The sequence below is a fragment of the Ureibacillus massiliensis 4400831 = CIP 108448 = CCUG 49529 genome (assembly GCF_000772965.1).
Lineage (GTDB): Bacteria > Bacillota > Bacilli > Bacillales_A > Planococcaceae > Ureibacillus > Ureibacillus massiliensis.
The window spans coordinates 1-104,512 of the sequence record NZ_JPVQ01000010.1 but is presented as its reverse complement, the minus strand read 5'-3'; the positions used below and the strand labels follow the sequence as shown (position 1 = coordinate 104,512).

Here is a 104,512-nt window from a genome sequence, read left to right as displayed (position 1 = left end):
TTTGGTTCATTTCACCCAGAAAAATTGTTATTTATTCCGAGACTCTATTTATTTATAGTATTTACATATTTCTTTTAAATCGGCAATCACTTGGTCTACCTCTTCCCAAGAATAGGCCGTAGCTCCAGAAGCAAGTGGATGTCCGCCACCGTTATATTTTTTAGCAAGTTCATTAATTACAGGTCCTTTAGAGCGTAAACGTACACGAATTTGGTCTTCTTCTTCAATAAATATTACCCACGCACAAATGCCCTTTATATCTCCGAAAGAACCCACAAGTAAAGAAGTATCAGATGGTGTCGCACCAAACTGATTTAATATTTCTTTTGTTAGTTTTATATAAACAGCACCATTTTCGTCGATTGTAAAGTTTTGGTACATAAAACCTTGAAGCTTTAATAGTTTATGCTCCTTTTCATACATACCATCAAATAATTTAGTTCTATCAAAATTATATTTTATCAACTGACCAGCAATCTCAAAAGTTTTCTCTGTGGCACTAGGGAAAAGAAATCTACCCGTATCACCTACGATACCAGCAAATAAAAGCCTTGCAGATTCATCTGATAAAGTCCAGTTTTTATACGTTTTACCTTCAGCAAATAATTCATAAATCATTTCACTAACAGAGCTTGCATTTGTATCAACCCACAAAATATCTCCATATGGATCATCATTCGGATGATGATCTATTTTTATAATATAATCACCTTTTGTATATCGTTGATCATCTATTCGTTCTGTATTTGCTGTATCCGTAATAATAATTAACGCTCCTGCAAATAGGTCATCATCGATTTGATCTGGTTTCGCTAAAAATGATAACGACTCATCGTGATCGCCGACTGTATAAACAGTTTTATCAGGATAATTAGTTTGAATCAATTTTTTTAGCCCAATTTGTGATCCATAAGCATCCGGATCTGGACGTACATGACGGTGAATGATAATTTTGTCATACTTTTCAATTGTGTCGATGATTTGTCGTTTCAAAATAATTTCCTCCCGTTGACCTGAATGTGTCATTAAATGATAATAGCAATTTCCCGAAAAAATCGTTACAATAATGACAAGGATTTTTGGGAGGTCGCTATGTTAAATTATATTTTCATCACATTAATAGTAATCGCTTTTGTTGTTTACTTTTATTTTAAAACAAAACAATTTCGTACAAACTTACCAATTCGAAAGAAATGGTATAAAGCAAAAGCTGGTGTTGCTTTAGGTATTTTTATTATCGCATTTGGAATAAATGCTATCATTATTCATCAATCTTTAGTGAGTTACATAATCTGTGCTGTATTTGCAATCATCGGGTTTATGGAATCTTATAGTAATTATAAACGAGCTCGCCATGAAGGCAAATTTGTAATGGAAGAATATGAACTAAATAAGTAGTTTTTTAAAAAGTGACTAAACGCTTCGAAAAGAATCGTCCATGAGTCACTTTTTTATTTATTGTCTATTTTATAATCGTTTAAGATAAAAGCTTTCATATTCTAAAATCCGTTTCCGAATCGGGCCGGGAGATAGAGAGAAAAGTACAATCGATTTTTTATGTAAATTGTACTTTTGGATATAATTCACTCTTTCCCAGCCTCATTCTCTGTATGCTTAAACATCTTTAGAATATTAAACTAAAAGCCAACTTTAACGTTCTAATAATTGGAACATCATCATTGCTTTCCCTACTAAAACCTGTTCGTTAAATACATCAAAGTCCATTTTCACAAATTTACGACTCATATCTAAAATATGTGGAACTACAGTTAAAACAGATTCCATTTGAATCGGTTTAATGAAGTATATCGTTAAGTTTTCAGCTACTGCATCCCCACGTTTTCTTCTTTTCAACGCTAAAGATCCAGCTTCAGAAAGAAGGGTTGTAAAGGCCCCATAAGAAATTGCACCAAATTGATTAGTCATTTGAGGTGTAACAGTGAACTCCACCATTAAATCATCTTCACCTAGTAATTTTATTTCCTTTTTAACAATATCGTCGATTGTCTCACCGTGCTGTGGTTGGCGTTGTGCATGTTGTAATGCTTTTAAGACATCTTGACGGCTAATAACACCTTGAAGAACACCTTCATCATCTACTATCGGTAGTAAGTCAATTCCTTCCCAAATCATCCGATGTCCTGCTGATGCTACACTTGTTTTCATTGAAGTTGAAATTGGATGCTTTGTCATTACTTTATCAATTTGTTCTTTAGGATCTTTTCCGATTACATCTTTTACTGTAATCATACCAATCAATTTATTGTTAGAAGCGGTCACTACAGGAAATGCACCATGACTTGTTAGCGTATTTAACTTATGGAAGTCCTCGATAAGCTGATTATTTTTTAGCATGGCCGTTTCCTCAATGGGAACGTATATATCTTCAATTAATAAAATATCTTTTTTAATTAACTGGTCGTAAATCGCACGGTTAATCATCGTTGCAACAGTAAAGCTATCATAACTTGACGAAATGATTGGTAATTCAAGCTCATCTGCAAGTCGTTTATTTTCCTCAGTCGTATCGAAGCCACCTGTAATTAATACGGCCGCGCCTGCTTTTAATGCGTATTCATGTGCTTTAAAGCGATTCCCGACGATTAATAAGTTTCCCGCTTCTGTATATCGCATCATATCTTCAAGCTGCATCGCACCAATAACAAATTTGGTTAATGTTTTATGTAGTCCGCTCATTCCACCTAGTACTTGTCCATCAACGATATTAACAATTTCCGCAAAAGTTAAACGTTCAATATTTTCTTTTTTCTTTTTTTCAATGCGGATTGTTCCAACTCGTTCAATGGAGCTGACTAAACTGCGATTTTCAGCCTCTTTAATAGCACGATAAGCAGTCCCTTCACTCACTTGCATATCCTTAGCTATTTGTCTAACTGATATTTTATCGCCAACAGGTAATGATTCAATGTATTGTAATATTTTTTCATGTTTTGTCGACACTATATCACCTATTTTCCATCATCTATATTCAATACCAATAGTGTAACATATTTCAAGTATTTTTAGTTAAAGACAAAGTAATATACTTCCCAATAACTTAATGAGATAAAAATAAGAAAGTAGCCATTTTATAAATCTTACATAGCTACTTTCTCTTCCGAATTATAATTTTACAAATTCACCTGCAGATAACACCTGTACTTGACAATCCTTCACTAATTTAGCAAACTCATTAGGATCTTGCTGAATAGGTGGGAAGGTATTGTAATGGATAGGAATGACCGTTTTTGGTTTCAACAATGAAACAGCATATGCTGCATCTTCTGGTCCCATCGTAAAGTTATCACCTATTGGCAAAAAGGCAACGTCAATATTATTTCTTTCACCTATTAATTTCATATCACCAAATAAGGCTGTATCTCCAGCATGATAAATCGTAACATCTTCAGCAGTAAAAAGAATTCCACTTGGCATTCCAGTATAAATAATCTCATTGTTTTCTGTTATATAAGATGATCCATGGAAGGCAAGAGTAAACTTTACTTTTCCAAAGTCAAACTGACGAGCGCCTCCAATATGCATCGGGTGTGTATTGACCCCTTGCCAAGAAAGATAAACAGCCAATTCATTTGGCGCAACTACTAGAGAATTATTAGCTTTTGCCAATTCAACAGTATCTCCAACATGATCACCATGTCCATGTGTTAGAAGAATAACATCTGGCTTTTCTTCCTCAACCTTTAAATCCGTCAGTCCATTACCACGAATAAATGGATCAATTAAAATTTCTTTACCATTTGTTTTAATTTTTACAACAGAATGCCCATGATAAGAGATTTCCATAAAACTATTCCTCCTTCACAATTTTAAAGCCCATCATCTAAGAAAATATTCTCTCTCAAGACAACATTTCCTTCTTTTTGATATAATATATTAGGTTTGTTAAACAATAAATTATTAATTTTAGGGAGAACTTTATATGAATAAAATAAAACAGGTTCAAAAATATTTAACTGATGAGAACATTGATTTTGCCTTTATTACTACCCCAGACAATGTTTTTTACTTTTCGAATTTCAAAAGTGACCCTCACGAAAGACTACTTGGTCTAATCATTTTCCCAAATTCAGAACCAATTTTAGTCTGTCCAAAAATGGAAGTACCAGATGCGAAAAATTCAGGATGGAATCAGGATATTATCGGCCATCTTGATACTGACAACCCATGGGAATTAATATTCCACGAAATAGAATCTAGACAGATTTCCGTAAAAAATATTGCAATTGAAAAGTCCCATTTTACTGTGGAAAGATTTGAGTCATTACAACAACTTTATCCACATGCCAATTTTTACCGAATTGATGATAAAATAAACCAGTTACGTGTTATAAAAGAACAACTAGAATTGGATAAAATGCGAAAAGCTGCCCAACTTGCTGATTACGCAATAGAAGTAGGCTGCAAAGCAATAAGAGAAGGAATAACAGAAGTAGAAATTCGAACAGCCATTGAAAATGCTATTACGGAAAAAGGGTATTCTATGTCCTTCGAAACAATAGTACTATCTGGCCCTAATACTTCTTCTCCTCATGGAGTCCCTGGATCAAGGAAAGTGCAACATGGCGACTTAATACTCTTTGACTTAGGTGTTATATATGAAGGGTATTGCTCAGATATTACCCGTACAGTAGCCTTTGGGGACATTAGTGATGAAAAAAAGGAAATTTACGATACTGTTCGTAAAGCAAATGAATCAGCTATAAGCTCTGTTAAGCCAGGTGTTCGAGCAATGGATATCGACATTGTAGCTCGTGACATCATTTCAAATGCTGGCTACGGTGACTACTTCCCCCACCGTTTAGGACATGGATTAGGTGTATCGATTCATGAGTATCCTTCCATCATGAATACAAACGATTTAGTATTAGCACCTGGTATGGTATTTACAATTGAACCAGGAATTTATCATGAAATCGCTGGAGTTCGTATCGAGGATGATATTGTAGTAACTGAGAATGGTGTGGAAGTACTTACGAAATATACAAAAGACTTGGTTATACTTTAATAAAGAAATGGGTGACGAGAAAAACAACTATCTCTTCACCCATTTTAAATATATTCAAATTACGCTTCAACAGACGTAGATTTTCTTCCAAGGTATGCTTCTACGACACGAGGATCCTCTAATAGACTTTTAGCCTCGCCCTCAATAATAACTTTTCCAGTTTCCATTACATAACCATAATCTGCAATTTTAAGTGCTTGCTTCGCATTTTGCTCAACGAGAAGTACCGTTGTACCTGCTTCATTAATTTCTTTAATAATTTGAAAAATATCGGCTACAATTAATGGAGCTAATCCCATCGATGGCTCATCTAGTAATAGTAATCTAGGCTTTGAAAGTAGAGCACGTGCTATTGCTAGCATTTGTTGTTGACCACCAGATAAAGTACCTGCCATCTGTGTTTGTCTTTCCTCTAAGATAGGAAAGCGTTTCATCACTTCATCAATTTCTTCTTTTATCGTTTTATCTTTTCTATGATATGCGCCCATTTCTAGATTTTCTAAGACTGTCATAGATGATAAAATCGCTCTTCCTTCTGGAACAAGCGCAATACCTTTTCTTAATAACTGATCCGCACGTAAGCCCGTAATATTTTCTCCTAAAAACTCTACTTGCCCTTTTTTAGGCTTTAATAATCCTGCAAGAGTTTTCATCGTTGTCGTTTTACCAGCACCATTGGCTCCTAGAAGTGTAATAATTTTACCCTCTTGAACCTCTAAATTGATACCTTTTAACGCTTGGATTTGACCATAGAAGGTTTCAACATTTGATACTTTAAGCATTTACTTCATCCTCCTCTTTTCCGAGGTAGGCTTCAATGACTGCTTCGTTATTTTGTATTTCTTCAGGTGTACCTTCAGCTAACTTTTCTCCAAAGTTTAAAACTGCAATACGATCACAAAGTTTCATAACGAGTGGCATGTCATGTTCAATAATGAGAACAGTAATACCTCTTGATTGGACCATTTTTATTAAATCATATAAACTGTCAGTCTCTTTTTCATTCATACCTGCAGCTGGCTCATCTAATAATAAAAGCTTTGGATTACTTGCTAATGCTCTAGCAATCTCTAAACGTCTTTGCTGACCATAGGCTAAATTTTCAGCAATAGTATCCTTGTGCTCTAAAAGTCCAACTAAATCAAGTAATTCTTCTGCTTTTTCTTGTAACATTTTTTCTTCATTTCGTTGCGTTTTTGTGCGAAACACACTACTAAAAACCCCTGAGCGTGTTTGACTATGTCCGCCTACCATAACATTGTTTAGTGCAGACATTTGTGAAAAGAGTCGAATATTTTGGTATGTTCGACAAATTCCTTTTTCGGTAATTTTAAACGGCTTTAATCCAGTAATATTTTCACCTTTAAAAATAATTTCACCCGATGTTGGCTCAAAGATATTCGTAATCATATTGAACATAGTAGTTTTACCAGCACCATTTGGCCCGATTAAACCGAAAATATCACCTTCATTAATGGAAAATGAAACATCAGTCAATGCGGAGATTCCGCCAAAGTTTTTCGTCATATTTTTTACTTCAAGAACCATTAACGTACTCCTCCTTTTGACCGATTTCGCTTAAATTTACTAAGTACAGTTGCATCTAGAATTCCCTGTGGACGAACTGCCATTAAAATAATTAAAAGAATTCCATAAATGATATAACGATATTCACTAATAAAACGTAGTACTTCAGGCATTAATGTTAAGAAGAATGCTCCAAAGACAGATCCGATAATTACTTCACTTCCACCGAAGACTGTAAATATTAATACCTCTACAGCACGATGATACGCAAAATCAGCTGGAGAGATAAAGCCTACAACATGGGCAAATAAAGCTCCTGCTAAACCTGCAAAAAATGCTCCTTGTGTGAAGGATACCACTTTGAAATAAGTAATGTTAATCCCCATTGATTCTGCTGCTTTATCGTCCATTTGAATAGAGGACAATGCCCTACCTACACGTGAATTTTGCTGTCTAAATACAAACCAAAGAATTAAAATTACTAAAACTAGTAATACAATAAAAATTGATAAGCTGACGAACTGGTTATTTTTCAAGCCAATTGATGCAGGATCAAAGCCAAATCCACGAACAAAGTCTAAAATTTCTCTCCCCATTTGTGGAATTCCTGTTAAACCAATAGAACCCTTTGTTAAAGACTCCCAGTTAATGAAAATAACTCGTATTACTTCCCCTAAACCTAATGTAGCAATGGCAAGATATACACCAGATAATCTTAATGAAGGAATACCTACGATTACACCTAACAGACCTGCTAGGATTGCACCTACAATAACTCCCACATAAATTGGAGCACCTAAATGAATTGTTAATAAAGCTGAAGTATATGCTCCAACTCCCATGAATCCCGCACTACCTAACGATAATTGTCCAGATGATAATGGAACATATACACTAATTGCTAACATAATGTTGATTAATATAAAAGACGCTACTTGTAAATAATACGTATTTAAAAGTTCTGCTAACATGTAATCACCTTCTTTCTTGGGATACCTTTGAACCAAAGATACCTTGAGGTCTTAATAATAAAATGACAATGATCATAATAAATGCAATAGCATCACGATATCCTGAGTTACCATAGGCAACCACTAATGTTTCAGATAAACCAAGAATTAATCCACCAACCATAGCACCCTTCACATTACCCATACCACCTAAAATAATGATTGCTAGCCCCTTTAATCCCATTGATAATCCCATTTGTGGACTTACAGAGTTAAATGCCATACCAACTAATATTCCAGCAATACCGCCAATTGCAGAAGCAATAATGACTGTTAATGTAATAATTCTCTTTGTATCTACACCTAGAATACTTGCTGTTTCTAGATTTTCAGCAGTCGCACGTAACGCTTTCCCTGCTTTTGTTTTTGATAACCACATCGTTAAACCAATCATTAAAATGATGGAGATAACAAAAATAACGATTTGTACGAGATAAATCGTAATAGAGCCTAATTTAATGCTCACTTCAGCAAATGGTGTACTGAATGGTTTATTACCAGCACCAAATACATGGTGCGAAAGGTTTTCAAGTAAAATTGAAGCACCAATAGTACTAATTAATGGAGCTAAATGTGAAACTCCCTTTTTACCACGTAATGGTCTTAATGAAAATCTCTCTAATAAATATCCTAAAATACTTGTTACAACGATAGCAGCAACAAAAGCTAACCATAATGGCCATCCAAGAACACTTGTTGTCATTACCCCTACAAAGGCGCCAACCATGAATATTTCACCGTGCGCCATATTGATGATGCCTAAAACACCAAAAACAAGGGTAAAACCAAGCGCGACTATGGCATAAATGCTACCTAACGTAATCCCGTTAATTAATTGTTCTAATAGCAAATTTAATCATCCTTTAAATATTTTTGATTACCCTAAGTTCTGTATTGTTCAGACTAAATACAATCATGTGTTACACCTTAAACGGCGTCTTTCCAACGGATTTGAATAGAGAATCATTTTTTCGTTATTTAGTAGATTGGTTCTCGTAATAAATTACGAGAACCATTGCTTGTTTTTATTCAAATTCAACAAATTTACCGTCTTTAATTTCTAAAACTGTAACGTCCATTACAACGTCACCAATTTCATTAAATGAGAAGTTACCTAAAATACCTTGGAAGTCTTTCGTAGCTGCTAAAGCTTCTCTGAAGTCTTCACGATCTGTAGATCCTGCTCTTTTTAATGCATCAGCATAAATGTAAAGCGCATCATATGCTTGGGCAGCGAATTGGTCAGGTTTTTTGCCATATTCTGCTTCGAATTTTTCATTAAATTCGATAATTTTAGGATCTGTTGAATCACCGAAGTATGGTGTTGCAACGATTAAACCGTTTGCAGCATCTCCTGCAATTTCAATCGCTTGTGGTGAGTTAAATCCATTACCTCCAACAAACGGAACATCGATACCCATTTTACGCGCTTGGTCCATAATTACAGCACCTTCGTTATATAAAGCAGATGCTAATACTAAATCTGGATTTGTATTTTTAATATTTGTTAATTGCGCATTATAGTCACTTTGACCTTTTTGGTAAGTTTGAATTGTTGTAATTTCTAGACCCATTTCTTCAGCAGTTTTTTGCATTACTTCGAAACCGCCTTTTGTTAATGCATCATCATTACCGTAAATCATTGCAACTTTTGTTGCTCCTGTTCTTTCAACTGCTTTTTCAATAGCTGCAGGAATTGCTGCTGATTCTGGAATCGCATTACGGAATACATAGTCACCAATTTCTGGAATACCATCAACAGTTGTTGAAGTTCCAAGAATTGGAATACCATTCAAATCTGCTTCTGGTGCTACAGCAAAGAATTCAGTACTTAAAGTTGGTCCAATAATCGCCGTAATTGAATCATCACTCATAATTTTTTGTGCAGCAGTAAGCGCTTGATCCGCTTCCCCCGCTGAGTCTTCAATAACTAATTCAATATTTATTTCACCTTGCTCATTAATTTCCTTTTGAGCAAGTTTAAGACCCGATGTAATCGCTTCGCCATATGCAGCACCTGCACCAGTTAAATACGAAACAACACCAAATTTTACATTTAATGTACCTGTTGAGTCAGTACCTTCACTTCCATTATTTTCTTCACTTGATTGGTTACTAGTGCTACCGCCCCCACAAGCAGCTAGCAATAATAACATTACAATTGACATTATAGAGAATAATTTCTTGCTAGTTCCCTTCATGTTAAATGTCCCCCTAAACAATATTTTGTTTTCATTTTTTTATGAAACAATTCTATTTAATTACATTTACGGCAAAAAGTAAATGATATTTTTATAATTTTTCATATTTTCTGATAATATCAACCCTATATTATTTTAAAAAACAAAATAAAAAGCTAGTTAAAAGGATTTTTCAACTCCCCCTAACTAGCTACTCGAGAAACTTAATATTTTTATTTTTATTGCAATAATGTATCTACAGGAACATAATCTCGTCCTTGATCTATTGCAACTGCATGGTAAACGACATGCCCTTCTAAAGTGTTAATTCCTTTTTTCAATGCTTCATTTTCAATACATGCATTTTTAAATCCTTTATTTGCTATTTGTAAAGCATATGGCACTGTATTGTTTGTTAAAGCAATCGTTGATGTTCTTGGGACTGCCCCTGGCATATTCGCTACTGCATAATGAACAACATCATGTTTAATATAAGTTGGGTCATCATGTGTTGTAACTTTATCTGTTGTTTCAAAGCTACCCCCTTGGTCAATTGCAATGTCTACTATAACCGAACCAGGCTTCATGGATTTGACCATTTCTTCAGTAACAAGTTTTGGCGCTCTTGCCCCAGGAATCAGAACAGAACCAATTACTAAATCAGAATCTTTCACAGATTCAGCAATATTAAATGGATTTGACATTAGAGTTTGAATGGAATGACCGAAGATGTCTTCTAATTGACGTAAACGATCAGGATTTACATCTAAAATTGTAACATCAGCACCTAAACCGACTGCAACACGTGCCGCATTTGTTCCTGCAACACCGCCACCAACAACTGTTACTTTTCCTTTTTGGACACCTGCTACTCCACCTAATAAAATTCCTTTACCACCATTAATTTTTTCTAGATATTGTGCTCCAATTTGTACCGACATTTTGCCAGCAACTTCACTCATTGGTGTAAGAAGTGGTAATGATCGATTTGGTAATTGAACTGTTTCATAAGCAATACCAACTACTTTTTTGTCTAATAACGCCTGTGTTAGTTCATATTCAGGGGCTAAATGTAAATATGTGAATAAAATTAGTCCCTCATAAAAATACTGATATTCACTAGCAATTGGCTCTTTAACCTTCATAACCATTTCTTGAGCCCAGGCTTCTACTGCAGAATCGACAATTACTGCACCAGCTGCACGATAGTCTTCATCAGTAAATGAAGATCCTAATCCAGCACCAGTTTCAATAAATACTTCATGACCAGCATTGGTTAAAGTTACAACTCCTGCAGGTGTCATAGCTACACGATTTTCATTGTTTTTAATCTCTTTTGGGATTCCAATTTTCATAGCTGATTCCTCTTTCTCTGTAATGTTTCGTATAATTTAAACCTATCATAACAAATTATTCCTAAAATGGTAACTTGAAATAGGGATGTAATCTTACTTCTTACATTGAAAAATAGAAAAATTGTAAATAAACAGATTATTTTATTTATAATGTAGTTTTTTTCATCCAAAAAATCATTTTCATACAACTTCATAGTTAACAATAGCTAACAATATTATAAACGCAAGATACAAAAATTTGTATTATTTTAGAATAAATTGTGAACAATTTACATATTTTTGTTAATTCTAATTATTTTTTCATATTGCTTTGATATAATAGTGATAACTAATAAAGGAGGAATTTTTATGACTCACTATAAAAGTATTGTTGTAGCAGTTGATGGATCAAAAGAAGCTGAATATGCATTCAAAAAAGCAATCGATGTAGCAAAACGTAATGTGGATTCAAAATTAAATTTAATAAATGTAATTGATACACGTTCATTTGCTGCGATTGAAGCATATGACCGTACAATCGCTGAACGTGCACAAACCTTCTCAGAAGAATTGCTAGATGGCTATAAAAAGCAAGCTGAAGAAGCTGGTTTAAAAGATGTTAATGTCATTATTGAATATGGTTCTCCTAAAACAATCATTACAAAGGAACTTTCAAATGTAGTTGAAGCTGATTTAATCGTCTGCGGCGCGACTGGTTTAAATGCTGTAGAGCGCTTCCTAATCGGCTCTGTATCTGAAGCGATCGTTCGCTCAGCAAAATGTGATGTGTTAGTTGTACGTACTCCAGAATAATCATTTGAATTGAATAATTTTATTTCACCCCTTACGGAAAATATTTTCCGATAAGGGGTTTTTTAGTCATCATATTCATATTTTTCACGCAGAGCTTATATAATCGTCTATACATAATAATATGATTTTTTAAATACCATTTTGATATGAATAGCTTTGAAGGGGATCGAGTTCACCTTTAACTTAAATTTTATAAAGAAAGCTTTTATAGTCGTTTTACAAAAAGTACTATTTGAAGAACATTGTCTTTGATTTTTTGTTTGGTCATTTTTTTGTTATATTAGTAGAATAATATTTTCATATATGATAAAACAATTATGTAAATCATTATGGGGCAGTTTTAGAAAGAGACTATTTGATTGGCCTCTTATTTTTTTACAGCTCCTAAAATATATTTTATAAGGAAAGTGAAATGTTGAATCGAATTGCATACTTTGATAACGCAAAAGCAATATTAATTTTTTTAGTAGTTGCTGGACATATGCTGTCTAAGTTTTTACACAATGATCATGTCATCGACAGTATATATCTATTTATTTACTTGTTTCATATGCCAGCTTTTATACTAATCTCAGGGTATTTTTCAAAAAAAGTCTACCAGCCTGGATATATATCAAAGCTCGTGAAAAAACTAATCATTCCCTATGCGCTTTTACAAGTATTGTATAGCTTATACTATTATTTCATTTTCAATGATTCTATAAGTTTTAGCTTTTTTATACCGCGCTGGGCCTTATGGTTTTTACTTAGTTTAATTTTTTGGAATCTCCTTTTATATGGTTTTGGGAAAATTAAATACGGGATTCCTATAGCAATCGGTATTTCTTTAATCATTGGATACGATAGTTATGTTGGAGGATTTTTAAGCCTTTCAAGAACATTTTTCTTTTTCCCATTTTTCTTAGTGGGCTATTATTTACAAAAACATCATTTTGAGACGCTGAAATCCCGTTTGAATGTCATCATAGGTGCTATTGTTGGGATCATACTTGTGGTAGTCATCTATTTTTATGTACCAATTGAATTCAGTCAATGGCTACATGGAAAGAAATCCTACGAAGATATGTCATCTTCCTTTCTGCAATTTGGTTGGGCAATACGTCTCGTTGCGTATTTAGGAATGGCTGCTGCCACGTATATGTTTTTAACACTCGTTCCTAGAAAGCAATTATTTTTCACATCTATCGGACAAAACACTATGGCCATTTATTTACTGCATATGGCTTTAATTCGAATTTTTGAAGCTTCCCCATTAAAAGTGTTCATTGAGGAAGAGAATCAATATTGGATTATTTTCATTATAGATGTGGTCATTGTTTATATCCTATCGAGACCACCTGTTGTGAATTTTGTCTTTAAGATTTTTAAGGTGAAGTAAAAAAGTAGTCAAACTCGAATAAAAATCTGAGTTTGACTACTTTTTTTATATTGTAATTGAATGATTGTTTGATTCGGTGCTTTGAAACTTGAAAGTGACTATACTCTTGTATAAATACTTGCATTTCGGAAACATTGAAAAAATGCAAATTGCACCCTCATATTTCTAGGTAGTCCCTATTTATTTTCCTTCCACATTTGTACCTTTTCGAAGAACATCGATAACGCATCTTTATTTGACATGTTTGGCACTTTAGCTAACAATACTTCACGTGGTGCGCGTAATGTTTTACTTTGTTTTTGTAAAATAAGTATGCTCTTTTCATGTGCCTTCGAAGCAAATAAGTTTTCTGGTAGCTGGATAATAGCTTGAATCCATGCATGTTTTTTCAAAAACTTATGTAAGTCATTTGCTTGCTCACTTTCAAATAAATTGGCAGGTATTAGGAAAAATAAATAGCCGCCTTCTTTTGTATGATTCAACGATTGCTCAATAAATAAGTGATGCGCAAAGCTCATTCCTTCACGAGCACATAACTCATAATTTAGCGCTACTTCTTCATTAGGATAGTATCCAACCGGTAAATCACAGACAACAGCATCTACAGGATCTACCAGCATTTTTTGTAGTGCATCTTGGTGATATAGCATCACTGGCTGTTCTGTTAACTCAGCAGAATCAGCAGCTAGTCGGATTAATAATTCATCAACCTCAATCCCTGTCGCTGATACTTTTCCTTCAAGTAAATTCATGACCGTAAGTAATAAGTTTCCTGTTCCTAAAGCTGGATCTAGTACAGATATAGATTTATTTTTTAATTGTTCTTCAAAAAACTGCTCTACAAAATACCCAACAAGTAAACCTAATGTATCAGGTGTCATTTGGTGATTTGGCTGTGAACTTTTACGCATGCCTTTTAATATTGCAATTTGAATCGCTTTGCGAATTTCTTCTTTTTTAGCATCATTGCCTACCCAAGAATCCTTTTCATCAAGTATTTCCTCTAATGCTTGTAAGACGCCATCTAAAAAAGTTATATTTTCATTTTGCTCATATTTTTCTGCTTTTTCATTAATAATCGAAAATATTTGTTCAAATTTTTCCATAGTAAACTCCTTTTCAAATGAACAACCCACTCAAAGCTTGAGTGGGTTATAATTCACTTACGATATATAGGCAAACCATACGATAGCCTAAACTATTCATATTTTATACTACAAGAAAACTTGTACTTAAACAAATTATTTCGCTAATTCTGCCTTAACAGCCTCAATTGCCGCCTCATAATTAGGATGACTTGTACCCTCTGGAACATATTCCACATATGTTACAGTACCTTCACGGTCAATGACAAATACTGCACGTGCAAGTAGTCGTAATTCTTTCATATAAACACCATAAGCTTCTCCAAATGAAAGATCACGGTGATCTGAAACAGTATGAACACCTTCAATTCCAGCTGCAGCACACCAACGTTTCTGAGCAAATGGTAAGTCTACAGATACAGTATAAAATGCTACGTCTCCACCAATTGCTGCTACCTCTTCATTAAAACGTCTTGCTTCAGCATCACATACACCTGTATCTAATGACGGAACTGCTGCAATTAATCGAACTTTACCTTCAGAATCTTTTAAAGTTACTTCTGATAAATCATTTGCTAGTACTTTAAAGTCAGGAGCTTTGTCACCAACTTTTACTTCATTTCCAATTAATGTTACTGGATTGTTTTTAAATGTTACTTGAACCATTATTTGAACGCCTCCCTTTCAGATTGAATTTTACTAAAAGTTTTTTCATCTTTGCAAATAAGACAGCTTAACTTTAAGAAAATTTTATAATAAGAGCTAAACTTTTACATATTTGGCGTTTGTGAAAATTGTGGATTAACAATTGGTTGTTGGATAGATGGAATCTTTTTCTTCTTCACAAAGGCATTTTCGTAAACAACTAATGTATCAGAAAAATAATCAGCTAAACTTAAATTTTTTGGCATGAAAATTACAAAGAAATATAAAATTGGTACTTTATTATTAATGTATCTTCCAATTATTTCTCTAAATAAGACGGTACTCCAATTTAATTTTTCTCCATGCTTCGATTGAACTTTTAGACCGAAAATCATCTTACCCAGCGTTTGTTGGAAAAATTTCGTCATCAACACAAAATATCCAAAGTAAACAATAGCTGAAATAATGGTTATTGGTGCAAATAAGGCAGAGTCAGATAAATCCCAATTCATTAATGTAAAAATTGGATAAATAGCAATACCCATTACTGCTGTAAAAATTAGCTGGTCGAATATAAAAGCCCAAAAGCGCATCCAAAAGCCAGCTGTTTTTGCTTCAAATTCATCCATTTGTTCTTTTATAGAATCGTTTTGAAAAGTAGAGTTGACTATTTCACGATCTTCTTGGGTTGAGTCATTGTATTCGTTATTTTCCTCATAAGCCATTTATATCCCTCCTAAAACTCGCCATATAAATACATCAGTCTTGGAGAATTCGATGAACTCATTAACTTCGTGATCATTTGTGTTTCCGCAGAAGGCCCAAAAATTGAGCTAATATTCATGCCTAGCAATGAACCAAAGCCGCCTAAATCTGATTTATATTCAAATAATTGTGCATCTTCTAACCCATAATCAGTACGCAAGCTTGCAATAGCATCCTCTAGACCACCTAGTTCATCTACTAATCCTGCTTCAATCGCTTGTGAACCTCCGACAATTCGTCCGTCTGCTACAGCTTTTACTTCCGCTTCTGACATGCCTCTTCCTTGTTCAACAACGTCTACGAATACTTCATATGAATCATTAATCATTTCCTGTAACATTGCTTTTTCTTCTTCAGTCGTTGCACGAGTACCGCCAAACATATCTTTATGCTCACCAGATTTGATCGTTTCAAACTCAATACCTAAATTTTCAGCTAGTTGTGAAAAATTATAGCTAGACATGATGACACCAATTGAACCAGTGATTGTTTCACGGTGTGCAAAAATTTTATCTGCTGGTGCAGAAATATAATATCCTCCTGACGCAGCCATTGAGCCCATGGAAACATAAATAGGAATATTTCGTTCCTCTTTTAATTCAACTATTTTCTCGTGAATCTCTGCTGATTCAATTGCTCCGCCACCCGGCGAATTGACTGATAATACAACGGCACCAACAGTAGGATCATTTTTTATGCTTTCAAGCTGCGATAAAAACATTTGATGATCATATTCTAATGTTGCCCAAGGAGTGCTTGGCCCAACATCTTGAATGACACCATCAACTGTAAGCAATGCAATACGCTTAGTGAAATTTCCACCTTCTATAATGTTCTCTTGTAAATTTACGTCCGTTCCTTTTGTTACGTTTGACACGATATCTGATTTTAAAAAACCTATAACAGCATTTATTCCGATAGAAAAAATAAATAGCGCCACAGCTATCGATAAAGCAATCCATCTTTTTGTATTCATATTCCTATTCCTCCTCTACTCAAATACGATTATAACAGGAAAATGTTTCATAATTTTTCAACCGATATTATGATAAAAATTTTAATAAATCCACTTTTAATTTTTCAGTTAAAAGAAAAGGAAGGTGAAAAATCACCTTCCGAATAATTATTCCCACCAAAATATTAATTTGAAACAGTTTTATTTAGTTCTTTTTGGCGTAATTCAATTCTACGAATTTTTCCTGAAGAAGTTTTTGGTAACTCATCGATAAATTCAATTGCTCTTGGATATTTATATGGGGCAGTAATGGATTTCACATGATCTTGAAGCTCTTTTACAATCGTTGGGCTTGTCTTCAATTCAGGATCACGTAATACCACAAATGCCTTTACGATGTTGCCTCTGATCTCATCAGGACTAGCTACAACCGCGCATTCTTTTACAGCTGAGTGTTTCACTAGTGCATCTTCTACCTCAAATGGCCCGATTGTATAACCAGATGACACGATAATATCATCCCCACGGCCTTCAAACCAGAAATAGCCATCTTCATCTTTATAGGCACGGTCACCTGTTAAGAACCATTCTCCACGGTATTGTTTTTGTGTTCTTTCTGGATCTTTTAAATATCCTTTAAATAATGCAGGAGTAGAAGAATGGACAGCGATATCACCAACTTCACCTGGTTCTGTTGGTTCACCATTATCATTAATCACTTCTACAATGTTACCTGGAGTAGGTTTCCCCATTGAACCTGCTTTCGGTTGCATTCCTAGTAACGTTCCTACTAATAGTGTATTTTCAGTTTGTCCATAACCATCACGAACTTGAAGATTAAATACATTTACAAACTTATTTATAACCTCACTATTTAATGGCTCTCCAGCTGAAACAGCACTTCGAAGATTGGATAAATCATATTTTTCTAATCCATCAACCTTCGCCATCAAACGATATTCAGTTGGTGTACAGCATAAAACATTAATTTTGTTATCTTGTAGCATTTTTAAATAATCTTCCGGATCAAAGCGTCCAATATGGACAAATGCAGTGGCTCCACTACCTAGTACCGCTAAGAAAGGACTCCAAATCCATTTTTGCCAGCCTGGTGCTGCAGTAGCCCAAACGATATCATCTTCCTGTACACCTAACCATTGTGCTGCAGTAGTACGTAAATGTGCATAGCCCCATCCATGTGAATGAACAACACCTTTTGGATTACCTGTAGTTCCACTTGTATAAGATAAGAAAGCGATATCAGAATCCTTTGTAATGTTTTCATTAAATTCTTCTGAAGCTACTGCGATTTCATCTTGAATAGAAACCCAATTACTTTGAGATTTACCGAAAACAAATTGCTTAAGCCCATCTAACTGCTTAACATCATCAAATTGAGCCAATTCATTTTCAAAGGCAACGATTGCTTTTGCTTTAGAATGTTCAATTCGATAATCAATATCCTTTGCTCTTAGCATTTCTGAGCTTGGAATGATCGTAAGCCCAGCTTTTAATGCCCCGATGTATGTAATATATGCTTCTGCTGAACGAGGTACCATTACAAGGATAACATCACCTTTTGTAAGACCGTACTTTTTAAATGTATTCGCTACTTTATTAGCTTTTTTAATTAAATGGGAATACGTAATCTTTTTCGTTTCTCCATTTTCATGGTGAACTAATAATGCAACCTTTTCTTCATTTGCTGCGAATCGTTCAATCTCATCAACTATATTGTAATTCTCAGGAGCTAATAAATCTTCTCTTTTCATTTACATTTCCCCCTTAGTTTTTACCATTTCTTTTTACTATTATTTATTTATGCAAATGGTCATATGAATATTTTGGATATATTAATTTATATAACCTCATTATATATCAAGGTTTTAGTAGTAGGTACTATTTTTTATAAAAAGTTACATTTGTCATACCTTCTAAAGGGGTTGAAATGAAAACATCGTAAATTCTCCATTGGTTTAATATCCAACTTTCACCACGATACATTTTTAGATAATGAGAATGATAAGGAATTTAATTTTGCAAAATAAAAGAGCTAGCGGCATAAGCCACTAGCCCTTCATGTTTTTAAGTTTTTAAATTATTGACCTTGAGTACCACGTAATTGTGATTCAGCCATTTGCACTAAACGTTTAGTGATTTCTCCTCCAACTGATCCGTTAGCACGAGAAGACGCATCTGGTCCGAGTTGAACACCAAACTCTTGTGCGATTTCATACTTCATTTGATCTAATGCTTGGTTTGCACCAGGCACTACAAGTTTGTTTCTGCTACCGCTGTTGTTTGAAGCCATGTCTCTCACCTCCTTGTGCATTTAGAATGTGCCGGATTCAAAATTTGATACACAAAAAATGAGAGGAAAAATGTTCATCTATTTCTAAATCAAAGGTATGCTTAAAGTAAACCTTCAAACTTGTCTGCTTTTTGTTTCTTCATAGGGAATATATATAGTTCTCTATTTCGAACAGCTCTTTCGATTAAATCGTCAAACTCAGTGAAGCTTTCGTAATAATTTACTTTTTCAACTTTTGGTTTCGTTTTAGGATTTGCTGGTGTAAAGATAGTACAGCAATCCTCATATGGTTGAATAGACGTTTCATACGTACCGATTCTTTCTGCAATATCGATAATATCAAGCTTGTCATATCCAATTAGAGGACGAATAATAGGGGTTGTAGTAACATCATTAATAGCAGTTAAACTTTCTAATGTTTGACTCGCCACCTGACCTAAGCTTTCGCCTGTTACAATTCCTAAAGCACCAACTTCTTCACGAACTTTATCCGCAATACGCATCATCATTCTTCTTGTAGTTGTCATCGTCGTATTTGCAGGAACTCGTTCTTTAATTAATACTTGAATTTCTGTAAATGGTATAACATGCAATCGAATTTTATAGCCAAACTTTGATAATTCATAAGCAAGATCTTTTACTTTTTCTAATGAGTTTTGGCTTGTATATGGTGGACTGAAAAAATGAATCGCTTCTAATCGTACTCCTCTTTTCATCATCATATAACCAGCAACAGGACTATCAATTCCTCCAGAAAGCATTAATAATGACTTACCATTTGAACCGATAGGCATTCCACCTGCACCTGGTATAACTTGGGCCATCATATAAATAGCATCATTCCGCACTTCAATTCTTAGTTCTACTTCTGGTTTCTTTACTTGTACAGTTAAATTCTTGTAATGGCTTAAAACCGTTCCACCAATTTCACGTTGGATTTCATGTGATTCTAAAGGGAATGATTTATCGGAACGACGTACTTCCACTTTAAAGGTTACTTGTTGTTCCTTAAAATCATCCATTATTTCAATCGCCAGTTTTTTCATAGCATCTAATGTTTTCTCACATACTGCTACTGGGCTAAAGGATTGAATACCAAATACTTTTGGTAATCTTTCCATTAATACTTTCATTTGTTCATCATTTTCAATTTCAATGTGCATACGATCTCGTTCAGTTCGCATTTTTAGTGGAGATATTTCAGTAAACGTATAGCGAATGTTATCACGAAGACGATTGATAAATTCTTTTTTATTTCTGCCTTTTGTAGATAGTTCGCCATATCTAATTAATATTTCTTTCCATTCCATTATAAGTTAACTCCTTTTAATTCCTTCATTACTTTCATAAATTCAATTTTAAATTGATTTATTTCAACTTCTGTATTGAAAGCTCCAAAGCTTAATCGAATAACGCCATCTTTATAATGTTTTTCAACATTCATGGCTGTTACAACATGACTTGTTTTCTTTTGTTTTGAAGAACAGGCACTGGATGTTGAAACGATAATTCCACGTTGCTGTAAAGCGTTTATTAATATTTCACCCTTTAAATCCTTTACACTAAAAGATAAAATATGACCCGCACCAAATTCGGTTGATAAAATTTTGACTTCTTCACCGAATTTAGATAAAAATTGAATTAAATCCTGATGCCATTTTTTATATTTTGCTTGAGTTTCTTCTATTTTTTCTGCTGCAATACGAGCTGCTTTGGATAACGCAACTGCTTGAGGTACAGCAACGGTACCACTTCGTAGACCAAATTCCTGTCCGCCACCAAGTAAGTATGGTAGGATATTTATTTTTTGACGAAAAGCAATAATCCCAGATCCTTTTAAACCATGAATTTTATGTCCAGAAATGGAAATAATATCCGGCCCAGCTTCACCATTAAAAAAGATTGGTAATTTCCCAAAGCTTTGTACTGCATCTACATGAAATGTTGCACGGCTATTTTCATGTATAATTTTTCCTGCCTCTTGAATCGGTTGAATACTACCGATTTCATTATTTACATGCATGATACTAACAAAAACCGTGTCTTTCCTAATTTTCTTCTTTAGTTCCTCCAGTGAAATGACACCATTTTCATCCACTTGTAAATAATCTACTTCAAATCCTTCTTTTTCTAGTGACTTAACTGACTCTAATATGGATGCATGTTCTATTTCCGTTGTAATAATATGCTTTCCTTTATGAGTATTCGCTTTCGTAACACCAAATATCGCAAAATTATTCGATTCAGTTCCACCGCCAGTAAACAGAACACTATAATCGTCGGTTTTAAGAATTTGTGCTACTTGGCTTCTTGCACGATCTAATAATTCATTTGCTTCGACCCCTGCTTCGTGAATGGATGCAGGATTTGCATAGAAATGTTCATTTACTTGAATAAATGTATCTAAAACCTCTTTATATGGTTTTGTTGTCGCACTGTTGTCAAAATATATCATGAAAATCTACCTCTTTTTTATCTTAAATAAATATGACGACTCAAAAACACTTTGAGTCGTCATTTTTAAAATGACTAGCTTTTAAAAAGGAATTGCCTTAATTCCACATTTTTCAATCTGCCAGTAATTGAGTTAAATATAAAGAAATGAATTAAACTATATTATGATTTTGAATACAATTCATCTTGAACAAGTTCTTCAATTCGTTTAATCGCTCCAGGTTCTGCTAGTTCGACAGCGTTTACGGCGTCTTCCAACGCTTTTATGTAACGGAATTGATGGAATGCTTCTTCTGCTTCAAGTAGTTGTTGATTTACTGTAGGATTTGAAGCACGATAACGATTACCATATTGAATAATACGTTCAATTAATAATACATTTTCAATCATTTCTTTTGCACGTTCATGAACTTCTTGAATACTTTTTTGCGCATTTTGTAAGTTTACGTGTACTAAGTTCATGTTGAGAGGAACTTCTTGAAGACATTGTATTACGATGAAAATTTGTTCCTCAGCTTCTTCAATCCTTGCTTCCATTTCAGCAGGAACACCAGGAATATTTGCCTTTTGTAAAAGTCGATCTGTATTTTGCAAAAGTTTTTTCAACGAATTCAATTGCTCTCGTGCTTTTATTTCATTGATTCTTAAGTTCTTAAGTCGATCTGAAAACTCTTCTTGCTGTGCTTTTATTTTATCAATTTCTTCACTAATCTCAATTAACTCTTGCTGTAAACTCGAATAAGCAGATTGTTCCTCTTTTACCCTTGTTGCTAGTAATTCATATCGTTTTTGAATCATTTCAAGCTGTTTTAAACCAATTTTTGGAATTTCAGCTTCTTCTTCTGAAATTTGATATGAATTTTGAACATAGGCTGCTTCATCACTTACTTCTTTTGTTACACGGAGTACTTCATTAATCGTTGTATACATATTTTCACAATTTTTATCAACAAAGTTCTTCGCTATTACTTCAAGTTCAAGCATATCGTAATATTGATCAATTTCATCATTAATTTCCTGAACTCGATTCGTCACATTCGAAATATTTAAGTTGATAACTTCTGCATTTAATTGTTCTAATTCTTTTTCAAGGTTTTCAAGTGCTTCTGTTAATTCAAGATGGCGTAAATAGTATGATTGATCTTCCATCTCTTTTTGACCATTTTTTAAATCTTGGATAGCATTTGGAATTTTTGTATGTATTTCCGTAATAAGACTAGGTATTTCATTAATATAATAGTCAAGTTGTTGCGCTTGTGTATTTAAAGAAAGAACAATCTCTCTCGCTTGAAGGTAATTTCCTTCTTTTGTTAAATTATCATAGCGTTCAAAGCTTTCTGGTACTTCTTCAAGTATTTTTTCAAGCATTGGTAATGCCTGTCCAAATGAATGTTGGTGAGCTAACAATGTTTTGCGTGCAGAGCGATAATATTCTTTTAGCTGTTCCATTTCTATTCTACTTTTTTCTTCACTACCGATTAAATCTTCTAACTCAGTAATGATTTGACTTTTAATTTTGTCGCATTTAACATTATATTCTTCAATATCTTTCTCAATCTGTGAAGCTTTTTTAAAATTGAAGCGATCGATATAATCTTCTGCATCAAATAACATCGAATCAATTTTCAACACATGAACATCAATAACTTCTGTCCATTGATCTCGCCAAGCTTCAAACAATTTTTCAGTCTCACCATTCATGTTTAACGTCTTTATCTTTGTGAGCTCTTCAAAGATTGGATAATGTTGAATTTGTAGTTTTTCTTGTTCTAATCGCTGTATAATCACATTATGTTTACGTCTCATAAGAATTCCTGCAACCAATAATGCTATTAGTACGATGACAATAGTGATGATATACTTCATCGTAAGCCCCCTATTCGAAAAATCGCGCAACTCGTCAAGTTTGTAACTATAATATATCATGTTTTTTAGTATTTGTTTAATAAAATAAAGTGAAACTTATTCCCAATCTATGTACCTTAATTTTTATGTCAAAATAGATTGGAGACAAATTACATATTACGAGGCATTACGTTTTATTTTTGTTTAGGTTTCAAATTGAAATGGAGGAGTTTTTTTATGAAAAGAGATGGACATATTCATTCACCATTTTGCCCGCATGGTACAGAGGATACTTTCGAGCAGTATATTGAAAAAGCGATTGAATCAGGATTTACACAAATCACATTTACAGAGCACGCCCCACTCCCAACAAATTTTAAAGACCCAACACCTGATAAAGACAGTGGAATGAATCCTAAGCATTTAAAACCATATATTGAAAAACTAACAGAATTGAAAGAAGTCTATTCGAAGGATATTAGCATTCATATTGGATTAGAAATTGATTATATTGTTGGTTACGAAACTGAAACAAGAGCCTTTTTAGATATCGTCGGTCCATTATTAGACGATGCTATACTTTCTGTACATTTCTTAAAATGGAATGATGAATATTGCTGTATCGATTTCTCTAAAGATGTTTTCTTAGAGTTTGCATCGAAGGTTGGTAGTGTAGAAGAGGTTTATAATCTTTATTACGAAACAATAAAAAAATCAATCGATGCTAACCTAGGACGATATAAACCGAGAAGAATCGGACACCCAACACTTGTTCATAAATTCCAACTCGCTCACGGGGAAAAAATACAGGATGAACAACAAATTAAGGACATTTTAACTTATATGAAAGAAAAAGGTTATGAATTAGATGTAAATAGCGCTGGTATAAGTAAAGAATTCTGTAAGGAACCATATCCGTCTTTTGAAATGATACAGTTTGCTCAAAGTATCGATTTAAGCATGGTATTTGGTTCAGATGCTCATTCAGTAAAAGATCTACATCAGCATTATGATAAAATATATTCTAAATAGTTGGAGGTAAAACATGTTTACAAAAATGGAATATCAAGGTACTACAAATGAACAATATGATTTACTCATTAAACAATTAAACGCATTATTAGATGGTGAAAAAGATTTAATTGCTAACTTAAGTAATGCTTCAAGCTTACTAAATCAATTTTTAGTAAATATCAACTGGGTAGGGTTTTATTTATTCAAAGAAGGTGGATTGGTACTAGGGCCATTTCAAGGACTTCCAGCCTGCATAAGAATTCCAATGGGAAAAGGAGTTTGTGGTACAAGTGCATTAAATAGAAAAACGATCGTAGTAGAAGATGTACATCTTTTCCCAGGTCACATTGCCTGTGATGCAGCATCTAATTCTGAAATTGTCATACCGCTTATTAAAAATGATGAATTAATAGGCGTATTAGACATTGATAGCCCAATCAAAAATCGATTTACCAATGAAGATAAAGAAGGCTTAGAAAAATTTGTGCAAGCACTTCAATATCATATCTAGATGTAAAAAAAAGAGGACTAGAAAATAGTCCTCTTTTTTCGTATTAAGTAAATTGTTTTATTGTAACGGTTGCATCGTTTCTTCATAAACCATATACTGATTTTTACCACCATTTTTCGCATTATAAAGGGCGGTATCAGCTCGTAAGAATATTGATTGAAACTCCGGTCTTTCTGATTTATGCCAGTTAACTAATCCAGCAGAGATTGTAACAGTTGGGTTTGTTATTTTGGGAATATATTCGACAATTTCCTCCGCTAATCTAACCGCTTCATCCTCTAATATATTAGGGACATAGATTGCCATTTCTTCTCCGCCCCACCGTGCACAAATTCCTCTTGTTCCAACTACTTTATGTAGTAATTGACCAATTTGAACTAATACTTCATCACCAATATGATGTCCGTACGTATCATTTATTTTCTTGAAGTTATCAATATCAATTAATAAAAACATTCCAGAGTCATCATTCATAATTGATTTTTCAACAAAATTATCTAAATAGCTTCTAGCATACAATTTTGTTAAATGATCATGGTCAACCATTTCTTGTAATTGTGAACGGAGTATAGAATTTGAAATCGCCAAGGATGAATGATGAATTAAAGATTGCATTAATTTAAAACTATCAAATGAGAAAAAATAAGAATCTCGATGTAATACAATACTAAAGCCAGTAATGTGTTGCTCGACGATCATAGGTATTGCCATTATTGATTTATATCGTACCTCTTCTGCAATCAGTCGACTAAAATCGGCTATAAATAAAGGATCGAGTGATTTTTCAAAATGCCTCGAAACATGTTCGATATATATTTGGCTTTCCTCTGTTTTAAACAAATTAGTACAAGCATCAGTAATTTTACATTCTTGATTTTCAATAAATACAAAGCATAGTTCCATCGGTTGGAAAGATTTCATCAGTTGCTTTTGTAAAAAGGTAAGCATTTCACTAATATCCAAATTCATATTTAATCGATGGGATGTTTCATTTATCAATTGTAAATCACTAATTAAACGATGGGATTGGTGATATAGCTTAGCATTTTCAAGGGCATTACCAGATGCATGGGCAAGCATACGAATAAAGTCCTTTTGTGCTTGTGAAAAAACAAATGAAATCGGCGCACTCACCTGTAAAATACCATAAATTGCTTGTCGTCCTTTAATTGGCGCATTTAATAATGTGCAATTTAAATCAGTTGCTTGCTCTGTCGTAATGTTTCCAGATACAAACGCTTCAATAGCAGATGGTCTTTCTGATAAATAATCGAACTGCTTTATATTAATGGTTGTATGACGATCTTGGTCATTAGACAAAATCAACTCAACATTAAAATTTGGAAAGTTACTTTGAATTGTATTTAATACATTTTCCAATATTAAATCGATATCCATAGTGGAATGAAATAAATCGGTCATGTTGTACAATTTTCGATATTGATTTTCGTTAAAATGAACTTCAACCGTTTTGCTTAGTAAATATGCCGTTTTGGAAAGATAAGAAATGACCTGATCGAAATATTCAGATTTCGCTAACTCTTCCCATGCCTCACTTGTTTTAAGGAATAATACACCGTACGGATTTGAATCTTTAGCATTTAACAAAACCATATGAGTCATTTCTTTAAATTCTTCTTTTTCTTTCACAAAATATGGAATGGATATATTATTTTGTTGAAAGAAATAGGTTTCAAACAATAAAAATGGAAATCCACTATATTTCATCTCTAATGTCGTATCTATATTAAACGGAATCAATTTATTATCAACATTTAATAAAAAGCAACTTTTTTCAATATGAAAGTGTTGTTTCAAACAATCTTGAAGTAGTCCGAAATACCTATCTTCTGATGAAAGTTCATCGACAGATTGCACACATATATTTAGCAAGTCTGATTTGAAATCTATGATTGTTTGCTGATGCACTTTCATAAAATCACCTTTTCTAAATCTAAATAACCATAACTTTTCGTTTATTTCATATATATCAATATTATTCAAGTATACACTTTTTATGCCTAAATGACTATAAAATTATGGTTTGTTAGATATATATTTATAAAGAAAGGTTACTTATATATATACTCCATAACTATAAAATTATAGGACGATATTTCTTGACGTTAAACCTTAAAAATTATACAATGTTCTTTGTGTAAAATGAATGCAGCAGTTGTATAAACTTTTAAGTATTTTATTCCTCTTAATTATAAGAAGGTGTATTGCGTAACCCTTTCGGCTGCAGGGGCGAAGATACATGAAAATAAAATCCTTATGAGTATCGGATACAACTGGTTTTCTTTGTACACCAAAAAACCAAATTTAAAGGAGGAGACTCTATATGTCTCGTTATACAGGTCCATCTTGGAAAGTGTCACGTCGCCTTGGTATTTCTTTAAGCGGCACAGGTAAAGAATTAGAAAAACGCCCTTATGCACCAGGTCAACACGGTCCAAACCAACGTAAAAAATTATCTGAATACGGTTTACAATTACAAGAAAAACAAAAACTTCGTCATATGTTCGGTATGACTGAACGTCAATTCAAAAACGTATTCAATAAAGCAAGTAAATTAAAAGGTTTACACGGTGAAAACTTCATGATCCTTCTTGAAACTCGCCTTGACAACCTAGTTTACCGTTTAGGTTTAGCTCGCACTCGTCGTGGAGCACGTCAATTAGTTAACCATGGTCACATTTTAGTAGATGGTAAACGCGTTGACATTCCATCTTACAGTGTAAAACCAGGTCAAACGATTTCTCTTCGTGAAAAATCACAAAACCTTGCTGTTGTAGCTGAAGCTATCGAAGTAAACAACTTCGTTCCTGATTATTTATCATTCGACGCTGACAAAAAAGAAGGTACTTTCGTACGTCTTCCAGAGCGTTCTGAATTATCAGCTGATATCCAAGAACAATTAATCGTTGAGTTCTACTCTCGTTAATCGTTTTAATAAAACCATCAAATCCTTTCTTTGGATTTGATGGTTTTTCAGTTTTTCACGACTTAAATTTAGAGTAAATTCCTTTTTATCTTCACATAATTAATCTGTCGATTCTCTTTTTCATGAATAGAAAAAGTATATCCACTATAATTGATTGTCTGATTTTCTTTTAACTCCACATCCTGTGTAAAATACCACCCACCAATCGTATCGACATCCGAAACATCAAACTCAATATTTAGCAATTCTTCCACGTCTTCTAATAAAACACTCGCATCAATAATGTATGCACCCTCTCCAACTTTCCTTACTTCTGCCACTTCATCATCATCAAATTCATCCCGAATCTCACCAACGATTTCCTCTAAAATATCTTCAACGGTTACAAGACCTGATGTGCCACCATACTCGTCTAGTAAAATGGCGATATGGCTACGCTCCTTCTGCATTTTTAGCAGTAAATCATTGATTGGTGTAGTTTCTAAAATGTTGATAATTGGATTAATAAAATCTTCTATATTAAATGTTTCTGGTTTAATTCGATTATTCATACCTAACGTTAAGAAATCTTTAATATTGATAAATCCCAAAATATTATCTCGGTCTCCTTCGTAAACAGGGTAACGAGTATAACGCTCCACCGAAACAATATTTAAAATCTCTTCAAAAGTAGCAGCTTTTTCAAATGCGACTATTCTAGTTCTTGGGACCATTATTTCTCGGGCAATTCTTTCATCAAATTCAAAAACATTATTCACATACTTTAATTCATTTTGATTGATTTCCCCACTTTTAAAGCTTTCTGTAAGTAATAAACGAAGTTCCTCTTCTGTATGAGAAAGCTCGTGTTCACTTGCTGGCTTCATCCCAAAAATTCCGATTAACACACGAGCTGAACCATTTAAGAACCAAATGAAAGGAAATAGAATTTTATAAAAAATCATAATAGGTTTTGCAAATAGTAATGTGATTTGTTCAGATTTTTGTATAGCCACCGATTTTGGCGCCAATTCCCCAACTACAACGTGAAAGAAAGTCGCCAACGCAAAAGCCCCTGCGATTGTAAAATAATGAACGTACTCAGGCCCTATTCCAATGGCCGCAAACATGGGATGTAAAATAAATTCAAATGTTGATTCACCTACCATACCAATTCCTAGTGCAGTTACGGTAATGCCCAATTGACAGGCAGATAAATATTCATCAAGGTGACTTACTACATGCTTTGCTGCTTTTGCACCCTTATGCCCTTCCTCTAACAGCTGTTCTATACGCGAGGATCGAATCTTTACAATGGCAAACTCAGTTGCAACAAAAAGGCAGTTAAAATAATTAATAAAACAAAAATACTTAAATTGATCGCCGTCAACTCGTCGTCTTACTAAATAGTAAGACTCCACCTCCTCACAGTTTAAAACATAGCGTTTTTCAGTCATCTATAACTCCAATTAAAATAAGCGAATTTTTTTATTTGTTAATTGGATTATCATCAAATTTAAAAAGAACTACATCTAAATGATGTACTGTTGCATTACTTGTGTTTTAATTTAAATCACATTAGTACTATTAGGTTTGACGCTATAGTGTAAAATTAACCGACTTTTGTAATAAAAAAACCCAGCGAACTCTTTTCCGAATTGCCGGGAACATCTTTTACATCAATATGTATTTAAGTTGCGAACTCAGTTGTTTAAAATATCACTATTTTTTCCAGATTAACAAATAATCAACTCATCATAAGTCATACAATGCCTTCAACAACTTGTTTACCATTTAAAGGATGTGGAGTGATATGAATTGCATATATAAAATATTCATCTCAAGTCATACAATATAAATTATTGAAATTATGCAAAATTAAATTAAAAAACTCCTTAATCTAAAAATATTAGAATTAAGGAGTTTCTATTAATCAATTATAAAGTATAGTACCTCATTAAAGTATTTAATTCTTTATTCATTTCCGTTAGTTTTTCTGCAGCGATTGTAACGTTAGCAATCGCATTAATTTGCTCATCAATAGAAGATGAGATTTCTTGTACGGAAGCAGCTGTTTGTTCTGAAACGCTGGATGCATTTTCGACGCCTTCACTCATCAGCTTATTATAAGACTTCATAGTATCCATTTCTTGATTAACTGATTGTAACGATTGTGCTATTTTTTTAATTGATTCAGACATTTGATTAAATTTGCTTCGTGTTAGGGTTACATCATCATTTAACTTTTTAGCAGTTTTCATTGTACCTTCAACAGTTTCCACTGTTTTAGTCGTTTCAGAAACAATAGTAGACACTACTTCTTGTACTTGATGAGTAGCATTTTTTGATTGTTCTGCTAATTTCCTAATCTCATCAGCAACAACAGAGAAGCCTTTACCATACTCTCCAGCTCTTGCTGCTTCAATACTTGCATTTAAAGCTAGTAAATTTGTCGCTTCAGCAATGCTTTCAATCGTTTCCATTACTTCAGTAATTTGTGCTGTTTTACTATTTAATTTTCTAATTTCATCACTAACTTCTTGAGATGCTGTTAAAGAATCATTGTTTGATTGCTGTAATTGATGGACGATCTCAATTCCTTCTGTTGCTATTTCTTCAGCAGACTTAGTTATGTTTTGCATTTCATTGCTTTGATTTTCCATTGTTTCTACTGATGTAGATAATAGCTCTACTCTTCTGTTGATTTCTTCTAAATCGCTAGCTTGTGCTTGTGTACCCGTTGCAATTTCTGTAATGGCTTTACCAACTTCTTCACTACTAGCCGATGTTTCTTCCGAAATTGCAGATAAGCTAGTTGCTGAATCTAGCAATTGTTCACTAGTGTTTTTCGTTTTTTCGATTAATGTACGTAATTGCCCTGACATTTTATTGAAGGCTACTGCAAGTTGTCCTATTTCGTCACTTGATTCAGATAGGTTTGTAATTTTTATGTGCCCATCCGCAATTTGTGTAGACGCTACAGCTATTTCTTTTAGTGTATTGACTTTCTTTCGGATTGCAAAGTAAAAAACAATAGAACTTAAAAGTATCAATACAACTGTTGAACCGAAAATCATATATTGTAAAATATTTAATCCCGCATAAAATTCTTCTGTAAACACAGTAATGCCGACAGTCCAGCCCCAAGGTTCAAAATATTGCTCATAGGCAATTTTTTCTTTATAGGAACCATCATCCTCTTGGTTTAAAAATGTCACAAATCGATCTGCTTTATTTTGTGCTTTACCAGTATTGAAAATGAGTTCACGATTACTTCTATTTTGTTCATCTGATGGAGCACCACCAGTTTCAGATGGATGGATTTGCAATATTAAATCTTCATCATAGCCGTGGATAAACCCTTTTTCTTTGTATGTAAAATTAGATTGTTTAAAATTATAGACCCCATTGTCATCTTTTGGTCCATTTAAAATTACTCTCGCTCTCTCTTGCCCTTCCTCTAAAGTTAGTTCACCATTTTCTACGTTTTCATTTATTAACTCTAATACTGCATGAGCCCCTTCGGCAATGTTTTGTAACTCTCTTTTACCTGATTCTAAAAGCTGATCTTTAGCAATAATGTAACTCGTTGTACCAATAATCCCCACTGTCACAATAATGATAATTGAGATGAGTAACATTAACTTACTTGAAATACTTTTCAATTTTAGATTTTTCTTCATTTTTTTCCTCCTATCTAGTAATATTTTCGACATTTTTATAGATATTTCCATATGAAATAGATAAATTTTTTCATTTTTCGACAAATAATTTGTTTTTATGATGTTTTTAAGATGCTATTTATTTTTTTGAAGTAATCGTTTCATCATCATTATTATTAACACTAAAATATTCACATAATTTTTAAATTTACTTAACAGTTATCATAAAAAAGAAATTTGTCGTTTTTATATGACTTATAATTTATTTTTCTTATATTTATATTCATTCAATAAGTAAAATTACCTATTAAAGTGCTTATTTCCATATAAAAAAACAATATTTAGGTTCAATTATCACAATATAATTGAAAACCAACTCATTCACATAAGCGAAAATTCCCAATACAAAATAGTCCCTTTACGCTATGATTAACTATTATTATGTGAAAATACTATTATGGAGGAAAATTACATCGTGGAAAAAAGAAAGAAAAAGATTAAATTTAAGGTAACTTTGAAAACGAAATTATGGACAGCATTTTTATTAATCTTAATTGCTCCGGCCGTAATTGTAGGTGCATTTGCATTTAAGTTTTCAAAAGACGTAGTACGAGATGACATTTGGCAGGCAGCTACTTTTTCAGTTGACACGCTAAATGAAACGATTAATAAAATTATTGAGCCTAAAATGAAAGATATTGAATTACTTTCAGAATCAATAGACTCTTCGAATATTACTACACAAGCAAATTCTAATATTGGTGTTAGTGCTGATGTTTCCAATCAGTTGAATACATACAAAGATATACATGAAGAATTAGAATTAGCCTTTATCGGTACAGAAAATGGAGTTTATATTAATTCTCCTGCTTCTACAGCTAATCCCCCAGACTATGACCCAAGAACAAGAGACTGGTATAAAAAGGCAATGGAAAATAAAGGTCAAGCTGTTGTTTCAAGTCCTTATGTCTCAGCTGCTACAGGAAATTTGGTAGTGACTGTATCTAAAACTACAAAAGACGGACAAGGCGTAGTTGGTGTTAACGTTAGTTTAGAAGAAGTAAAAAAAATAACAGAAGATATTAAAATTGGTGATGAAGGTTACATTTACATACTAGATGCTGATCGTAAATTCGTTTACCATCCTGAAAAAGAACTTGGATCACTAGCACCAGATAATATACAAAATAACAACTTATACAATAGCGATTCTGGAACATTTAGTTATATACATGAGGGTAAAGACTCTAAAGATATGTTCTTTGCTACTAACGAGCTAACTGGATGGAAGTTAGCGGGTACAATGTATACAAATGAAATAGATAAGGCAGCGATGCCAGTATTAATAAATACTATAATTGTTATTGTCGCAAGTATTTTAGTCGGCAGTATTTTAATTACATTTGTTATTAGATCAATTACAAAACCTATCAATTCATTAATTCGTTCTTCGAATAAAATAGCTGATGGTGACTTTACTGAGAAAATTATCGTTAAAAGTGATGATGAAATTGGTCAATTAGGTAATAGTTTTAACGGTATGGTAAATACATTAAGTGGTATTATTAAAACTTTAAAACAAACTATTGATCACTTAGCATCATCTTCTGAGGAATTAACAGCAAGCTCTTCTCAAACTTCACATGCAACTGAACAAGTTTCAACAGCTATTCAAGATATTGCTAGTGGAGTAGAAAAGTCTACAGAGCATCTTGAAGAAAATGAGAAATCTTTAGAAAAAGTACTTGGTGGTATTTCCGGTATTTCAGTAAAATCAAAAGAAGTAACAGATCTAGCCCGAGAATCATCGAAAGAAGCAGAAGTTGGACGAGAGTCAGTTGAAGACAATCTTAACCAAATGAAATATATCCATGAGTCAGTTGGCAAATCAAATGAAGTAATCCAATCTTTATCAACACGTTCAAAAGAAATTGGCGAAATTCTAAATGTGATTAGTGGCATTGCTGACCAAACAAATTTACTTGCGTTAAATGCTGCTATTGAAGCTGCAAGAGCTGGCGAACATGGTAAAGGATTTGCAGTTGTAGCTGACGAAGTTAGAAAATTAGCTGAACAGTCACAATCATCTACTCAACTTATTGGAGAAATTATCGCTAGTATTCAAAAGGATACTGAAGTCTCTGTTAAAATGATGGGTGAAGTACTTGAAAATGCTAATACTGGTGTAACAGTAACTGAGGCGACATCTGAGAGATTTATTAAAATTATTGAAAACTCACGTAATATTACACCTCAAATTGAAGAAATGACAAATACATTGGAAACGATCTATGAGTATGTTGAGGAAGTTGTTTCAAAAGCGAAAAACATTACAGAAATATCGCAAGAAAACGCGGCAACTTCAGAGGAAGTAGCAGCATCTACGGAAGAACAGTTAGCGTCAATGGAAGAAATTAATTCTTCTGCAAAATCACTAGCTAATTTAGCCGAAGATCTTAAAAATCATGTTAATCAATTTAAAATATAATTTATAAATTCTACTCGAAACTGTCTTAACTAAAGATAGTTTCTGGGATAGATGACAAAAGGCATTCAGAACTCTAAATTCTGAATGCCTTTTTATTAATGTTTATTGGAATTTTACCATATGGTATTTTTTCTTACCGCGGCGGATGATGGCGAACTCGTCTTCAAGTCTATCTTTTCCATCTACTACGTAATCTAAATCCGTAACTTTTTCTCCATTAATAGAGATTGCTCCGTTTGTAACATCCTCACGTGCTTGACGTTTTGAAGATGAAATATTCGCTTCCACTAGGACATCCACAATATTTTTATCTTCCTTAGGTAATTCTGTGGATGGAACGTCTTTAAAGGCATTTTTCATCTCATTTGCAGATAATGCTTTTAAATCACCAGAGAAAAGTGCATCAGTAATACGCTTTGCCGTTTCAAGTGCATCTTCACCATGAATCAAACGTGTCATTTCCTCTGCTAGCGTCTTTTGTGCTTTACGTAAATGTGGTTCTTCCTGTACAGACACTTCTAACGCTTCAATCTCCTCTCGGCTTAAAAACGTAAAGATTTTTAAGTATTTAATTACATCAGCATCTGCTGAATTAATCCAAAATTGATAAAATTCATATGGAGTCGTTTTTTCAGCATCTAACCAAACTGCCCCACCAGCAGTTTTACCGAATTTCGTACCATCCGCTTTTGTAACAAGTGGAATGGTAATTCCGAAAGCTTTTGTTTCTTCTTCATGGGTTTTACGGATAACTTCTAAGCCAGTCGTAATATTCCCCCATTGGTCAGATCCACCTACTTGGATTCGTACATTATAGTGATCATATAGGTGATTAAAATCAATTCCTTGAATAATTGTATAAGTAAACTCAGTAAAGGAAATACCTGTATCTAGGCGAGAAGAAATGGTATCTTTTGCCAACATGTAATTTACATTTATTAATTTCCCGTAATCACGAAGAAATTCTATCGTACTCATTTTTCCAATCCAATCGTAATTGTTTACGAGTAACGCACTATTGTCTCCTGCATTGAATTCAAAGATTCTTTCTAATTGCGCTTTAATCCCTTGAACATTTTTATCAATTTGCTCAACTGTTTGAAGCTGTCTTTCTTCTGATCGGCCGGATGGATCTCCAATCATCCCTGTAGCACCACCAACTAAAAGGATTGGTCGGTGGCCTGCTTGTTGAAAACGACGCAATGTTAATAGCGGAACAATATGTCCAATATGCATCGAATCAGCCGTTGGATCGACACCTACATATAATGATACTTTCTCATCATTTAATAGTTTTTCCATTCCTTCAGCATCTGTTTGTTGATATAACAAACCTCGCCACTTTAGATCTTCGATTAATTGGTTCGTCATTATAAATTCCTCCTACTACCTTATGTTTTATTAATAAAAGATTAATTATACAAAAGTACCCAAAGTAAACCTGTGAATTTGTAAAAAACACTATTTCTCATTATTACAAGGAAGGTCTTCTCTATAATTGGTAAGTATCTTGTAGCCTGAAGATTGTGCATTGCCTAAGACAAAATAAAAAGCCCCTGCATACAAAATTCTCTTTTGCATGCAGGGACGTTAATATCAGTATAACGCGGTACCACCCGGCTTGAAGAAGATATCCTTCTTCCACTCATTCTTTGTCATATCGCGACAATGACGTTCAAGCTCCAAGAACGTAATTCGTGCATTTCACTTTGACTAGCTTGCACCAACCGCTAGCTCTCTTAACAGGGAATGAAAACACTACTTCAAACTTATCAATGCTTGAAAACTATACTGATAATTCTACTGAATTTCATTACAATGTCAATAAATATATAACGAAATTTTCGAAATATGCTATAATAGACAAGATTTTAGGGGGCGATTAAGTGGATCAATTTAAAAAACGTATCAAACAATTAAATGACAAAATAGAACTATTGACTACTTCTGAACGCACACGTCCTTATCGTATCACGTTAAGCGTTGTTTGGAATCTATCTTTAGTTTTCTTATTTATAATAATAACAGGTTTTGTGTTTATTTCTGCATTAGGCGCAGGATATTTTGCTTCCCTTGTAAAAGACGAACATCTTCAATCAAAGGATGAAATGTTAAGCCAAATCTATAATTATGAAGAGACTAGTGAAATCTATTTTGCGAATAATATTTACATAGGTAAACTTCGAACTGACTTGGAGCGAAGAGAAACAAAATTAGAAGATGTTTCACCACTTGTCTTAAACGCTGTTCTTGCAACAGAAGATGAGTATTTCCGCGAGCATAACGGAATTGTACCAAAAGCCGTTATTCGTGGACTTTTACAAGACTTCTTAAATTCAAGTACACAAACTGGTGGTTCTACATTAACACAACAGCTCATTAAAAATCAGATTTTAACAAATGAAGTTTCTTACGAACGAAAAGCAAGAGAAATACTACTTGCATTAAGACTTGAGAAATTTATGAATAAGGATGAAATCTTAGAAGCCTATCTTAATATTATTCCTTATGGTAGAAATGCGTCAGGGCGTAATATAGCAGGTATTGAAACCGCAGCCCAAGGGATATTTGGGATTCGAGCTTCGGAACTAAATCTTCCACAAGCTGCCTATATTGCTGGTATCCCTCAGGCACCATTTGCTTATACTCCATTTACGCAATATGGTCAATTAAAGGACGCACAAGGTCTTGAACCTGGTATTGAACGTATGAAGATTGTGTTATCTCGAATGTTAGAAGTTGGTTATATCAATGAAGCTGAGTACAATGAGGCGATCCATTATGACATTACAAAGGATTTCCGTGAACCAGAGGACCAGGCTCAAGATAACTATCCTTGGTTAACTTATGAGTTAGAAAATCGTGCGAAAAGAATTATTGCAGGTGTTCTTGCTGAGAAGGATGGCATTGACCCAGCTCGTTTAGATGAAGAAGAGAATTTACTTGAGAAATATTTAATACTTGCTGATCGAGATATTCGCTCAAGCGGCTATCGCATCTATTCAACAATAGATAAAGAGATGTACGATACTATGCAAGAAGTTGCGAAAAACTTCGAGTATTACGGACATACCTTTACAACAACAACATTAGATCCTGAAACAAACGAAGAGATTGAAGTGCAAATGCCCGTTCAAGTCGGAAGTATGTTAATTGAAAATAAAACAGGAAGAATTCTAAGCTTTGTTGGTGGTAGAGATTACGAAATTGAAGCTTTAAACCATGCAACACAGGCTTATCGTTCAAATGGATCGACGATGAAACCTCTATTGTCATATGGACCTGCAATCGAATACGGTGTAATAGGTGCTGGAAGCCCGGTTGTCGATGTGAAATTCGTACGTAGTTATGACGGCTATGCGCCATCAAACTATAGTGCAAACGAAGAACGAGGACTAATGCCTGCACGTGAAGCATTAGCACATTCACAAAACTTAACGGCTTTACGTTTATATGATTCGATTATCGATCGACGTCCAGCAACATATTTAGAGAAACTTGGATTTTCTAAATTAACTGATGGAGACTATGTAAACTTAGCTACTGCTATTGGAGCATTGGAAATTGGAGCTACTGTTGAAGAAAATACAAATGCATATACTGCATTTGCTAACGGCGGTAAATTTATCGATGCATATATGATTGAAAAAATTGTGGATTTAGATGGAAATGTTGTATTCGAGCATGAATCCGAAGCAGTTGATGTATATATGCCTGAAACAGCTTATATGATCACTGATATGTTACGAGATGTTTTAGATTATGGAACAGGCGCTAGAGCTAATAGTATGCTTAAATTCTCATCGGATTTCGCAGCAAAAACAGGTACTTCCCAAGAGTATCGTGATGTATGGTTCGTAGGTTATAACCCAAATGTTTCCCTTGGTTTATGGATGGGTTACGACGAGCAACGTTCACTATATCAATTTAATAATACGTACTATCAACCAAGTACACGAGTTAATATGTTATGGGCAAATATGATGAATGCCATGTATGATGTGAATCCAGAGCTTGTTGGTACAAGTGAACAATTTTCACCACCAGACGGCGTCGTTAATGCTTCCTTCTGTGGTATATCCGGTCTCGCCCCTTCAGAAGCTTGTTCAGATGCTGGGCTTGTCAGATCAGATTTATTTAATCGAAATGTATTTTTACCAACAAAATCAGATGACAGTTTCACTCAATCTGCAACGGTGATGATTGAAGGAAAAGCTTATGTTGCACTTGACTCTACACCTAGTGAATTCGTTATTGAAAGTGGCATTGGTTTAAATCCTGAATTCGTTGAAAGAATGCTTGGACGTTTAGGTGGCGATCCAGCCAAACTATTACCGAATAATTCTTCATTAAGCGAAAGTGTGATTTCAACATCAAAATTAGAACCTGACAGTGGAAATCCACCACCAGTAACGGTGACGTTAAATGGAAATAATATTGTTTGGACAAAATCAAAAGCAAATGATGTCATTGGCTATCGAATATATGATGTAACAGGTGGCGATCGTCATCTAGTGGCAACATTAAAAGATGGTGATGGAAGACAGTTTGTTATTGAATCAGGTAAGACTTATATCGTTGTAGCAGTTGATATTACTGGATTAGAATCTAATAATTCAGGACCTGTTACAACTGGTTCATCAAATCCCCAAAATCCAAATGACGGGAATGTTGATGAAGGAAATCATAACGGAAATGGCAATGGTCAAAATAACAATCCCGGAAATGGTAATGGGAAACCACCAGGAAACAATAACGGAAATAAACCAGACGTTATTGATGATATAATTGCTCCTGACAATGATTACGATTGGGATTAATTAAAATAAATAAAGCTGAACAGTTAAGTAATATTACTTAACGTTCAGCTTTTTTATTTTGACTATTTTTTATTGCCATTTTTAGAAAATTACCTTCTTAAGAATTGAAATCGCTTGATCAATTTCGTCAAATGTTACTGTTAAAGGAGGGAGTAAGCGTATTACATTCGGTCCTGCTCCACAAACTAGAAGTCCCTCCTCTTCTAATTTTGTAATATAAGGTGCAACTTCATTAGAACTAAATTCAATTCCTATTAATAAACCCATCCCACGAATTGTGAATTCCTCTTCCGGAAGTAAGTCATTTAATTTATTCGTTATATAAGCTGCTTTTTCTTTTACCTCATCTAAAAAATCATCTTGGAAAACAATATCAATCACTGTTTGTGAAACAGCAACAGCTAATGGATTTCCACCATATGTTGTTCCGTGTGAACCAGGACTAAAGGTGTCATATATTTCTGATGTTCCTAATACTCCGGCAATTGGGAATCCTCCACCTAATCCTTTTGCCATTGTTACTAAATTTGGTTTTAATGGTGTTTGTTCAAAGGCAAAACGTGTACCTGTTCTTCCGATACCTGTTTGCACTTCATCAATAATTAATAAAACATCTGAATTTGAGCAAATATCTTGAATCGTATTAGCGAACTCTTCTGTTATTGGATTTACACCACCCTCACCTTGAACAACTTCGAGCATAATGGCTGCTACAGAATCGTCAACAGCATCTTTCAATGCTCTTGCATCGTTGAAAGGAAGATACGTAAATTTTTCTACTAATGGTCCAAACCCTTTATGAATTTTCTCCTGTGCAGTAGCACTCATCGCGCCGAATGTACGACCATGAAATGAATTTTCAAATGTAATGATATTCGATTTACCAGTATGTTTGCGTGCCATTTTAATAGCTGTCTCATTTGCTTCTGCCCCACTATTACAAAAGAATGCGTGGGATAAATGATTATCCTTTACTAATGATTCTGCTAGCTTCACTTGCTCCGGACTATCAAATAAGTTACTAGTATGCCAAATTTTTTCGCTTTGTTCTTGCAATGCCTTAACAAGTGATGGGTGTGCGTGACCTAAACATAAAACAGCGATACCACTTGTAAAATCTAAATAACTTTTCCCATTACTATCCTTTACTACAGTACCTTTTCCATCGACTAAGCTTATTGGTCTTCTTGAATAATTATTAAATAATGCATTCATCTCATTTGCTCCTCACGAATGATAGTTGTGCCTATTAAATGTTCGTTAACAATTTGTACTGATGGCACTCCTTGATTCAGCACATTCAGTGCACCTCTCACCTTCGGAATCATACCACCGTAAATTTGTTCCTCATCTATCCACCGTTCAATTTGAGACGGTGTTGCTAACTGTTGAAATTCATCATCTATACGAATTCCAGCGACATCTGTTACAAGCAATAAACTGTTTGCTTGAACTGCTAGTGCTACCGAACAAGCTACAGTGTCTCCATTGATGTTTAGTACTTGCCCTTCATGATTAATCCCGACACATGCAATAACTGGCACAATTCCATTTCGAATCAGTGTAAAGAGTAAATCCGTATTCACTTTTGTTACTTCACCGACAAGTCCATATATACCTTCATCTAAAAATTCCGCTTTAAGTAAAAAATTATCAAAGCCATTTAAGCCGATGGACGGGATTCCTGCGTTATTTAATTCGTAAACAAGCTTTGGGTTAACTTTACCAATGAGGGTAGATTGTACGATTTCCATGGCATCTTTATTTGTGACACGAATCCCATTTAGTGTATGTGAATCAACTTGTTGTTTTTCTAACTCTCTATTAATCGCAGGGCCTCCACCGTGTGTAATAATCATATCGTAACCTTGTTCCTGTAATTTCTTAAAATTGGAAAAGAAGGCCTCATTTAAGCCTTCTAATGTACTTCCCCCAAGTTTTACGACAATCGTTTTACGAGCGGTATGATGCGTTGATTTGAACGTAGTCATATGTTAAATCACACCCCCATGCTAATCCATGTCCAGCTCCTTGTTCTAATGACACATAAATTTTCACTTCATTTGCCTTCAGAATTTGGATTAATTCGTCCTCTGAAAACGGGACAGGTTCACCGTTTTCAACCAGTAATGCATTGCCAATTTTAATCGTGATTTTTTCTGGATCAACAGTTGCTCCACTATATCCAACAGCTGCGATAATACGACCCCAATTTGCATCGCAACCAAATACAGCTGTTTTCACTAAAGGTGATCCAACCACTGTTTTTGCAATTTTACGAGCCTCTTCATCTGAAATCGCACCATCAACTTCAACTTCTATTAATTTCGTTGCCCCTTCACCATCTCTTGCGATAGATTTTGCTAAATCCTCACATGTAGCTTTTAAAGCTTCATAGAAATTAGTCCAATCAGGATGTAGTGGTGATAATGGATCGTTTCCTGCTAAACCATTTGCCATAACAAGCACTGTATCATTAGTTGATGTATCACCATCAACAGTAATTGCATTAAATGTTAAATCCGTTATTTTAGACAATGCATACTGTAAATTTTCCGAATCAATATTTGCGTCTGTCGTGATAAATCCTAGCATGGTTGCCATATTTGGTTCGATCATTCCCGAGCCTTTAGCACTACCTGAAATAATGACTTCATAGCCATCAATTGTTGTACTGTAAGTTGTATTTTTCATCACTGTATCCGTTGTCATAATGGCTTGAGAAAAATCAATCGCATTCTCTAAAGAATCACCGAGCTCTATTTTATTAATTCCACTACGTACAGGTTCCATTTTCATAATTTCGCCTATTACGCCAGTTGAAGCAACCCCAACTAAGATTGGATCGATTCCTAATTTATTTGCAGCTAACTGTTGCATTTCAATTGCATCTGCAAGTCCTTGCTTTCCAGTACATGCATTGGCATTCCCTGAGTTTACAATAAGTGCTTGCATCTTCCCATTTTTATAAACAACTTCCTTTGTCACCGTTAAAGGTGCTGCTTGCACAGCATTGGTTGTAAAGACACCTGCAACACTTGCAGGAACATCGCTAACCAACATTGCTAAATCTTTCTTCTTATGTTTAATCCCACAATGAATACCGGCTGCTTTAAAACCTTTTGGTGAAACAATGTTTTTGCTTGAAAGTCTTTTTAACTCATAGCTAACCTTTGACACATTATTTTCCTCCTCTAAATTCCCCTAGTTTTGTTAAATAAATAGTGGTACTACATCCAATCCATCCGTTTGAGGTAATCCAAATTGTACGTTCATATTTTGAATTGCTTGCCCTGCAGCACCTTTCACTAAATTATCTATTACACCAATGATTGTTACACGGTTCGTTCGCTTATCTAATTTCACTAAAATATCACAGAAATTAGATCCTTTTACTCGGTTCGTTCCTATTGAATTTACATCTGTCACGATTCTAACAAATGGATTATTTTTATACGTATCTAGTAAACAGTCAATTAGTTGTTCTTCCGTAACCCCTTCAAATATTGGAGCATAGGTAGTAGCCAAAATTCCTCTTGTCATGGGAACAAGATGCGTATTAAATGAAATCGTTGTTTTTACTCCTGCAAACAAGTCTATTGCTTGCTCAATTTCTGGAATATGCTGATGTTCATTTATTTTGTATATAGAAAAATTTTCATTCGCTTCACTAAAATGTGTTGCTTGGGATGGTTTATTTCCCGCACCAGAAATTCCGCTTTTTGCATCAATAATTAGATAACTCGGATCAATCAGTTTTTCTTTTATAAAAGGTAAAATGGATAATAATACAGCAGTCGGGTAACATCCTGGATTTGCTATTAAACTAGCTTTTTTTACTTCTTCTTCGTTCCATTCAGTTAATCCATAAACACTATCTTTAAGCAATTCAGTTGGAGCTGAATCTTTTTTGTACCACTTCTCATAGTCGTGTGGATTTTTCAAACGATAGTCACCTGATAAATCAATTAATTTTGGTCCGACACCAACAAGTGGAGGTAATAGCTTACTTGTTACCCCCGAAGGTGTACTTGTAAAAATAACATCAAAATTTGATAGTGTATTTACGCCTATTTTTTTCAATGGTTCGTCATGGATTGTTAGTAAATGACCAAATCGTGATGAAAATACAGTCCCTTCATCTGAAGAAGTGAATAAATCAATTTTCTCCACCTCCGGATGATTGTGTAAAAAACGAATTAATTCTAATCCTCCATAACCCGTTGCCCCTATAATTCCAACTTTCATTCGATTCACCTCTAAAACAAGATACAGTAAGTATAAGACTGTATATTTATTAAGTCAACTGTATTTTTATATATTTATATTTTTATTTTTACAAAATCTCCCTTTCAAATAATCCCTAGTCCTTTTTATATTCACATCATATTCCGTTGATATATAAGTTTTTTTGATATAATTTTAATACAAAATAAAAAGAACCCAAAAGTGTTGATACACAACAACTTAAGAGTTCTCATATTTACATTTGTATAATTATTAATCCCAACGGAATCAGCATGTTATTTTTTTCACAATCAAAATAAAAAAAACTATTAGTCTTCCATTGTAGATAAATCACCAGTTGGTAAGTTCAATTCCCATGCTTTTAATACGCGACGCATGATTTTACCACTACGGGTTTTTGGTAATTTGTCTTTAAATTCAATTTCACGTGGTGCAGAATGTGCTGCTAAACCTGTTTTTACAAAATTACGAATTTCTTCTGCAAGTTCGTCTGATGGTTCGACACCTTCTCGTAATGCAATAAATGCTTTAATAATTTCACCACGTACTGGGTCAGGTTTACCAATAACACCTGCTTCTACAACATCAGGATGTTCTAATAATTTACTTTCTACTTCAAATGGGCCTACGCGCTCTCCAGAAGTCATAATGACATCATCAATACGACCTTGGAACCAAAAATAACCATCCTCATCCGTATAGGCTGAGTCTCCTGAAACATACCATTCACCTTTTAAGAAGTACGATTCATATCTGCTTGGATTCCCCCAAATTGCACGCATCATCGAAGGCCAACCTTTACGAAGAGCTAAATTCCCCATTGTAAATGGTGGTAACTCATTACCTTCATCATCAACGATTGCCGCCTGTACTCCTGGAATCGGTTTACCCATTGAACCTGGCTTAATGTCCATTGTAGGGTAGTTACATATCATATGTGCACCTGTTTCAGTCATCCACCATGTATCATGTATTCGATGTCCAAGTTCATCCATTCCCCAACGAATGACTTCTGGATTCAACGGTTCCCCAACCGATAACACATGACGAAGTGAAGACAGATTATATCCTTCTAGAACACTAGTACCAGCACCCATTAGCATACGAAAAGCAGTTGGTGCACTATACCAAACTGTTACACCATATTTTTCTATTGCACCATACCAAGCTTGTGGTGTAAATCTACCACCTACAATAAGGTTGGTTACTCCATTTAACCAAGGGCCAAAAATACCATAAGCAGTACCCGTTACCCATCCAGGGTCAGCAGTACACCAATAGATATCCTCATCTTTTAAATCTAATACCCATTGTGCTGTTTGGTATTGTTGAATCATTGCATTGTGAACATGAAGCACTCCTTTAGGGGCCCCAGTAGATCCTGACGTATAATGAAGTAACATTCCATCTTCTCGATCTACCCATACAATTTCAAAATTTGGTGAAGCTTGATCTAGCTTCTCTTTAAAGCTGACTATTTTGTCAGTTTCCTCTACCTCATCCCCAACAACAAAAATCTTTTCTAAATTTGGAAGTTTGTCAATTGGTATACGACTTAGTAATGACTTCGTTGTTACAACAACTTTTGCCTGACTATCTGAAAGTCGATCATAAACTGCACCTTCCATAAATGCTTCAAACAATGGGCCAACAATAACACCCATTTTAATAGCACCAAGTAGTGCAAAATATAGCTCAGGTGTTCTTGGTAAAAATACAAATAAACGATCACCTTTTTGCAAGCTCGAAAACTCTTTAAAAACATTTGCAGCTTTATTCGTCATCATCTTCATTTCGTTAAAGGAATAGCTTTCCTTTCGATTACCGTCATCAAAATAAAGTGCAATTTTATCTTTCCTAAAACCTTCTGTATGACGATCAATTGCTTCATATGCAGCATTTAGCTTCCCCGTTGTATACCAACTAAATGCCTTTTCAACTGTTCCCCAATTGAAAGTCGCTACAGTCTCATCATAATTTTTCAAATGATGATCACCGACATCTGCAACTAATCTGTCTGTAATTTTCATCCCCATAAAAATTACCCCTTTCTATATAATTTTGCTATAAAATAAAGTTTTAACTTTAAAACGTACATCCCTGCGTTCAAAGTTAAAACATACATACATTTTACAATAAATGTAATACTATAGGCAAAATAATTTTATTTTTTAAATTTTTCACATTTTTCTGCAAAAGCGAGCTTTTTCGCGCATTAATTAATATATAATGGTAGTATCATGTCCAGGTGGTGTTTGGGTAAAATGGAACATATTAAAAATTTTTATAGCGTTGAAATGGAGACACAAAATGGACTTATTGTTATCGAAGGACCCGTAACTCCAGAACAACTTTCTAAATATACATTTCATGAGGGATTAACTTCTTTTAGACCTCCAGAACAGCAAAAAAAAGCTTTAGTAGAAATAGCAGAACTTGAAGAAGGCCGAATTTTTATAAGCCGAAAAGAAAGTTTAGTTGTAGGTTATGTCACATACTTGTATCCCGACCCACTTGAAAGATGGTCTGAAGATAAAATCGAAAATATGATTGAACTTGGTGCCATTGAAATTATTCCTTCTTATAGGGGATGTGGAGTAGGTAAAAGACTTTTAGAAGTCTCTTTTATTGATGATCATATGGAAGATTATTTAGTTATTACAACTGAATATTATTGGCATTGGGATTTAAAGGGTTCTGGCTTAAATGTTTGGGAATATCGTAAAATGATGGAACGTCTTATGAGTTCTGTTGGTTTTGAACCTTATGCAACAGACGACCCAGAAATTACTTCTCACCCTGCTAATTGTCTTATGGCCCGCATTGGGAAACGAGTTAATGAGGATACACTTGAAAGATTCGATAGATTACGATTTAAAAATAGATTTATGTATTAAAAAGGGGGTAAGAATATGATTATCGAAGAAATTATGAAGACGGATGTTTTAACCCTTTCACCTAAAAATACAGTTCGAGATGCTTTACGATTGATGAAGGAGAAAAGTATCCGACATATACCAATTATTGATAATGATAAAAAATTAGTCGGTCTTGTCACTTCAAATACAATAAAAAACGCACTTCCCTCTAATTTACAAGCTGATCCAACTATTTCTATTTATGAAGAAAATATCGAAAATATGATGATTAAAGAGGTGATCGTCGGTCATCCACTAGACTTTGTTGAAGAAATTGCACTTACTTTTTATGATATGCAAATCAGCTGTATTCCAATTGTATCTGGTGGTCAGCTTGTTGGCATCGTTACATCATCTGATTTGCTTTATACATATATTGAGCTAACAGGAGCGAATAAACCATCTTCTAAGATTGATATAAGGGTGAAGGATCGATCAGGAATTTTGTCAGATATACTGCACATATTTAAAAACCATAAAGCAAATGTATTAAGTGTGCTAGTGTTCCCTGATTCTAAAAAAAGAGATTATAAAATTATTACAATCCGAGTTCAAATTTTAAATCCCCTTATGATTATTGAAGATTTAAAGAAAGCAGGATTTGACGTGCTTTGGCCAAATCTTCCAGGTATTACACAATGAAAAACGCTGTCTTCGTATACTCACCTGAACAACTCGGATATAAATTTTCTGATTCTCATCCCTTCAATCATCAAAGATTACTATTAACGATGGATTTACTGAAAAGTATAGGTGCCTTAAAGGATGATGATATTATCCCCGCAAGAATGGCTACCGATGAGGAAATTGCCCTGGCGCATGATGAAAAGTATATTGACATAGTAAAAAAAGCTGGGAAAGGCTTAATTGATCCGCAAATTGCAGAGAACTATGGAATTGGTACGGAAGATACACCCATTTTTGAAAATATGCATGAAGCAAGTGCACTGCTCGTCGGTGGTACTTTACAGGCGGTTGATTCTGTAATGCAAGCAAAAAGCAAACATGCCCTTAATCTCGGTGGAGGCTTACATCATGGTTTTCATGGACGCGCCTCTGGATTTTGCATCTATAATGATAGCAGTATAGCAATCCATTATATGCAAAAAAAATATAATGTCCGAGTTTTATATATTGATACGGATGCACATCACGGTGACGGAGTTCAATGGGCATTTTATGATGACCCCAATGTTTGCACCCTTTCGATTCATGAAACAGGAAGATACTTATTTCCCGGAACAGGTAATGTTACTGAACGCGGAAACGGGCAAGGATATGGCACATCCTTTAACTTTCCTATCGATGCCTTTACTGAAGATGATAGCTTTTTAAACATATACGAGGAAGCCATGAACGAGGTTTTTGAATTTTTTAAGCCTGATGTTGTGTTTACTCAAAACGGTGCAGATGCCCATTATTTTGATCCACTTACACATTTATACGGTACTATGAATATTTATCGTGAAATACCGAAAATCGCACATAGATTAGCACACAAGTATTGTGATGGACGATGGATTGCAGTCGGAGGTGGAGGCTATGATATTTGGCGGGTAGTACCTAGAGCATGGTCTTATATTTGGACAGAAATGAATGATTTGGCTACACCTACCGGACCTCTACCAAAGGAATGGCTAAATAAGTGGCAAGGTAAGTCACCGGTACCTTTCATTCCAACATGGGAGGACCCAAACCCATTATACGAACCAATTCCAAGAAAAACGGAAATTGAAGAAAAAAATGAACAAATGTTAAAAAAAGCTTTACATATCATTCGTAATGAAAAAAACAAAGCAAGATGAAAAAAGGTAAGCTAGTTAGAAAGAATCTTTCTAACTAGCTTACCTTTTAAATTTACAGCTTAACAGATTGACGTGTCTCTATACGATGAGGTATGATGACATTTTTGTCTTTCACATTGTCCTCTTTGTTCATGATTTTTGTTAATAAACGCATTGCAACAGCGCCGATGTCATATAGAGGAAAGACAACGCTTGTTAAACGTGGTCGAACCATTCTTGCCAGCTTTGAGTTTTCAAAACTAATTACTTCTACATCGTCAGGAACTTTTTTTCCATCATCCTGAACACCATGAATAATTCCGATAGCTAGTTCATCACTACCAGCAAAAAAGGCAGTTGGTGGTGCTTCTAGCTCTCTCAATGTTTCCCACGCTTCTAACCCACTATCATAGGAACCATCCTCAGATATAATTAAGCGTTCATCAAGTTCAATATTCGCATCTTGTAGTGCCTTTTTATAGGCCTCTAATTTGAATTTTGAATTAATCGTATAGTTCAGTGGACCGGATAAGAATGCAATCCTTGTATGTCCGTTATTGATTAGAAGTTGCATTGCCTCATAGGAAGCTTGGAAGTAATCAATATTTACAGAAGGAAACTGATTTGTATCATCAACAGATCCTGCTAATACGATGGGTACAGGAGAATGTTCCATTGACTTATGTAATTTCTCTGTTACAGCATCACTCATCATTACGATACCATCTACTTGTTTTCCATACATTGTATCAAGTAATGATAATTCCTTTTCTTCATTTTGGTCCGAATTCGCCAAAATAATATTATAGCGGTACATTGTTGCAATATCTTCGATTCCACGTGCTGCCTCTGCATAAATATTATTTGAAATATCAGGTATAATTACCCCTACAGTAGTGGTTTTTTTACTTGCTAACCCTCTTGCAACGGCGTTTGGTCTATATTCTAATCTTTCAATAACTTCTAATACTTTTTTCCTTGTGGATGGCTTCACATTTTGATTTCCATTAACTACACGTGATACAGTTGCCATTGAAACATTTGCTTCACGTGCTACATCATATATTGTTACAGTCAAAGGATACGCCTCCTTTTTATATATTGTTGCTTTCATCATACGACATATACATTTACTTTTTCAATAAAAAGTACACTTTTTGTAATTAACTGGTACTAAATGTACAAGAAAGCCGACCATTAACTGATCGGCTTTATTTTTAATATTATGCTTTAAATTCATATTGCTTCATGAATTTTTGAATTTCTTCATAGAAACTATTGAATTGAGGAATATCCATTTGCTGTTGAGAATCAGATAATGCAACAGACGGATCAGGATGTACTTCTGCCATAATACCATCTGCACCGATTGCTATTGCTGCTTTTGCACAAGGTAACAATAAGTCACGACGACCTGTTGAATGTGTCACATCAACAAATACAGGCAAATGAGTTTCTTGTTTTAAAATCGGTACTGCAGAGATGTCTAACGTATTACGAGTAGCTTTCTCATAAGTACGAATTCCACGTTCACATAATATAATGTTTTCATTACCTTTTGACATGATATATTCTGCTGCATGGATGAATTCATCAATCGTTGCGGCTAAACCACGTTTTAATAGTACTGGTTTATTTGTCGCACCAACTGCTTTTAACAATTCAAAGTTTTGCATGTTACGTGCTCCAACTTGAATAACATCAATATAATCTAATGCTTCTTCAATATGCGCTGGTGTCACAATTTCAGTAACAACCGCTAAACCGTACTCTTCAGAAACACGTTTTAAAATTTTCAATCCTTCTAAACCAAGTCCTTGGAAGTCATATGGAGATGTACGTGGTTTGTAAGCACCACCACGAATCATTTTCATGCCTTTTTCTTTAAGCGTTTCAGCTACTTTAGCAGTTTGTTCATAAGATTCAACTGAACATGGACCGAACACAAATGATGGGATACCTGAACCAATTTTTTCACCATTAATTTCAATGACAGTATCTTCTGACTTTTTCTTACGTGATACTAGCAATTCTTTCTTTTTATCTGCCTCTAGTTGTTTAAGAGCCGTTTTAAAGATTTGCTTAAATATATAATCAACCGTCATTTGATTTAACGGGCCTTTATTGTGTTCTTTTAATAGATTTAACATGTGACGTTCGCGAAGAGGATCATATCGGTTTACCCCTTGTTTTTCTTTGATTTTACCGATTTCATTGACAATCTCAGCGCGTTCGTTAATAAGACGTAAAATCTCTAAATTTAAGTCGTCTATTTGCTTTCGAAGTGCTTCTAAATTTTGCTCACTCATTCCCTTTTCTCCTCTCCTTCGTACCGCAACTCTTTCAGAAGTCTGAAATGTATGATACATTTTAAGATAATAACCTTATTATAATCAAATATATTCAGAATGTCACGTCTTTTAATTTAGCGCTTCAACTCGTTAAAGTATATTTAAAGTTTTCTTGAAAGGAAGCGGTTGCAATGTGTTCAAAATTATTCGCGTTAGATATTGGTACGCGATCTGTCGTAGGAATTATATTAGAAGAACAAAACAACAACTACCATGTAGCAGATATCATCATGAAAGAACATAAGGAACGTGCTATGGTGGATGGACAAATACATAATGTACTCTATGTTGCTGATTTAATAAATGAAATCAAAAACGAATTAGAAATAAAACATGGCCCTCTTACTAAAGTTAGTGTTGCCGCTGCTGGACGTGCATTAAAAACAGAGCAAGCAAGCATTACGATTAATATTAAAAATCGACCTATTTTCACCGAGGAAGATATTAGTCGATTAGAGCTTCAAGCAGTTCAACAAGCTCAAGGAAAGCTCATCGGTCATCAAGATGATTCATCTAATCATTATTATTGTGTTGGTTATTCCGTTTTATATTACAAACTTGATGGCGAAGAAATTGGCAGCCTTGTCGATCAACAAGGAGATGAAGCTTCCATTGAAGTTATTGCAACTTTCTTACCGAGAGTTGTTGTAGAGTCCCTTTTAGCAGCATTAAAGCGCGCCAACTTAGAAATGGAAGCTATGACATTAGAACCAATCGCGGCCATTAATGTGCTTATTCCTTCAAGTATGCGCCGATTGAATGTGGCGTTAGTTGATATTGGTGCAGGGACATCAGATATCGCTATTACTGATAAAGGAACAATTGTTGCTTATGGCATGGTACCAGTTGCAGGCGATGAAATTACTGAAGCATTAAGTGATCATTATCTATTAGATTTCCCTGTTGCAGAAAAAGTAAAACGTCAAATGCATACAGAATCTACAATCCTCATAAAAGATATTTTAGGCTTTGATCAAGAATTCACAAAAGAAGAAGTCATTTCAGCTATTAAGCCTGCAATTAAAAATTTAGCAGAGGCTATTGGAACAGAAATATTACGTTTAAACAATCAAACGCCTCCAAAGGCTGTCATGCTAGTTGGTGGAGGTAGTTTGACACCAACGATTACAGAAGAATTGTGTAATGTTCTACAGCTGCCAAACAACAGAGTAGCTGTACGTGGTATAGATGCTATTCAAAATTTAACAAAAGATGACTCAATAGCCGATACTCCAGAATTAGTAACACCAATTGGAATAGCGATTGCTGCAAAAAAAGCTCCTATTCAATATATGAGTGTTACGGTAAATGAACAAATTGTTCGCCTATTTGAAATGAAAGAAATGACAGTCGCTGATGCATTACTTGCAGCAAATATTCAAGCAAAGCAGCTTTATGGGAAACCTGGACAAGGATTATCGCTCACTGTAAACGGTCAAGATATTTTTGTACCTGGGGAGCATGGGAGTCCAGCTACTATTTATGTGAATGGTGAAATTGCTTCAACTAAATCCTTCATAAAAAATGGGGATACGCTTGAAATGGTAGAAGGAAAAAATGGACAAGATGCCTCAGTAAAAGTGTCAGATATTGTGGATCAAGCATTAGTGAAAAAGATTAAATTCCAAAATAACATGTATACAATAGAGCCAAAAGTTTTCGTTAATAATCAAAAAGTTGTTTTTGATACAATATTACATGATCGAGATAAAATACGTATCGAAACAGTTGATACCGTTGAAGAATTTTTAAAGGTTACAAATAACAATGACTTATTGGATTATTTAAAACCGTTCTTTGTTCAAATCGATAATAAGCCCGTTTATATACCTGAATTTTCAGCCAAGCTTTACATAAATGGTAAGCCAGGGAAGCTACAATACCCTATACAAAATGAAGATGAAATTTCAATAGAAGAGGCAGTACAACCTACAATTCAGTCCTTAGCGGATCAGTTGGACATTGTTCTTGAAGAAAAAATTAAAGTAATCTTTCAGAATGAAGAAATCGAATTGCATAAAGTAATGAAGGAAGTATTAGTGAATGGTAGTATCTATCAACCTAGTGCTAAAATTTTTAACGGTGCAACTATCCAATTGATTGAGAAAGAAACGCAAAAATGGATTTTCCAGGATGTTTTTAAATTCTCAAATTGGCAATTGCCAACCCATTTTAAAGGCCAGTTCCATATTTTAAAAAATGGGGAGGCTGCAGCATTTGATACAGAAATATTTGGTGGGGACCATTTAGAAATTGTATTAATTGAACAACACATATAAAAAAAAGACTCCAAAAGCCCATTGCTTTTGGAGTCTTTTTTCTATATTGAAGAAGGGCGAGCAGCTTCTGATATCTCGTTTCCTTCTGTTAGTTCGTTTTCGATTAATTCTAAAGGCTCCTCACCTTCAGCTGAAACCGTACCATCATCATATAAAGTTGGGACCTTTGATGTTTTCGATTTTACTTTATCAACTAATTGAACAGACTGCTCTTTTAGTTGATTTGAAATTTGAACAGTTTTTTCTTTTGCAGTAGTGGAAAATTCCACACCTTTATCACGTATCGAAATTGCTTGAGTTGCAACGTCACTTCTAAGCTCTTTCCCCGTTTTCGGTGCAAGTAATAATCCAGTTGCAGCTCCAATAATACCTCCAACTAAAGCTCCGATTACGAAATCTTTCACATTAATCATCTCCTCTTTGTATATTGGATCCTTTGTCACATGATAAACCTGTGATAGGTTTGACTGTTCTTTTACTTCATTGTAATTTGGCTTTTCAGTTGTCATTTATACTCCCCTTTATTTGAATATTAAAAAACCGTTAAAATGTATGCAAATTACTTTGATGTTTTACGGTGTTTCCATTTTTCGGCCAATTCAATTGCAACGTTACCCCATTGAACAACTTGAGCTATTTTTTCCTCATTTTTGTTCACTTCATTCGCAATTGAAGTGGAAATATGATTAATTGAATTATTAAGACCATTCACCGATGTACCTATATTTTGCACTGCATCTACAACAGTATTTAGCTTTTCAGATTTTTGTGCAAAATCATCTGCTAATAAATTTGTTTTTTCAAGTAAAGATGTTGTTTCCCGTGTGATACCTTCCATTTGCTTTTCAATTCCTGCTGCAGTACCTGCAATGCTATTTAGAATATTTTTGAGTGAGAAAAGTGTCATCCCAATACTAATACATAATACTAGAAAAGCAATTGCGGCAATTAAAGCTGCGATGTATAAAATGACTTCCATGTAAAACCCTCCAATAGGTTGTTATTAAATATATTTCGACAAAATTTGTGTAAATCCTTTTACTTTTTGAAAAAACAGCCTATCTAAAAAGATAAGCTGTTATATAGTGAAAAAATTAAAGAAATAAAAATTACTATCACTACTTATTTTTTAGAACAGATTCAAATGCATCTTGGAACTTATGAACGTCTCCAGCTCCCATAAATAAATATACCGCAGGAATGTTTTGTTCCACCATTTGAACATTTTCAATTTTAAGTATGTTACTTCCGTCTATCAAGTTTGCTAAATCTCCAATCGAAAGATTCCCACTCTTTTCCCTTGCTGAACTAAAAATATCACATAAGTACACAGCATCCGCCTGAGATAAGCTTTCAGCAAACTCATTTAAGAATGCTTCTGTACGGCTAAATGTATGAGGCTGGAAAATAGCTACAAGCTTTCGATCAGGGTATTTTTGACGTGCAGATTGGATTGTCGCTCTTATCTCTGTAGGATGGTGGGCATAATCATCTACAAGTACATTATGACCAATTTTCGTTTCGGTAAAACGTCTTTTCACACCCTCATACGTACTAAGTCTTTCTTGTACTAATTGAGCTGGTACTCCTTCGTAATGAGAAAGTGCAATAACAGATAATGAATTTAACACATTATGATCTCCATACAATGGAATCGTGAACGTATTGTAATATTCGTTTCGAACATGAACCTCAAAAGTAGTTCCTTCTGTTGTTTTAACCACATTTCGGGCAGCAAAATCATTTTCTAACCCAAATCCATAATAGACAACCGGAACATTTGCTTGAATTTGCTGTAAATGATCATCGTCACCACATGCAATGATTGCCTTTTTCACTTGTAAAGCAAGTTCCTGGAAAGCTTTTTGTACATCTTGAATGTTTGAAAAATAATCTGGATGATCAAAATCAATATTTGTCATGACTGCATAATCAGGATGATAAGCTAGGAAATGTCTGCGATATTCACAGGCTTCCATCACGAAAAATGATGCATCTTTTTTTCCTGAACCTGTTCCATCTCCAATTAAAAAAGATGTTGGCATATAACCACCAATAACATGACTCATTAAACCAGTTGTAGAAGTTTTTCCATGCGCACCTGTTATAGCGATGGATGTATATTTTTTAATATAATCCCCTAAAAACTTATGATACCTTATTACTTCAACTCCGATTTCCTTTGCACGGACAATTTCAGGATGATCATCACTAAATGCATTACCAGCTATAACCGTCATACCTGGTTTTATATTGTCTGGATCAAATTTTAAGATGGTAATATTACGATCTCTTAATGGTTTTTCTGTAAAATAATAAGTCTCTACATCAGAACCTTGTACTTGTTCACCAGAGTCGAATAAAATTTGTGCTAATGAACTCATACCAGAACCTTTAATTCCTGTAAAATGATAAAATGTCATACTGTAAACCTCCTGGGATACATAATTTGACCCCCATGATGAACTATTGTAATTATAAGGAATTTTGAGTGAAATAATTACAATAAATTGAAATTTCAATCAGTGAAGGAAATCTTCACTGATTTGCTGAATAAAAATCTATACCATTATAGCACTATTTTGGCAAAACATTAACTTAACATTTACTTTAGTTTGTCTGCATTTGAACCATTTATAACAAAATTTACCCTCATAGAAAAAATGTGAGGAACCCCTCACATTATTCAAACAGAGAATTTAAATCTGTTTCTGTTATAAATACCTCTCTTGGCTTACTACCTCTTTGTTCTGAAATAAAGCCGTTCTTTTCTAGCATATCCATTAACCGCGCTGCGCGATTATATCCAATATGGTAATTTCGCTGTATGGATGAAGTGGAAGCTGTACCTTGTTCATATACAAAACGACATACCTCTTCAAATAATTCATCGTTCTCTTCCACACTTTCAGACTTCTTTAATAGTTCTTCATGCTCAAACAAATAATTTGGTTCCCCTTGACTTCGAACATGATCGATGATTTCTTCAATTTCATCATCGGTTACAAAGGTTCCTTGAATCCTTAGCGGCGAACTCATGCCATTTCCTAAATACAGCATATCACCGCGTCCTAACAAACGTTCCGCTCCTTGACCATCTAATATCGTTCTCGAATCGATTTGAGAAGAAACGGCAAAGGCAATACGCGTTGGGATATTGGATTTGATTAAACCTGTTATGACATCAACGGAAGGTCTTTGTGTGGCAACAATCAAGTGAATTCCACAAGCTCTTGCTTTTTGTGCAATTCGAGCAATGGATTCTTCAACATCACTAGGCGCCATCATCATTAAGTCTGCTAACTCATCAATGACAATTAATATATATGGCAACTTATTTTTATTACCGTTCTTATCTGCTTGCTTATTATATCTCGATAAGTCACGAACTCCCACATGAGCAAATAGCTGATAGCGTCTCTCCATTTCTTCTACAGCCCATTTTAAAGCAGCAGTTGCTGTTTTCACATCAGTTATTACAGGGCTTACTAAATGTGGAATGTTGTTAAATGGTGCAAGCTCAACCACCTTTGGATCTATCAACATTAGTTTCAACTCATGTGGATCTGCTTTATACAATAAACTTACTAAAATAGAATTTATACAAACAGATTTCCCAGAGCCTGTTGCACCCGCAATTAGTCCATGGGGCATTTTGCGTAAATCAATGGTCATTGGCTTTCCAGTTAAATCAAGTCCTAATGCTGCTTCAAGTGGTGAAGTTGAATTTATAAATGCCTCACTACTTACTACTTCGGATATGCGTACAGCCCTTGAAATACGATTCGGAATTTCAATCCCTATTGAACTTTTACCCGGAATCGGCGCTTGAATTCGAATATCTTTGGCTGCAAGTGCTAATTTCAAATCATCCGCTAAATTTTTAATTTTACTAACCTTCGTTCCATGACCAACTGTAATTTCAAATTGTGTTACAGCAGGCCCCTGCATAATCGATTCAACTTGAGCAGTTACTTGGAAATAAGACAATGATTCAACTAACACTTCTGCCTGTGATTCCATCCATTCAAGATCCTCAGATTTCTCCTCAGGAGGCACTAAATATGAAAAAGACGGTTTTTCATATGTGTATGTTGTCTTAGTTGACTCATGACTAATGTCATCATTTATAGATGACTGTTCAGCTTTACTTGTATCATCAGTATTTAATATCTTTTGTTGAAATTCATTATTTACCGTTAACGTTTCTAACTGAGAAACATTTGGAATTGGTAACCCCTCAGTACTTTCCCGCTTACTAATCATTTTTTCTTTATCTGATTTAAGCATAAGTACATTAAAAGGCAATTTACTTCCTGAAGACATTTTATTATCTTCATTGTTTGTACTATGAATATTTAATTCATTTTCGTTAATGATGCTATCTTGTTCAAATTCTTCTTCTACTTCATCGAATTCAAAATCTTTATCACTATAATTCTCTGGACCATCTACTTCGTAATAGTCTTCATCTTCTACATATTCGTCTGTATCATCTTCATCTTCTTCTGCATCGAATTCGTTATATAAATCTTCTTCGTGAGTTTCTAATTCGTCATATAAGTCTTCTTCGTGAGTTTCTAAATCATCATATTCATCATACTCATCTTCGAAATAAAGGTTATCATCAGCCTCTAAGTATTTCTCTTCTTCAATAGTCTCAATTGGAGCAACCGTTTTATTTATTTCTAAATCCTCTTGAACTACTGTTATTTTTTCATTAGAGTTGCTTTCAATTTCCTGACGATCTATTAAAATATTATCCATTAAAGAATCTTCATGTGTAGAAGCTTCTTCTAAAACGATTACATTTTTATTATCCTCAACAACATTCATCTTTGAAGAAGTTGTTGGTTCAACATCTGGTTGAATTGCAGGAAATTGTGTTGCAAAAGTACTTATATCCTTTACTACAGCTGATGTGCTTGCAGATTCACGAACTCCTTGAAGTACTTCTGTAAGTGGTGTTTCCTCTTTTGAAATGCTATCTAGTGAATGCTTCTCTTGTTTTTGTTCTTCCAATTGGTTGTTTTGGTCAACCTTCTTTTGCAATAGTTCATTAATATTACTAGGCTTTCTAAAACCATGTATTGGTGATGGTACATTAGTAGGAACAAATCTTTTACGTTCTACTAAATTATCTTCTGTAGCTTCCTTTTCCTTCTGTTCTTGTTTAAACTGATTTAATCGATTTTTTGTATTTTGACTTTCAAATTTAGGTTTACGTAGATCGTTATTAGATTTACTAATTAACGTAGATCGTTGTTCGACAGTATGTTTCCTAACAGTATAGCCTTTTTGTTGTCTTCGCTGTTCTAATAAATTACGGAGACCAGATACTTCCACATCGTATACTTCATTACTACTTACATGATGGGAAAATTCTTGATAATGATTACTTATATTTAATTGACTATGATCCATTCTCGTATGATCTTTTTTTAGGTAATCTATTTCTTCATCTTCTATGATTGGAAAACGGAATGACCGATTCTGCTTCTCATCTTCAATATTATCGGTAGCCTGTCCCAACTCTTCCCTAGTTATTTCATCATCATAAATATCATCGTTATCATCATAAAAAAATCTACTAAACTTCTTTTTAAACCAATTCATTTTTATATCACTCTCTTCTTTTACCTTGCAATTTCATTATATGATAATTATATGAATAGAAGTGTTTATAATTTACTTTTATGTATTATTTCATATGCACAAATATGACTAATTTCATTCATCTTGACCAAATTTATGCAACATTAGGTTATCATATACAGTTAAATCTTAAGGATATTCCTTTTCATTTACTTCAAAGTTACGAAACAAAAGAACACTTATACTCCCCTTCTATACTAGCAAAAGAATACTAAAACTAACATTTCAAAATGATAACAATCAAAAGACAATTTGAAATTGTTTTCTATATATGGTCATTTGCTCATACTACTAGTTGAAATCCCTTATTAAACGTAAAAAGTACAATTCAAGTTTCTTCAACTAAAATTGTACTTTTTACACTTTGGATAAACTATAAATTTGATGGAGCTACAAAAGCTGATCCAACTTCTGCATTTTCATCCAGTACTAATATTCCTTTTGCACTTGGAGCGTTTGGAATTGCTAATTCTTTTGCTGAACAAAGCATTCCTTCAGAAGCTACACCTCGTAGTTCTGAATGTTTAATCACTAATCCAGAAGGCATAACTGCACCAATTTTTGCAACAACGACTTTTTGTCCTGCCTCCACATTAGGCGCACCGCAAACGATTTGGAGTGTTTCTTCTCCAACATTCACTTTACAAACACTTAATTTATCAGCATTAGGATGTTTTTCTTTTTCTTCAACGTAACCTACAACAAATTTCGGTGTGAAGTCCACATCTAACGAGATATCTACTCCGTTTTCTATCATAGCTTTTTCAATTTTCTCAATGATTTCAGGAGTGACTTCTACAGGTCCTTGCACATCTAATTCAATATATTTACTTGCGTTAAATAAATTAAATGCTTTCACCTCATTCGTTGCTTCTTCTTTTAAAATGGCAAAATCTCCAATGCGTTCTACCTCTGTTTTTACAATTGATTCTGTAGCTAATTGGACTAATAATATATCCCCAACATATGGTTTATTGTAAGCGATTATCATTCTTTATCTTGCTCCTTCTCTAGTTTATTCTTTGCTAATATAAATATCGGCTCTAAATCCCCATTTTCATAGACAAACGATAAAGAAGTAATTGGGACCATTCCTACTGTAAAGAAATGCATTGTCATTTGAGCTAACACATCATACCCTACTTCATTTCGTATGTCACCTATAATTAATACATCTTGATGAGGAACGGAAATCGTCATGTCGCCTTCAATTTTACCGCGCATTTCTTTTAAAAAGTTCTCATTTAAAATGCGACTCGCATCATACCCATCATTTTCATTTAGAAAATAAAAAATATTTCCAGCAACTTCATCTTTTTTCGTATTCGTAGGTAATTTTTTAACTGCAAAACGTGCAGCTTCACGAATTTGATTGGCAGAAACAGTAAGCTTCTCAAGCATATTTTCATCTATTAAACGATAGGTATTTCCTAAATCCAATGCATAAAAGATTCTTGTTTCAGCTGTATGATCTGTTGTGATGAAAGAAGCTCCTTCTTTTGATTGAAGAGGAAAAGATGTCGAACGGATAATTGGATATACGTTTGAAAGATCATAAATCCCTTCGTTTTTTTCCAATTCCATTGCCTCAAAAGTTTGCTCAATCGTATATACTACTTCTTCGATTGCCTTCTCTTTTCTCACTTCATACTTGGCTAAAATATCAGCAACATTAATTGTCATACCTAATTTTAAAGTTTGATGTTCAAGACGCAATTCATTTTTTTCACGATTATATTTATATTCAAATCGCTCTTCACCTAATCGTTCCTTCAAACGATTTATCAGCTCATTTGCCTTCAATTTTAACACCTCTAGTTCAAAAATTAAGAGTTGTCCCAAAAAACAAAGAGACAACTCTATAACGTCAAAGGTTAGACGTTTTACTGTATATTCATATTAGCATAAATGTATTATAAATTAACAGAACGAGCAATTTGCATCATTTCTTCGAGCTTTGAATCGATATTATGCCCATCAGAAAGTGTGGAAACTTTTACTCCTCCGCTGTTGACAATTAATTCGTAACTATTCTCATCATTTTTTAAAACGGCAGTAAATCCGAATTCTTCTTCATTTTCTATTGTCTCTTCTTTTATAATTTCTTTTCCTGTATTTTCTTTAAATAGGTCATAAAGAAGTTTACTATCTTTCCCCTCATTTTCATTCACAAATAAAATAAACTCTTTACCATCTTTTTTCAACAAGTAGTTCGATTCATCTTCACTTTCTTCAATTGTATATCCAGAAGGCAAAAATACATTTATTTTACCTACAGTCGTATTTGGCTCCTGTATTTCCCCTTCAAATGTAGCCTTTGCACTTTCAATTCCGGTATCTATTTGCTCTTCTAACGATTTCCCACAAGCTGCTAATATGAAAATTGATAATAAAGCAGTCAAAATAAGCATCCAGTTTTTCATTATCATTTCTCACTTTCTAATCAGAGTTTTTTAATCGAAATCAACTAACAAAAATCCATGTTTTTAGTTATTGTTGGCCAATTTTAAAAAAATATTGGCCGATTAATAATTTCACGATATGCTCAAACATTTCAGTACGGTTTACAAGATTTGCTGTAAATACGCCTACCGCTCCTTTGTTATGTCGGATTCCTTTTTCATTTGTATAAACGTCCATAACCGGTCCAAGTTCCTTCCCGGCACGAATTTCTTTTGCAACCTCTTCTGGCAGTAAAAATAATGCTCCTGCTGCAGTTAGTACTGTTCCGTCCTTTAATTTAAGTGCACCCCAATTACAGCAATACATATTTCCATCAATCATCCTAACGCCACCTTCCAACCCAAAATTAAGATCGGCAGAAGTTTTTTCGAATGCATTTTCGGCACGATTAATAGCACCTTGTCTTGTTTCTTCATCTGAAAAGGGTTGTTCAGAAACGTTTGAAGGAACATCGAGCTGTATGTATTCAATGCTTTCTAAATAGTTTCCAACTATATTTGTAATGGCTTCTGTTTTTGCTTTATTTTTTGTCCCAATTGAAACTAGCATTCTGTTCATCTCCAAAAATATGAATTCAACTTTATAGTTAAAAATAGACGACTTAGTTTATAACGATTACGAAAAGAAAAAGATGCATTTTTGCACCTTTCACTTAAACATTTGAACGTATTGAATCAACTGTTGTACGATCAACAGATTTCACAAGCTTAATAAGAAGTTCCTTAGCAGCTGCGTAGTCATCTATGTGAATGATTGAAGCTGCTGTATGAATATATCTTGAGCAAATTCCAATTACAGCACTTGGTATCCCATTATTAGATGTATGGACGCGCCCAGCATCAGTTCCACCAGCAGATACGAAATATTGATATGGAATATGATTTGATTCTGCAGTATCCAATATAAATTCACGAATTCCCCTATGAGTAACCATTGTCCGGTCATAAATACGCAAAAGGGTACCTTTTCCTAATTGGCCAAATTGTGTTTTATCCCCTGTTGTATCATTTGCTGGGGAAGCATCAAGGGCGAAAAATAAGTCAGGCTGTATCATATTTGCTGATACTTGAGCACCTCTCAAACCTACTTCTTCCATGACGTTAGCCCCTGAATACAAATGATTTTGTATTTTTTCATCCTTTAATTCTTTTAATAATTCAATAGCTAACCCGCATCCGTAACGGTTATCCCATGCTTTAGCCATAATCTTTTTAGGATTTTCCATAGGAGTAAAAGGACATATCGGAAGAATGGATTGACCTGGTTGTATCCCCATTTCTATTGCTTCTTCCTTACTATCTGCTCCTATATCAATTAACATGTCTTTAATTTCTGGTGTTTTTGTACGATCCTGTACGGACAGTAAATGAGGTGGAATACTTGCGATTACTCCTGGTATTTCTTTATCTTTTGTGTAGACAGTTACTCTTTGAGCAAGTAAAACATGATTCGACCAACCTCCTAATGGCTGAAAACGAATCATTCCATTGTCCGTAATATTGGTAACCATAAATGCGACTTCATCCATATGACCGGCTACTAGTAATTTAGGGGCGTTATCATCATCTGATTTTTTCAAGCCAAAAATGCCACCAAGGTGATCTTGAATAATTTCATCAGAATATTTTTCAAGTTGTTCTCTCATAAATTTTCTTACTTCATGTTCATTACCAGGAGCACCAGGTAACTCTGTTAATGTTTTAAATAATTTCAACGTGTCCTCATTCAAATTCCGTACACTCCCCTTGAGTTTATTTAACTTGTTTTATTTTAACATAAAAAACTCCTGATTATTCCCATCGATGTATCTGATATCATTTGAAACTTGATACAAATAAAAAAGAAGGGTTTCCCCTTCGTCATTTATACATTTCTATCTATTCGAATTTAAATTTATAACCAAACCTCGAACTGTTTCAATGTATATTTGATTCACACGTCTTGTTCAAGTTTCTTTCTAAATTTATGTACAGAGACCGTTTTAACGAAATTGCATCATATCCCCAAACAGCATCATATAATGTTTCGACACCTAACTCTTAAATTATGTTTAGCTATTAGCTCTTTTAGCTTAAAGGGTTTTGTTACTAATTCATCGTAGCCCATATTAAAACCTTGCATAATTTGAAGCTAGATTGGAATTTCTCATTATTTAAAGGGTGAATGGTTATGAAAATAGAACATATTGAAGCTGGATAAGATTTATCTAGTTCTAAAGAAATGATCAAGCGATACAACGGGCGAATTGAAGTGGAGAGTAAATGGAACGAAGGTGCATGTTTTAGCATCACATTGCCTATCATGAAAGAGTAAAGGTTTATATACAGACAGAGACGAATGGAAAAAATAATGTTAAAATTAGGGATATTAAAAAGGAGGATGGCAATTGAAAATACGAGACTTTTTAATAGGAGTTGCCACAGGGGTTGCAGCTACTATCATCATTAAAGAAACTGCTAATAGGGTATCACCATATGTACCAGCTAACCATGTGTTAAATAATGTAAAAGCGGCATTTAAAAAAGAAGCACCGATTGACGGCTCCTGGATTTATATGAAAACAGAGGATTTTTATAATGGCGTTACAACAGTACCCGTATATAAAGGTGGCATTTCAAGAATCATGAACGGTGAAATGGAATCCTTTGAATTTGCAGCAGATGCACGTTCGGGAATTATAGTGGATTTAAAAAGACTGTAAGTTTATTTGGAAATTTTACCGAATTTTTTTGACTCATAAAATAAGACTCTCGAGGAAGTTTACCTTCAAGAGAGTCTTTTTGGTAGATTAATTTGGAATCGAATATATACTTCTTTACTTCTTTTCCACTCTATTATTCAAGGCATTACCTACCTAGCCAACCTCCATCAACAGGAATAGTTATACCGTTTACATAATCTGAGGCAGAAGCAGATAAAAATATCGCTGCCCCTATCAAGTCTTCAGCCTTTCCCCATCTTTTTGCAGGTAATCGATCTAATATTTGTTGGTTTCTTGTTTCATCTGCAATTAATGCACTATTCATTTCTGTAGCAATATATCCTGGCGCAATACAATTCACATTAACCCCTCTACCTGCCCATTCGTTAGATAATGTTTTCGTAAAGTTCATAACGCCTGCTTTACTAGCTGCGTAGGCTGGTATAAAAAGACCACCTTGATAAGAAATGACCGACGCTAGATTAACGATCTTTCCATAACCTCGTTCAAGCATTTTTGAACCAAATAACTTACATAAATGAAATACAGCTGTCATGTTCACTTCTAACACTTCATCCCACACTTCTAAAGGAAATTCTTCAGATGGGTAACGCTTTTGTATACCGGCATTATTAATCAAAATATCAACCGTATCAATTTCTTCCAAAATTTGTTGAGCGAGTAATTCACGTTGTTCTCTCGAACCTAAATCACATAAGTAATGGCTTGCCTTTCCACCCATTAGAGAAATCTCTTCAATTGTTTCCTCAGCTGAAGAACGAGAAATAATAATAACTTCAGCTCCTGCTTCGGCAAGCCCTAAAGAAATGGCTCTCCCTATCCCACGATTTCCCCCTGTTACAATTGCTTTTTTTCCGGATAAATCAAATAACCTCATTACTACTCCCCCCTATATTAAACTAAGACTTCCTCGTTCTCCTACCTTTTTACATCCAGATAAAAGATAAGAGACTGCATAGTGTTTAATCTATGCAGTCACCTTATTAAACAACTACATACGTTGGCTGCTGTCCTGCTAGAACATCTACCACATTTTTTGTTGCCTTAGTTCTTAATTCTTCAATTGCCTCTTCTGAATAAAATGCACTATGGGGTGTAAGATACACATTATCGAACGTTAATAGCTCGTGACCAGCTTCGATTGGCTCGTGTTCAATAACATCTAAAGCTGCTCCTGCTATTTTTTTTGATTTTAACCCTTGAATTAAAGCTTCCGTTTCAATAATCGGTCCCCGTGCAGTATTTATAATAAACACACCGTCTTTTAATTGTGTTAATCGCTCTTTATTTAATAAATGCATCGTTTGCTCAACTAAAGGTACGTGGAAGGAAAGAATATCTCCTAATTTGATAGCTTCATCTAGTTCCACTTTTCTCACACCATATTTAGCCATTTCTTCAGCGCTAACAAACGGATCATAACCTATTAGAGTTAGGCCTAATGGTTGAATTTTTTCAATAACTCGTCGTGGTATTCGGCCAAATCCAAAAATTGCAAATGTTCTATTTTCAAAACGATAAATTGGTTTTCCAACATTAAAGTTCCATATACCATTTTTCACTGCATTATTAAGCTCAATAACTTTTCGTGTCCATGCCATTAATAATGCCAAAGTGTGATTTGAAACTTCTTCAATCCCATAGTCTGGAACATTACAAACTTTAATGCCCAATTCCTTAGCAATGTTAAGATCTATCGTATCTACACCTACACCATATCGAGAAATAACTTTACATTTCGTTAAGCTTCTCAGTACACGTTCCGATAAAGGTGCATATTGATTAATAATTGCATCAGCATCTTTTGCAACTTCAATCACTTCATCTTCTGATTTACATTGTGCCGATACAAAATTAATTTTTAAGCCACTTTCATCTAATACACGTTGTTCAAATTCCAATGTCTCAAATTCATAATCTGTTAAAACTACTTTAAACATTTCTATGCCCTACTTCCACTTTAGGAACACCTAATCCAGTTGCTCCTAATTTTGATGTCTTAGCATCAGGGCAATAGCGCTTAATCATATCTACACCAATTGCAGCACGTCGTACACGCTCTTGAACTAAAGAAAGGTTTGTAGATTCCCACTGTTTTCCAGAAGGATAAACATCGGGATGATTACGTAAACCAAATTTGATATAAACCGGAGATAATACACGAATAATCTCTGGAATTTCATAATAACGTAAGAAACCGCCAAAGTTATCTGGCACTTCAATATAGATATCAATTGGAATATCAATGGACTGACGAATTGCTGCAAGTTTAGCTAACGTTAAAGATGATGGTACATTGTACGTATCAGCACCTAAATCTTGCATGATTTTTACTGAAACAGGGTTGCATGCCCCCATTTGCACCGATACTTTTACAACAAAGTCAGCTGGAAGTAGACCTTCCTCTTTCATTTTTTTAGTAATATATAATAATCCTTCGTCAGCTACGAGAGCTCCACGTAAACCAAGAGCTGCTCCACGTCTTAAATCCTCAATTGCATAAACTAATTGATTTGCACCCTCGTGACGTAATGCCTGTGATTTACCAGCAGTAGTTAAGGGGCCAGCACTAATATCCCAGGTACCACGTGGACCAACAAAAAGACTTAATTCCATTCCACGCTCCGCCGTTAGTTCACACATTTCCTTGATTTCCTCATCCGTTTGAAGCATAATGCCACTGCCTTGTGAAATACGATGAATTGTCAATCCATATTCATCTATGGCTTTTAATGTTTCTTTTAGTGCTTTTGGTCCTTCAACACTAGGTAGTTCGATGCGATATTGTGCTCCGTCTGGAAAACGCTTCGTTGATGTTGGAAGATCTTGATAGTCTTTACCTGGATAACCTAGCTTTTCTAAAAAGTCAATTGTACTTTTCATCATAAACCCCCGAACATAAGCTTTCTTCAATCATTGCTTTAGCTAAACTTCTTAAGTCTTGTTCATTATTAATGAACGGCGTTCTCAAATTAACCGATTCCTCTGGGAACCATCTTGCGTAAACAGCTTCCTTCATGGAAATATAAAAAGATGGATGCCAGCTATATAATTCCATTTTGTTACTTATTTCAATATGAAGTTTTTTTACTTGGCTAAAATCAGAATTATGAATTGCTTCATATAAACGAACTGATAATTCTGGTAGGAAAACTGAAGTACCATTAATGCTACCTGCAGCGCCCAGTATTTGTGCATCTAATAAATGTTCATCAAATGCACTATATACATAGAAATCTTCTCTTACGCTATTAAGCTCATTGATTACAGTACGAATACGAGAAATACTACTTACTGTTTCCTTAATACCTCGAATATTATCAAAGTCTTTAGCAAGCTTTTCAATAACACAAACTGGGATTTCCTGGCCAGTTAATTGTGGAATATTATATAAATAGATATCAATATTCACTGCTTTTGCAAGTTCTGCATAATATACGTATATTTGCTCATCACTTAGGTTCCAATAAAACGGGTTTACGACCAAAACTCCGTCAGCACCTAATCTTTCTACAAAAAGGGTTAATTCAATTGTTTCTTCAAGTATCACACCACCTGTTCCAACTAAAACTGGTAGTTTACCTCTTAGATAAGGAATAATCTCATTTAAATAATCTTTTTTCTCCTGCATAGTAAAATGAGGAAATTCACCGGAGCTACCTAGTAAGACTAATCCGTGTACCCCAGCTTCAATAATTTTGTCTACCATTTGCTTATTTTTTGCTAAATCAGGCTTCCCATTTTCATCTACTAACGTCACAACTGGAGGTATGATTCCTCTCATATTATTCCTCCTTATTGAGCCTTGATATAGACTGTCTTTGAAACAGTAAAGAACTCTTTTGCAGCTTGACCTTGCTCACGGCTACCAGAACTTGAATCTTTTAAACCACCAAATGGGGCTTGATATTCTACACCCGCACTTTCAGCATTCACTCGAACTAATCCAGCTTCTATATCATCAATAAATGCTAACGCATTACCAATATTTGTAGTAAAAATTGATGCGCTTAAACCATATTCAGCATCATTTGCAAATGAAATTGCATCTTCAATACTCTCTGCTTTAATTAATGCAATGACAGGGCCAAATACTTCCTCCTGTGCAATTCGCATATCAGTAGTTACATTATCGAAAATGGTTGGTTCAACATAGAATCCTGGTGTTAGCTCAGAATCAATTGCATGACCACCTGTAATTAGTGTTGCACCTTCATTTTTAGCAATTTCAATATACTCTAAAACGGTTTTGTATTGACCTTCACTTGCACATGGCCCCATCCAAGTAGTTGAATCTAAACCAGAACCAACTGATATTCCCTTTGTCACTTCAACTAATCGATCTCTAAATTGCTCGTATATACCTGATTGTATAATGACACGACTAGTTGCGGTACATTTTTGTCCTGTTGACTTAAATGCTCCACTGACTACTGCTTGCACAGCATTTTCAAGATTTGCATCATCTAGCACGATTACAGGGTTTTTCCCACCCATTTCAAGCTGATATTTCACTTGGTTTTTTGATGCTATTTCAGCGATCATCTTTCCTGTCTTGGATGAACCCGTAAATGTTATAGCCTTTAAATATTTGCTATTAATAATTGCATCGCCTACTGTTGATCCACTTCCTGTAATGAAGTTAAATACTCCTGAAGGTAGTCCCGCATCCGCGAAGCACTTTGCAACTTTAGCAGCAGTTACAGCAGCCTCGGAAGCTGGTTTAAATACTACTGTATTTCCGTATACTAATGCTGGAGCAATTTTCCAAATGGGAATAGCTACCGGGAAGTTCCAAGGGGTAATTACACCTACTACTCCTAGTGGAATACGCTTTGTAAACATTAATGCATCTTTCTCTGAAGCTGGAATTACGTCACCATTGCTGCGGCTACCTTCAGCAGCATAATATTTTAAAATTGCAATACCGCGCTGTGTTTCACCTAAAGCTTCTGGATACGTTTTACCCATTTCCTCCGTTAACGTTTTCGCAATCTCTTCAAGATTTTCCTCTAATAGCGCTGCTACTTTATATAAATATTGGCCACGTTGGAATTCACCAACCTTTGCCCATTCTTTTGAAGCATTATGTGCTGCTTCAATTGCTTCATTGGCTTCTTCAATAGTTGATGATTGTACTTGCCCCATCACTTGACGATTAGCAGGATTAATACTGTCTATTAATTTTCCGCTAGTTGATTGTTTCCACTCACCATTGATAAAATTCGAATGTACTTCCTCTGTTATGCTAAATACTTCGTTCATAAAAATCCTCCTAATTTCTTGTAATATTATTTACTAAGACACCTATTTTTGTACTAGATATTTCAATACGATCACCTTTTTCAAGTGTGAACTCATTGGGAGGAACGATACATGTACCTGTCATTAATGCAGTACCTGGAACAATATCGTTTTCATAGACTAAATATTTTACTAACTCATCTAATCTTCTTTTTAATTGATTGATGAATGCAGATCCTTCAAATTGCAGTTCATTATTCCTAAAAATCCGGCAAGTAATATCTAATTCATAAGGGTCTTCAATTCCTTCAGGCATCAATATAGATGGGCCGATTGAACATGAATTCTTCCAAATTTTTGCTTGTGGTAAATAAAGTGGATTTTCACCTTCGATATCACGACAACTCATATCATTACCTAATGTAAAACCAATAATATCCTCATCTTTACCAATAATTAAAGTTAGTTCTGGCTCAGGAATTTGCCAATTGGAATCATTACGAATATATAACTCAGCTAATGGTCCAACTATACGTCGCGCAGTAGATTTCAAGAAAATCTCTGGACGTTCTGCATCATAAACTTTGTCATAAAATGTTGATTCAATTTGTTTGTTTGCATTCTTTACTTCGAAGTTTCTTGCTTCCTTACTTTTTAAGTACGTTACACCTGATGCCCAAATTTCCTCTGGTACAATTGGTAAGACATATGAAAGTTCTTCAAGATTAATAGATATGGATGCAAGATTATTTTGTTTAATATAGTCACTTGCTGTAATACCTTGGTCTTTCAAGAAATAAAAGAAATCTACATATTGGTCAAAATCTATTGGAAATACTAAGTTTTCCTCATTAATTAAAGCACTTCGAATGTTACCTTTATCATTAAACCTAATAAATTTCATAGTAATCTCCTTTTCAATCTTTTTTATAACCAAGTTCCATAGATAAATCGAACGTGCATTGACATAATAAATCTAAAATTTCCTTTTTCTTCGTTTCTGTAACATTAACTAATGGAGTCGATACACTGATTGCCGCTACAACCTTTTGTGTATAGTCATAAACTGGCATAGCTAAGCAATATATACCTGCTTCATTTTCTTCATTGTCAACTGCATAACCAAGCAAACGAACATTCTCAAGCTCAGTTAAATAATCTTCATAATTTAAAATTGTATTCTTCGTTGCTGGTTTAAAATCATAGTTTTCAAAGATTGAGTCAATTTCCATTTGACTTAAATATGCCGTTAATACCTTCCCTACCGCACTTGAATGTAAGGGTACCTTTTTACCAATTCGAGAGTATATCACAAGAGTGTTAATACCATTGATTTTATCTATATATAATGCTTCACTATCAACTCGTACAACTAAATGGACGGTTTCATTCGTTTGCTGATTCAGCTTTGTTAAATACTTTTGTGCAATAGGCTTTATATCAATCTGACTCATTAACAGATTACCTCTTTCATATAAACGCCAACCTAATGAGTATTCTGCCGATTCAGAATCCTGCTTCATATAACCATAATGTTTTAAAGTTTTTAAAATTGAATGAACTGTACTTTTATTCAAATCTAGTTTTGTACTTATCTCTTTAATGCTAAATGAACGATGATTTTCATCAAATAGTTCTAAAATTTCCAATGCACGGGATATCGATTGGATTAATGTCATTTTATTCACCTCTTAAATTTTTAAGAGATCGAAAAATTAATATAATGAATATTCTTTTTGAAATTTCCGAGTTGCATCCTCATAAACCTGAATTGGTACAACTCCTCTTGAAGCATCTGTATGACCAACCATTCGGTTAGCTGCAGCAACTAACTTCTGTCTTGTTTTCATCTTTTCTTTTCTTTCATTAAATAACTTTATTCGATCTGGTCTCTCTTTAATGTAATTATCATAATAAATTTCGTCATTTTCAACATTGACTAAATCAATTCTTTGTTCTCGTAATCTTAAATGTAAGATGTCACCTGTTTTTAGATACCCTATACCGCCTCCTTCTAACGCTTCCGGTGTCATATGTCCAATTGCTGCACCATAAGTTACCCCCGAATAACGGCCATCGCTAATAATAGTACAAATGCGCTTTAATTTTCGATTCGCATTAATATGCTGCATTGGTGTAAACATTTCCGGCATACCAAATGCTACCGGGCCTTGCCCAGCAATAATTACAGCAATTTTCAATATTCCTAAATTAATAACTTGATCAAATAATTCATCATATGATAACTTTTGAAGTTCCTCATATTTCTCAGGTGCATTATATTTAGCAATTTTCTGCAATGTGTTCTCATTGATTACTTTCGCTTCTTTATATTGATTCAGAAGTGTTACATCAAGTAATTTGTTATTTGCCTCGTCCTCATTATCGAAATAAACGACTACTGATAATTTATTATCAAATTGATTTAATTGAGGTGTTGGCATTCCACTAATTTTTACTACAGCACTTTCGAAGAAATTTCCACGTAATACATCAACGCCACTAAACGGTCTTCGGGGTGTGCTTAAAATAACTGGGTTATCTTTAACATTTGTTGCGGGTAAATTATCTGTATATACAAGTCTCTCTTTCCAGCTAGACCCAGTTACTGTTAACGCATCTACATCCATATTAATACCGTTGTTCAGTAATTCATGGAATAATGACTCCATACCACGACTTTCTCCACTACAACATTGCATTGCTAATGCGAAAATGTCTCGTCCTTCCGTTAACGAATAGTTAAATAAGTCTGGTATCGGTTGTTCCTTCAAGATGCTTTCAATGTCAAATAAGCTAAAATCATACCCCGCATATATCATTGCAGAAACCATATGCATCATTAAGTTTGTCGACCCACCAGAGGCACTATGAATTCGAATACCATTACGAATATTTTGACTTACTAGCGAAGCTACACCAAACTCAGGTTTATTAATCATATGCTCAAATGCATCAATTACTGCGTTTATCTGTTGTTGGTTTGGCGGACTCGTTAATAACTCTACTGCTGGGTGTACTAATCCTAAACCAGCAACTAAATGACGTGAGCTATTCCCTGTACCATTGAATGTACATACTCCACCTTGTGAATCACAAGTAGCAGCTGCTAAGCGCATTTCTAAATATTTATGTTCCTCTTTTGTAATAATATTCTTTTCTACCGCGCGTTCAAATACACCTTGGAATGACGTATTCGCGGCACATTGTAAAATATAACTCATTGTATCCTTAAGATCGTTTCCAATATCTTCATGCCCCATTGCAACTGCTTTATCATAAACTGAATTTAACTTTTCTATAACATCCTCAGGAATAGTTCCACCTACTAATACATGAGCCGGAGCAAATGTTGCAAAGAATGGTGCATCACCACGAGACTTACGAAGAGTATCTAAATGAGCCAAACCACTTACAACTCCTAAAGGTTGCTTATCACACCCTTGAATAACAAAAGCGCCATGATAACTGTGAGCCTCTAATTGGTTCACTATCATTTGAGCAACAGCATTTCTGCTCTGAAGGGAATAACTCATTCCTTGGTTTGACTGAGCAGTTCCGTCACACATTACAGGAGTAGAAAAATAAAACGGCACTCCACCATTTTGCCAAATTCTAATGGCAGCTCTCGAAGAAGTCATATAGTCCATAATATGAGCTGGGTGATCTGCAGACCCACCAATAATTGCAATTCTTGGTGCATTGTTCTCTAACCGATTAATAACTTCTTCTAATGTCCAGTCAGGATTACCCCCCTCATAAAATGGACCAAGTATCTTTTTTGCATTGTCTAAAAGTCCGGCAACTGTAATTGGTTCATTTGCCTTCCCTTGCACATTTTCACTGTATGGATTAATTCTACTTTTTACTAATGGAAACGCCATATTATTCTCCTCCTAATTTATTTATAGTAAAATTAAAGATAAAAACGGAATAAATGTAATAATTAACAAAACTATTACCATGGCAATGATGAGTGGAATAACCGCTTTTGATAAAGCTTCGAGTTTTACTCCTGAAATACCCGCTCCAACAAAAAGATTAACTCCTACTGGTGGAGTAATAAATCCAATTGCTAATGCAACAATCATGATAATACCAAAATGGATTGGATCGTAACCAACCTGTGTCGCAATTGGTAATAAAATAGGAGTTAAAATGATGATGGCAGCTATTGTGTCCATGAAACAACCTACTATTAATAGTAAAACAATAATTAATAAGATAATGACAGTCTTGTCATCAGACAATGCTATTAAACTATTAGCTATTTTATTCGGAATTTGTTCAATCGTAAGCAATTTACCGAATCCTGTAGCACTTCCTACAATAATTAAAACTGTTGCAGACATTAGAGCGGAATCAACAAATACTGCATTCAAATCTTTCATTTTTAATTCTCGATATACAAACACACCGATTATAAAGCCTACTGCTACTGCTACCGCAGCTGCCTCAGTTGGAGTAAAGATTCCTCCATAAATCCCACCTAAAATTATTATTGGAATTAATAATGACCACTTTGCATGCCATATTTGTTTAGCGATATTAGAAATGGAGGTCTTTTCAGATGTGCCTTTGTATCCCGCCTTTTTCGCGTAGTAATACGCATAAACCATTAAGCCTAAGCCAACTAAAATTCCGGGGAATATTCCTGCCATAAACATATCACCGATTGAAACACTTCCAGATACTCCGTACATAACCATTGGTATTGATGGAGGTATAATTACCCCTATTGATCCAGCAGAAGCGACTACTGCAGTAGAGAACTTAATATCATAACCTTTTTTAACCATTGCAGGAATCATAATACTCCCAACTGCTGCTACTGTAGCAGGACCTGAACCTGAAATGGCTGCAAAGAACATACAGGTTACGATTGCTGTCAAAGCTAATCCGCCTGTTACCGAACCAACTAAAGATTCCGCTACTGCAATTAAACGTTTTGAAATACCGCCCTTACCCATAATTTCCCCAGCAAGAATAAAGAATGGAATTGCTAATAACGGGAACGAGTTAACAGAAGTCGTTAATTCTTTCATTATAAATTCAATCGGAATAGCTCCATGAATCAGGATTGCAACTATTGCCGATAAACCAAGTGCGATACCAATTGGTACGGTTAAAACTAGTAAAATAGCAAATGCTACAAATATGGTAACTCCCATCTATATTACCCCCCTTATAACTTCGGAATATCTGTATCGACAATTTCTTCATTATTCATAAACATTTTAGTTTCAAGATACATCCGCTGTATTATACGAATACTTGTAAGAAGCATCCCGATTGGCATACCTAAATACATAACGGACATTGGAATGCCTAATGAAGGGGCTTTTTGACCACTTTGACTAATAACTTCATAGATTGTGAACCCGTAGTATACTGCATAAACAGCAAATACTAAGAATAGCAAAAGGGATACCATATTTAATAAATATTTACCCTTTCTCCCCAAAAACGATAATAAAGCCTCTACACGAATGTGTTTTGCTCTTTTTACTCCATAGCTAATTCCTATATAAACTAACCAAACAAAGCAAAATCTCGCTAATTCTTCTGACCAGCTAAGTGAATTTTGAGCAACATATCGCATGAACACTTGTAGTACAATTACGACCGACATCAAACCTAATAAAATCAATAAAATTGTTCTTTCAATATTTTCATCTAACCATTTTATTAAGGTCATAAAAGCATCCTTTCCCCAAATTAGTGAAATGAGAAATCGAGAAAATTCTCGATTTCTCATTTGTCCAAATTATTGCTGCGCTTTTTCAATTTCAGCTAGGAATTCATTTACGAAATCCTCTCCAATTGTAGACTTGTATTTTTCAATAACTGGTTGTACAGCTGCTTTAAACGCTTCTAACTCTGCCCCTTCAATCTTGTTGTATTCCATTAAGCCCTTTAATTCTTCTAAGGATGAAACTGCTGTTTCACGGGATAAGTTACGGTTATGCTCTCCAGCTTCGATTGCTGCATTTTTTACGATTTCACGTTCTTCTTCTGTTAAACCATCCCAAGTTTTTTGGCTAATTAAAAAGATGAATGGTGAGTAAATATGATTTGTTTCAGTTAAATACTTTTGAACTTCTGGATATTTCTCTAAATGGATTGTTGGATATGGATTTTCTTGCCCATCAATTGTTTTTTGTTGCATCGCTGTAAATAACTCAGTGAATGCCATTGGTGTTGGATTAGCACCCATTGCAGACCACGCAGCAAGATGAATTTCATTTTCCATTGTACGGATTTTTAAGCCGTTTAAATCATCAATCGTTTTAATTGGTTTTTTACTGTTTGTTAGGTTACGGAAACCATTTTCCCACCAAGCTAATTGTATTACCCCTTGACTTGAAGCTTTTTCTGCTAATTTATCTCCAAACGGCCCCTGTAATACGGAGTCTACTATTTTAGTATCTGTTAATAGGAAAGGTAGGTCGAATATTCCATATTCAGGAACAAAAGTTGTAAATGGTGCTGTTGAAGGAATTGTAATTTCTAGTGTACCGAATTGAAGCATTTCAATTGCAGAACGATCATCAGCTATTTGACCTGAGTGATATACTTCAACTTCCAGTGAATCTGTTTTTTCTTCAACTAGCTCTTTGAACTTCAAAGAACTTTGGTAAAGAGGTGTTTGGTCATTTAAACCTAAACTAATTCGTAGTACTTTCTTTTCACCACTATCACCCGCTGCAGAATTACCATTATTGGATGATTCTGAGCTGCCACAAGCAACTAATAATACCGAAAGCATTAATAATAAGCCTAAATACAACACTTTTTTCATTTTAAATCCCCCTTTGTTCATTCTAAATTCCCCTTTGTTTTACATTATAAAACAGCGTTTTGAAAATTGATTAGAAATCGCTTTCAAAATCAATTAAATTTTAACTCTCAAAATACAGAATTGCAACAATTTTCCAAAATAGTAATTTTGTTTTTACTCATGCGAATAAATTATTTGATAATCATTTTCTTTAAATAGACCTACATCGACAACTCCAGCAACTAATTTTAATGAATGATAGGTTTCTGTCACGTCAAAATTATTTAAATTATATGCGTCATAAATATAATTACCATTGTCAGTCATAAAAGGAGTTGCTTCACCTCTGATATTGCCTATAAATCCTAATAGATTAATTTTATGGACAGTCCACCTGTAATTATATGGAACGATTTCAATTGGGATTATTTCTTTTGCAAAGTTCGATACAAACTTTGAAGAATCTACAACAATCACTCTTGACTGAGCCATATCTAAAATCTGCCTTTCTCTAAATAAAGAGCCTCCTCCTCCTTTAATCAAATTGTTTTGCTCATCGATACGATCTGCACCGTCAAAGGCAATGTCGATTCTATCAACATAGTTAATATCCAATAGATTCAAACCAAAAGGTAAGCTATATTTTTCAATTTTCTTAGAAGCCGGTACAAAAGATAGATGTAAACGCTCTCTTTTTATACGCTCTGAAATTAAATCAACAAAAATTTGCATCGTCGACCCTGATCCTAGTCCTACAATCAAATTGTCCTGAACCATTTGAACAGCTCTAAATGCTGCAGCCTTTTTTTGTTCAAGATTTTTGCTTTTATCGTAATTTCCTACCATTCAGCAATCGTTCCATCCGTATGGTGCCAAACTGGATTTTTCCATTCATGCCCGATTACAGCCATTTCACGTACGTAATCTTCGTTAATTTCTATACCCAGTCCAGGCTTATTCAAATTATGGACAAAACCATCATTATATTGAAATACATTTGGATCAACTAAGTAATCTAAAATATCGTTTCCTACGTTGTAATGAATTCCCAAGCTCTGTTCTTGAATAAATACATTGTAGCTTGTTGCATCTACTTGTAAGCAAGAAGCTAATGCAATTGGACCTAATGGACAATGTGGTGCTACTGCAACATCGTATGCTTCAGCCATAGAAATTATTTTTTTACATTCTGTAATACCGCCTGCATGAGATAAATCAGGTTGTATTATATCAACATATCCATCCGCTAGAATTTGTTTAAAATCCCAACGAGAGTACATTCTTTCACCAGTTGCAATTGGGATATTTGTATGATGAGCAATTTCACGTAAGGCTTCATTATTTTCTGGTAAAACGGGCTCTTCTATAAACATTGGATGAAATTGTTCTAACTCTTTAGCTAAAACTTTTCCCATCGGTTTATGAACTCGTCCGTGGAAGTCAATTCCAATCCCAAAATCCTTACCTAAATTTTCACGTATGATTGCCACACGCTCTATGACACTATCGATTTTTGAATAATTATCAATAAATTGTAATTCTTCCGTTGCATTCATTTTTATTGCTGTAAAACCGTTTTTATGCGCATTTTTGGCTTGCTCTAAAATATCATTTGGACGATCGCCACCAATCCAAGAATAAACTCGCGTCTTCTCGCGACAAACTCCTCCTATTAAATCTGATACTGGAGCATTATAAAATTTCCCTTTAATATCCCATAATGCTTGATCAATACCAGCAATTGCACTCATTAAAATTGGGCCACCACGATAAAAACCACCACGATATAATTCGTTCCAAATCCCCTCAATGTTTAAAGGATTTTTTCCGATCAAATAAGATTCAAGTTCGTGAACACATGCTTTAACTGTTGCAGCACGACCTTCAACAACTGGCTCTCCCCAACCGATAATTCCTTCATTAGTGGTCAGTTTTAAAAACAGCCATCGTGGTGGCACTATAAAAGTTTCTAAACTTATAATCTTCATTTCTTCACCTCACGAAACTTATCGATATATTGTTTGGCAATCAATTGTATTTGATCAAACTGTTTATTTGCTAAATATTCCTTGTTTAATAATGCACTGCCAACACCTACTGCTACAGCACCATTATTCAGAAACTCGGCCATGTTTTCTAAACTCACCCCCCCTGTTGGCATGAGCGGTACATGTGGTAGTGGGCCAGAAACATCCTTAAAATAGTTTGGGCCTAATGAAGTTGCAGGGAATACTTTTAAAATATCTGCGCCTGCTGAGTATGCCTGAGAAATTTCGGTAGGAGTATATACTCCTGGTATCGAAATACAACCATATCGATTTGTAAGTTGAATTGTTTCAATATCATAGATTGGTGAGAATATAAAATCTGCTTTGGCCTCTATTGCTGTTTTCGCAGTTATTTTATCTAAAACTGTACCAGCCCCAACAAGAACATCTTCACCATACTTTGTTTTTAGCTTACGTATTACATTAAAGCTAACTTCACTATCAACTGTAATTTCTAAAACTTTTATACCGCCTTCAATTAAAGCTTCTATTGATTCTTCTATAATTGATGGATTAACTTTCCTTATGACAGCTACTACTCCGTTTTGCACAATAAATTTCAGCCTATCCCATTTATACATGGTTACCTCCTAGCGCAATACGTCTAATTGCTCGTTAGATTGATAGAGACGTTCAAATTCTTCTAGAGTTGGTAGACCCTCAATGTCCCCATACTGCTGAATAACACAAGCACCCAATACATTCCCATAAGCAATGCTAGTATCAATAGTTTGGTTTGTTAATAGACCGTGAATAAAACCTGCTGCAAACGCATCTCCAGCTCCAACTGGATCCAAGATTTCCGTACCAACTACAGTAGGAACTTCGTATAATTGACCATTCAATGAATAGATTGTTGGCTCAGCTCCCTTTTTAATTACTACAACTTGACTTTCCTTTTTTGATAGAAGACGACAAATTTCTTTCTCATTTTTTGTTCCTACTAAAAACTCAGCCTCTGAGATTCCTGTTAATATATAATCTGACTGTTCAGCAATTCTTAAAATAACTTCCTTAGCTTCCTTTTCGTCCCACAACTTAAATCGAATATTTGGGTCAAAGATAATAGGAATATTATGTTTCTTAGCAATTTCAATTATCTTGAAAGTCATTTCTCGACATGATTGGCTTAACGCAGGTGTAATACCTGTTATATGAATATATTTAGATTGAATAATTACATTTTCTGGAATAGTTGCAACACTCATCTTACTAGCAGCTGAATTTTTTCGATAATAATAAATATATGTTTCATTTTTAGTGCGTAATTCTTTGAATAATACTCCTGTAGGTGCGTCATCAATCACTTTAACGTTTGATACATCAACTCCTTCAGCCCGAATAGTCTTAATAACTTTTTTTCCAAAGGGGTCATTTCCAACTTGTGAAATAAATGCTACATCATGCCCGAGTCTCGCTAATCCAATCAATACATTCGATTCCGCTCCACCAATTTTTTGATAGAGAGCTGATGTATCCTCAAGCCTACCATAATGATCTGCTTGAAAAATGACCATCGTTTCACCAACAGAAAATACATCTTTCACTATTCAATCACCCTTTACTCACGTTATGTCCTCCAAAGGAATTCCTTAAAGCTGAAACAATTTTTCCACTAAAGGTCTCTTCTTCAAGAGAACGATTTCTCATCATTAAGGATAAATAAGTAACAGGCATAGGCGATTGTAGTTTAATAGACTCTTCTATAAGCCACTTTACTTCACCAGAAGCATGCATTTTACTAGAAACATTTTCAAGACGATCCTCATTTTTAAATGCATCTACTAGCAACTCCATTAACCAACTACGAATTACAGAGCCATTATTCCAAGTTTTTGCAACCTCGTGATAATCAAAATGGAACTCACTTTTCTCAAGTAATTCAAATCCTTCAGCAATGGATTGCATCATCCCATACTCAATTCCATTGTGTACCATCTTTAAAAAGTGCCCACTTCCTGCTTCACCCGTGTATAACAATCCATCAAGAGAACATAGGCTACTTAATACAGGTTGCACCTGGTCAAATACTTTTTTACTTCCACCAACCATCGCACATAAACCGTTACGGGCTCCACTTAATCCACCACTTGTCCCCATATCCAAAAAATGAATTCCTTTACTTTCAAACTTTAGAGACCATTGTTTCGCTTTTTCAAAATGTGAATTACCACCTTCGATTACAATGCTAGCAGTTGGTAAATTATTTAAAAGTAGCGCTAAAACTTGATCTGTAACTTCACCCGGAGGAACGAATAAAAAAATAACATCTCCTTGTTCAATCTCATAAAAAAGAGATTCAGAACTTGTAAACCAACGAAACGAATCTGATAAAAATATTTTATCTTGATTTAAATTTTCTTTAATTGATTGATCGATATCAAATCCAAATACTTCGTGGCCTTTTTCTAATGCATTTAGGGCCAAGTTCTTCCCCATACGACCAAAACCATATATTACAATTCTCAATATCCCCATCCTTTCAGAGGAAGTTACCTATCGTTTTATAATATAAAACGCCATTCTTATATTATGAAAGAATGTTGGTCAATTTCCTCTATATTACAAAGTCATGTTTGTTCTAAAATATTTGCCATCAAATCCTCCTATCAAAAATTTTCAAACCTTAAACAGAATATATTGTTATTTTTTCCAGTAGTCAATACAAAATTTAGAATTTTCAAATATCAATTCTTAAAAATTACTAAACCAAGTCTATGAACATAGCAGTATAAAAATATCTTTATGTGGCTTATAAAAAGAATATTCTATTCTTTCAGAGTTTTGACAAAATCGTTTAGGTATAAATTATTACCAGATTTCGGGTATTAATCGTCTCGATGAGACGCTTTCATCTCGTTTTATGCAGCTTCCCATGTCCAAGTGGCAAGCTTTTTTAAATTTATAGCAGCAAAAGTAAGCATCGCCTGCATGGACAATTTTTTTAAGCCCCGTAGGGTTGTCCAACGCATACCATGCTTTTCTTTAGCATCGGCAAAGACACGTTCAATTGTTTCTTTGCGTTTTGCATATATCTCTTTTACTTCAAAATGATGACGCAGATGTTCCGCTTCCTCTAAGTACCCTTCTCAAATGTGGGTTGAATCAGCTTTATATGATTCTTATTTTCTGTACATTGTGATATGAAAGGACAATTCGTACAAACCGTTGGATTGGATTTGTATTGGCGATAACCTTCCTTAGTTGTCGTAGTGTACTTTAGTAGCTGATTATTTGGGCAGATTGGTCCTTTGGTACAAGTTGTTCAATAGCTAGCATTTCAAACTGTTCACGTCCATTAATTTGATTTTAAATCGACAATTTCTTACTTTGTATTGTAAATAGAAAAAGACTGTAGAAAATCTCAAATTTTTGAGTTTGTCTACAGTCAGAAAAAATATTCTATTCTTTACATATAATATAAACAAAACACAACCCAATCGATGGTTAGTGCTACTAGTGTTAAGTGTCGTGTCTAATTATTAATTATTCAAATGAATTGAATATAGGCTTCTTTACTTCTTTTCAACGAATCTACTATTTCTTTTCCACTCTCATCCCACTGTATCATGCGATAATATGCATCATGATAAAAAATAAATTTATAACCATTCGCAAGAGCTTCCTTCATTAATCTTTCTTTTGCAAATACACTCGTCATTGGATAATCATCATAAGCCAATACCCATAATGGATTTTGGTGTGCATGTGTCGGCATAATGTCCGCCATATGCAGCAACGTTTCTCCGTTTTGAGTAAATTTTATAATAGCATGTCCATTACTATGTCCGCCTGTATGAATCATTTCAAGTCCTGGCGCGACTACAATAGAATCGTTAAAGGTTTCAACTTGATGTTGAACAGGCTCCCAATTTTCTTTCCAGTAGGTATTACGGGAACGAATATTAGGATTTCTCATTTCATCCCACTCGATTTCCGTAGTATAAATTTTTGCGTTTGGAAAAGTAGGAACTAACACATCCCCTTCCCAACGAGTTAATCCACCAGCATGATCGAAATGAAGATGTGTCATTAATATAAAATCAATATCCTCTGCACTCAAATTTAATTTTTCTAAGCTTTGTAAAATGCTAGATTCTTCAGTAACGCCAAAATTACGTAGCTGTTTTTCTGTTAGTTTATTAAAACCAACACCGCTATCAATTAGATAGTTTTTCCCTTCATACTGAATTAAAATTGGTTCACATGCACATTCAATTTGATTTTTGTCATTGACAGGATACTTCTTTGACCATAAAGGTTTTGGCACAACACCAAACATAGCTCCACCATCTAAACTAGTGACTCCCCCATCTAACCATGTTAATGTCATGTCATGAAATTTTAATGTGTCCATCCATTTCTCCCCTTTACTATTATTCCTTGCAAAACACATGTTTTTGCAAGTTGCACAACAATATACTTTTATCTATTTAGAAATAAATTGTGCTTCCAATCTGTAAATGGGTTGCCCCTTTTGCGAAAACTTCTCTTCATACTCAGTCATAATATTGTCCTCTGGCATATTTACGTGTAAATCAAGAGAAACATATTTCAATAACATACCATAATGCGACATACTAACGAGTGAATACTCAAATAGACCTCTATTATCAGTTTTAAAGTGTACTTCACCATTATCAATTAATATGGATTCATAAAGCTTTAAGAATCCTTCATGAGTTAGACGGCGTTTTTCATGTCGAGTTTTCGGCCATGGATCTGAGAAGTTTAAATAAACTCGACTAATGTCGCCTTTCGTAAAATATTTCGCTAAATCTGCACCATTCACTTTTAATAATCTGAGATTTTTAGGTGAGTTTGCATCTAGTACCTTTTCTAGCGCACTAACAATTACACTATCATAAAGTTCAATACCAATATAATTAATATCAGGATGAGCAAGTGCCATTCCAGTAATAAATTGACCTTTCCCCATACCAACTTCAATGTGTAATGGATTGTCATTTCCAAATAGTTCATTCCATATTCCTTTATATTCTTCTGGATTTGGTATAATGACTTCTGGATGGGCATTAATAAATTCCTGTGCCCATGGTTTATTTCTTAATCTCACTTTATTTCCTCATTTCATTGATGTACATTAATTTTATTTCATTATAACTTAAATTGCTATTTTTTACGTATTTTATCTATCTGTTCCTTTTATTAAAACCCCATTTTTAAAACGCTTGGTAGTTTATAAAGTCCGATTATAAGATGTCGTTTCAACATGATTTAAAATAGTTTTTGCTGCAAGTATTTGCATATGTTTCATTGGGGAAGTTGATTGTTTTAAATGTTGCATCCAGTTTTCATATTCCCTTTTATCAACGAATTGGACATTAAATACATTCCCAGGATAATCAAAATAACCATTACGAGAAAGTAAGATTTTTCGTATAGGCATATCAACATCTTGAAGATGGAATAGTTGCGAAATGATGGCTTCCATTCGATTTAGCTGAATAAGTGGATTTAACACTTTTTTCTCTGTATCCCCTACTTTTTTCATCCAAAAACGTTCCCGTTCACTATTGCCAATGTAAACTGCTAAATTCTCATGCTCCACCATCGTGATACATAGACATTCTAATGGTGTTAAAATGATAATGTCTAATTCAACAGGTGCTTTTTTCACTTTAATGATTGGATAATATAAAACTAAATAATTATCAGGTAAGCTTTGCAATATTGTTCGCAAAAATCCCTCTCTTAAATACTTCGGATCAACATAAGATTTTTCTCTTAATGTGGAGCTAGCCCATTTTATTTGAAAATGGAAAAATTGATCAAGGAAGATTTTTTTTAATTCCTCCGTCGTTTGTGGTCTATAGATGATAGTTGGCTCAAAATATAACGTTGTTTCATCATCAATAAGCTCTTCTTCTATTGGTAAGTTTTCCTCATTATTTTCAGTAATATCTACCATTTCTTCTTTATTTGAGTTACGTTTTTTTGAAAATAATTTTTTAAAGATGGTTTCTTTAGGTTTTTGTTCCTGTTCTGATTCTTCAACTTGCCCCCAGCTTGGAACGTTATTTACTGTATCTCCAGTCTCCCAATCACTTTTCATACGATTCCATCCATTTTTTTTCATACGAATAAACTGGGCTGGATATCGATTTAAATCTATTTGATAGCGTGAAATATAATCTTGAAGCTTAATTAATTGAGCCATTAAAACACTCCTTGAAGCAATAAATTCTCATGTTTCATTTTACATGAGCTTTCAAAAAAAAAATAGAGGATAGCTCGCTTTGTAAACAAGCTATCCCTACGATATTTTACCTAATTTATACTTGAAGTGATTTTGGGATTTTTGTTTCAAACTGTGCTTGCAGTTTACGAGTCCAATCTCCAATAACACCTTCATTTATTTCGCTTCCATCAATGTCAATAACTGGTGTCACTTCGGAAGTAGTTGAAGAAACAAACACTTCATCCATCTCTAGTAATTCCGTTTTTGTAAAGGCCTCTTCTTTTACAGGCAGTCCGATTTCTTCAGCGCATTGTAATACAACTTCGCGCGTAATCCCCTTTAAAATGAAATTATTTGCAGGATGTGTATATAAAACACCGTCTTTAATGCCAAATACATTCGTAGATGAACCTTCTGTTATTGTTTCACCGCGATGCAAGATTGCCTCATAGCAACCTTTTTCATGTGCTTCTTGTTTTGCAAGAACTGCGCCTAACAAATTTAATGATTTAATATCACAGCGTAACCATCGAACATCCTCTACTAAAGTTACTTTTACACCATGTTCAAAATTATGAAGTGGACGCTCAGCTTCTTTTGTATAAGCTGTAATAACTGGCTTTACTGTATCAGCAGGAAAATTATGAATTCTCGGTGCAGCACCGCGTGTAATTTGGAAATATACATGCCCTGTACTTACATTATTTACTTCAACTAATTCATGAAGCAATTTGTGACATTTATCTTTTGTAAATGGGATTGTAATACGTATTTTTTCTGCACTTAAGTAAAGACGGTCAATATGTTCATCGACAGTAAACATTTCACCATTGTATACTTTGATTACCTCATAAACTCCGTCTCCAAATTGATAACCGCGGTCTTCTTTATCAATTACAACTTCATTACTATCAACGATTTGATCATTCCATAAAGTATAACTCATCATCAATCATCCCTTTTCTTTTATTCACCAGCTAATGCAACAATTGTCTCAGCATAAATAGCTGCTGCCTTCACCAAATTTTCCACATCGACATATTCATCCGCCTGATGAGCGACATCGATTTCTCCAGGGAAAAGCATCCCAAATGCAACACCTTTCTTCATCGTTCTGGCATAAGTACCCCCACCAGTTGATAAAGGTTTACGATTATCTCCTGTATACTTACGGTAAACTGCAAGTAACGTTTGAACAAAGTCATCTTCTTCGCTCACATAATGTGGTGCAGAATTAGAAAGTAAGTCTAATGTAAATGAAAATTTAGCAGCTTCTAATTGAGCTTTTGTAAACTTTTCATCAAAAGGATATGTAACTGCATAACGCATGCTCACTTGAATTGTTCCACCATTTTTTTGATCGAAGGAAACTATTCCAGGATTTAAAGTGGTTTCACCAGAAACTTGATCAGCGTAGTTTAAACCGATTGCCGTTCCATAATGATCCTTCCCGAAGATTTTTACAATAAAATCGACATACTTTTTACCAGTACCAATTTGAATATAGTTTACTAAAAACTTACTTAATAAGACCGCAGCATTGAGACCTTTTTCAGGCTCCATTGCATGTGAAGATTTGCCCGTTAGCTTTAATATAAATTGATTACCTTCTTTTATTATATTACCACTTGTATTATTTTCCGCTATAAATTTTTTAAAATTTCGAACGATATCCGGAAGTACATTTTGAACGACTGCTTCAGCTACATCTGGAACCATATTCGTTCTTTTTCCTGCATGAAAGGATATTAATTGTTCATCGTCTTGCATATGATTTATTAAAGTAAACTCTAAAGTGGCAATACCTTTTTCAGCATTAATAAGTGGAAAATCTGCATCTGGAGCAAATCCAATAGTCGGCATCTCTTCTTTTTCGAAATATCGATCGACACAACGAAAACCACTTTCTTCATCCGTTCCAATAATCATTCGCACTCGTTTATTTAGTTTGATGCCAGCATCCTTTACCATTTTTAGTGCAAGTAAGCTAGCTATAGTCGGTCCTTTGTCATCAATTGCTCCACGACCATAAAGTTTTCCATCAACCACTTCACCTTTAAAAGGAGGATATGTCCAACCACTTCCTGCTGGGACAACATCTACATGACATAAAATGCCAAGTAGTTCTTCTCCTTGTCCCATTTCAATATGACCTGCAACATTATCTATAATTTTAATAGAAAATCCATATTCATTCCCTTTATTTAACATCCATTTTAAAGCGTCAAATGGTCCTTTTCCAAAGGGAGTATTCTCACTAGCATTCCTTTCATCTAGAACGCTTTCTATTTGAATTAACTGTTGACATTCTGTAATTAATTCTTCTTTTCTCGACATTGCAATTTTTAACCAATCCATCTATTACACCTCAAATTTCTATTAACATTATTTTACTATTTACTTGATAAAAAACAATAAAATCCTTTTAAAATAAGGTATTTATTTATTTTCAACATTCGTTAAATAGTATAAACATTGTAAATTTTATAATATTTTTATTTGAATTATGGAAATTTTAATAGTTTACTGCTATAATGACCTTGTCGATAAGTAATTTAGACAAATAATTCTGAAAAAGGGGATGTCTAAGGCAGAAATTTAAAGCCTGTGCACCTCAAGCACATATTGTCGTCCGCTAGTCTTTGCCATGAGAATTAAGATCGAAGGAGTGGTTCTTTAATGAAACCAACTACTGATAGAATGCTTAATCGTATTAAAGACGTGTACATGTTTATCCTTGATAAAGGAGTTGTGTCTACACAGGATTTAGTCGAAGAGTTCAACATCACTCCTCGCACCATTCAAAGAGATTTGAATGTGTTAGCCTTCAATGACTTGGTAACAAGCCCAAGTAGAGGCAAATGGACAACGACGAAGAAGAAAGTAAAGCTAACATCTTAGAAATAAAGAATTTAAGTACGACTTGTACGAATTCCAACATAAAAAAAGAATGACCTTTCGTCGGGGTCATTCTTTTCTATTTTTATTGATTATTTTTTAAAGCATCTAACTCTTTTTCTGTTAATTCGCGATATTCTCCTAGACTTAGACTTTCATCGAGTTTTAAGCTTCCCATTGAAAGTCTTTTTAAATAAGTTACTTTTTTATTTCGAGCTTCAAACATTCGTTTTACTTGATGGAACTTCCCTTCTTGAATCGTTAGTTCAATTTCAGATTGAGGACCAGATTTTAATATTTTCAGTTCCCCAGGTTTTGTCACATATCCATCGTCTAACTCGACACCTTCTAAAAATGCCGCCTTATCCTCTTCTGTTACAACACCATCGATTATCGCATAGTAGGTCTTTGGCACATGCTTTTTAGGTGACAGTAAATTATGTGAAAGCTGACCATCGTTTGTAATGAGTAGTAGCCCTTCAGTATCTTTATCAAGTCTACCCACTGGAAATGGGCTAAAATGCTGAGCAAGAGGATCGAGTAAATCAATGACCGTTTGATCAAATAAATCTTCCGTAGCTGAAATAACACCCGGTGGCTTATTCATCATAATATAAATATACTCCGTATACTGAACTGTTTCACCATAAACGGAAACGTCTTGTTTATTTGGATCTACATGCATACTTGCATCCTTTACAATTTCTCCATCTACCGAAACAGCTTTTTGCTTCAATAACTGCTTTACTTCTTTTCGGGATCCAAACCCCATATTTGCCAATAATTTATCTAAACGCATGTAGTCAATTCTCCTACCTTAAACCAAATTTACTTGCAAATTTTGTAATTCGTTCACCTAACATTTTTTGCGCTAAACCTAGCTTAAATGATAAGAAGCCGTATACTGCAATACCTACACCAACACAAATTATAGATATAAGCATGGCCGATAATTTGCTATCAACTGGTCCCATAATCGCTATTAGCAATTTTTGTGTTATAAATACTGCTAACGTCATAATAAGAGTCAAAATAACAATTAATAAAATTCTTCGTTTAACCATTGTAGACTGATAATTAAGTACTTTCTTCAAAACGATTATATTGATTAAAATGGACACGCCATAACCAATTGCAGTTGCTAAAATAGCTCCATCTGCTTGCATTACCTTTATTAAAGGTGTATTTAGCATTAGCTTGACTAAAATACCAGTTAATAAACTGAAAATAATCCATTTTTGATAATCAATACCTTGAAGTAATGCAGCTGTTACTTGGAATAATGCAAATAAAACTGCTACCGGTGCATAATGAGCTAAAATATTTGCTCCCATTTCACTTTCTGAATACAGCATGAAATAAATTTCGTTTGCTAATACAGATATGCCTAGAGCTGCAGGTAGTGTGATGAAAAATAAAATTTGATAGGATTTATCCATCGCATTTCGTAACTGACCATAATCCCCTTGTGTAAAATATTTCGTTATCGTCGGAATTAAAGCCAACGACAAGCTTGTCGCCAGCATTACGGGAATAATTACAACTTTATGAGTTGTAAAATTGATCATCATGAAATATATATCCGATACTTGAGACATACCAATTGAGTTCATCGCACTATTAAAAGTTAACAAATCGACTAGCTGGAATAACGGGTTTGCCATCCCAACAAATATGATTGGCAACGAATAAGTTAATACTTCTTTATAAATTTCAGTCATTTGCAACTTTGAAGTTGGGTTTAGACTTTGATCACGCAATAAACTAAACTCTGATCTATATTTTTTCCAATAAAACCCTAGTATTAATAATCCACCCACGCCCCCGATAAAGGCAGCGAATACTGAAAGTGAAATAGCCGTTTCAGGATTCCCTTGGAAAACAACGACTATTAAATACGATCCTAAAAGTAAGAAAACAATACGTACAATTTGTTCTACTAATTGGGAAACAGCAGTTGGTTGCATTTTATTATATCCTTGGAAAAATCCACGACATAAGCTCATAAATGGTACAACAATCAATGCATAGCTAACCCAACGAATAACCGATGCCACTTGTTCAACAGAAAATGCTTGGTCTTCACTGCTTATAACAATTTCCGCAATAGGTGTAGCAAGTAAATTTAATACTAAGAAAGAGGCAAAACCTGTAATAGTCATTACGACTAGTCCAGATTTCATTAACTTATAACCTGATTCATAATCACCCATTGTATTATATTTGGAAACAAACTTTGAAACAGCAAGTGGTAGACCCGATATAGCAACACTCAGCATAATTGAGTACGGTATATATGCATATTGATATAACGCAATATTATCTTCTCCGATGATTGCGTAAAATGGAAATATGTAAACTAACCCAAGAACCTTCGATAAAAACATTCCAATTGTTAATATCGCTGTGCCTTTCATTAAAGAGGACATGCAATCCATCCAATCTATAATAGGTTGTAAAACAATCAGTAGATTATTTTGTGGCTTTCCTTGCAATAAATGTTCATTGATAAAAACCTACTGCAAAATACAGCACATCCAAGATAAGCCAGCCTTCAAAAAAATAGTATATTTAACGCTTTATGTAATTAATCTCTATTTCATCATTATAGTTAATAAGTAACAAATCTTCATTAAAAAAGAAGCACTATCTCAAAAGTGAATAGTTTAGCTTTTGAGATAGGCCTTTTTTTAGTCTGTTATTTTTTTACTATGCTACATTTATTTCGTCCACGAAGAAACGTTTATACCATACTAAAAATACATATACAGTCCAGATATATCTTGCACGGTTTGCTTCACCTGTATAATGTTCATCTAAATACCCTACTAATTGATTCACATCGAAAAATTCACTTGTAAAGTCTGCTTTGAACATTTCTTTTACAAGATTATAGTACTTTTCTTCACGTAACCAGTGACGAATAGGTACAGGGAATCCTAATTTTTTACGTTTTGCCCACTCTTCAGGTAATTCTTCGTTTGCTGCTAGCCTTAACGCATACTTTGTATCGATTTCGTTCACTCGATATTTTGATGGAATATTTTTCGCTAATTCCATTACTTCTTTATCTAAAAATGGTACACGTAATTCTAAGGAATGAGCCATACTCATACGGTCAGCTTTTAATAAAATATCTCCTGGCATCCAAAGATTTAAATCTAAGTATTGCATTTTTGATACATCATCTTGACCTTGTACTTCATCGTAAATACCTTTTGTAATCGAGCGCACTGTTGGACCATTACGATATTCAGGTGTTAATACATTATAAGCATCCTCTTCATCCCATACGACTGCTTCACCGATAAATCGTTCCTCAACAGTTTCTCCTCCTTTTATGAGGAAGTGAGTTACTTTATTTTTCGGCATTTTTTCTGCAACCTTACGAATAGCTTTTCGTAAACCGAATGGCACTTTTTCATAAGTTTCCATTTTCTTAGAATTTTGATACCAAGCATAGCCGCCAAAGATTTCGTCAGCACCCTCACCAGATAATACAACTGTTACATCTTTACTTGCTAATTCACAAAGGAAGTAAAGAGGTACACTTGAAGGGTTTGATTGCGGTTCATCCATATGATATTGAATCGTCGGTAGCGCCTCGAAGCATTCTTCAGCAGAAATATATTTGCTTTCATTTTGAATTCCTAAAATATCACATAATTCTTTAGAATGTGTCGTTTCGTTAAACATTGCTTCGTAGTCTTTAAATCCTACTGAGAATGTTTTATTCGGTTTCATAAGAGCTGTTACATAACTTGAGTCTACTCCTCCAGATAAAAACGCTCCTACTTTTACATCACTAATTTGATGGGCATTAACAGATTCTTTCATTGTTTCACGAATTTCTTTTACATAATGCTCAATTGTATTTTCTTTAGCATGGAATTTTTTATCCCAATATTGCTTCATTGTGATATTTCCATCTTTAATGATCATGTAGTGTGCTGGTGGTAATTTATAAACACCTTTAAAGAAAGTTTCATTCATTGATGAGTATTGGAATGTTAAATAAGGACGTAGTGCATCTTTATTTAATTCTTTAATAAATGAAGGGTGTGGTAAAAACGATTTGATTTCTGAACCAAAAATAAACGTATTATCTGTTGTATTGTTTGTATAGTAAAGTGGTTTAATACCAAAACCATCTCTAGCTATTAACATTTGGTCTTTTTTCTTATCCCATATGCAAAATGCGAACATTCCGCGTAGTTGTTTTACAAACTCTTCACCGTATTCAATATATCCATAAATTAGTACTTCACTATCTGATTTTGTTTTAAATTGATGACCTTTTGATATTAAATCTTCACGTAATTCTTGGAAATTATAAATCTCTCCATTAAACACAAGGACTATATTTCCATCATCACTGTATAGGGGCTGATTGGCAACATCAGATAAATCAATAATACTTAAACGTCTGAAGCCTAAAGTCACTTTCTCATCTGTATGTATACCACCACTATCTGGTCCTCTATGAATAATTGTATCCATCATAGTTTCAATTGTTTTATAATGATCTAATTCATTTGTTCCGTTAATATAGCCAATAAATCCGCACATATTTTTCACCTCGTGCCTAAAAATGCAATACATAAACATCATACCATGAATATTAATTTGTATGATACAGTAGTTACGATAAATGATTATAAATCTTTTCTAGGGAAGATTCAATGAATCATACTATCGGTCGATGATTATTTTTGATATTATAATAGTTTTTAATACTTCATATTTATACTATCTCCAATCTTTTAACATTTTATAATTTGGAAATAATCAAATTATAGACTCTTCTTATGATGATTCGTTTTAATAATTTTGATATACAAGAACTCCTTGACTTTCCATTGGTATGAAGGAAAAATTCTTACTAGGAGCTTTTCACAAACAATCCAAATACAAGAGTTTACTTACAAATAAAAATAAGAAAGAGTGTTCTTTTTATGTATGACGTAATTATTATTGGTGGGGGTCCCTCAGGTTTAATGGCGGCCATTGCTGCTGGTGAACAAAAACAGAAAGTATTATTATTGGAAAAAGGAAACAAGCTCGGTAAAAAGCTTGCGATTTCAGGTGGCGGTCGCTGTAATGTCACAAATCGATTATCCGTTGAAGAAATTGTAAAGCATATTCCCGGAAACGGTCGATTTTTATATAGCCCATTTACAGTTTTCAATAATGAGGACATTATTGAGTTCTTTGAGGGACTTGGTGTTCCATTAAAGGAAGAGGATCATGGTCGAATGTTTCCAAAGTCTAACCGTGCTCAAGATGTGGTAGATGCTCTTATTCAAGAGTTAAAAAGACTGAAGGTTGAAATTAGACTTAATACAGCGGTCAATAAATTATTAATGGATGATGAAAAAATATTAGGTGTAAGACTGCAAAATGATGAGGAAATCCGCGCAAATGCAATCGTCGTTGCAGTTGGTGGTAAAGCAGTTCCTCAAACAGGCTCCACTGGGGATGGGTATCCATGGGCAGAGCGAGCTGGACACACTGTCACTGAACTTTATCCAACAGAGGTACCCGTTACATCAAAAGAACCCTTTATCCAATCTCGACTGTTACAAGGACTAGCTTTACGTGATGTAGCGGTATCCGTTTTAAATAAAAAAGGAAAACCGATTATCACTCATCAAATGGACATGCTGTTCACTCATTTCGGGTTGAGTGGTCCTGCTATATTAAGATGCAGTCAATTTATCGTAAAGGAATTAAAGAAAAATAGTGGGTACCCAGTACAAGTAAAAATCCACACTTTAACGGATTATAACGAAGAATCCTGCTATCAATTTTTAATTAAATTACTAAAAGAAGAGCCAAAAAAAGCGGTGAAAAATGTATGGAAAAACATAGCGCCAGAAAGATGGCTGTTATTTTTACTTGAGCGAGCTCAAATCGATCCTTCTCTTACGTTTAATGATATTTCTCAAGATAAAATACGAAGCATTGCCCATGAATTAATTAGTTTTACAATGGAAGTACATGGAACATTACCTTTAGAAAAAGCTTTTGTTACAGGGGGAGGTATTTCCATTAAAGAAATCGAGCCAAAAACGATGGCTTCCAAAATTAAAAAAGGTTTATACTTTTGCGGAGAAATTTTAGATATCCACGGCTATACTGGTGGTTATAATATAACCTCTGCTTTAGTTACAGGTCGGATTGCAGGTATGAGCGCAGGACAATCCTCATAAAGAAAGGCTATAAAACGCTGATACGTTTTATAGCCTTTTTTATACCTAATATTTATCTTTGTTTTTTTATTTCACAACGATATTAACAAGCTTGCCTGGTACTGCAATCACTTTAACGATTTGTTTGCCATCTGTAAATTCTTTTACTTTTTCGTCTTCTAAAGCTACTTTTTCTAATTGCTCTTTCGAAGCTTCTTTTGCAATTTTCACTTTTGAACGCACTTTACCATTTACTTGTACGACAACTTCTATTTCATCATCCACAAGTTTAGACTCGTCGAATGAAGGCCATTGTTCATAAGTGATGGAATTAGTGTGACCTAATAGCTCCCATAGCTCTTCTCCAAGATGTGGGGCAATCGGTGCTAACAATTTTACAAATCCTTCAGCATATTCAGTTGGAATCACTTCCGCTTTATAGCAATCATTGATGAATACCATCATTTGTGAAATAGCTGTATTGAAACGTAGATGTTCATAATCATCTGTCACTTTTTTCACTGTTTGATGATACACTTTTTCAAGAGTTGTATCTGAAACATTTTGAATTTTTTCAGATAGTGCCCCTTCATCTGTTGCAAACAAACGCCAAATACGATCTAAGAATCGGCGTGCTCCGTCAAGACCATTTGTTGACCAAGCAACAGAAGCATCAAGAGGACCCATGAACATTTCATATAAGCGAAGTGTATCTGCACCGTGACTTCTTACAATATCATCAGGGTTTACAACATTCCCTTTTGATTTAGACATTTTTTCATTACCTTCACCAAGAATCATTCCTTGATTAAATAATTTTTGGAATGGTTCTTTCGTTGGTACTACGCCTAAATCGTAAAGTACTTTATGCCAGAAACGAGCGTATAACAAGTGAAGAACTGCGTGTTCTGCACCACCAATATAAATATCAACAGGCAACCATCGTTTAAGTAATTCTGGGTCTGCTAATTTTTCTGTGTTGTGTGGATCGATATAGCGTAAGAAATACCAGCTAGATCCAGCCCATTGTGGCATCGTATTTGTTTCACGACGTCCTTTTTTACCTGTAACCGGATCAACTACATTTACCCATTCATCTATATTTGCTAATGGTGATTCACCTGTACCAGATGGACGGATGTTTGTTGTTTTTGGTAGTTCTAATGGTAATTCACTTTCAGGAACAGTTGTCATTGTGCCATCTTCCCAGTGAATGACTGGAATTGGTTCACCCCAATAACGTTGGCGAGAAAATAACCAGTCGCGCAGTCGATATGAAATTTTCTTCTCACCTACACCGTTTTCTTCAAGCCACGCAATTGCTTTTTGGATTCCGTCAGCTTTGTTTAGCCCGTTTAAGAAATCAGAGTTAATATGTGCTCCGTCACCAGTGAAGGCTTCTTTTTCAATATCTCCACCTTCAAGAACTGGAATGATTTCTAAACCAAATTCTTTTGCGAACTCGTAGTCACGTTCGTCATGTGCAGGAACTGCCATAATAGCACCCGTACCGTATGAAGCTAATACATAGTCTGCAATCCAAATAGGAATTTGTTTTCCGTTAATTGGATTCACTGCATAAGCACCAGTGAAGACACCTGTTTTTTCTTTCGCTAAATCTGTACGTTCAAGGTCAGATTTCATTTTTACTTTTTCTAAATAAGCTTCTACTACCTCGCGTTGTTCGCCAGTCGTAATTTCATCTACTAATTTATGCTCTGGAGCTAATACACAGTAAGTTGCACCAAATAGTGTATCTGGACGTGTTGTAAACACTTCAAATTCTTTATTAGTACCACTAACAGTAAATTTTACTTGAGCACCTTCAGAGCGACCGATCCAGTTTCTTTGCATATCTTTAATAGATTCTGGCCATTCAACATCTTCTAAATCGTCTAGTAAACGATCAGCATATTTTGTAATACGTAATACCCATTGGCGCATTGGACGTCGCTCAACTGGGTGACCACCACGCTCGGATTTACCATCAATTACTTCCTCATTAGCAAGAACTGTTCCTAATGCCGGGCACCAGTTCACAGGAATTTCATCTACATAGGCTAAATCCATTTCCACTAACTTCGTGAAAATCCATTGAGTCCATTTATAATAGCCTGGATCTGTTGTATTGATTTCACGATCCCAGTCATATGAAAAACCAAGCTCTTGGATTTGACGTTTAAATGTCTCGATATTTTTAGCGGTAAATTCTGCTGGATCATTTCCTGTATCTAATGCATATTGTTCTGCTGGTAAACCGAAAGCATCCCAACCCATTGGATGTAATACATCGAATCCTTGCATTCGTTTATAGCGTGATAGAATATCTGTTGCTGTATAGCCTTCTGGGTGACCAACGTGTAACCCTGCACCTGAAGGATATGGGAACATATCTAAAGCATAAAATTTAGGCTTCGATGGGTCATCTAATGTTTTAAATGTTTTTTGTTCTGCCCAAATTGTTTGCCACTTTTTTTCAATTTGTTGATGATTAAAACTCATTAAACTTCCTCCTTAAAATTTACAAAAGCTATATTTTGGATGTTACATGTAAGTACTGGAGAATTGCTACTATGTAGTAGATTATCCTATTAACGGATAAATTAACAAAATATTTCAAAAAATAAAAAAACTCGTCACCTTCCTAGACAGAAAGGGACGAGAGATACTTTTACTCCCGCGGTACCACCCAAATTAGTGACGCGCACTCAACTCATTTCCTTAACGCGGTTGACGGTTTTAGCTACGTTCTTCGCTAAAACAGACTCAAAGGCGAGTTCAATTTCTACACTTACTAACTTGCACCACCCGCTAGCTCTCTATAAAGCTTTGAAACCTACTATTCCTTCTCACAGTCGCACATATTATTAATGAATTCATTTTAATGTAAATATTCAAAAAGTACAAGTGTTAAAGTTAGATTAGAAAGTGCTTGCTCAACTAATTATAATATACAATTCCGCCATTTTAAAACCAATAGATTTACAAGATTAAATATACTAAATCCAAAAAATCCAATCTACATTAAAAAATGGACTTTTCTCTTTTTGCCCCCACCCTCTAATTCTTCCTACATCAAACTAGGCAAGAATAGTATTATCTCTGGGAAGAATAAGAAAATTAGTAATATAACAAAATCCGCTATAATAAATGGAATGGAGCCTTTTAATATTTCAGAGTATTTACTTCCTTTTACAGCGCCTTGTATCATAAAAATACTTAGTCCAAAAGGTGGTGTTACAAGTGAGATTTCTGCTAAAAATACAACGATGACACCAAACCAAATTGGGTCAAAACCTAAATCTATTACAGCCGGTAAAATAATAGGAATTGTTAAAAACATGGCTGAAAGCATATCAATAAACATTCCAAGGAAAATATACAAAAGACAAATGCCGAACATAATGATCATTGGTGGTACATCTAAGCCTGTTAAAAATGTCGAAACTGCATTAGGTATTTGCGATATTCCTAAAAAATATCCAAATAAAAATGAAGATACAACAATTAAAAAAACAGTTGCGGTAGTTTTTATTGACTCTAAAACTGATTTTTTAAAACCGTCAAAAGTTAGCTTTTTAGAAAAAATCGTAATGATTAAAGCTAATAGAGCACCAATTGCTCCTGCTTCAGTTGGTGTAAAATAGCCTAAATATAAACCAACCATTATAGCTCCAATAAGAATGGCAATACCCCAAATTCCTTTTAAAGATTTTACCTTTTCCTTTAATGTATACCTCTCACTTTTTACTGCCCAGCTAGGATTTCTTTTTAATAGTATAAAAACGGTGACAATATAGCCAATTGCTATAATAATTCCTGGCACAATTCCAGCTATTAATAGTTTTCCTACAGATTGCTCAGCTAAAATTGCATAAATTATCATTAACATGCTAGGTGGAATCATTTGAGCTAACGGTCCTGCCGAAGCTACGATTCCATAGGCAAGTCTTCTATTTACACCTAATCGTTCCATCTCAGGTACAGTAATTTTAGCCAATGTTGCAGTAGAGGCTGGACCTGATCCATTTGCAGCACCAAACGCTGCACCACCTACAATCGTTGCGTAGCAAATGCCGCCATGCACCCGGTCGAACCATTTATTAATCGAAGAAAACATGTCTGTCGCTAACTGCCCATAGTATACAAAATAGCCCATTAATATAAACAGTGGAATGACTGTAAAAGTATAGTTTGCAACGGTTGAAAACGGGACCATCCCCATTAGCTTTAAAGTAGGCTCAATACCACTAATCAACCAGTAACCAATGAACCCAACTGCCCCCATTGCAATGGCAACAGGCACTCTTAACATTAGTAACGCAACGACTATGGCGATTCCAATAAAACCAATTGTTATCGTACTCAATAATTTCCCCCCTCGATTTCGAGGAACTTAATTAGAACTCTCTGTTTCTATATTCTTACTTTTATCGAAAATTAAAATTATTAGGTCCATTAAAAATCTTAAACAAAGAACAGTCATTGCTAGAAATACAATTAAACGACCTGGCCAAAATGGAATAGAGATTAGCCCCATTGCTGTTTCACCTGTTTGAAAGGATTCAATGAATTTCCAAAAGCCTTGATAAGCAAAAATAGAAGTTAAACCTATTCCTAATAAGTAAATTAGTATGTCAGTGATTTTTATTACTATTTTCGGTAAACGATCATTGAATATATCAACACTAATATGCTCTTTATCTGCTTGCACCAAGGAGATTCCCAATAAAGTAACCCCAACCATTAATTGACCAGCTATTTCAAAAATACCTGGGATACTAAAATTCACAAACTTTCGTAAAATCGATTCCATACTAATTACAATCATTAGTACGATCAATAAGGCGCCGCCTAAATACATTAACCAAAGTTCAAGCTTCTTCTGGAATTTGAGAAATGTATTCATCTATTTATACCTCCTCAACCTTGACCTCCATTAGCTTGGAATTCTTCGTCGTATTTTTCAATTAATTCTCTAAAACGATTTAAAATTTCTTGTGCTGGTTTATCGGATCGTTCTTCTACCCACTTTTTCCACACATTTTCTTCTGCAATTCTTTGTAATTCTGCTAGGTCTTCATCTGAAACTTCGTTAATTTTAACACCTGCATCTAAGTATTTTTGTTTCGCTTCTGCTTCACCTTCTGTTTGATATATACGGTGGAAGTCCACAGCATTTTGAATTGCGGCTTCTTTAAATACTTCCTTTAAATCATCAGGAAGTTGATTGTATTTATCTGTGTTCATTCCAAAGAGCCCACCTTGACTTCCAATCGGTAGCTCCCAAACACTACCTGCAATTTCATGAATACCATATGTTGACGAGGATGTGTAACCTAATAGTCCTCCATCGACCGCGCCTCTCTCCATCGCCTCAAAGCTTTCTGGCATTGTCACACCGACTGCTACAGCACCAAACGCTTCTGCCAAAAGCGCTTGTGATCCAGAAGCTATTACTTTTAAATTGTTTAAATCATCAAAACTATCTACATCTGTTTTTGAAATGATGTGATAAGATGGCAATGCCCATCCCCCGAGAATCGAGATATTTCTTTCTTCAAATTCTGAACGTAATTCTGGGTACTCTTCATATAAATCCATTAATGCACGTGTTCCCGTCCATTGATCCTTCCACAATGCAGGAAGTGATTCAATAGTACCTAATGGGTTGGCTGCTGGTGTGTAGCTTGGAACAACCGCTGCCACATCAGCTATTCCTGCACTAACCGCATCAGCTACATCTGCTGGTTTTACTAAAGCATCTCCATAATAACGTTCAAATGTGATCCGTCCATTTGACTTTTCTTCTACTAAATCTAAAAATGCATCAAAACCTTTTGATAATGAAGCTGTTTTAGGAGATTGAATTGTCGATTTTAAGACGAAAGTCTGTTCTGAACCGTTTGCATCGCTTTCTCCTGTCATTCCGTTATTGGCTTCATCAGAACTGTTAGTCGTTGTTTGACTATTCCCGCAAGCAGCCAAAACTATAATAGAGATAATTGTCATTAAAACCATAAACCATTTTTTCAAATGCTTATCCCCTTTCATTCACACGAATTTGATTTCGTAAAACACCTAGACCTTCAACCTCTAATTCAATAATGTCTCCATCTTTCAAAAACTTCCCTAACTCTAATCCGCATCCTCTACCTACTGTTCCTGAGCCAAGAATATCACCGGGTACTAATGGTTCTGATTGTGAAACATATTCGATAATGTCTTCAAAAGTACGATACATGGTAGATGTGCTTCCTTGACTCCAAACTTCTCCATTTACTCGAGCAGTCATCGATAGATTGTAAACGTTTTCAATTTCATCAACTGTTACTAAGTATGGTCCCATAGCAGTACAAAAATCTTTTCCTTTCGCCGGGCCTAAACGACCTTCCATTTCGCTTAGCTGCGTATCTCTAGCAGTAAAATCGTTATAGATTAGAAATCCAGCAATATAGTTGGAAGCCTCACTAGCTGTTACATTTTCGGCTCTTTTCCCAATTACACAAGCAAACTCTAATTCGTAATCTCTAACTTTTGAATAGGATGGCCATACACATTCTTCTTCTGTGCCAATGATTGTTGATGCTACGGTTTTATAATAGATTGGTCTTTCATACCATACTTTTGGAACAGTTCCTCCTAACGAAACCGTCCCGTCTTTTGAGTCATCCACTGAAATTGATGCATTTAATGAATTACGAAAATGTTCTTCAAAAGATAAAAAATCACGTATTGTAGGAGGATTTTTAATTGGTGCATGTATTTTAATTTCATCATTACTGTAAATAATCTTTTCATAATCGTTAGATGGTGACGTTTCTTTGGAAAATTCAACAGCTTTTTTTGCTGCTTCCATTGAATATGTGCCGCCTTCTAAAAATTTCGTCATATCATTTGGTATTAATGTATTAGCGATATCAAACACTCGATTTTGATCCACATCTGTACATTCTCGTAGATAGGTTCTATAACTTGCCGCTAAGTCTACAAATTGATTATCTACGAATGCTCCAAGTGTTTCAGAAAATGGATAACTATTTTTCACTGAAAATGAACATAATTTCAATACTTTTCCCCCTAATCTTCTATAATGGCAACTGGACGAACCCAACCAGCACTCGCTTTATAAATAGAAATCGGAATACAAACGACTTTAAAACCGAACGGTGGTAATTTATCAAGATTTGCCATTTTTTCAATTTGGCAATATTCTTTATACATGCCAACTCGATGCGCTTCCCAAATGACACTTGGATCTTGTGTTTCTTTAAATTTCTCAGCAATCATTGCAAAAGGAATGTCAAATCCCATCGCATCAGTCCCAATAATCTTAATCCCTTTATCTATTAAATAATGGGTTGCTTCTGCACTCATTCCTGGAAATTCCGAATAATATTCAGCAGTCCCTAACTTTTTATCTGCGTCGAATCGAAGGAATACAATATCCCCCTTTTTCAATTCATAATTTACTTTTTCTAAATAATTGTCGATATCCTCGATGCTCACCGTTTGACCTGGCTTCATATGCGTAAAATCAAAGACAAAACCATCTCCGAAAAACCACTCTAATGGTAATTCATCAATTGTACGAGCAGGCTTACCATCAGTGGTTGGATAATAATGATAAGGTGCATCAAGATGTGTACCTGAATGGGTTGTTAAAGATACAGATTCAGACGCCCAGCCATAGCCGTTTGGTAAATCCTTTTCTTCGCAGCCTAAAGCTTTTGTTATTTGTGGAACGGATTTTAAATGATCTTGATATTCAATTTCAGCAGTTAACACTTTATTAATCGGATCTTTTAATTCCTCAGGATTTGGATTTTTTAACGTAACGGATAAATCAATAATTCTCATTTTAAATTCCCCCTTTAAATTAAATATCTAATAATTTCCTCAAGTCTTTTCCGTACTTATTAATCGCCTCTTCATTCAAGTCATCTATTAGTCTATTAATATAAATGTCGTGTCGTATGTAATTTAATGTAGTATGAACAACTGCTAGATTACTTGTAAACACTGCATAAGTGTTTGTTTGGTCAAATTGACAATTCCCTACCTTCTCCTCATCAACAACGATATTAAATTCTCTTTTATGTCTTTCTCGCACAATATCCAAATCAAAATGGATTGAATTTTTCCAATCAAACGATTCCGACGGCTCGTCAAACATTAAAGAAACAATTTTTACGTTTCGTAGCTGGGCTTCTTTTAGGTCTTCATATAAAATCGAAACTATTTCATTCCAACCACATAAATAAATGGATGTTTTACTTTTTTGAATAAATTTTCTGACCGTATCAATGGCGATTTCATAATCAGTAATTTGGTAGAGTTCCTTCACAACTAAATTATTGATTGGATGATTTTGAACATTTTTTAATTCTGTTTTTAGTAGCGTTAAATTCTCTAAAAAGTCTGTAGAATATCTATCAATTATTTTCCGATAAGGGACGGGTGTATACATGACTCTTGTATTACTTCTCCCTTCTCCATAAACAATTGATATAAACTCCTTTTCAACCATTTTCTTTAAACAGCTATAAACCTTCGCACCAGGTACCCCTGATAAATTGGCGATCATGTTCCCATTCAATGGACTTTGTTTTAAAAGTGCGAGATAAATTCTAGATTCATATTCAGTAAAATCTAATTTTCTTAAGGCGTTAATAATCGTTTCGTATGTTTCAATTTTGAAATCCCCCCTTTTCAAATCCAGTGTATGAAAGCGCTTTTAAACTTATGTCACTACCTTGGTTGTAAAATGATAAAATATGCATTTTTTAAGTTATTTGATTGCGTTACACAACCCTTCTTCTTATTAATATCTAAGGAGCACTAATAGAAACACTAAAAACAAAAGCGTCGCACAAACATTATTTGTGCAACGCTTTATAAATTTTATAAAATTAGTTGGATTGTTTGAATGCCTGGCACTATTTTAAAGGGCGATCATAAAGTAAGCATGGAATAATAGCTATAATAAAAATTAAACAAAGTACCCATACTAATATTTCCATATTAAATTGATCGACCATGATCCCTCCGAAAAACGGGCCAATCATACGACCAATCGACCCTGCACTTGTAACGATTCCCTGATACATTCCTTCTAAACCTTTTGGTGATAGGCGACTTGCAATCGCTGGAATTGCTGGCCAAACTAATATTTCACCTAATGTGATAATAACCATAGCTACAGCAAATATCGTGAAACTTTCTGCAAATTGAATGACAACAAATGATAGCATCATAATAATGACACCAATAACTAATTGTTTTTTTATTTTATGTTCATACCGATTTAATATAGGGCTAACCAATGGCTGAATCGTAATAATTATTAAGCCATTAATCGTCCACAATAGACCATACTCCTGTAAACTAATTCCTAATCCTTGCATATGAGTAGACATTGTTGATGCCCATTGTGAATAAGCAATCGTTGCTAACAAAAAGACAGAGGATACAATTAACAACGAATAAAATGTTGCTTTATCTTTTCTTTTTCCATTTTCATTATCCTTAACTAAATCTTCTCTCTCTTCTTTTTTTCTTGAAAGGGTATGAGTCTCTAAATTTCGATAACCGAAAAATGCAATCATAAAAAAGATGATGTACATTGCTAAATTGGACATGAAAATATAAGTAAAACTAAATTGGGCTATAGGACCTGCTAATGCTGGGCCAATTGCGACACCGACATTTTGAGCAATATACATCGTATTAAAGCCTCTTCTACCACCTTCTGGCCAAAGCATCCCTACCATCGCAAACATGGATGGAAAGACAATTCCACTACCAAATCCCATAATGGTTAAAAAGATGACATAATGTGGCCAACCATGCCAGAAAGTTAAACCTGTTAAAGCTAAAGTAGTGATTCCAATCCCCAACATGATGGATTTATAACCACCGATTCTATCAAATAAATACCCGCCTATTAAACTGCCTAATACCCCTGCACCTGAATTAATCAATAAAATCAAACCAGCAACTGTCAAAGACTGCCCTAAATGATCATGCATGTAAATTGTATTAATAGGCCAAATTAGTGAGCTACCAATATTATTTACGAGCATACCAATAACTAAAAGCCAAATACTTTTAGGCATGTTTTTTTCCTCCGTTATCACATCTCAACTCAATAATCATATTACGCCAAAAAATAATAGTATTCTTCTTTACCCAAAAGAACAAGAGAAAGTTTATTAATCACGCGTTATTAATTGTATTAAATTTTTAGAATAGTTTGTGTGCCAGAACCATAACAGAAGCCGTACCTAGCACCATAGGAGATCACGTGATAAAATGATTATTTAGAGGAGTGAAATAAATGTCAGAACAAAATTTTCCCTTTCCATCAGATGGAAAGCGTTATTATACATGGAATCGATATTTACGAGATACATTTGGACATAAAGTATATAAGGTAGCGCTTGATGCTGGATTTGATTGTCCAAATAGAGATGGAACTGTTGCATTTGGTGGCTGTACTTTCTGTAGTGCTGCAGGTAGTGGAGATTTCGCGGGTGATCGTGTAGATCCAATACCGGTACAATTCGAAAAGATTAAATCAAAAATGCAAGAAAAGTGGAAAGACGGTAAGACGATGGCCTATTTCCAAGCTTATACAAATACCCATGCCCCACTTCCTGTTCTAAAGGAAAAATTCGAGGCAGCTTTAGCTTGTGAAGGTGTAATGGGATTAAGTATTGCTACAAGACCTGATTGTTTACCAGATGATGTGGTAGAATATTTGGCCGAATTAAATGAACGGACTTATTTATGGGTTGAGCTTGGTCTTCAAACTGTTCATGAAAAAACAGCAAATTTAATCAATCGCGCCCATGATTATGCAACTTATGTGGAAGGTGTTGAAAAACTCCGAAAGCACGGTATTCGTGTTTGCACGCACATTATTAATGGACTTCCATTGGAAGATTACGACATGATGATGGAAACAGCTCGTGAAGTAGCAAAGCTTGATGTTCAAGGTATTAAAATTCACTTACTTCATCTATTAAAAGGTACACCACTTGTAAAGCAATATGAAAAAGGTATGCTTGAATTTCTGGAAAAGGATCAGTACATTCAACTTGTTGCAGATCAATTAGAAATCATACCACCTGAAATGATTGTTCACCGTATTACAGGTGACGGTCCGATTGATTTAATGATTGGACCAATGTGGAGCGTGAATAAATGGGAAGTGTTAAATGGCATTGATGCTGAGCTCAAACGACGAGGAAGCTGGCAAGGAAAACATTATCAAGTAGAAGTGAAGAAATAATGAAGCTACAAAGAGTATTACAATACGCACAATTCTTACTTTCTAAAGTCATCGAAGAGGGAGACATTGCCGTTGATGCAACAGCTGGCAATGGACATGATACATTATTTTTAGCTAAGTTAGTTGGAAAAACTGGTCATGTGTACGCCTTTGATATACAACAAGAAGCGATTGAAGCCACAAAAGTTCGTTTAAAGGAGCATGGTTTAAGTGACCGCTCAACCGTTATTTTAGATGGGCATCAACATGTTGAAAATTATGTAAAAGATAAAATAGCTGGAGCAGTTTTTAACTTAGGCTATTTACCTGGAGCGAATCATGACATTATTACAAAGGGTGAAACAACCATCCAAGCAATTGATAGCTTATTAGGGCTATTAAAAGTAGGTGGCATGATGGTACTTGTTATTTATCACGGTCATGAAGGTGGAAAAGAAGAACGTAATGCAGTGATTGAATATGTAAGTGAGTTACCACAAAAACATGTTCATGTCCTTCGATATGAATTTATTAATCAGAAAAACGATCCACCATTTATTATCGCTTTAGAGAAAGTAAAAGAGTTTCCAATATGAACATCCTATAAAATCAGGAACTTATATGTGTTCGATTTTTAAAAATTGTGCATTCAAAGAATCGAGTAGAGGGAAAATAAGTTAACTAATTTTCGCCCCTCTCACAAC

87 protein-coding genes, 2 pseudogenes and 2 other annotated features are annotated in these 104,512 nt (G+C 34.5%); of the genes and pseudogenes, 18 read left to right on the top strand and 71 right to left on the bottom strand.

The window, feature by feature from the left end; translation table 11 throughout:
• Window positions 1–48 precede the first annotated feature (48 nt).
• Window positions 49–993 (bottom strand): DHH family phosphoesterase, encoded by a 945-nt coding sequence (locus tag CD30_RS07660; RefSeq protein ID WP_036174858.1) that lies wholly within the window; start codon window positions 991–993, stop codon window positions 49–51.
• A 99-nt stretch (window positions 994–1,092) separates the two neighbouring features.
• Here CD30_RS07660 and CD30_RS07655 point away from each other — a divergent pair, with 99 nt between their 5' ends.
• A complete protein-coding gene (locus CD30_RS07655) occupies window positions 1,093–1,398 on the top strand; it encodes a YtpI family protein (RefSeq protein WP_036174855.1) in 306 nt (101 codons plus the stop codon).
• Between the two features lie 252 nt (window positions 1,399–1,650).
• Here the strand turns inward: CD30_RS07655 and CD30_RS07650 are convergent, their stop codons facing one another.
• Together CD30_RS07650 and CD30_RS07645 are read right to left on the bottom strand one after the other, a co-directional pair.
• The gene (locus CD30_RS07650) at window positions 1,651–2,961 is read right to left on the bottom strand and encodes a DRTGG domain-containing protein (RefSeq protein ID WP_036174852.1); all 1,311 of its coding nucleotides are present in this window, start codon (window positions 2,959–2,961) and stop codon (window positions 1,651–1,653) included.
• 162 nt (window positions 2,962–3,123) lie between these two features.
• Window positions 3,124–3,804 (bottom strand): metal-dependent hydrolase, encoded by a 681-nt coding sequence (locus CD30_RS07645; protein ID WP_036174848.1) that lies wholly within the window; start codon window positions 3,802–3,804, stop codon window positions 3,124–3,126.
• Between the two features lie 136 nt (window positions 3,805–3,940).
• On the opposite strand from CD30_RS07645, the gene CD30_RS07640 reads away from it, so the two are divergent.
• The gene (locus CD30_RS07640; protein ID WP_036174846.1) at window positions 3,941–5,026 is read left to right on the top strand and encodes a M24 family metallopeptidase; all 1,086 of its coding nucleotides are present in this window, start codon (window positions 3,941–3,943) and stop codon (window positions 5,024–5,026) included.
• Window positions 5,027–5,085: 59 nt separating this feature from the next.
• On the opposite strand, the gene CD30_RS07635 is transcribed toward CD30_RS07640, so the two are convergent.
• The 6 genes from CD30_RS07635 to ald form a co-directional block, all read right to left on the bottom strand.
• Window positions 5,086–5,808 (bottom strand): ABC transporter ATP-binding protein, encoded by a 723-nt coding sequence (locus CD30_RS07635; RefSeq protein ID WP_036174844.1) that lies wholly within the window; start codon window positions 5,806–5,808, stop codon window positions 5,086–5,088.
• Window positions 5,801–6,574 carry an ABC transporter ATP-binding protein gene (locus CD30_RS07630; RefSeq protein ID WP_036174842.1) on the bottom strand — a complete coding sequence of 258 codons (774 nt, stop codon included), beginning with the start codon at window positions 6,572–6,574 and terminating at the stop codon, window positions 5,801–5,803. The genes CD30_RS07635 and CD30_RS07630 overlap by 8 nt, the downstream gene beginning before the upstream one ends.
• Window positions 6,574–7,524, bottom strand: a complete 951-nt coding sequence (locus CD30_RS07625; protein WP_036174840.1) for a branched-chain amino acid ABC transporter permease — start codon at window positions 7,522–7,524, stop codon at window positions 6,574–6,576. The genes CD30_RS07630 and CD30_RS07625 overlap by 1 nt, the downstream gene beginning before the upstream one ends.
• A 4-nt stretch (window positions 7,525–7,528) precedes the next feature.
• Entirely contained in the window at window positions 7,529–8,413 is an 885-nt protein-coding gene (locus tag CD30_RS07620; protein ID WP_036174839.1) for a branched-chain amino acid ABC transporter permease, read from the bottom strand.
• A 175-nt stretch (window positions 8,414–8,588) separates the two neighbouring features.
• On the bottom strand, window positions 8,589–9,764 hold the full coding sequence (locus tag CD30_RS07615) for an ABC transporter substrate-binding protein (protein ID WP_036174837.1): 1,176 nt from the start codon (window positions 9,762–9,764) through the stop codon (window positions 8,589–8,591).
• A gap of 218 nt (window positions 9,765–9,982) precedes the next feature.
• Complete coding sequence (gene ald / locus CD30_RS07610; protein ID WP_036174834.1) at window positions 9,983–11,098, bottom strand: alanine dehydrogenase; 1,116 nt, start codon at window positions 11,096–11,098, stop codon at window positions 9,983–9,985.
• A gap of 348 nt (window positions 11,099–11,446) precedes the next feature.
• Here ald and CD30_RS07605 point away from each other — a divergent pair, with 348 nt between their 5' ends.
• Window positions 11,447–11,890, top strand: coding sequence for a universal stress protein (locus tag CD30_RS07605; RefSeq protein ID WP_036174831.1), 444 nt, complete (start codon window positions 11,447–11,449; stop codon window positions 11,888–11,890).
• Between the two features lie 415 nt (window positions 11,891–12,305).
• Window positions 12,306–13,268 carry an acyltransferase family protein gene (locus CD30_RS07600; protein ID WP_211254624.1) on the top strand — a complete coding sequence of 321 codons (963 nt, stop codon included), beginning with the start codon at window positions 12,306–12,308 and terminating at the stop codon, window positions 13,266–13,268.
• Window positions 13,269–13,444: 176 nt separating this feature from the next.
• Here CD30_RS07600 and CD30_RS07595 read toward each other — a convergent pair whose 3' ends face one another.
• From CD30_RS07595 to ezrA, 9 genes are all read right to left on the bottom strand, one after another.
• Window positions 13,445–14,374, bottom strand: coding sequence for a class I SAM-dependent methyltransferase (locus tag CD30_RS07595; protein ID WP_036174825.1), 930 nt, complete (start codon window positions 14,372–14,374; stop codon window positions 13,445–13,447).
• 135 nt (window positions 14,375–14,509) lie between these two features.
• The gene (gene tpx / locus CD30_RS07590; RefSeq protein WP_036174822.1) at window positions 14,510–15,019 is read right to left on the bottom strand and encodes a thiol peroxidase; all 510 of its coding nucleotides are present in this window, start codon (window positions 15,017–15,019) and stop codon (window positions 14,510–14,512) included.
• Window positions 15,020–15,123: 104 nt separating this feature from the next.
• Window positions 15,124–15,723: an RDD family protein gene (locus CD30_RS07585; protein WP_052126094.1), complete on the bottom strand. Its 600-nt coding sequence runs from the start codon at window positions 15,721–15,723 to the stop codon at window positions 15,124–15,126.
• Between the two features lie 11 nt (window positions 15,724–15,734).
• Complete coding sequence (sppA, locus tag CD30_RS07580; RefSeq protein WP_036174819.1) at window positions 15,735–16,739, bottom strand: signal peptide peptidase SppA; 1,005 nt, start codon at window positions 16,737–16,739, stop codon at window positions 15,735–15,737.
• A 164-nt stretch (window positions 16,740–16,903) separates the two neighbouring features.
• Entirely contained in the window at window positions 16,904–18,490 is a 1,587-nt protein-coding gene (gene mbcS / locus CD30_RS07575) for an acyl-CoA synthetase MbcS (RefSeq protein ID WP_036174816.1), read from the bottom strand.
• 326 nt (window positions 18,491–18,816) lie between these two features.
• Window positions 18,817–19,029 carry an alpha/beta-type small acid-soluble spore protein gene (locus CD30_RS07570; protein ID WP_036174813.1) on the bottom strand — a complete coding sequence of 71 codons (213 nt, stop codon included), beginning with the start codon at window positions 19,027–19,029 and terminating at the stop codon, window positions 18,817–18,819.
• Window positions 19,030–19,130: 101 nt separating this feature from the next.
• On the bottom strand, window positions 19,131–20,339 hold the full coding sequence (thiI, locus tag CD30_RS07565; protein ID WP_036174810.1) for a tRNA uracil 4-sulfurtransferase ThiI: 1,209 nt from the start codon (window positions 20,337–20,339) through the stop codon (window positions 19,131–19,133).
• Entirely contained in the window at window positions 20,339–21,484 is a 1,146-nt protein-coding gene (locus tag CD30_RS07560) for a cysteine desulfurase family protein (RefSeq protein WP_036174807.1), read from the bottom strand. Before CD30_RS07560 ends, thiI begins: the two co-directional genes overlap by 1 nt.
• A 161-nt stretch (window positions 21,485–21,645) precedes the next feature.
• Complete coding sequence (gene ezrA, locus CD30_RS07555) at window positions 21,646–23,349, bottom strand: septation ring formation regulator EzrA (RefSeq protein WP_036174804.1); 1,704 nt, start codon at window positions 23,347–23,349, stop codon at window positions 21,646–21,648.
• Between the two features lie 216 nt (window positions 23,350–23,565).
• On the opposite strand from ezrA, the gene hisJ reads away from it, so the two are divergent.
• Window positions 23,566–24,360, top strand: coding sequence for a histidinol-phosphatase HisJ (hisJ, locus tag CD30_RS07550; RefSeq protein WP_036174801.1), 795 nt, complete (start codon window positions 23,566–23,568; stop codon window positions 24,358–24,360).
• 13 nt (window positions 24,361–24,373) lie between these two features.
• Window positions 24,374–24,853 (top strand): GAF domain-containing protein, encoded by a 480-nt coding sequence (locus CD30_RS07545; protein WP_036174797.1) that lies wholly within the window; start codon window positions 24,374–24,376, stop codon window positions 24,851–24,853.
• Between the two features lie 57 nt (window positions 24,854–24,910).
• On the opposite strand, the gene CD30_RS07540 is transcribed toward CD30_RS07545, so the two are convergent.
• Entirely contained in the window at window positions 24,911–26,788 is a 1,878-nt protein-coding gene (locus CD30_RS07540) for a sensor domain-containing diguanylate cyclase (RefSeq protein WP_036174794.1), read from the bottom strand.
• A gap of 409 nt (window positions 26,789–27,197) precedes the next feature.
• Here CD30_RS07540 and rpsD point away from each other — a divergent pair, with 409 nt between their 5' ends.
• The gene (gene rpsD / locus CD30_RS07535) at window positions 27,198–27,800 is read left to right on the top strand and encodes a 30S ribosomal protein S4 (RefSeq protein WP_036174791.1); all 603 of its coding nucleotides are present in this window, start codon (window positions 27,198–27,200) and stop codon (window positions 27,798–27,800) included.
• A gap of 68 nt (window positions 27,801–27,868) precedes the next feature.
• Here rpsD and CD30_RS07530 read toward each other — a convergent pair.
• Window positions 27,869–29,169 (bottom strand): annotated as a pseudogene (locus tag CD30_RS07530) (hemolysin family protein).
• 547 nt (window positions 29,170–29,716) lie between these two features.
• A complete protein-coding gene (locus CD30_RS07525) occupies window positions 29,717–31,462 on the bottom strand; it encodes a methyl-accepting chemotaxis protein (protein WP_036174788.1) in 1,746 nt (581 codons plus the stop codon).
• A 454-nt stretch (window positions 31,463–31,916) separates the two neighbouring features.
• Between CD30_RS07525 and CD30_RS07520 the strand changes: the two genes are divergently transcribed.
• Window positions 31,917–33,929: a methyl-accepting chemotaxis protein gene (locus CD30_RS07520; RefSeq protein WP_036174785.1), complete on the top strand. Its 2,013-nt coding sequence runs from the start codon at window positions 31,917–31,919 to the stop codon at window positions 33,927–33,929.
• Between the two features lie 102 nt (window positions 33,930–34,031).
• On the opposite strand, the gene tyrS is transcribed toward CD30_RS07520, so the two are convergent.
• Complete coding sequence (gene tyrS / locus CD30_RS07515; protein ID WP_036174782.1) at window positions 34,032–35,300, bottom strand: tyrosine--tRNA ligase; 1,269 nt, start codon at window positions 35,298–35,300, stop codon at window positions 34,032–34,034.
• Window positions 35,301–35,509: 209 nt separating this feature from the next.
• Window positions 35,510–35,714, bottom strand: a binding site (T-box leader).
• Between the two features lie 101 nt (window positions 35,715–35,815).
• On the opposite strand from tyrS, the gene CD30_RS07510 reads away from it, so the two are divergent.
• Window positions 35,816–38,749: a transglycosylase domain-containing protein gene (locus CD30_RS07510; RefSeq protein ID WP_052126093.1), complete on the top strand. Its 2,934-nt coding sequence runs from the start codon at window positions 35,816–35,818 to the stop codon at window positions 38,747–38,749.
• Window positions 38,750–38,830: 81 nt separating this feature from the next.
• Here the strand turns inward: CD30_RS07510 and CD30_RS07505 are convergent, their stop codons facing one another.
• From CD30_RS07505 to acsA, 5 genes are all read right to left on the bottom strand, one after another.
• The gene (locus CD30_RS07505) at window positions 38,831–39,964 is read right to left on the bottom strand and encodes an acetylornithine transaminase (RefSeq protein ID WP_036174779.1); all 1,134 of its coding nucleotides are present in this window, start codon (window positions 39,962–39,964) and stop codon (window positions 38,831–38,833) included.
• Window positions 39,961–40,740, bottom strand: coding sequence for an acetylglutamate kinase (argB, locus tag CD30_RS07500; RefSeq protein ID WP_036174776.1), 780 nt, complete (start codon window positions 40,738–40,740; stop codon window positions 39,961–39,963). Before argB ends, CD30_RS07505 begins: the two co-directional genes overlap by 4 nt.
• Window positions 40,703–41,929 (bottom strand): bifunctional ornithine acetyltransferase/N-acetylglutamate synthase, encoded by a 1,227-nt coding sequence (gene argJ / locus CD30_RS07495; protein WP_036174773.1) that lies wholly within the window; start codon window positions 41,927–41,929, stop codon window positions 40,703–40,705. The genes argB and argJ overlap by 38 nt, the downstream gene beginning before the upstream one ends.
• A 33-nt stretch (window positions 41,930–41,962) precedes the next feature.
• A complete protein-coding gene (gene argC / locus CD30_RS07490) occupies window positions 41,963–42,997 on the bottom strand; it encodes an N-acetyl-gamma-glutamyl-phosphate reductase (protein WP_036174770.1) in 1,035 nt (344 codons plus the stop codon).
• Between the two features lie 308 nt (window positions 42,998–43,305).
• The gene (gene acsA / locus CD30_RS07485; protein ID WP_170933646.1) at window positions 43,306–45,033 is read right to left on the bottom strand and encodes an acetate--CoA ligase; all 1,728 of its coding nucleotides are present in this window, start codon (window positions 45,031–45,033) and stop codon (window positions 43,306–43,308) included.
• A 228-nt stretch (window positions 45,034–45,261) separates the two neighbouring features.
• Between acsA and CD30_RS07480 the strand changes: the two genes are divergently transcribed.
• From CD30_RS07480 to CD30_RS07470, 3 genes are read left to right on the top strand one after another with little or no spacing between them, the layout of a single operon-like run.
• Window positions 45,262–45,894, top strand: a complete 633-nt coding sequence (locus tag CD30_RS07480) for a GNAT family N-acetyltransferase (protein WP_036174766.1) — start codon at window positions 45,262–45,264, stop codon at window positions 45,892–45,894.
• Window positions 45,895–45,909: 15 nt separating this feature from the next.
• Window positions 45,910–46,557 carry an acetoin utilization AcuB family protein gene (locus CD30_RS07475; RefSeq protein WP_036174764.1) on the top strand — a complete coding sequence of 216 codons (648 nt, stop codon included), beginning with the start codon at window positions 45,910–45,912 and terminating at the stop codon, window positions 46,555–46,557.
• Window positions 46,554–47,720, top strand: coding sequence for an acetoin utilization protein AcuC (locus CD30_RS07470; protein ID WP_036174760.1), 1,167 nt, complete (start codon window positions 46,554–46,556; stop codon window positions 47,718–47,720). The genes CD30_RS07475 and CD30_RS07470 overlap by 4 nt, the downstream gene beginning before the upstream one ends.
• Window positions 47,721–47,772: 52 nt before the next feature.
• Here CD30_RS07470 and ccpA read toward each other — a convergent pair whose 3' ends face one another.
• Entirely contained in the window at window positions 47,773–48,777 is a 1,005-nt protein-coding gene (ccpA, locus tag CD30_RS07465; RefSeq protein WP_036174757.1) for a catabolite control protein A, read from the bottom strand.
• 145 nt (window positions 48,778–48,922) lie between these two features.
• On the bottom strand, window positions 48,923–50,008 hold the full coding sequence (locus CD30_RS07460; RefSeq protein WP_036174754.1) for a bifunctional 3-deoxy-7-phosphoheptulonate synthase/chorismate mutase: 1,086 nt from the start codon (window positions 50,006–50,008) through the stop codon (window positions 48,923–48,925).
• Between the two features lie 173 nt (window positions 50,009–50,181).
• Between CD30_RS07460 and pilM the strand changes: the two genes are divergently transcribed.
• Window positions 50,182–52,329, top strand: coding sequence for a cell division protein FtsA (gene pilM, locus CD30_RS07455; protein ID WP_036174752.1), 2,148 nt, complete (start codon window positions 50,182–50,184; stop codon window positions 52,327–52,329).
• A 41-nt stretch (window positions 52,330–52,370) separates the two neighbouring features.
• Here the strand turns inward: pilM and CD30_RS07450 are convergent, their stop codons facing one another.
• The 9 genes from CD30_RS07450 to CD30_RS07410 form a co-directional block, all read right to left on the bottom strand.
• Complete coding sequence (locus tag CD30_RS07450; protein WP_036174749.1) at window positions 52,371–52,838, bottom strand: YtxH domain-containing protein; 468 nt, start codon at window positions 52,836–52,838, stop codon at window positions 52,371–52,373.
• Window positions 52,839–52,888: 50 nt separating this feature from the next.
• A complete protein-coding gene (locus CD30_RS07445; protein ID WP_036174746.1) occupies window positions 52,889–53,308 on the bottom strand; it encodes a DUF948 domain-containing protein in 420 nt (139 codons plus the stop codon).
• A gap of 139 nt (window positions 53,309–53,447) precedes the next feature.
• Complete coding sequence (gene murC, locus CD30_RS07440) at window positions 53,448–54,752, bottom strand: UDP-N-acetylmuramate--L-alanine ligase (protein ID WP_036174743.1); 1,305 nt, start codon at window positions 54,750–54,752, stop codon at window positions 53,448–53,450.
• A 259-nt stretch (window positions 54,753–55,011) separates the two neighbouring features.
• On the bottom strand, window positions 55,012–57,945 hold the full coding sequence (locus CD30_RS19740) for a DNA translocase FtsK (RefSeq protein ID WP_036174739.1): 2,934 nt from the start codon (window positions 57,943–57,945) through the stop codon (window positions 55,012–55,014).
• 412 nt (window positions 57,946–58,357) lie between these two features.
• Window positions 58,358–58,975 (bottom strand): YtpR family tRNA-binding protein, encoded by a 618-nt coding sequence (gene ytpR, locus CD30_RS07430; protein WP_036174736.1) that lies wholly within the window; start codon window positions 58,973–58,975, stop codon window positions 58,358–58,360.
• A complete protein-coding gene (locus CD30_RS07425; protein WP_408056746.1) occupies window positions 58,972–59,796 on the bottom strand; it encodes a DUF1444 family protein in 825 nt (274 codons plus the stop codon). Before CD30_RS07425 ends, ytpR begins: the two co-directional genes overlap by 4 nt.
• 101 nt (window positions 59,797–59,897) lie before the next feature.
• Complete coding sequence (locus CD30_RS07420) at window positions 59,898–60,407, bottom strand: LptM family lipoprotein (protein ID WP_052126092.1); 510 nt, start codon at window positions 60,405–60,407, stop codon at window positions 59,898–59,900.
• A 67-nt stretch (window positions 60,408–60,474) separates the two neighbouring features.
• A complete protein-coding gene (locus CD30_RS07415) occupies window positions 60,475–60,996 on the bottom strand; it encodes a DUF84 family protein (RefSeq protein WP_036174730.1) in 522 nt (173 codons plus the stop codon).
• A gap of 103 nt (window positions 60,997–61,099) precedes the next feature.
• On the bottom strand, window positions 61,100–62,176 hold the full coding sequence (locus tag CD30_RS07410; protein ID WP_036174727.1) for a M42 family metallopeptidase: 1,077 nt from the start codon (window positions 62,174–62,176) through the stop codon (window positions 61,100–61,102).
• Window positions 62,177–62,833: 657 nt separating this feature from the next.
• Here CD30_RS07410 and CD30_RS07405 point away from each other — a divergent pair.
• Window positions 62,834–63,148 (top strand): peptidase M4, encoded by a 315-nt coding sequence (locus tag CD30_RS07405; RefSeq protein WP_036174724.1) that lies wholly within the window; start codon window positions 62,834–62,836, stop codon window positions 63,146–63,148.
• Between the two features lie 145 nt (window positions 63,149–63,293).
• Here CD30_RS07405 and CD30_RS07400 read toward each other — a convergent pair whose 3' ends face one another.
• The 22 genes and pseudogenes from CD30_RS07400 to pepV all read right to left on the bottom strand — a co-directional run bounded on the left by CD30_RS07400 (window position 63,294) and on the right by pepV (window position 85,802).
• Window positions 63,294–64,046 carry an SDR family NAD(P)-dependent oxidoreductase gene (locus CD30_RS07400; protein WP_036174720.1) on the bottom strand — a complete coding sequence of 251 codons (753 nt, stop codon included), beginning with the start codon at window positions 64,044–64,046 and terminating at the stop codon, window positions 63,294–63,296.
• 106 nt (window positions 64,047–64,152) lie between these two features.
• A complete protein-coding gene (locus CD30_RS07395; protein ID WP_036174717.1) occupies window positions 64,153–65,109 on the bottom strand; it encodes a C-terminal binding protein in 957 nt (318 codons plus the stop codon).
• On the bottom strand, window positions 65,102–66,052 hold the full coding sequence (locus tag CD30_RS07390) for a U32 family peptidase (RefSeq protein ID WP_036174714.1): 951 nt from the start codon (window positions 66,050–66,052) through the stop codon (window positions 65,102–65,104). Before CD30_RS07390 ends, CD30_RS07395 begins: the two co-directional genes overlap by 8 nt.
• Entirely contained in the window at window positions 66,036–66,953 is a 918-nt protein-coding gene (locus CD30_RS07385) for a dihydrodipicolinate synthase family protein (protein WP_052126090.1), read from the bottom strand. Before CD30_RS07385 ends, CD30_RS07390 begins: the two co-directional genes overlap by 17 nt.
• Window positions 66,954–66,964: 11 nt before the next feature.
• Window positions 66,965–68,434, bottom strand: coding sequence for an alpha-ketoglutaric semialdehyde dehydrogenase GucD (gene gucD, locus CD30_RS07380; protein WP_036174712.1), 1,470 nt, complete (start codon window positions 68,432–68,434; stop codon window positions 66,965–66,967).
• 10 nt (window positions 68,435–68,444) lie between these two features.
• Window positions 68,445–69,317, bottom strand: a complete 873-nt coding sequence (locus CD30_RS07375) for a fumarylacetoacetate hydrolase family protein (protein ID WP_036174709.1) — start codon at window positions 69,315–69,317, stop codon at window positions 68,445–68,447.
• Between the two features lie 13 nt (window positions 69,318–69,330).
• Window positions 69,331–70,092: an IclR family transcriptional regulator gene (locus tag CD30_RS07370; protein ID WP_036174707.1), complete on the bottom strand. Its 762-nt coding sequence runs from the start codon at window positions 70,090–70,092 to the stop codon at window positions 69,331–69,333.
• Window positions 70,093–70,128: 36 nt separating this feature from the next.
• Complete coding sequence (locus CD30_RS07365) at window positions 70,129–72,297, bottom strand: dihydroxy-acid dehydratase domain-containing protein (RefSeq protein ID WP_036174704.1); 2,169 nt, start codon at window positions 72,295–72,297, stop codon at window positions 70,129–70,131.
• Window positions 72,298–72,318: 21 nt separating this feature from the next.
• Window positions 72,319–73,584: a TRAP transporter large permease gene (locus tag CD30_RS07360; protein ID WP_036174702.1), complete on the bottom strand. Its 1,266-nt coding sequence runs from the start codon at window positions 73,582–73,584 to the stop codon at window positions 72,319–72,321.
• Between the two features lie 14 nt (window positions 73,585–73,598).
• Complete coding sequence (locus CD30_RS07355; protein ID WP_036174699.1) at window positions 73,599–74,111, bottom strand: TRAP transporter small permease; 513 nt, start codon at window positions 74,109–74,111, stop codon at window positions 73,599–73,601.
• A gap of 69 nt (window positions 74,112–74,180) precedes the next feature.
• Entirely contained in the window at window positions 74,181–75,215 is a 1,035-nt protein-coding gene (locus CD30_RS07350) for a TRAP transporter substrate-binding protein (RefSeq protein WP_036174696.1), read from the bottom strand.
• Window positions 75,216–75,368: 153 nt separating this feature from the next.
• Complete coding sequence (gene rpiA / locus CD30_RS07345; protein WP_036174693.1) at window positions 75,369–76,040, bottom strand: ribose 5-phosphate isomerase A; 672 nt, start codon at window positions 76,038–76,040, stop codon at window positions 75,369–75,371.
• Window positions 76,034–77,182, bottom strand: coding sequence for a galactonate dehydratase (dgoD, locus tag CD30_RS07340; protein WP_036174691.1), 1,149 nt, complete (start codon window positions 77,180–77,182; stop codon window positions 76,034–76,036). Before dgoD ends, rpiA begins: the two co-directional genes overlap by 7 nt.
• Entirely contained in the window at window positions 77,179–77,823 is a 645-nt protein-coding gene (locus CD30_RS07335; protein ID WP_036174688.1) for a bifunctional 4-hydroxy-2-oxoglutarate aldolase/2-dehydro-3-deoxy-phosphogluconate aldolase, read from the bottom strand. Before CD30_RS07335 ends, dgoD begins: the two co-directional genes overlap by 4 nt.
• Before the next feature lie 9 nt (window positions 77,824–77,832).
• Entirely contained in the window at window positions 77,833–78,789 is a 957-nt protein-coding gene (locus CD30_RS07330) for a sugar kinase (protein WP_036174685.1), read from the bottom strand.
• A gap of 7 nt (window positions 78,790–78,796) precedes the next feature.
• Window positions 78,797–79,720 (bottom strand): phosphogluconate dehydrogenase (NAD(+)-dependent, decarboxylating), encoded by a 924-nt coding sequence (gnd, locus tag CD30_RS07325; RefSeq protein WP_408056745.1) that lies wholly within the window; start codon window positions 79,718–79,720, stop codon window positions 78,797–78,799.
• 383 nt (window positions 79,721–80,103) lie between these two features.
• Window positions 80,104–80,486, bottom strand: a pseudogene (locus tag CD30_RS20065) (transposase); the annotation flags it as partial.
• 246 nt (window positions 80,487–80,732) lie between these two features.
• Window positions 80,733–81,599, bottom strand: coding sequence for a YtnP family quorum-quenching lactonase (locus tag CD30_RS07320; protein ID WP_036174679.1), 867 nt, complete (start codon window positions 81,597–81,599; stop codon window positions 80,733–80,735).
• A 72-nt stretch (window positions 81,600–81,671) separates the two neighbouring features.
• Complete coding sequence (trmB, locus tag CD30_RS07315) at window positions 81,672–82,319, bottom strand: tRNA (guanosine(46)-N7)-methyltransferase TrmB (protein WP_036174676.1); 648 nt, start codon at window positions 82,317–82,319, stop codon at window positions 81,672–81,674.
• A 123-nt stretch (window positions 82,320–82,442) separates the two neighbouring features.
• Window positions 82,443–83,423 (bottom strand): nuclease-related domain-containing protein, encoded by a 981-nt coding sequence (locus CD30_RS07310; protein WP_036174673.1) that lies wholly within the window; start codon window positions 83,421–83,423, stop codon window positions 82,443–82,445.
• A gap of 115 nt (window positions 83,424–83,538) precedes the next feature.
• Window positions 83,539–84,390 carry a D-amino-acid transaminase gene (dat, locus tag CD30_RS07305; RefSeq protein ID WP_036174670.1) on the bottom strand — a complete coding sequence of 284 codons (852 nt, stop codon included), beginning with the start codon at window positions 84,388–84,390 and terminating at the stop codon, window positions 83,539–83,541.
• Window positions 84,391–84,410: 20 nt separating this feature from the next.
• On the bottom strand, window positions 84,411–85,802 hold the full coding sequence (gene pepV / locus CD30_RS07300) for a dipeptidase PepV (protein ID WP_036174666.1): 1,392 nt from the start codon (window positions 85,800–85,802) through the stop codon (window positions 84,411–84,413).
• A gap of 321 nt (window positions 85,803–86,123) precedes the next feature.
• On the opposite strand from pepV, the gene CD30_RS07295 reads away from it, so the two are divergent.
• On the top strand, window positions 86,124–86,345 hold the full coding sequence (locus tag CD30_RS07295) for a DeoR family transcriptional regulator (RefSeq protein WP_036174663.1): 222 nt from the start codon (window positions 86,124–86,126) through the stop codon (window positions 86,343–86,345).
• 82 nt (window positions 86,346–86,427) lie between these two features.
• Here the strand turns inward: CD30_RS07295 and CD30_RS07290 are convergent, their stop codons facing one another.
• The 3 genes from CD30_RS07290 to asnB form a co-directional block, all read right to left on the bottom strand.
• Window positions 86,428–87,141, bottom strand: a complete 714-nt coding sequence (locus tag CD30_RS07290) for a pseudouridine synthase (RefSeq protein ID WP_036174660.1) — start codon at window positions 87,139–87,141, stop codon at window positions 86,428–86,430.
• Between the two features lie 13 nt (window positions 87,142–87,154).
• Window positions 87,155–88,771, bottom strand: a complete 1,617-nt coding sequence (locus CD30_RS07285) for a putative polysaccharide biosynthesis protein (RefSeq protein WP_036174657.1) — start codon at window positions 88,769–88,771, stop codon at window positions 87,155–87,157.
• 280 nt (window positions 88,772–89,051) lie between these two features.
• Window positions 89,052–90,911 (bottom strand): asparagine synthase (glutamine-hydrolyzing), encoded by a 1,860-nt coding sequence (gene asnB, locus CD30_RS07280; protein WP_036174655.1) that lies wholly within the window; start codon window positions 90,909–90,911, stop codon window positions 89,052–89,054.
• A 386-nt stretch (window positions 90,912–91,297) separates the two neighbouring features.
• On the opposite strand from asnB, the gene CD30_RS07275 reads away from it, so the two are divergent.
• Complete coding sequence (locus CD30_RS07275) at window positions 91,298–92,554, top strand: BaiN/RdsA family NAD(P)/FAD-dependent oxidoreductase (RefSeq protein ID WP_036174652.1); 1,257 nt, start codon at window positions 91,298–91,300, stop codon at window positions 92,552–92,554.
• Window positions 92,555–92,620: 66 nt separating this feature from the next.
• Here CD30_RS07275 and leuS read toward each other — a convergent pair whose 3' ends face one another.
• The 8 genes from leuS to CD30_RS07235 all read right to left on the bottom strand — a co-directional run bounded on the left by leuS (window position 92,621) and on the right by CD30_RS07235 (window position 102,651).
• Complete coding sequence (gene leuS, locus CD30_RS07270; protein ID WP_036174649.1) at window positions 92,621–95,035, bottom strand: leucine--tRNA ligase; 2,415 nt, start codon at window positions 95,033–95,035, stop codon at window positions 92,621–92,623.
• Between the two features lie 149 nt (window positions 95,036–95,184).
• Window positions 95,185–95,395, bottom strand: a binding site (T-box leader).
• 208 nt (window positions 95,396–95,603) lie between these two features.
• Window positions 95,604–96,902: a TRAP transporter large permease gene (locus tag CD30_RS07265; RefSeq protein WP_084077709.1), complete on the bottom strand. Its 1,299-nt coding sequence runs from the start codon at window positions 96,900–96,902 to the stop codon at window positions 95,604–95,606.
• Window positions 96,903–96,929: 27 nt separating this feature from the next.
• The gene (locus CD30_RS07260) at window positions 96,930–97,442 is read right to left on the bottom strand and encodes a TRAP transporter small permease (RefSeq protein WP_036174646.1); all 513 of its coding nucleotides are present in this window, start codon (window positions 97,440–97,442) and stop codon (window positions 96,930–96,932) included.
• A gap of 14 nt (window positions 97,443–97,456) precedes the next feature.
• Entirely contained in the window at window positions 97,457–98,569 is a 1,113-nt protein-coding gene (locus tag CD30_RS07255) for a TRAP transporter substrate-binding protein (RefSeq protein ID WP_036174643.1), read from the bottom strand.
• Window positions 98,570–98,573: 4 nt separating this feature from the next.
• On the bottom strand, window positions 98,574–99,602 hold the full coding sequence (locus tag CD30_RS07250; protein WP_036174640.1) for a fumarylacetoacetate hydrolase family protein: 1,029 nt from the start codon (window positions 99,600–99,602) through the stop codon (window positions 98,574–98,576).
• 11 nt (window positions 99,603–99,613) lie between these two features.
• Window positions 99,614–100,393 (bottom strand): cyclase family protein, encoded by a 780-nt coding sequence (locus tag CD30_RS07245; protein WP_036174637.1) that lies wholly within the window; start codon window positions 100,391–100,393, stop codon window positions 99,614–99,616.
• A 19-nt stretch (window positions 100,394–100,412) separates the two neighbouring features.
• The gene (locus CD30_RS07240) at window positions 100,413–101,249 is read right to left on the bottom strand and encodes a TrmB family transcriptional regulator (RefSeq protein ID WP_036174634.1); all 837 of its coding nucleotides are present in this window, start codon (window positions 101,247–101,249) and stop codon (window positions 100,413–100,415) included.
• Between the two features lie 223 nt (window positions 101,250–101,472).
• On the bottom strand, window positions 101,473–102,651 hold the full coding sequence (locus CD30_RS07235; protein ID WP_036174631.1) for an MDR family MFS transporter: 1,179 nt from the start codon (window positions 102,649–102,651) through the stop codon (window positions 101,473–101,475).
• 221 nt (window positions 102,652–102,872) lie between these two features.
• Here CD30_RS07235 and mnmL point away from each other — a divergent pair, with 221 nt between their 5' ends.
• Window positions 102,873–103,829, top strand: a complete 957-nt coding sequence (gene mnmL, locus CD30_RS07230; RefSeq protein ID WP_036174628.1) for a tRNA modification radical SAM protein MnmL/YtqA — start codon at window positions 102,873–102,875, stop codon at window positions 103,827–103,829.
• Window positions 103,829–104,404, top strand: coding sequence for a tRNA 5-(aminomethyl)-2-thiouridylate-methyltransferase MnmM (gene mnmM / locus CD30_RS07225; RefSeq protein ID WP_036174625.1), 576 nt, complete (start codon window positions 103,829–103,831; stop codon window positions 104,402–104,404). The genes mnmL and mnmM overlap by 1 nt, the downstream gene beginning before the upstream one ends.
• The last annotated feature ends 108 nt before the right edge of the window (window positions 104,405–104,512 follow it).

Excerpts from the sequence above, each read along its gene's own strand:
- CD30_RS07560 (WP_036174807.1), bottom strand. The coding sequence starts at position 21,484 with ATGATATATTTTGACAACAGTGCGACAACAAAACCATATAAAGAGGTT.
- CD30_RS07390 (WP_036174714.1), bottom strand. The coding sequence starts at position 66,052 with ATGAAAAGTACAATTGACTTTTTAGAAAAGCTAGGTTATCCAGGTAAA.
- CD30_RS07595 (WP_036174825.1), bottom strand. The coding sequence starts at position 14,374 with ATGGAAAAATTTGAACAAATATTTTCGATTATTAATGAAAAAGCAGAA.
- ald (WP_036174834.1), bottom strand. The coding sequence starts at position 11,098 with ATGAAAATTGGAATCCCAAAAGAGATTAAAAACAATGAAAATCGTGTA.
- leuS (WP_036174649.1), bottom strand. The coding sequence starts at position 95,035 with ATGAGTTTTAATCATCAACAAATTGAAAAAAAGTGGCAAACAATTTGG.
- CD30_RS07450 (WP_036174749.1), bottom strand. The coding sequence starts at position 52,838 with ATGACAACTGAAAAGCCAAATTACAATGAAGTAAAAGAACAGTCAAAC.
- ytpR (WP_036174736.1), bottom strand. The coding sequence starts at position 58,975 with ATGATAATCGCTTACAATAAACCATATGTTGGGGATATATTATTAGTC.
- CD30_RS07585 (WP_052126094.1), bottom strand. The coding sequence starts at position 15,723 with ATGGCTTATGAGGAAAATAACGAATACAATGACTCAACCCAAGAAGAT.
- CD30_RS07400 (WP_036174720.1), bottom strand. The coding sequence starts at position 64,046 with ATGAGGTTATTTGATTTATCCGGAAAAAAAGCAATTGTAACAGGGGGA.
- CD30_RS07640 (WP_036174846.1), top strand. The coding sequence starts at position 3,941 with ATGAATAAAATAAAACAGGTTCAAAAATATTTAACTGATGAGAACATT.
- CD30_RS07335 (WP_036174688.1), bottom strand. The coding sequence starts at position 77,823 with ATGTATAAATGGGATAGGCTGAAATTTATTGTGCAAAACGGAGTAGTA.
- sppA (WP_036174819.1), bottom strand. The coding sequence starts at position 16,739 with ATGAATACAAAAAGATGGATTGCTTTATCGATAGCTGTGGCGCTATTT.
- dat (WP_036174670.1), bottom strand. The coding sequence starts at position 84,390 with ATGAGTTATACTTTATGGAATGATCAAATCGTTGATAGTAATGAAGTT.
- mnmL (WP_036174628.1), top strand. The coding sequence starts at position 102,873 with ATGTCAGAACAAAATTTTCCCTTTCCATCAGATGGAAAGCGTTATTAT.
- CD30_RS07525 (WP_036174788.1), bottom strand. The coding sequence starts at position 31,462 with ATGAAGAAAAATCTAAAATTGAAAAGTATTTCAAGTAAGTTAATGTTA.
- argC (WP_036174770.1), bottom strand. The coding sequence starts at position 42,997 with ATGAAAGTTGGAATTATAGGGGCAACGGGTTATGGAGGATTAGAATTA.
- asnB (WP_036174655.1), bottom strand. The coding sequence starts at position 90,911 with ATGTGCGGATTTATTGGCTATATTAACGGAACAAATGAATTAGATCAT.
- CD30_RS07275 (WP_036174652.1), top strand. The coding sequence starts at position 91,298 with ATGTATGACGTAATTATTATTGGTGGGGGTCCCTCAGGTTTAATGGCG.
- gnd (WP_408056745.1), bottom strand. The coding sequence starts at position 79,720 with ATGGGGATATTGAGAATTGTAATATATGGTTTTGGTCGTATGGGGAAG.
- argB (WP_036174776.1), bottom strand. The coding sequence starts at position 40,740 with ATGACTACGTTCAAATCAACGCATCATACCGCTCGTAAAACGATTGTC.
- CD30_RS07545 (WP_036174797.1), top strand. The coding sequence starts at position 24,374 with ATGTTTACAAAAATGGAATATCAAGGTACTACAAATGAACAATATGAT.
- CD30_RS07480 (WP_036174766.1), top strand. The coding sequence starts at position 45,262 with ATGGAACATATTAAAAATTTTTATAGCGTTGAAATGGAGACACAAAAT.
- acsA (WP_170933646.1), bottom strand. The coding sequence starts at position 45,033 with ATGGGGATGAAAATTACAGACAGATTAGTTGCAGATGTCGGTGATCAT.
- CD30_RS19740 (WP_036174739.1), bottom strand. The coding sequence starts at position 57,945 with ATGAATTGGTTTAAAAAGAAGTTTAGTAGATTTTTTTATGATGATAAC.
- ezrA (WP_036174804.1), bottom strand. The coding sequence starts at position 23,349 with ATGAAGTATATCATCACTATTGTCATCGTACTAATAGCATTATTGGTT.
- thiI (WP_036174810.1), bottom strand. The coding sequence starts at position 20,339 with ATGGAATGGAAAGAAATATTAATTAGATATGGCGAACTATCTACAAAA.
- CD30_RS07245 (WP_036174637.1), bottom strand. The coding sequence starts at position 100,393 with ATGAGAATTATTGATTTATCCGTTACGTTAAAAAATCCAAATCCTGAG.
- CD30_RS07460 (WP_036174754.1), bottom strand. The coding sequence starts at position 50,008 with ATGAGTGAGCAAAATTTAGAAGCACTTCGAAAGCAAATAGACGACTTA.
- CD30_RS07375 (WP_036174709.1), bottom strand. The coding sequence starts at position 69,317 with ATGAAATTTATTAGGTTTAATGATAAAGGTAACATTCGAAGTGCTTTA.
- CD30_RS07360 (WP_036174702.1), bottom strand. The coding sequence starts at position 73,584 with ATGGGAGTTACCATATTTGTAGCATTTGCTATTTTACTAGTTTTAACC.
- CD30_RS07285 (WP_036174657.1), bottom strand. The coding sequence starts at position 88,771 with ATGTCCTCTTTAATGAAAGGCACAGCGATATTAACAATTGGAATGTTT.
- CD30_RS07505 (WP_036174779.1), bottom strand. The coding sequence starts at position 39,964 with ATGAATGCATTATTTAATAATTATTCAAGAAGACCAATAAGCTTAGTC.
- CD30_RS07370 (WP_036174707.1), bottom strand. The coding sequence starts at position 70,092 with ATGACATTAATCCAATCGATATCCCGTGCATTGGAAATTTTAGAACTA.
- CD30_RS07570 (WP_036174813.1), bottom strand. The coding sequence starts at position 19,029 with ATGGCTTCAAACAACAGCGGTAGCAGAAACAAACTTGTAGTGCCTGGT.
- CD30_RS07605 (WP_036174831.1), top strand. The coding sequence starts at position 11,447 with ATGACTCACTATAAAAGTATTGTTGTAGCAGTTGATGGATCAAAAGAA.
- murC (WP_036174743.1), bottom strand. The coding sequence starts at position 54,752 with ATGACATTTTATCATTTTACAGGAATTAAAGGTTCTGGTATGAGTTCA.
- rpiA (WP_036174693.1), bottom strand. The coding sequence starts at position 76,040 with ATGGTAGGAAATTACGATAAAAGCAAAAATCTTGAACAAAAAAAGGCT.
- CD30_RS07475 (WP_036174764.1), top strand. The coding sequence starts at position 45,910 with ATGATTATCGAAGAAATTATGAAGACGGATGTTTTAACCCTTTCACCT.
- rpsD (WP_036174791.1), top strand. The coding sequence starts at position 27,198 with ATGTCTCGTTATACAGGTCCATCTTGGAAAGTGTCACGTCGCCTTGGT.
- CD30_RS07395 (WP_036174717.1), bottom strand. The coding sequence starts at position 65,109 with ATGTTTAAAGTAGTTTTAACAGATTATGAATTTGAGACATTGGAATTT.
- CD30_RS07355 (WP_036174699.1), bottom strand. The coding sequence starts at position 74,111 with ATGACCTTAATAAAATGGTTAGATGAAAATATTGAAAGAACAATTTTA.
- CD30_RS07350 (WP_036174696.1), bottom strand. The coding sequence starts at position 75,215 with ATGAAAAAAGTGTTGTATTTAGGCTTATTATTAATGCTTTCGGTATTA.
- CD30_RS07615 (WP_036174837.1), bottom strand. The coding sequence starts at position 9,764 with ATGAAGGGAACTAGCAAGAAATTATTCTCTATAATGTCAATTGTAATG.
- CD30_RS07625 (WP_036174840.1), bottom strand. The coding sequence starts at position 7,524 with ATGTTAGCAGAACTTTTAAATACGTATTATTTACAAGTAGCGTCTTTT.
- CD30_RS07290 (WP_036174660.1), bottom strand. The coding sequence starts at position 87,141 with ATGCGTTTAGATAAATTATTGGCAAATATGGGGTTTGGATCCCGAAAA.
- CD30_RS07630 (WP_036174842.1), bottom strand. The coding sequence starts at position 6,574 with ATGGTTCTTGAAGTAAAAAATATGACGAAAAACTTTGGCGGAATCTCC.
- CD30_RS07420 (WP_052126092.1), bottom strand. The coding sequence starts at position 60,407 with ATGAAAAACTGGATGCTTATTTTGACTGCTTTATTATCAATTTTCATA.
- CD30_RS07540 (WP_036174794.1), bottom strand. The coding sequence starts at position 26,788 with ATGAAAGTGCATCAGCAAACAATCATAGATTTCAAATCAGACTTGCTA.
- CD30_RS07635 (WP_036174844.1), bottom strand. The coding sequence starts at position 5,808 with ATGCTTAAAGTATCAAATGTTGAAACCTTCTATGGTCAAATCCAAGCG.
- CD30_RS07415 (WP_036174730.1), bottom strand. The coding sequence starts at position 60,996 with ATGCTAGTTTCAATTGGGACAAAAAATAAAGCAAAAACAGAAGCCATT.
- CD30_RS07445 (WP_036174746.1), bottom strand. The coding sequence starts at position 53,308 with ATGGAAGTCATTTTATACATCGCAGCTTTAATTGCCGCAATTGCTTTT.
- tpx (WP_036174822.1), bottom strand. The coding sequence starts at position 15,019 with ATGGTTCAAGTAACATTTAAAAACAATCCAGTAACATTAATTGGAAAT.
- CD30_RS07310 (WP_036174673.1), bottom strand. The coding sequence starts at position 83,423 with ATGGCTCAATTAATTAAGCTTCAAGATTATATTTCACGCTATCAAATA.
- CD30_RS07470 (WP_036174760.1), top strand. The coding sequence starts at position 46,554 with ATGAAAAACGCTGTCTTCGTATACTCACCTGAACAACTCGGATATAAA.
- CD30_RS07645 (WP_036174848.1), bottom strand. The coding sequence starts at position 3,804 with ATGGAAATCTCTTATCATGGGCATTCTGTTGTAAAAATTAAAACAAAT.
- tyrS (WP_036174782.1), bottom strand. The coding sequence starts at position 35,300 with ATGACGAACCAATTAATCGAAGATCTAAAGTGGCGAGGTTTGTTATAT.
- hisJ (WP_036174801.1), top strand. The coding sequence starts at position 23,566 with ATGAAAAGAGATGGACATATTCATTCACCATTTTGCCCGCATGGTACA.
- CD30_RS07655 (WP_036174855.1), top strand. The coding sequence starts at position 1,093 with ATGTTAAATTATATTTTCATCACATTAATAGTAATCGCTTTTGTTGTT.
- CD30_RS07260 (WP_036174646.1), bottom strand. The coding sequence starts at position 97,442 with ATGAATACATTTCTCAAATTCCAGAAGAAGCTTGAACTTTGGTTAATG.
- pilM (WP_036174752.1), top strand. The coding sequence starts at position 50,182 with ATGTGTTCAAAATTATTCGCGTTAGATATTGGTACGCGATCTGTCGTA.
- pepV (WP_036174666.1), bottom strand. The coding sequence starts at position 85,802 with ATGGATTGGTTAAAAATTGCAATGTCGAGAAAAGAAGAATTAATTACA.
- mnmM (WP_036174625.1), top strand. The coding sequence starts at position 103,829 with ATGAAGCTACAAAGAGTATTACAATACGCACAATTCTTACTTTCTAAA.
- mbcS (WP_036174816.1), bottom strand. The coding sequence starts at position 18,490 with ATGAAAAGAGAAGATTTATTAGCTCCTGAGAATTACAATATAGTTGAT.
- gucD (WP_036174712.1), bottom strand. The coding sequence starts at position 68,434 with ATGAACGAAGTATTTAGCATAACAGAGGAAGTACATTCGAATTTTATC.
- CD30_RS07365 (WP_036174704.1), bottom strand. The coding sequence starts at position 72,297 with ATGGCGTTTCCATTAGTAAAAAGTAGAATTAATCCATACAGTGAAAAT.
- CD30_RS07235 (WP_036174631.1), bottom strand. The coding sequence starts at position 102,651 with ATGCCTAAAAGTATTTGGCTTTTAGTTATTGGTATGCTCGTAAATAAT.
- CD30_RS07320 (WP_036174679.1), bottom strand. The coding sequence starts at position 81,599 with ATGGACACATTAAAATTTCATGACATGACATTAACATGGTTAGATGGG.
- CD30_RS07385 (WP_052126090.1), bottom strand. The coding sequence starts at position 66,953 with ATGAGAGGAATCATACCTCCAGTTGTGACGTTAGTAGATGAAAATGGG.
- CD30_RS07295 (WP_036174663.1), top strand. The coding sequence starts at position 86,124 with ATGAAACCAACTACTGATAGAATGCTTAATCGTATTAAAGACGTGTAC.
- dgoD (WP_036174691.1), bottom strand. The coding sequence starts at position 77,182 with ATGAAGATTATAAGTTTAGAAACTTTTATAGTGCCACCACGATGGCTG.